Genomic DNA, 115343 nt, shown 5'->3' with positions numbered 1-115343 from the left:
TGTCTTGGAGAGTTATAATCAGCAATAAATTTTTTCGACAAGAATATCAATTTTTCAGAAAATTCATAAATAAAGATTTTAAAATATCCCGTTGAATTCCTTTCAAGAATTAATGAATAATAGTGATTGGTGCTGGGGTTGTAAAGGATTTCTTTAGAAAAATAGGAGTGAAAATCAAAATTCATGACACTATTTCCCTCTATGCCGACATTTCTAAAAGTATAATACGGAAGGTAGTTGTTGTCTAAATCTGTGATTTGTGTGGTAATATCATATTCATACCCTATAATGTAAGGACTGTTTACTATATATTCTCCTCCTTTGTTTGACCCCATGAAAGTAGTATATCCTGATCTGAATTCAATTTCATTGAAATTTGCATACAATGGATGAGCAGACCAAATTATTTTGTAACTATCACTATTTATTAATGCAATTTTCACAGTAAACCATGACTTGTCATAATCAATAGATTTATTGGTGCCATTTAATCCTACATAGGGGCTTTCAAAAACTATAGCATAAGTAACTTTCGAATAGGAGTCAAAATCTGGTTGGTTAAAACTGCCCTCATACAGTACCGTTTTTGTATCGTTATAGAAACCACTTTCAAGCACTGCTCTTGACAACGGAATTTTGATTTCTTTGTTTTTGAATTTGATACTTAGAAAAGCTTTTTTGTATTCAGGGTTGTTTATGGCTCCCCATTTAACATAGATACTTCCATCTTTGATTATTGCTTCGGTAATACCCGGAGGAGTAGAGGGGTTTCTATGAACAATAAATTTGTACTCTTGAGTTGAACTTAAAATTTCTTTTTGAATTTGGTCTGCAATACTTCCTGTTCCTGAAGTAAATTTATTTTCAATTTTAATTATATGTATTCCATCTTCAAGTGTGGAAGGGTTTATGAAGAATATCCCTTGATTTCCATCCATGGTCATTTGATAACTCTTGTTATCTATATATAATTTAGATTCTATTAAAATTTGATTCGGTAATCCTTTGAAAGTATAATTTAATTGACTTGAGACATTAATAGTATCTAAATTTTTAAAATTAGATAGGTCAATATTATTTTGTATTGTTTCAGGTTTTGAGATTTCAATAAAATTGTCTGACGAAAAATCGTAGGTACAACTTGAAATACTTAAACAAATGAAAATTAAAAGAATAATTATTTTTTTCATAATGAATTATAAATTATTTTTTTTTGCATGATCTAGTTCTTTTTTTATTCAGAAAGTTTTTTCAAATGTAAATATTTTTAACATTTCTAAATCTTTTATCTGAGTTTTTTCTGATTTTTATATTTTAACAACATTTGGGCGACATTATGTTTTCAGGGTACAACCTTAATGTATTGTTTGATGTAACCTAGAAACCATGTTAGAATTTGTAACGTAAGTGTTTTATCAAAAAAAAAATGGAGGGTTTGAACAATTTTTGAAAAAGGAAATCACGTTGAGTGAAACCCAATCATTCTTTATAAACAGATGAGCTATTGCTTTTGTGTTTTGAATTTAAAAAGGGGAGGACCTGTAGCTCCTGAAGTATGCTGCGGCCTTTTCTTAGGACAAGATTTATACTAATTTAACCCAGAATCCGCATTAGACTTCGTAGCGAGACTGAATTATTCAATAAAAGCAAGAGCTCACGGACTATTTTTGAAGAAGGAAACAACGTTCAGTGAATACCTATAAAAAATATAAACCAATGAGCTAATACTTTTGTATTTTGAATTTAAAAATAGGAGTAAGTTCTTGGTTTTGAAGAAGAATTTAGTCGTAGTAGATTTCTAATGCGGAATCTGGGTTTAAGATAGTTTTTAAGTTTACATTTCTATTGCTATGGCTAAGATTATAGATAACTTTTTGGCAGGAAAAATGTTTTAGGGTTTTTGACACTAAAAAAGCCTAAGAAACATTTTGTTTTTAAGGCTTTATTAGTTTTTATAAAACAGTATTAAAGAATTCGAGTGTAGGTTTCAAAAGAATAGTCATACTGATGTTTTTCATCTTTGCTGTGTTTTTCGGTATTTACTAATTCCCATTTCGTACGATCTATTTTCGGAAAAAAGGTATCGGCTTCAAACTCATGGTGTACTCGAGTTACATCCAGTTTATCGGCAAAAGGCATGGCTAAAGCATAGATTTCGCCACCTCCGATTACGTAAATGGGAGCCTCTTTGGGGCATATTTCTAAGGCCTTTTCCATAGAATTTACTACAATACAACCTTCTGGATGATAAGCTTCATTTCTAGTGATAATGACATGGGTTCTGTTAGGTAATGGTTTTGGAAAACTTTCAAATGTTTTTCGTCCCATAATAATATGATGCCCAGAGGTAACGGCTTTAAACCGTTTGAAATCGTTTGGTAAATGCCAAATGAGATCGTTATTTTTTCCTAAGGCGTCATTTTCTGCAATAGCAGCAATAAGTATAATCATTTGTTTAGTTATTTTGAATCGTTTTCCATTTCTCGTTCTAATTGACTAATTTTTTTCTGTTGTAAGGCGACTAAACGGTCAATTTGATCTCGCTCCCAATTTTTATTCATAAAACGATCGGTGATAAAAACTTTGATAAAATGAAGGATAAAGAAAAAAGCCCATAGGGTAATGGCCCAAAGCGACCAGTTATTAGTAATACCCAAATCAAAAAAGCGATATCCAATGATTAAAAAAAGACTACTCAACGCAAAAAGCACAAAATGATAATATAATCTTTTTTTCTGCTTGATTCGTTTTCTAGCATATTCGTATTGTTCATGTTGCTCTAAATCCATAATGATTATTTTTTTATTTAAAGATAAAATATTTTTTAAATTATTGAAATCCTACTGGTTTAAAACGCAATATAGTAAAATATAAAATTCTGAATTACAAAATTTTAATGTTCAAAAATAATAGGGTACAAAATTTCTATGCCACTATTTTCAAGAATTCATAAAAATCATTATGAGCCAATTGTTGTACGGTATATTTTGTATAACTTGTTGTAAAATTATAAAAATCAATCTATTATGGCTATTAAAAAACAATTTGTGAAGACCAAACCATTATGTAAAGTAACCTTTTCAATTTTGGCAAAAGAAGCGCAATCTGCAGCTGTTATTGGCGATTTCAACAATTGGAATACGCAAGAAGGCACTTTGATGAAATTAAAAAATGGCACTTTCAAGGGCGTATTTGACTTGCCGAAAGACACTACATTTGAATTTAAATATTTAATTGACGGAACTTACATCAATGATACTGATGCTGACGGATTAATTTGGAATAATTATGCTGGTACAGAAAATTCTGTTTTAGAACTTTACAACTAAATAGTACTAAGATAAAAACTAAACCGCTACACTTCCCTTAATAAGAGGATATGGCTCATAGTTTTCTAAGGTAAAATCTTCATATGTAAAGGAAAAAATATCGTTTACTTTTGGATTCAAAACCATTTTGGGCAATGGTTTCGGCTCACGAGAAAGCTGCAACTCAAGTTGTTCAAAGTGGTTGTTGTAAATATGGGCATCACCAAAAGTGTGGATGAATTCACCAGGAGTCAAGTCACAAACCTGAGCAATCATCATGGTTAACAAGGCATAAGAAGCTATGTTAAATGGAACTCCTAAAAAAATATCAGCGCTACGTTGGTACAATTGGCAGGAAAGTTTACCATCGGCTACATAAAATTGGAAAAAAGCGTGACAGGGAGGCAATGCAGCTTTGTTATTGGCTACATTTTCTTCAAAAGATTTTGTGGTATCTGGTAATACTGAAGGATTCCATGCAGAAACTAATAATCTTCGGCTATTGGGATTGGCTTTTAATTCTTTAATTAAATCGGAGATTTGATCAATTTCTTCACTGTTCCAATTGCGCCACTGATGGCCATAAACAGGTCCCAAATCGCCCTTGCTGTCTGCCCAAGCATCCCATATTTTCACTCCGTTTTCTTGTAAATAGGCAATATTGGTTTCTCCTTTTAAAAACCACAATAACTCATGTATGATTGATTTTAAATGGAGTTTTTTGGTGGTTACCATGGGGAATCCTTCGGCTAAATCAAAACGCATTTGATACCCAAAAACACTTTTAGTGCCTGTTCCTGTTCGATCTCCTTTTTGTGTGCCGTTTTCTAAAACGTGCTTCACTAAGTCATGGTATTGTTTCATGGTAGTGCTTCCTTAGTATTACTGATTTTTATATATTTTTCCGTCTTTCATTACAAAAGTAACGTCCTCTAGTGTCTTAATATTTTGGAGTGGATTTTCATTGACTGCAATGATATCTGCCCAAAAAGTTGCTTTCAATTGTCCAGCTTCTTTATCAATTCCGAGCAATTGTGCATTAGTAAGGGTGGCGGCTTGAATGGCTTCTATTTCAGGCATTCCTGCTTCTACCATATAGCCAAATTCTTTACCATTTATTCCGTGGGGAAATACACCAGCATCGGTTCCAAAGGCAATTTTCACTCCTTTTTTATAGGCTTTGGCAAAGGTGGCTTTAATTTGTGGGCCTACTTCACGAGCTTTGGGCACTACGATTTCAGGATAGAAGTTAGGAATCTCAGCATTTTTTTCTACTTCTTTTGCAGCTGTTAGCGTTGGTACTAAGTAGGCATCATATTTTTTCATGAGCTCCATGGTCTCTTCGCTCATAAATGTCCCATGTTCAATGGTTTTGATTCCTCCAAGGATAGCTCTTTGCATTCCTTCATCTCCATGAGCGTGTGCGGCGGTGAGCATATTATAATCTTTGGCTGTTGTCGTAATTGCTTTTATTTCTTCAATAGAAAATTGTGGATTTTTTCCGCTTTTGGCTACACTTAATACGCCTCCAGTTGCAGTAATTTTAATAACATCTGCGCCTTCTTTATAGCGTTCTCTTACTGCTTTTACAGCATCTTCTGGAGAATTAATCACGCCTTCATGTGGTCCTGGATCGCCTACAAGTTTTCTATTGCTGCCGTTTGTTGGGTCGGCGTGACCTCCTGTTGTGGCAATAGCTTTTCCTGCTGTGTAAATTCTCGGCCCTTTGATTACCCCTTTGTTGATGGCATTTCGTAAAGAAACATTAACGCCTGTTCCTCCTAAATCTCGGACAGTTGTAAAACCAGCCAATAATGTAATTTCAGCACAATTCACGGCTTGAAAGGCGACATCGGCTTCGTTGTCTATATATTTTGAAACGTAACTTTTGGAATTAAGTTCTCCTTCAATATGAACATGAAGGTCAATCAATCCCGGTAAAACGAATTTGTTTTTTAAATCCACCTCAATATCGATTGGATTGACTTTGGAAACAAAACCCTCCTGTATTTTTATGATTTTGTTTTTGGCAACTACAATGGTTTTATTTGGTAGTAATTTGCCTGATTTTGTATCTAGAATAGAGCCGCAATGCAAATAATACTCCTGCGCAACCATTACTTGGCCCAAAACGAGTAGAAAACCCAAAAAGAGTTGCTTTGTTTTCATAAGAATATGATTAAGTGACTTAAAATAACCCTATTGTTTTATCTTTTGGATATTTCGTCACGAATGGTAGCTGCTTTTTCATAATCCTCATTCAGTACTGCTTGATCTAGCAGCACATTCAGTTCTTGCAAGCTATAGCTTGCATATGCGGATCCTGAGGATTTCGCTTCTTCGCTCAGTCCAAAAGTTTGTGGGTTAGATAAAATACTATCAATTTCATCCGCTTCTGGGTCAGCTGATGGATTTGGATTGGATTTGAGGTAGATTCCGGCTTTGTCTAAAATGTTTTTGTAAGTAAAAATTGGAGCGCTAAATCGGAGTGCCAATGCGATGGCATCGGAGGTTCTGGCATCAATAATTTCTTCTATTTTATCCCTTTCGCAGATGATACTGGAGTAGAAGACTCCGTCCACTAATTTATGAATAATTACTTGCTTTACTACGATATCGAAGCGTTCGGCAAAGTTTTTAAACAAATCATGGGTCAAAGGACGGGGCGGTTTGATTTCTTTTTCTAAAGCAATGGCAATGGATTGCGCTTCGAAAGCACCAATTACAATTGGCAATTTGCGTTCGCCGTCTAGTTCGTTCAAAATCAAAGCATACGCTCCGTTTTGAGTTTGGCTATAAGATATTCCTTTGATCGTTAATTTTACTAAACTCATGTTTTTTTTATAAAAAACAACTACTAATTTTGCTAGTCATTTGGTGTTTTAAAGGTGCAATTTTAATCAAAAAAAGGCATAAAAAAAAGCTACCTAAAGCAAAGATACGATTCTCATGTTTTTAGGTAGCCTTATTGTGATTTAAATTTGCACTAAGTTATTATTCGTTAGTGTTTCTTCATTGTAAAATGTTAAGCGATAGTTTATAAGACTAACGACTAAAAGCTGAACACTAATAATTATGATTGTTGTGCTTTGAACGCTTTGAATTTTTCGATTAATTGAGGTACAATTTCAAAAGCATCACCAACAATTCCATAATCAGCAACTTTAAAGAAAGGGGCTTCTGGATCGCTATTGATCACTACTTTTACTTTTGAAGAGTTAATACCCGCAATATGTTGAATCGCTCCAGAAATACCTACTGCAATGTATAAATTAGTAGCAACTGGTTTTCCTGTTTGTCCTACGTGTTCTCCGTGAGGTCTCCATCCTAAATCGGATACAGGTTTTGAACAAGCTGTTGCAGCGCCTAAAACACCTGCTAATTCTTCGATCATTCCCCAGTTTTCTGGACCTTTCATTCCGCGTCCGGCTGACACTACAATATCAGCATCGGCAATAGAAACTTTTCCTGAACTTTTTTCAACTGAAGTCACTTTTACACCAAAGTCGTTAGCATCGATGGTTGGATTAAAATCTTCTTCAGCTAATGAACTTGCATTTTCAAAAATACCATAAGAATTTTTGGCAATTCCTAACACTTTAACTTCTGTCGTAATTTCAGTTGTATTGAACGCTTTGTTTGAAAAAGCCGTTCTTTTTACTTGAAATGGCGCAGTGCTTAATGGTAAACCTACAACATTTGAGGCAAAACCAGCTTCTAAACCAACCGCTACCAATGATGACAAATAAATACTATCTGTTGTAGAAGATAAAACAACCACTTTGGCATTCTCTTTTTGAGCAGCTTGCTTAATTACATCGGCGTAAGCTTTTGCTGAAAAAGCATCCAATTGACTATTGGTAACTTTTAAAACTTTGTCTACTCCATATTTTGATAGTTCCGAAACATCTCCCGCGTTTACAGTAACAGCAGTTACCGTTGTGCCTAAACTTTCAGCTACTTTTTTCGCATAAGAAGCTAATTCTAATGCTACTTTTTTAAATTTTCCTTCTGCAGATTCTGCGTATATTAGTATTGACATGATTTTTTTGTTTAAAAGTTAAAAGTTTAAGATTTAAAGTTTTGCAACTGAAAACAGAGACTTAAAACTGAATTATTTTAGATTTTTAAACTGAACACTAAAAACTGATTACTGAATACTAAATTACTTTAGCTTCGTTATGTAACAAACTGATTAGTTCATCCAAATTATCCGCTGCTACCAATTTAACTGCAGATTTTGGAGCTGGTTTGTCAAATTTTACTGCTTTAGTAGCTACATTAGCATCTACAGGCTCTAAAATAGTTAACGCTTTTGTTCTTGCAGTCATAATTCCTCTCATGTTTGGAATACGCAAATCTTTCTCCTCAACTAATCCTTTTTGACCACCAATGATTAAGGGTAAAGTGGTAGCTACAGTTTCTTTTCCACCATCGATTTCTCTTGAAGCAGTTACTGATGTTCCATCAACAGCAACACTTACACAAGAGTTCAAAAAGTTGTACCCAAGGATTCCTGCAATCATTCCAGGAACCATTCCTCCGTTGTAATCTAAAGATTCTTTTCCAGCAATTACTAAATCGTATCCGCCATTTTTGATTACTTCTGCCAATTGTTTGGCTACGAAGAAACCATCTGTTGGAGTAGCATTTACACGAATGGCTTCGTTGGCTCCAATAGCTAATGCTTTTCTTAAAGTAGGTTCTGTGTCTGGCCCACCAACATTTACAACAGTTACGGTTGCGCCTTGTTGTTCTTGAAACCAGATGGCTCTTGTTAATCCAAATTCGTCATTTGGATTGATAACGTATTGAACGCCATTGGTGTCGAATTCTGAGTCACCGTTAACGAAATTGATTTTTGAAGTAGTATCAGGAACGTGACTGATGCAAACTAATATTTTCATAAGACTTGTTTTTTTTGATAAAGCTTGACAAATTTAAAATAATAATTGGAATATTTACTATGCATGCATACTATTTTTTAAAAAACTATTACGATTTCGCTGCAGGGTCTGTATTCGCTGGTTAAACTAAGCCAAAAACAATCACAGGGGATTCATTATTGATTGTATTTACATTATTTCTAACAATTTTATTTTCATTTGTTTTAAATAGCTGCTTATTACATTCAAAAATAACATCTTTTGAACGCACTGCCCTAGCCCAGAAAGGAGCGGCATCCTCTAGTGGCTTGGTTCGCCACGAGAGATAGAGCGGGTAGCTGGACACGAGCAAAGCGAACAGACGAAGTAATTAGCTCCTGATAATTTTAAACCTATTTTATGCTTTAAAGTAGTTTAAAATATTTATTTTTGCTGTTCGAAAAAACACACATAGATATTATAATATGAGAACGATACAATTTAGAGAGGCGATTTGCGAAGCGATGAGTGAAGAAATGCGTCGCGATGAGTCCATATACTTAATGGGTGAAGAGGTTGCTGAATACAACGGTGCCTATAAAGCATCGAAAGGAATGTTGGCAGAATTTGGTGAAAAACGAGTAATCGATACTCCTATTGCAGAGCTTGGTTTTACAGGTATTGCGGTAGGTTCAGCCATGAATGGATGTCGTCCGATTGTAGAATACATGACCTTCAACTTTTGTATGGTGGGTATTGATCAAATTATTAATAATGCTGCCAAGATGCGTCAAATGTCGGGTGGGCAATTCCATATTCCAATTGTTTTTAGAGGGCCGACAGCTTCTGCTGGACAATTAGGAGCGACTCACTCTCAAGCTATCGAGAATTGGTTTGCGAATACTCCAGGTCTAAAAGTTGTAGTACCTTCAAATGTATATGATGCTAAAGGATTGTTGAAATCAGCCATTCGCGATAATGATCCTGTCATTTTTATGGAATCAGAGCAAATGTATGGCGACAAAGGCGAAGTGCCAGATGGAGAATACACAATCCCGCTTGGAGTTGCTGATATCCCAAGAGAAGGGACTGATGTTACCATCGTTTCTTTTGGAAAAATTATCAAAGAAGCGTTCAAAGCGGCAGATGAATTAGCAAAAGAAGGAATTTCTTGTGAAATTATTGATTTGAGAACGGTACGTCCAATGGATACAGAAGCGATTTTGAAATCGGTTAAGAAAACGAATCGTTTGGTAATTTTAGAAGAAGCTTGGCCTTTTGCTAGTGTGTCTTCAGAGATTACTTATTTGGTTCAAGAGCAAGCTTTTGATTTCTTAGATGCACCAATTCAGAGAATCACAACTGCCGATACACCAGCACCTTATTCTCCTGTTCTATTAAAAGAATGGTTGCCTAATGCTGATGATGTAGTAAAAGCAGTCAAAAAAGTGTTATACAAAAAATAGGAAGCGTTTATCAGTAGTTTTTTAACAGTCAAAACCGTTTGTTGTAGCTACTACTTGCATTCTAATCCTTATATTTGAGGCTTCAACGAAATAGGTTCGTTGAAGCCTTTTTTATTATGAAAAAAATTTTATTTTACATTTTTTTTATTGCAATCGTTGGTGCTAATATTTCAGTGGCTCAAACCAAAGTAAGCGGTATTGTGGTTGATAAATCGAATCAACCTATTCCGTTTGCCAATGTCGTTTTTAAAAATTCGAGTACTGGAATTGTGACAAACGAAGATGGACGATTTTATATTGAATCTCCAAATGATTATACTGTTCTTGTGATTACCTCAGCAGGATTCTCTGATAAAGAAATTACGCTAGAAAAGGCGGTAAATTACAATTTCAAAATCGTATTGAAAGAAATGCAAGAGCTGAATGAAGTAGTCATTTTTACTGGGAAGACTTCTAAAAAAAACAATCCCGCACTCGATATTTTGCGCAAAATTTGGGAACGAAAGCGACAAAACGGACTCTATCAATTCCAACAATACCAAATGGAAAAGTATGAAAAAATAGAATTTGATATGAATTCTATTGATAGTGCCATGATGAAAAATAAGGTTTTCAAAGGCATGGAGTTTATTTTCAATCAAGTGGATACTTCTAAAATTACGGGAAAAACCTATCTTCCTATTTTTATCAATGAAGCGTTGTATGATGTTTACGGAGATAACACCCTCAAAAAAATCAAAGAAATCAATAAGGCGAATAAAACCTCTGGTTTCAACGGAAATCAACAAATACTCGGTTTTATAAAAGACTTGTATTCCACTTATGATGTGTATGACAATCACTTGACTTTTTTTGATAAAAGTTTTACAAGCCCTTTGTCAAAAACCGGAATTGATGTGTACAATTACATTCTAAAAGACAGTGCTTACATCGATAACAAATGGTGTTTCAATATTGTCTTCTATCCTAGACGTAAAAACGAATTGACTTTTAAAGGCGATTTTTGGGTAAATGACACTACTTTTGCTATCAAAAAAATAAATATGGCAGTAACTAAAAGTGCCAATATTAACTGGGTGAAAGACATTTATCTAGAACAAGAATTTGAAGTCATGAACGACTCAGTATTTTTGTTGACCAAAGATTATTTGATGTCGGATTTTGCTTTAAATAAAAAAGAAAAGTCTAAAGGTGTTTATGGAAAACGTACTTCCTATTATCGCAATCATGAATTCAATAAGCCTAAACCTGAAAAGTTTTATAAAGAGGAGGTGAATTTTATTGATAACGCGGTTTACAATCGCTCTGAGGACTATTGGAATGAAAATCGATTTGAAAAGCTTTCCAAAGACGAAAAAGGTATTTATAAAATGCTAGACACCTTACAAAATGTAAAACGTTTTAAGCAGTTGTACAGTTTGGTTTCCATTTTAGGGAGTGGTTATGTAGAATTTAATAATTTCGATTTTGGTGACGTGTATTCCACTTTTGGGTTTAATGACGTTGAGGGAATTCGTTTGCGATTGGGTGGAAGAACGTATTTTGGTCCAAACGATACCTGGCGTTTGCAAGGATTCACAGCTTATGGTTTTGAGGATAATAAATTCAAATACGGAATTTCAGGCAAGTGGATGGTGGATAAAAAAAACAGAATCATTCTCTCAGCAGGAAATCGACGAGATGTGGAGCAAATTGGGGCAAGTCTTACCACAACAAATGATGTTTTAGGGAGAAGTTTTGCATCATCAGCGCTTTTCACAACTGGGAACAACGGAAAATTAACAAATATTAATTTGACGAACTTTTCTTTTGAAATCGAACCCATCAAAAACTGGACGTTCTCAACGGGACTCTCTCATCGAACATTAGTTTCAGCATCTCCTGTTTTTAGTTTAGATTATTACACTACTTTGCCTTCAGCAAGTAATCCTTTGGGAGTAACCAAAAGCGATTTGAAGCAATCTGAAATTAATTTTCAAATCGAATTTACCCCAAAACGTCAAACTATAGGCTTTGGTGTAGAACGCGATGTTGTAGACAATCCATATAGTCGTATTTTTATCAATTATAGCCATGGATTCAAAGGTGTTTTAAACAGTGACTTCAAATACGACAAAATTCAGTTGTATTATAAACAACCCTTCGTTATTGGTCCTCTCGGAAGAACGAATTTGATTCTAGAGGCAGGAAAAACTTTTGGAACAATTCCGTTAGGGCTTATGAGTGTGATACCTGGAAACCAAACGTATTTTAGCATCGAAAACACTTTTAATAATTTGAATTTCTACGAATTTATAAGCGATCAATATGTCACCTTACAATGGAATCACAATTTCCAAGGGCGTTTATTTGCGAGAATACCATTCATGCGAAAACTCAATTGGCGAGAGGTTGTTGGTGTAAAAGGGGTTTATGGCACCATCTCTGATGCGAATCGAGCCATTAACGCTTCCGGAATTGCTTACCTTGCTCCTGAGAAGTTCTATTGGGAATACAGTGCTGGAATTGGCAATATTTTAAAAGTGTTTAGAATTGATTTTGGTTGGCGAGGTAATTATCGCGATCTACCAGAGGCGCAAAATTTCACAGTCAAAGGGACATTCGGTTTTAATTTTTAGAAAATAATTCAGTGGTTCGCTATTTCTCTAGACTTGTCCCAAGGCTTTGAAATTCCAATTGAGGCTACTGCTTTCTTTGACTAAATACTATCTGCTATGCAAGAACCATTCGCTCGATTACTTTCGCAAGAACCTGTTTTTAAGACCATAGTCGAAAATTACGGTCTGCCCATCATTCCACAACGTCCTGAAGGATTCGAAACCTTGGTGCTCTTGATTCTAGAACAACAGGTCTCTATTGATTCAGCTAAGGCTACTTTTTTGAAGCTCAAATCAGCTGTAGGTGCGATACATCCAGAAAAACTCTTGCAATTAACCGATGAACAAATTCGAACTTTTGGGGTGAGCCGTCAAAAAACAACCTACATTAAAGCTTTAGCCTCTGCGATCCATTCCAAAGAATTGGTTCTGGAAGAATTGTCCTCACTTTCTGCCGAAGTGGTTCGCGAAAGATTAATCCAAATAAAAGGCATTGGTAACTGGACTATCGATATTTATTTGATGTTTTCACTTGAAGCTCCTGATTTGTTTCCGCTTGGAGATATCGCAGTAGTAAACACTATGAAGGAATTATTTGGCCTTGAGGAAAAACATGAGATGGAACTTTTGGCGCAATCCTGGTCTCCTTATCGTTCTTTTGCCACTTATTTGTTATGGCATCATTATTTAGGAAAACGCAATCGAAAAGTAAGTTATAATCCTTAAGCAGCGAAAACGATATAGATGCATTATCCTTATTTTTTTCTTGTAAAAACGTTGGGTTTGTCTACTTTTGCAAAAAAATTATAAAAAGCTAAGACTTAAAAGAAAATGACTGCAGACAAAATAAAAACTTTCGATGTTTTGATCGAAATTCCAAGAGGAAGTAGAAACAAATATGAATATGATTTTGAAATCAAAAGAATGCGCTTCGACAGAATGTTATTCTCCTCTATGATGTATCCCGCGGATTATGGATTTATTCCGGAAACGTTAGCTTTAGATGGGGATCCATTGGATGTATTGGTTTTAGTAAACGAACCTACTTTTCCTGGCTGCGTGATGGAAGTGAAACCAATTGGTGTTTTCCACATGGCAGACGATAAAGGGCCGGATGAGAAAGTAATTTGTGTGCCTGTTTCAGATCCTATTTGGAACTCATTAGAAAATTTATCAGACATCAATCCACATTTGTTAAAAGAGATTGAACATTTCTTCCAAGTGTATAAAGATTTAGAAAATAAAAAAGTAGACGTTGAAGGTTGGGGGGATGTAAATGAAGCGTATGCCATCATCAAAGAATGCACGGATCGTTTTGATGCAATTGAGAATAAACCTGAGGGATTATTTAGTATAAAATAATTTTACCCGCTATTTTTTATAAAAAAAGCAACATGCAGCAAGGCATGTTGCTTTTTTTTGCTTAAATTCGTCTGTAACGAGTTTAAATAATTAATCAATTAACCATTTTATTTATGAATACATTTATGATTTATGTGCCAATTGTCATGGCAATTATTGGACTTTTGTTCATGACTGCAAAACGAGCCTGGGTGCTCAAACAAGATGCTGGTGACGGCAAAATGAAGGAGATTTCAGATTACATTTATGAAGGGGCTTTAGCTTTTCTGAAAGCAGAATATAAATTATTAGCAGTATTTGTGCTTATTGCAAGTGCTGTATTGGCAGGGATTACTTTTTTGCCTGGTGTAAAAACTCATTTATTAATTGTAATTGCATTTGTTTTTGGAGCCTTTTTCTCAGCCTTGGCGGGAAATATGGGAATGAAAATCGCAACCAAAACCAATGTTCGTACAACTCAAGCCGCTCGTACTAGTTTACCTCAAGCTTTGAAAGTGTCTTTCGGTGGTGGAACCGTAATGGGATTAGGGGTGGCCGGTTTAGCTGTTTTAGGGTTGACCGGTTTTTTTATTGTCTTTTTTAGAATCTTTATGAACGGAGAATGGACTTCTACTGAAGACATGACAATTGTTCTAGAAACTTTAGCTGGATTTTCTTTAGGTGCTGAATCTATTGCTTTGTTTGCCCGTGTTGGTGGTGGAATTTATACCAAAGCTGCCGATGTAGGTGCCGATTTAGTAGGGAAAGTAGAAGCTGGAATTCCAGAAGATGATCCTCGTAATCCAGCAACTATTGCGGATAACGTAGGAGATAACGTAGGAGATGTTGCCGGAATGGGAGCCGATTTATTCGGTTCTTACGTAGCGACAGTTTTGGCGGCAATGGTTCTTGGAAACTACGTAATTAAAGATATGGGTGGAAAAATTGAGGATGCCTTTGGCGGAATTGGTCCCATTTTACTACCGATGGCAATTGCTGGTTTCGGAATTTTGTTCTCTATCATCGGAACGATGTTGGTAAAAATCAGTAGTGATGATGCTAAAGAAGCACAAGTGCAAAAAGCTTTAAATATTGGAAACTGGGTATCTATTGTTTTAACTGCTATTGCTTGTTTCTTCTTGATCGATATGATGTTGCCAGAAACAATGCAAATGTCATTCTTTGGTGAAGGAATTCAAGACATTTCTTCAATGAGAGTTTTCTATGCCTCTTTAATTGGATTATTTGTTGGCGGAGCCATTTCATCAGTAACAGAATATTACACAGGTTTAGGTACAAAACCAGTAATGGCTATCGTGCAAAAATCATCTACAGGGGCTGGAACTAACGTAATCGCTGGTTTAGCAACGGGTATGATTTCTACTTTTCCAACGGTTTTATTGTTTGCAGCCGCTATTTGGTCTACTTATGCTTTGGCTGGATTTTATGGAGTGGCTTTGGCCGCTTCTGCGATGATGGCAACTACCGCTATGCAATTAGCTATTGATGCATTTGGTCCTATCTCAGACAATGCTGGTGGAATTGCGGAAATGAGTGAATTACCAAAAGAAGTGCGTACCAGAACCGATATTTTGGATTCTGTTGGAAATACTACTGCAGCCACTGGAAAAGGATTTGCGATTGCTTCTGCGGCTTTGACTTCATTAGCCTTATTCGCTGCTTATGTAACTTTTACAGGAATTGATGGCATCAATATTTTTAAAGCTCCTGTTTTGGCCATGTTGTTTGTCGGAGGAATGATTCCAGTAGTTTTCTCTGCTTTAGCGATGAATTCTGTGGGTAAAGCAGCGATGGATATGGTGTATGAAGTACGTCGCCAATTCAAAGAAATTCCTGGAATTATGGAAGGAACAGGAAGACCAGAATACGGTAAATGTGTGGAAATTTCAACGAAAGCCGCCTTACGTGAAATGATGTTGCCTGGCATATTAACCATTGGGTTTCCTATCGCCATTGTGTTATTAGGGAAATTAGTTTACGGAGATAACAACCAATTGATTGCTGAAATGTTAGGGGGTTATATGGCTGGTGTAACAGTTTCTGGTGTACTTTGGGCGGTTTTTCAAAACAACGCAGGAGGTGCTTGGGACAACGCCAAAAAGTCTTTTGAAGCGGGTGTAATGATTAATGGAGAAATGACGTATAAAGGTTCTGATGCACACAAAGCGGCTGTTACAGGAGATACAGTTGGAGATCCGTTTAAAGACACTTCAGGGCCTTCTATGAATATCTTAATTAAATTGACTTGTTTAATTGGATTAGTGATTGCTCCTATCCTAGGCAGTGGACATAGCGATATGGTTACAAAACCTGCTTGTTGTGCTGGTAAAGAGGAGGTAGTAATGATGTGCACCTCGGGCAAATGCGATCCAGCAAAAATGGCAACAATGACTAAAGATGAATGTGCCGCAATGTGCAAAGAAAATGGATGTTCTGAGGAATGTACTGCCAAATGTTTGTCAATGTATGATGCTGATGGAAAATTTGTGGGCGAAAAAACACAAACCATCAAAGTGACTACCATGAAAGATGTTCGTGTGGAAATGACCAATGATAACGGAAAAACCAAAGCAACGGTGACCACAACAACAGATGGAAAAACTACCACTCAAACTTTTGAAGGAACTGAAGAAGAAGTGAAAGCAAAAGTGCAGGCTTTGAAATAATATTTGTTATTGAAAATGAAAAATGCCTCTAAAAGTTTTAGAGGCATTTTTTTATATGACTATCCGTGACTAGTACCATTTCACAGAATAAATTAGTTGTTGAATGTTTTTCACAAATATAATCCTTTCTATCTTTGCGTCTTCGCGACTTTGCGAGCCCAATTCCACCCAAAGGCGCAGAGACGCAAAGTATATTGTCATTATTTAGACTGTTGGTATGAGTTACGGACAGTCCTATTTTTTGATGTAATGCATATAGTGAAAATTAGCTTTTTTTAATTAAAAATTTTAGCTAATTGAAAATCTAAGTTTGGAAATAATCTACTCTGAATCGTATCTTCCTCAATTAGTGGATGCATTCCTATGAATTGATTTTCTTTCAGAATATAAATAAAAATAGTTTTATCAGCTGGGTTCACAATCCAGTATTCTAGCACTCCCGCTTCTTCATACAAATCAAATTTATATTTCATTTCTTTGTTGGAATTTCCAGGCGATAAAATTTCAATTACCAAATCTGGAGCTCCAATGGCACCTCTTTCATCAATTTTTGAATCGTCACATATCACGCACAAATCGGGTTGTACTACAGTAAAAATCTCTTTGTCTAATTTTGATTTTTTATTACTATCAATGAGTCTTACATCAAAAGGTGCTGCAAAAAGATTACAAGAACGTGGATGGGAAAAATTATAAAGTACACCTGCTAACTCCCTAGATATTCTTTGATGAGTAGTATTTGGGGTTGATCCTACACTAAATATTTTTCCGTTCAAAAGCTCTACCCTATCATCAAATTGCCAAGTTAAATAATCGGCATAAGAGTAGGTCTTATTAAGGTCTAATTCGTTACTATCCGTTATCATAATTCTTTGCTTTGGGTAAATTACAAAAAAAGAGTTGCTTAGTTTTATTAATAGTTAGTGAAGCCTCACAATGGGTGAAGCTTAACAAACTACTACATTTTCTTTCTCATCCTCGCCACCGGAATATCGAGTTGTTCACGGTATTTGGCTATGGTTCTTCTGGCAATCGGATAGCCTTTTTCTTTTAAAATCTCGGCCAATTGATCATCGGGAAGCGGTTTGTGTTTGTCTTCCTCTTCGATAGTGTTTTTTAGAATTTTCTTAATTTCCAATGTAGAAACTTCTTCGCCCTGATCGTTCATCATGGCTTCTGAGAAAAATTCTTTAATCAATTTGGTGCCGTAGGGTGTTTCTACATATTTGCTATTGGCTACCCTAGAAACGGTCGAAATGTCAAGACCAACCAAGTCAGCGATGTCTTTCAAAATCATTGGTTTTAACTTGGTTTCGTCGCCATCTAGGAAAAATTCTTCTTGGTAATGCATAATCGCATTCATAGTCACAAAAAGGGTTTCTTGGCGTTGCCGAATCGCATCAATAAACCATTTCGCCGAATCTAATTTTTGTTTGATGAATTGAACTGCCTCTTTTTGTTGAGTCGATTTGTCTCTAGAATCTTTATACGTTTGCATCATTTCTTGGTAGTCCTTAGAAACGTGCAATGATGGAGCATTTCGCCCATTCAAGGTTAATTCCAATTCACCATCCACAATTCTGATGGCAAAATCAGGAACAATATTTTCGGTAACTCTGTTATTTCCCGCCAGAGAACTGCCAGGTTTAGGGTTGAGTTTCTCGATTTCGTGTATCGCTTTTTTGAGTTGTTCACTAGAAACATTGTATTTCTGTATCAATTTTTCGTAATGCTTTTTGGTAAACGCATCAAACTGATTTTCGATAATGTCTATTGCGATAGCTATGTTTTCTGTTGGGGTCTTGTGTTTGAGTTGTAAAAGCAAACACTCTTGTAAATCTCTAGCACCAACTCCTGTGGGTTCCAATTCGTGAATAACGTGAAGTAATCGATCTACATTTTTTTCATCGGTATAAATCCCTTGTGTAAAAGCTAAATCATCTACAATATCTGGAATACTTCTTCGAATGTATCCCATATCATCAATGCTTCCGACCAAGAATTCAGCAATTTGACGATCTTCGTCCTCTAAAATAAAGGTGTTGAGTTGATTAATTAAGTCTTGATGAAAACTGATCGGAGCCGCAAAAGGCATGTCACGTTCCTCATCGTCGTCACTGTAATTATTGACTTGTGTTTTGTAATCCGGGATGTCGTCACTGCCTAAATAATCATCAATATTGATATCATCCGCTTCTATTCTATCGGCTTCTGCATCATCATAATCGTCGTAGTCTTCGGTCTCAAACTCGTCTTTTTCGTAGTCATCCTCTTTCCCTGCTTCTAGAGCTGGATTTTCGTTCATTTCTTCTAACAACCGTTGTTCAAAGGCTTGCGTTGGCAATTGAATTAACTTCATCAACTGAATTTGTTGAGGAGATAATTTCTGAGATAATTTTAAATTTAAAAATTGCTTTAGCATTTTTTTTAATAGTTTAAAGGTTTAAGGTTTAAAGGTTTAAAGTTGTTGTGTTGTAGGCAACAACTTTAAACCATTTTAAACAACAGTAAACTTTTTTAAAATTCCGCATTCATTGGTGTTCTTGGGAAAGGAATTACGTCACGAATATTGGTCATTCCAGTTACAAACAATACCAATCTTTCGAAACCAAGACCAAAACCTGAGTGTACTGCAGAACCAAAACGTCTAGTATCTAAATACCACCACAATTCTTCTTCGTCTATACCTAAGGTTTTCATTTTTTCTACCAAAACATCGTAGCGTTCTTCTCTTTGTGAACCTCCTACGATTTCTCCAATGCCAGGGAAAAGAATATCCATGGCACGAACTGTTTCTTTTCCAGGTTCTGTATTATCATTCAAACGCATGTAAAATGCTTTGATGTTGGCAGGATAATCAAACAAAATCACTGGACATTTAAAGTGTTTTTCCACCAAGTAACGTTCGTGTTCTGATTGTAAATCAGCGCCCCATTCGTTAATGATATATTGGAATTTTTTCTTTTTATTCGGAGTTGAATTTCTCAAAATATCAATGGCTTCCGTATAGGAAACGCGTTTGAAATTGTTTTCCAATACAAAGTTCAATTTCTCCAACAAAGCCATTTCGCTTCTTTCAGCTTGTGGTTTCGATTTTTCTTCTTCTAGCAAACGTCCTTCTAGGAATTTCAAATCCTCTGGACATTTATCCATTACATATTTAATCACAAATTGAATGAAATCCTCAGCCAAATCCATATTGTCATCCAAATCATTGAAAGCCACCTCTGGCTCAATCATCCAAAATTCTGCTAAGTGACGAGAAGTATTCGAATTTTCAGCTCTAAACGTAGGACCAAAAGTATAAATCTGACCCAACGCCATCGCAAACGTTTCACCTTCCAGTTGTCCAGAAACCGTTAAGTTGGTCTCTTTACCAAAGAAATCTTTTTTGTAATCTACTTTTCCTTCCTCCGTTCTTGGTGTATTGTCAAAAGGCAAAGCGGTCACTTTAAACATTTCACCTGCACCCTCTGCATCCGAACCAGTAATAATTGGCGTGTTCACATACACAAAACCTTTCTCCTGAAAATACGTGTGCACAGCGTGAGCCAAAACCGAACGCACGCGCATAATCGCACCAAAAGCATTCGTTCTTACTCTCAAGTGCGCATTCTCACGCAAGAATTCCAAAGAGTGTTTTTTAGGCTGCATTGGGAATTTCTCCGCATCCGAGTCACCCAAAATTTCCAATTGTCTTACCTGAATTTCATATTTCTGACCAGCACCTTGACTTTCTACTAACGCGCCAATAACCGAAACGGCAGCGCCAGTCGTAATGCGTTTTAATGTCTCATCTGGTGTATTTTCAAAATCAACCACACACTGAATATTATTGATAGTCGACCCGTCATTCAGCGCAATAAACTGATTATTTCTAAACGTTCTCACCCATCCTTTTGCATTAACCTCCTGAAGTATCGTAGTACTGTTTAATAAGTCTTTAACTTTTGTGTGTTTCATCTTAATTTTAGATTTTTAGATTTAAATACGCGCTCAAAACAAAAATCGGTGCTTTAAGCGTTATGCAAATATAATTGTTTTGTGTTTATTTTTTAGGAGCTATAGGACATTCGCTTTTAAAATTTCCGCCACAAATTACACCAATAAACACTAATTATTAACCGTTTTGTATTCCACGAATTCTTAAGATTGATATAATTAGTGCAATTCAATGTTTAAAATTTATAAAATTAGTGCCGTTTTGTGCTATTAGTGGCTAACTTTTTTACAAATGCCTAGGAGCTATTTCCCGCTTTTCGTTACAATCTTGTTCCATAAATACTATTTTTCTACCCCAAAAAAGGAGCTTCCGCTGGTCGCTCTTTTTCGTCAAGAAAAATTAGTCTTTATTTTCACAAGGATTTCCACTACAATCGGGGCTAGGGCAGTCGGGGAAACCAGTCGTTTCTAGGATTACAACCCTTGCAACAATTGATGACTTAGCTCATTCCCGCTTATCGTAATGATGTATAAATTTCCAAAAACTGTATCATCGATTGGCGCATATACCTTTTGATTGATGATTTTATTTGCCAAATCAGGCGTTGTATTGCTATGACCTACAATCAAAATAGCTTGACCTTTGTAATCTTTTTTGAGTTGTTCAAGGTCGATAGTTTTGGGGTCATATTTTATGATTTGCAAATTTTTACTTGTAGCTGTCGGAGTAGCGGTTTGTACCGTTCTCAAAAAATCAGTACTGTACACTGCCTTTAGCGGAACTTGCGCTAGAATCGTTTTCCAATGTTCAGCGCGTTCCAAACCTGCTTTAGACAAATCAGGATTTTTAGAATTGTCTACTTTTTCGGCGTGACGAATCAAGTAAATTGTCGTCGTTTGGCCAAAAGCACCAAGCGTTAAGACCATAAAAACCAATGCGTATACTATCTTTCTCATAAACAGCTATTTATTTTTTATCGTTAGTGAGCGAATCAATCTCTTCATCAGTACGCTCGATGATGTCAATCTTAGGTTCAATAAATTCTTGTTCATTGGCCAAGGTTTTATTCAAAGTCAATACCAAAGCGGGGAGCAACATCAAATTCGACAACATACCAAATAACAGCGTCAACGAGATCAATCCACCTAAAGCAATTGTACCTCCAAAACTAGAGAGCATAAATACCGAGAATCCAAAAAACAACACAATCGATGTATAAAACATACTCAATCCAGATTCGTTAAACGTAGCATACACTGATTTTTTGATTTTCCAGTTGTTCTTCTTCAATTCTTCGCGGTATTGCGATAGGAATCGCAGCGTATCATCTACCGATAATCCAAAGGCAATTCCAAAAACCAAAATAGTTGAGGGTTTTAGCGGTATATCCAAAAAGCCCATTAAACCTGCTGTTAAAAACAAAGGTAATAGGTTCGGGATAATAGCCACAATCACCATTTTGAGCGAACGAAACATGAAACCAATCAAAAGAGCGGTTAGAAAAAAAGCAAAAATCAGCGACGATAGCAAGTTGTCGAGTAAGTAACCCGTACCTTTTTGAAACACCAAAGCCTTCCCAGTTATGATGACATTGTAGCGTTCTTTCGGAAACAATTTGTCGGCTTTCTTTCTAATTTCGGCCTCGATTTTGGCAATTTGATCACCGTTTTCATCGCGCATAAACGTGGTGATTCGGGCATATCTTCCGCTGCTATCCACGTAGCTTTTCATTAAATTTTCTTTGCTATTGGCTGTAGCATTTTTGGCATACGAAAGGATAAAAGCTTGTTCTTGTGACGTTGGCAATTCATAATAATCAGGATTACCATTATAGTAAGCTTGTTTGGAATATTTGACCAAATTCACAATCGAAATAGGTTTCGATAATTCGGGAATTTCCTCAATCGCAGTTTCTAGTTCTTCCATACGTTTTAGAGTAGATAGTTTCATCACTCCTTTTTTACGTTTGGTGTCAATCATTATTTCGAGTGGCATCACACCATCAAATTCTTTTTCGAAGAAAACTATATCTTGAAAGAATGCTTCTTTTTTAGGCATATCTTCAATCAAACTTCCCGAAATGCGCATCTCATAAATACCAATAATGCTAAACACTAGCAAAGCGACAGAAGCGACATAAATTGAGAAACGATTGGTTTTGATGGTTCTAAGAATCCAATCCATAAATTTTTTCACGGAACCTCTGTCCAAATGTTTGAGGTGTCTGTCCTTGGGTGGATTCAAGTAACTGTGAAAAATAGGAATCAATATTAAACTCAAGAAAAACAAAGCCATAATATTGATGGAAGTTACCACGCCAAATTCTAACAGTAAATTATTGTTCGAAGCTACAAAAGTGGCAAAACCAATGGCTGTGGTCAAGTTGGTCATCAAAGTAGCCATTCCAATTTTGGTAGTAACTCTCTGAAGCGCTTTGGCTTTGTTGCGGTGTACTTTAAACTCCTGATGGTACTTATTGGTCAAGAAAATACAATTCGGGATGCCGATAACGATGATTAAGGAAGGAACTAGAGCCGTCAAAATAGTAATTTCGTAATTGAATAGTCCCAGAAAACCAAACGACCACATTACTCCAATCACAACAATTACGATAGAAATTAAAGTCGCTTTGAAACTTCTAAAAAAGAAGAAAAACAATAAAGAAGTAATCAATAACGAAGCGCCAATAAAAATACTAATCTCGTCCGTAATCGTTTTGGCATTCAACGTTCGAATGTAAGGCATCCCTGAAACGCGAAGGTCAATTTTGGTTTCTTTTTCAAAAGTGGTTATCGCTGGGATTAATTTTTCTAAAACAAAGGTTTTACGAGCCTTAGTATTCACGATTTTTTTGTCCATATAAATCGCTGAGCGAACACTTCCAGACCGTTTGTTGAATAATAATCCTTCATAAAAGGGAAGGTCATTGAACAACTCTTTTTTGATGGTTTGCAGGTATTTTGGATTGAGAGTTTTCGATTCGTCTACAAAAGGAACCAATTCGAATGTTTCTAAAGCTTCGTTTTTTTGTAGTTTTTTCAAATCATTGAGCGAAACCACCAAGTCTACCTCCTGATTTTTTTTGATGGTATTCATCAATTTACTCCAAGCGGCATAGGCTTTTGGCGTGAAAAAAGTGGAGTCTTTTACTCCTATAATTATCAAATTGCCTTCTTCTCCAAATTTGTCCAAAAAGGCATTGTATTCTACATTCGCAATGTTGTCATCAGGCAACATATTCGCTTCGGTAAACGTGAAATGAATGTTTTTCCATTGCATAGCTAAGAAAACTGTGATAGCTGCAATGATTGTAATCATTAAAATTCTATTTCTAAGGACGATACGGGCGATTAATTCCCAAAATCCTAAACTAAACCATTTAATCATTTTGTGTATTTAAAAGTGCGCAAAGGTAACGAAAGCAGGATAAATAAGGAGGATTCCTGAGTGTCATGTGAAATTTTTTTCAAGTATTTGTCAAAACTATTATTTTTTGGTTACTATTTTTGGAAGTGATGTCGTTCTTTCCTTTGATTTTCTCATCTTTGCTAGAAGAAGTCGTTCATTACTTATTAAAATATTGAGATGAAGAAGTATAGAAATTCCATTTTTTATGTCATCGTTACAGGAGGATTCACGGTACTGATGTATTGGATCATTCAAAACGGAAAATTACTAGAAAAGGCAGCTGTTACCAAAGATGCAGTCAGCTCGAAAGATGCTTGGTTGGATTTTATAGCCGCTATGCAGCACAGTTTTCAGGAGCCTTTGGCGATATTATTAGCACAAATTATCACGATTATTGTGGTAGCCCGAATTTTTGGTTGGATATTTAAAAAAATCGGACAGCCCTCTGTAATTGGTGAAATAATTGCTGGAATTGCTTTAGGTCCTTCCTTGTTAGGAACCTATTTTCCAGAGTTTTCTCAAGTGCTTTTTCCTGAAGCTTCTTTGGGGAATTTGAAATTTTTAAGCCAAATAGGTTTGATCCTTTTTATGTTTGTGATAGGGATGGAATTGGATTTAAAAGTGCTGAAAAACAAGGCCAATGAGGCAGTGGTCATTAGTCATGCCAGTATCGTAATTCCATTTACACTCGGAATTGGTTTGGCCTATTATGTCTACGATCAGTTTGCTCCAGAAGGCGTAAAATTTCTGTCTTTTAGTTTGTTTATGGGAATTGCAATGAGTATCACTGCTTTTCCTGTTTTGGCGCGAATTGTTCAAGAACGGGGCATTCATAAAACCAAGTTGGGCGCGATAGTAATCACTTGCGCCGCGGCCGATGACATCACGGCTTGGTGTTTGTTAGCCGCTGTTATTGCGATTGTTAAGGCAGGCTCTTTTGTAAGTTCGTTATATGTTATCTCGCTATCGATAGGCTTTGTACTTATCATGTTGTTAATTGTAAAACCTTTTTTGAAGCGAATTGGAGATTTGTATGGCACCAAAGAAGCCATTAGCAAACCTGTGGTGGCTATCTTTTTTGTAACCCTCATCATCGCGTCTTATGCCACAGAAGTGATTGGAATACATGCCTTATTTGGGGCGTTTATGACAGGAGTTATCATGCCAGAAGTTCCTAAATTTCGAATCCATTTCATCGAAAAAGTAGAAGATGTATCGGTGATCTTGCTTTTGCCTTTATTCTTTGTATTCACGGGGTTAAAAACAGAAATTGGACTAATCAACGATCCCTATTTGTGGCGAGTAACGGGTTTTATTATTATGGTAGCTGTAGTAGGAAAGTTTTTTGGTAGCGCTTTAGCAGCCAAATTCGTGGGCCAAAATTGGCGTGATAGCCTTACTATCGGGGCCTTAATGAATACTCGAGGATTGATGGAACTTATCGTGCTCAACATTGGGCTTGAATTAGGAGTTTTGACCCCAGCAGTTTTTACTATGATGGTTATCATGGCTTTGGTCACTACTTTTATGACCGGACCAGCCTTAAATTTGATCAATTTTATTTTCAAAACTAAAGACGATGTTGAGAGTGAGGAAATAGAACAGCCCAAGGTATACCGCGTCTTAATTTCATTTGGAAACAATGAAAAGGGGAAATCATTGCTTCGCTTGGCCAATGCCTTAGTCCGCAAACAAAAAGATGCTTCGGTTACCGCTATGCATTTGTCATTGAGTAACGAGATGCATTCGTTTGCCATTGAAGATAAAGAAACAGCCGCTTTTCTACCGATTCAAGAAGAATCTAAGCTTTTAAAACAAGAGATTAACACTCTTTTTAAAGCCACTTTAGATATCGAATCCGAAATCACAGACACAGCCAATCAAGGGGAATACGACTTATTATTAGTAGGACTCGGGAAATCTATTTTTGAAGGAACTTTGCTCGGAAAAGTCATTGGTTTTACCACAAGAATCATAAATCCAGAGCGATTAATGGATAAATTCACTGGAAAAGAAGGCTTGTTTGCCAACTCTCCTTTTGACGAAAGAACTCGGCAAATTTTGCTTAAAGCTAAAATGCCTGTAGGGATTTTGATTGACAAAGACTTGCAGCAAGTAAATACTGTTTTTCTCCCTATTTTTAATGCTGAAGATGCTTTTTTGATAGATTATGCTCAGAAGCTTATTCATAATAACAAAACTAAAGTAGTCGTTTTAGACGTCAACGGTCACATCAAATCCAATTTTGTGATAGGAAGCGCCATAAGTTCATTAGAACAAAAATTTCCAAATTACATCACTTTGCACAGTGAAAAAATCATTAAAAAAGAATTTTTAGCCGAACAAGATGTCATGATGATCAGTCTCGAAAGTTGGAAAGCTCTAGTTGACTCCAGAAGTATTTGGTTAAGTGGCGTCCCTTCTGTACTGATTTTAAAACCATAATCGTATTTTAATCTCCTGACAAAAAAAGCGTTTCAATTTGTTTTGAAACGCTTTTTTTTATGGAAATTCCAATTACATTACAAACCCGCACCGCATGTTACGTTACATTTAACCCAGATTCCGCATTAGAAATCTACTACGACTAAATTACTTCACTATTTTTAATATTTTTCTAGCGGAGTTCAGTGAATAAATTTCTTCTTCAAAACCAAGAACGTACTCCTATTTTTAAATTCAAAATACAAAAGTATTAGCTCATTGGTTTATATTTTTTATAGGTATTCACTGAACGTTGTTTCCTTCTTCAAAAATAGTCCGTGAGCTCTTGCTTTTATTGAATAATTCAGTCTCGCTACGAAGTCTAATGCGGATTCTGGGTTTAATTATAGATTAAGATGGTCAGGTCTTTTTTTTTGACTGTTCCGGATCCTTTTTTTGTTTCATCATGAAGTAAAAAATATTTCCTATACATCTTTTATGCAAAAGATGTATAGAACTTGATTCTTTTCTGTATATCTTTTTTATAAAAGATGTACAGCAATTATAAAATAGATCATGATTAACCCATAAATTGAAATTGATTAAATAAAAAAAAGTGCCTTTGCAGAAGATAGGATTTGCCTTTTATGAAAAAAACATAGCTAAACCAAAAGGACTTTTGAATGCGTTGAGTTAATAGTAATTCTTTTAACACGGAAACTAAGTTAGAATCCCAAATTCAAAACAAAGCTAATTTTAACTGCAATATTGTCTTCAAATTTGGCCAATTGGTTGGGACCGTATCGGTAAAAACCACACAAGCCTAGGCCATTAAAGATTTGGTTCAACTCAATTCCCGATTCAAAATAGCCATCGCGTAGGGTTTTGTAGTTAATGCCAACGTGCTGTTCTGGTTTTTCCATATCACCCCATCCCATTCGGCTCACCAATACCAAGTTGGGCTTCACTTTTTTCAACAAAAGAATGCGATTAAAACTGTGCTTGAACTGAAAATAAGCAAACTTGCTAGAGAAAAACTCATTAAAAAACATCGTTTCAAAACTGTTTTTACCCGCAAAAGTCACACGCTGAATAATCGTTTCTTTATTCAAATTATTCGGCGAGGTATTGTACAAATGCGTCAACGGCAAGTTGCCTATAGTATAGCCTGCTTCAAAGAGCAAACTGGTTTTTTGACCGTTCAAGTAATTCTTTTGATATTCGGTTCTAAAATCGATTTTACTAAACTCAAAATCGTTGTTGCCTACATTGGGTAACGATTTGGTCAACTGAAACGTAAATTTGGGATACCTTTTCTCGGTTTCAATTCTTCCCGTTGGCGTTTGCATATAATCACTAAACGGATTCCAACGCAAGGAAACCATAGCCGTGGTCAAATTGTATTTCGTAAAAAGTTTGCCATCTAGATTGTAGGCATAATTAAACTTTGGCTCCACAAAAGTGTTTGAGAGTTCCCATATACTTTCCGTTTTTGGAATAAACTTGGTTTCTACGCCCGTTTTCCACGTTTGATAATGGTAAAAAGTACTAATATTGATAGGTCTTGGATCATAAATTTTGAACGCTCTTCGGTCAACAGTCCAAGTGGTACTCGCTATTTCTCGCACATCATCCGTAAATGAAACGCCCCACCAAGTATTCGAGAACTTATTGATGCGGGTGCCGATGCCTAAACTGTATTTAAAAGTCCCGTCTTTTGTGCCGTAAGCGCCGTAGCCATCAATTTTCCATTTTTTAGAAAAACGATCATTGGTAATGCCACCCACGCCCACTCGAAAACCTTCGTAGTTGTTGTAACTCACAAATTTCCTTAAATCAAAATCAATCACACTAATGGGCACATATCCATTGATGATTTTTCTACCAAAGAGCAGTTTACTTTCAATGCCATTTTTTATCGAAATGCTATCTACAGCAGCATAGGTTTTTTGACTGCGCAAATCCAATTTTTCTTTTCTATACATTTCCCAAAAATCATCCGATTGATTGATAGCGTCTTCTTGAATGTCAATGGCTATCATTGGCTGTTTGATTTGGACAGCTTTGTTGTATGCTATATCAAAATTGTAGCTTTTGGAAATCAGATAACTAATATCGGTAGCTTCTTTTTTTCGCGGTTTGAATCCTTCTTCAATATCGCCATCAAACTGTATGGTTCCGCCAAGAATCTTAATGTCATCATCGCTTTTTCCTTTCACAATTTGGAACGTCTTGGCCGAGGGGAACCAAATTTTTTCGGTAGGCAAATACGCAAATTCGTGAGTCCCGCTGATGTCCAACACGCCTTTTATGCGCATAATAGCTTTAGCAATCGCATAAGAATTTGTGTCTATATACAAAACGCCCTCTAGTCCTGCAGCATTTTTCTTTTTCTTGTTTTTGAAATAAATCATATAGGTAGTCCTGCCGTCAATGGCTACTGAATCCAGTAGTTTGTAGTTGTAATACTCTGGCGCGTCATCGGCTATAGGACTATTATATTTGGTTTCAAACAACTCATATTTGGGTTCATAAATCGAAAAAGATTGCAAATTGAACGCAATAATTTCATAAATCGGTTGTTTGAATCCAGCCATTTTGGTTCCTAAAATGACTTCTTTTAAGTGGGTATTTTGGTACTGAAAAAGCGATACTTTCTCCGTTTGAAACAAATGCTGCTTGCTTATGATTTCTTTAAACTTGTAGTTGGAAGAATCTACTTTTACCAATTCTCTACCATACGTTTTGTCTACAAAAACCGAATCAATTTTCCCATTAATTGAGTCGGGATTGGCGGTAACTAGGAGTTTGTTATAGGATTTAAACGAAAAGCTATTGTTTTTTTGCTGTGGATTATTGACTGTTTTAGCTGCTATGGCTTTTCGAATAATTTGCAAAGCCTCATTTTCTTTGGGAATCAACACTTCATTTAAATCATTGGACTTTTCTTGTAAGGCCACTACATAAAACGTTTTGTTGGGCGTGATGATTTGTTGGAAGGGTGTATAACCCAAATAAGAAACCGTAAAATCCGAAATAGGATTGGGGCTCAAGAGTTGGAATTTGCCATCTACATCCGAGATGGTTTGTACACCTGTGTTGCTCGTAATGCTCGCAAAAGGCAAGGGTTGATTGGTCTTTGCGTCCTTCACCAAACCATTCCATTGGAATTGCGCGTGCCCTGAGAACGTAAAAAGTAGCAACAACCAACTCAATTGCTTCATAAGCGTGTATATTGAACCCAAGCGATTTTTTGTATTAGATGGACAAAAATAGCACAAAAAAACCGTCTCCAAGATATTTTTGGAGACGGTTTCGTTTATGTTAGTTGTAGAAAGTTACACTTTCATGATTTCGGCTTCCTTAACCGCTAGTAATTCATCGATTTTTTTGATGAAGGTGTTGGTTAAGTTTTGTACTTGCTCTTCGGCACTTTTGCAAATGTCTTCCGAGGTACCGTCTTTTTCTAATTTTTTAATATCGGTATTGGCGTCTTTACGAGCGTTACGAATTCCAATTTTGGCGTCTTCGGCTTCGGCTTTGGCTTGTTTAGCCAATTCTCTACGACGGTCTTCTGTCAAAGGCGGAACGCTAATGATGATTACGTCTCCATTGTTCATCGGGTTGAAGCCTAAATTAGCGATCATGATTGCTTTTTCTATTGGGTGCAACATGCTTTTTTCAAAGGGTTGCAAAGTAATAGTTCTCGCATCGGGTACACTAATTTTCGACACTTGAGAAAGCGGTGAGGCAGACCCGTAATAATCTACAAAAACACTTCCTAGCATTGCAGGAGACGCTTTGCCTGCGCGGATATTCAAAAATGATTTCTCTAAATGCGCAATAGAACCCTCCATGGATTCTTCTGTACTATCTAATATAAATTCAATTTCTTCAGTCATAATCTTATGTTGTTGTTTGTTGTTGGTGGTTCGCAGTCAACTATGAATTACAAACCTTTAACCATAAACTTATATATTAACTACGGTTCCTATGTTTTCGCCTTCGCAGATTTTTAATAAATTACCATCTTTGTTCATGTCGAAAACTACAATTGGCAATTTATTTTCTTGACTTAATGTAAAAGCGGTAGTGTCCATTACATTTAGTCCTTTGCTTAGCACATCGTCAAATGAAATATAATCAAATTTGATGGCTCCTGCATTTTTTTCTGGATCGGAATCATAAACTCCGTCTACGCGTGTTCCTTTCAAAATCACATCAGCGTTTACTTCAATTCCACGCAAAACGGCTGCGGTATCTGTCGTAAAATAGGGATTTCCTGTTCCTGCTCCAAAAATCACGATACGTCCTTTTTCTAAATGACGATCGGCTCTTCTTTTAATATACGGTTCCGCGATAGATTCCATTTTTAAAGCAGTCATCAAACGGGTTTTCATTCCGTTATCTTCTAATGCTCCTTGCAACGCCATTCCATTGATTACAGTGGCTAGCATTCCCATATAATCACCTTGAACGCGGTCCATTCCTGAACTAGCACCTGCTACTCCTCTAAAAATATTTCCTCCACCAATCACGATAGCAATTTCTACGCCTTTCGCATGCACTTTTTTGATTTCACTAGCGTATTCTGCTAATCTTTTAGGATCAATTCCGTAGTGCAAATCACCCATTAAAGCTTCGCCACTTAATTTGAGAAGGATTCTTTTGTATTTCATTATTTGTTGAATTGTTTGGTGCAAATATAGCGATATTCTAATTTTTCTGAAATAATGTGTCTTAAATATCTACATTAAGTTTTTCATAGCTTTTTTGAGCGGCTTCGTAGCCAATTTTAAAAATGGCATCCATTTTGGTTTTATTGGTTTCGAAAGTACTATAAGCCGATAATTCTTCCGGTTCGATTAGCCAATTACAGTCTTCGAATTTACTTAAACTTGAATTTGCTGTTAGCAATTCATAAGCTCTGGTAGTGACAGATTTTATCGTTGTAAGATCTTTAGCAATTACTTTTTGTAACGGACTCACATACACACCAATGATAAAATCGCTTTCATTTTTCAATAATTCGGTTGGGAAATGATTTAAAATCCCACCGTCACTATACAAGTTGCCTCCAATTTCATAAGGTGACATCACGCCTGGAAAAGCACTCGAAGCTAAAATAGCGTCAATGACTTTAGTTTCGGGGCCAAAAACGGTAAGTTTTCCCTGTATCATATCGGTGGCGGTTAGAGCGATGGGGATTTTTAATTCGCCTAGCAAAGTGTCGTTGAAAAGAGCTGAAAAATAGGATTTAAAGGCATTGGGATCTATTAATCCCGCTTTTGAAAAAGTGAAATGTTTCCAATGAAAAAAGTAAATGGATTTAAAGAAGGTTAAGATCTCCAAAGGGGTTTTCCCGCTGCTATACAAAGCCGCAACGATAGCTCCTGCACTTGTTCCTGCTATTTGTGTAGGGACGATTTTTTTTTCATTCAAAAAATGCAAAACACCGGCGTGAGCAATTCCTTTGGAGCCACCTCCGGATAATATTAGACCTATTTTTTTTGAATTGTTTGTCATGAAAAAGGGGATGTTTTTTGTAGGTGATTTTTATCACACGTTTATTGAGAAGATAGGGTTAATTTTGCATAAAAATAGAAAGAAAATGAAAACATCAATAGCCCAAGCATTATTTCATAGCTATACTTATATTAATTATAGAAAAAGAGTGACTGATTTACTAAAAGAAGGGAAGTCTTCTGGAAATGAACAATCAGAGGATTTAACTCATTATAGCTCTTTAAATGAAACGAGAATGAATCGTTTGGATAAAACAATAAAAATTGATCCAGCCATTGCTGAACAATTACAGGGATTGCAAAACGAATACATTTGGTTGGTTTTGGCTGAAGGCTGGTGTGGCGATGCTGCTCAGTTACTACCTATCATGAACAAAATGGCGTTGGAAACCGATAAAATTGATTTGAGAGTTGTTTTTAGAGATGATAACGAAGATTTGATGCAGCATTTTTTAACCAATAATGCAAGAGCAATACCTAAGTTGATTGTTATTGAAAAATCTACTTCTGAATTGGTTGGGACTTGGGGACCTCGACCAAAAGAGGCCGCCGAATTGATCATAAATTACAAAAAGGAGCATGGAGTTGTAGATGAAAAAGCGAAATCCGATTTGCAATTATGGTATTTACACGACAAAGGAGTCACTACTCAACATGAAATTATGAGTCTAATGGTCAAGGACATTGCTAGTGTGGTGATTTAATTGTAATTGCCTTTATTTTAGAATATTAAAGTAAAATTGTGCTGAATTTATATACATTTTTCAAATAATTATTGTAAATTAGCCAAAGCTATCCAGGTCTATTCAATTGATTTACTTTTTTATTGGTGTTTAAAAATAGTGTCTCACAATTTAAAAAACATCCTTATGAAAAAGCTGTTTGAAAAGTTTTATGATTTCGTTTCTTCAATCCTTTTTGGTGGAAAAACGACAATTCATTATTAATCCACGGTGTAGCCCCATCCGTTAAAAAAAAGCAAGTATGATGTAAAAGTACTTTCGTTTTCTAAAACACATCACAAGTTCTGAGAAAGAAATTGTCATGTGTTTTTTTTTATGTACTTAATCGTTCCTCAAAAATAGCAGGAGTAATAGCGTTTAAAACATCGTAATCACCAATTTTGGTACGGCGTAATGCGGTTAAATGTGCGCCAGAGGCTAAGGCTTTTCCGAAATCAAAAGCTAAAGAGCGAATGTAAGTCCCTTTGCTGCATACGACTCTAAAATCAACTTCAGGAAGGGCAATTCTAGTGATTTCAAATTCGTGAATCGTAGTTTTTCTGCTAGCAATTTCAACACTTTCTCCCGCACGAGCATGTTCATACAAGCGAACACCTTCTTTTTTGATTGCTGAAAAAATAGGGGGCTTTTGATCAATTTCGCCTAAAAATTGCGGCACCGTTTCGTGTATTAATATCTCAGTGATGTGTGCGGTAGGAAAGTGTTGGTCTACTTCCGTTTCTAAATCGTAGGATGGAGTAGTGGCTCCAATATGAAAAGTACCCGTATATTCTTTGGCTTGCCCTTGTAATTCGGAGATGCGTTTGGTAAATTTTCCAGTGCAAATTAGCAACAATCCTGACGCAAGAGGGTCTAGAGTACCGGCGTGGCCAATCTTGAATTTTTTGGGCAAACCTACTTTGTTAATCAATAAATATTTTAACTTATTTACCGCCTGAAAAGAAGTAAAATGTAAAGGTTTGTCGATTAAAAGAATTTGTCCTTCTAAATAGTCTTCGGTAGTCATTAGATGATAGTCAGAGGATGAATGAAAAAATGAATAACAAGTAGGATAATCCCGGCTAATATTCGGTAATAACCAAAAACTTTGAAACCGTTTTTAGTCAAAAAACCAATAAAGCTTTTGATGGCTAATAAAGCTACTATAAAAGCGACAACATTGCCAATAATCAAATAATTGATTTGATCGTCACTCAGCACTAATCCTGCTTTATAATAATCGTAACATTTTTTTGCAGTAGCTCCAAGCATGGTAGGAACTGCCAAGAAAAATGAAAATTCAGCAGCAGAAGTGCGGGAAAGTTTTTGCGACATTCCGCCCACAATGCTTGCCCCACTTCTGGAGACTCCCGGAATCATGGCCAGACATTGAAACAGCCCAATTTTAAAAGCTTGTTGATAGGTGATTTCTTTTTCTTCTTCAGTGCTGGTGTGGTTAAACCATTGGTCTACTTTTAGTAAAATCAAACCACCAATTAGAAGTGATAGGGCTACAGTTACTGGATTTTCTAATAAACCATCAATAAAATCACTTAGTAACAATCCTAAAACTACGGCAGGGATAAACGCAACCAATAATTTGAAATAAAAATCTAAAGTTTGAAAAAATCTATTAAAATATAAAATCACTACTGATAAAATAGCTCCTAATTGAATCACTATGGTGAATAATTTCGTAAAATCTTGATCTGCAATTCCAAAAAACGACGAAGCAATAATCATGTGTCCCGTTGATGAAACAGGTAAAAATTCGGTTATACCTTCAATTATGGCAAGGATAATCGCTTGTAATGTATTCATGGGTTTTGTTTTTTAAAACGGTGTTTTGTTCAAAAAAAAAATAAATCCTTAGATTTATTTTTTAAAATTATCGTCAGTTCCTTGTTTTATTGTTTAGGTGTAACTTTTTTTAGAATTGCATAAATGGTAATTCCAAAACCTATGAGTACCGTAGTCGGTGCCAAACGAATTCTTCTGAAATCGAAAATGGCATCACTAAAAACTGCGGGATCATCACTTCCTCCGCCTGACATTAAAATAAAGCCAATTGTAATGACAGCAATTCCAATCAATAAAATACGATAATTGGTTTTTTCGAAAAGAAATTCTTTTTTTGTTTCGTTGTTTTTCATTGTATGTCAACTAATGCTATTATCAAATATTTTTAAGGGTAGTGGTTTTTGAATACTAATACAAATCGTCTGTTCTTAAGTTTAAGAAACGCTGGGTGGCAAAATAGGTGCTCAACCATGTAATCAAAATTCCTAAGCCAAAAACGCCTAGTAATATCAGTCCAATCGATAAGGGATCTTCTAAAATGCCTAAGTTAGGAAAGTTTGTTTCAATATACATTAGTACTGAAAATAAGGCAATAATGGCAAGTCCAGCGCCAATCATTCCTAATTTGATGCTTCTATACACAAAAGGCTTTCGGATAAATGATTTGGTTGCGCCCACCATCTGCATCGTTTTGATAATAAATCGATTAGAATGAATAGATAAACGCAACGAACTGTTAATTAATAAAACGGCAATGATAGTCAAGAAACCACTGATGATTAAAATCCACATGCTAACTTTTTTGATGTTATCGTTGACTAGATTAACCAATTGCTTGTCGTAAACAATGTCGGCTATCTTTGAGTTTTTACGCAAATGACTTTCTATTCTACTAATGCTATCACGCTCTACATACTCAGCATTTAAGTTGATGTCATAAGAGTTTTGAAGGGGGTTTTCCCCTAAGAATGTTAAGAAATCTTCCCCAATAATATCCGTATGCTCTTTAGCGGCTTTTTCTTTGGAAACAAAAACAAATTGTTTCGGAAATTTAGCGGCTTTTAATTCTTTTTCAAAAGCTTGAAAAGTACTGTCGTTAGCTTCCTTTTTGAAGAAAACGGTCATGGCAATATTTTCTCTAAAATCATCGGCTAATTTTTTAGAATTGACGATGAAAAGCCCCAAAATACCCAACAGGAAAAGGACCAAGAAAACACTCAATACCACCGAAAAATAAGAGGAAATTAACCTGCGTTTTTGAAATTTGTCGAAGTTAGAACTCATAGCATACTTTAATTATGGCGTAAAAATAACAAACAAATTCTTTATTTGAAGTTAATAACGCCCAAACTTTCAACTTTAGTACAATAAATGTAAATTTGCGTTTTAAAATTTTATTATTAAAACTTAGAAACTCAGCTACTTTTTAGCTTTGCAACTCGAAAAATGAAATACAATCCGAACGAAATCGAAGCCAAATGGCAACAATATTGGGCTGACAACAAGACTTTTGCAGCGCAAAACAACTCTGATAAACCAAAATATTATGTTTTGGATATGTTTCCTTATCCTTCTGGAGCGGGATTACACGTTGGGCATCCTCTGGGGTACATCGCATCAGATGTGTATTCGCGTTTCAAAAGACACCAAGGGTTTAATGTTTTGCATCCCATGGGCTATGATAGTTTTGGATTACCAGCTGAACAATATGCCATTCAAACAGGACAACGTCCAGAAGATACGACACGTGTAAATATAGACGGAGGAGTTGATAAAGAAGGAAATGCAATTGCAGGTTACCGAAAACAGTTAGACAAAATTGGATTTTCATTTGATTGGGACAGAGAAGTGAGAACATCCAATCCTGATTATTACAAACATACGCAATGGATTTTTATCCAATTGTTCAATTCTTGGTACAATAACGAAACCGACAAAGCCGAAGATATTTCGACTTTGATAGCTATATTCGAAAAAGAAGGAAATGCTACCGTAAATGCTGTTTGTGATGATAACATTGCTCTTTTTTCAGCTAAGGAATGGAACGCATTTTCTTCTGATGAGCAACAAAAAATAGTATTACAATACCGATTAACCTATTTGGCAGAAACCGAAGTAAACTGGTGTCCCGGATTGGGAACAGTTTTGGCGAATGACGAAATTGTAAATGGCGTTTCGGAGCGTGGTGGTTATCCTGTGATTCGCAAGAAAATGACACAATGGAGTATGCGAATTTCAGCGTATGCAGAACGTTTGTTGCAAGGATTAAACGATATTGACTGGAGCGAAAGTATCAAAGAAAGTCAACGCAACTGGATTGGAAAATCGGTGGGAGCGATGGTAACTTTCAATGTGCAAAATCACGAAGCAAGTATTGACGTATTTACAACCAGACCTGATACTATTTTTGGAGTAACGTTTATGACCTTGGCTCCAGAACACGAATTGGTGGCTGAAATCACAACTGCTGAACAAAAAGAAGCCGTAGAAGCTTATATTGAAAAAACAGCGAAACGTTCCGAAAGAGAGCGTATGGCCGATGTAAAAACGATCTCGGGAGTGTTCACGGGGGCTTATGCAGAACATCCGTTTACCAAAGAACCCATTCCAGTTTGGATTGGCGATTATGTGTTGGCGGGTTACGGAACTGGAGCCGTAATGGCGGTACCTTGTGGAGACGAAAGAGATTATGCTTTTGCAAATTTCTTCAAAGGTCAAAACGGAATGCCAACTATCAAAAATATTTTTGACCAAGACATTTCAGAAGCGGCTTATGGCGCCAAAGAAGGGTTTCAATTAATCGATTCTGATTTCTTGAACGGCTTAGGTTACAAAGAAGCGACTCAGAAAGTTATTGCCGAACTTGAAGCAATAGGTCAAGGTAAAGGGAAAATCAATTACCGTTTGCGTGATGCGGTGTTCTCGCGCCAACGCTATTGGGGAGAGCCTTTTCCTGTATATTATGTGAACGGATTGCCACAAATGATTGATGCCCAACATTTGCCAATCGTTTTGCCTGAAGTGGAGAAGTATTTACCAACCGAAGACGGATTGCCTCCTTTGGGGAACGCAGCAGTTTGGGCTTGGGATAGTGTTCAGTGTTCAGTGGTTAGTACTCAGTTGATAGATAACCAAACCATTTTTCCTTTAGAATTGAATACGATGCCAGGATGGGCAGGAAGTTCTTGGTATTGGATGCGTTATATGGATGCGCAAAACGAAACCGAGTTTGCTTCTGCCGAAGCTTTGAAATACTGGGAAAGCGTAGATTTATACATTGGCGGAAGCGAACACGCAACGGGTCACTTGTTGTACTCTCGTTTTTGGAACAAATTTTTAAAAGACAAGGGGTTTGCTCCAACCGAAGAACCATTCAAGAAGCTGATTAATCAAGGGATGATTTTGGGAACGAGTGCGTTTGTGTATCGATTAGAAGGGCAAAATGTTTTTGTTTCGAAAAATCAAATCAATGGACAAAATGTACAACCTATTCATACTGATGTTTCATTTGTTAATGCTTCAGATGAATTGGATATTGAGAAGTTTAAACAGTTTAGAGAAGATTATAAAGACGCTGAATTCATATTAGATGAAAACGGCAAATACATAGTAGGTCGTGAAGTTGAAAAAATGTCAAAATCGAAATACAATGTGGTAACTCCCGATGATATTTGTGCAGAATACGGAGCGGATACGTTGCGTTTGTATGAAATGTTTTTAGGGCCATTGGAGCAAGCCAAGCCTTGGAATACTGCAGGGATTTCGGGAGTTTTTGGTTTCTTGAAAAAACTATGGCGTTTGTATTTTGATGAGAATGGTTTGATTGTAAACAACGACGAACCTACCAAAGACAACTTGAAATCATTACATAAAACCATCAAAAAAGTGGCAGAAGACATTGAAGGATTCTCTTTCAATACTTCGGTTTCACAATTTATGATTTGTGTCAACGAATTGTCATCACAAAACTGTCATTCTCGTGCTATTTTAGAGCCGTTGGCGGTTGTGATTTCGCCTTATGCGCCTCATATCGCTGAGGAGTTATGGTCGTTGTTAGGTCACCAAGGGTCTATTGCAACAGTTCCGTTTCCAGTTTTTGACCCACAACATTTGGTCGAAAGCGAGAAGGAATATCCAGTTTCTTTCAATGGAAAAATGCGTTTCACCATCAAATTGCCTTTGGATTTAACGAAAGAACAAATCGAGGAAATCGTAATGCAAGACGAAAGAACCCAAAAACAATTAGACGGCAGAACGCCAAATAAAGTGATTATTGTGCCAGGAAAAATCATTAACTTGGTAGGGTAAATTATTAAATTCTAACTTTAAAAAATCCAAATTCCAATTTCACGATTGGGATTTGGATTTTTTTTATAGAATATTTAACTCGTGTCAAAATGGCATTTTTCAAATTTGGTTCGTAAATTGTTGTCAACAACTGAGACAAAAAATATAAACTAAAAAACAAAAATATGGGAAGTGGTTATTTAATATTGGCTGGAGCCATTATGCTTTTCAGCTGGTTAGTAAGTTCAAGATTGAAGAGTAAATTTGCACACTATTCTAAATTGCAATTGCAAAACGGTATGTCGGGTGCGGAGATTGCTCAAAAAATGCTTGCAGATAATGGAATTTATGATGTTCGTGTCATTTCGACTCCAGGACAATTAACGGACCATTATAATCCAGTAGATAAAACTGTGAATTTGAGTGAGGCGGTATACAATCAACGTAATGCGGCAGCGGCAGCTGTGGCGGCGCATGAATGTGGTCATGCCGTACAACACGCTGTAGGGTACGAATGGTTACAAATGCGCTCCAAATTGGTGCCGATTGTAAGTGTGGCTTCTGGATTTGTGCAATGGATTTTGTTAGCAGGAATTCTAATGATTAAAACCTTTCCGAGCTTGTTGTTGATTGGTATTGTGATTTTTGCAGCAACAACTTTATTTTCTATTGTTACTTTACCCGTAGAATATGATGCTAGCAATCGCGCTTTGGCTTGGTTGAAAAATAAAAACATGCTCAATCTTGCCGAGTATGATGGAGCCGAAGATTCCTTAAAATGGGCAGCTAGGACTTATGTAGTAGCGGCTTTGGGATCTATTGCGACTTTGTTGTACTACGTTTCCATTTATATGGGAGGCAGAAGAGAGTAGAAGAGAAAAATTCAATAAATATAAAATCCAAATTCCAATCTCGAAGTCTGAGGTTGGAATTTTTTATTTTACTTGAAATTTGAAATTTGGAATTTTAAAGTTGATATTTTTTAGAGTTGTATCTGTCGTTCTATTTGCTGCTCTAGCGAAATAAATGTTTCGGTTCTGGAAACGCCTTCTATCGTCTGGATTTTTGAATTCAAAAGTTGCATTAAATGTTCGTTATCACGACAAATGATTTTAATCAAAATAGACCAATTGCCGGTAGTGTAATGACATTCGAGTACTTCTGGAATTTTTTTTAAATCCCGTACAGCTTCTAGATTTCGGGCGGCTTTATCGAGATAGACACCAACAAAGGCCATGGTGTTATATCCCAAAACTTTATGGTTTACAGTGAATTTTGATCCAGAAATTACCCCAGATTGCTCGAGTTTGCGCAGTCGTTGATGAATGGCCGCTCCCGAAATTCCAATTTTATTAGCAATTTGCAAAATGGGTTTTCTGGCATCTTCCATGAGGTAACGCAAAATTTCTTTGTCGATTCCGTCAATTTCAACTATAAGGGAATTGATTTTCATATTATAATTTTTAACTAAAATAATGATTTTAGTTTTGATTTGAAGTTAAAATCAAATTTGAGGATATAAAAAAATCCAAATTCCGTTTACTAATTGGAATTTGGATTTTATATTTTGAAAGTTGAATGTATTATTTTCCTTTGTTAACCTCTGCGATGTATTTTTCTAAGGCCATAGTCATTGAAGGTGTTCCTGGAGTTGGTGCCATAATGTCTACGCGCAGCCCACAATCTAAAGCTTCTTTTTGAGTAGTGCTTCCGAAAACGGCAATTCTTGTATTGTTTTGCTCAAAATCAGGGAAGTTTTTGTATAATGATTTGATTCCAGTTGGACTGAAAAAAGCCAAAACATCGTAATAAACATCGGCCAAATCAGATAAGTCACTCATTACAGTTTTGTAAAAAGTAGCCGGAGTCCAATCTACTTTCAGTGCGTTCAATGTTACAGGAATATCTGCATTTAATTGATCAGAAGCTGGAAGCAAGAATTTCTCGTCTTTGTACTTTTTGATTAACGGAGATAAATCGGCGAAATCTTTTGGTCCAACGTAAATTTTACGTTTTCTATATACCACATATTTTTGAAGGTAGAATGCAATAGCTTCTGATTGACAAAAATATTTTAAATCTTCGGGAACTTTGTAACGCATTTCTTCAGCTACTCTGAAAAAATGATCTACCGCATTACGGCTGGTTAAAATAATGGCATTGTAATTGTGTAAATCGATTTTTTGTAATCGAATTTCTTTTGCGCTGACACCTTCTACATGAATAAAAGGCCTGAAATCAATTTTTACTTTATGCTTTTGTTGCAACTCAAAGTAAGGAGAGTTCTCTACTTTAGGTTCTGGTTGTGACACCAAAATTGTTTTCACTTTCATAGTTGATGTTGTCTAAGTATTCCCTTTTGTAAACCAATAATACATAAAATAATAGGGTGCTATTTCAAGTGCGCAAAGATATAAAATAAAATAAAACAATTTACTCATAATTAAATTTTGGTAGTTTTTTATTGTGAGCAGGTAAGTGAAGGTGTTAATTATCAATAAGATAGTAAAAATGGGTAAAAAAATGTTTTTTGAAAAGGCATCAAAATAATACAGAATCAAATCGATAGGGAGAAGAATGAGTCCGATATAGGTGCGATAGGTTACTTTTTTGAGATTAAATTGCTCCATGAAGTCTTCTATTTTGAAGGCGGTAGCGATGATCTTCTCAATCAAGAATTTGGACAAAATGAAATACGTAATAAAAGTGAACAATTGGATAAACAACATCCAATCTGATTTGGAAGCGCGACCATCATAACTCAAAAAAAGTTGCAAAAAAAAGGCAAATGACAGGATTTGAACGACAAAAAGTGTCAAGGTGAATCCACTCATCAAATGACTGCTATCGCGATATAATTTGATGTATTTATCAGAGTAGATTAATTTGGTAAAATCGCTAAACCGATTTTCAAAGACTGATTTGGTCAAAGCAATTAATACTAGCGACACTACAAATAGCGCGGTCGCCCAGTCTTTATTTTCAATTATTCTCAGTTGCAGTACAGGTTCCATCATAGTTCACAAAATTACTAATTTTTTGTTGCAATCTTTTTATTCTCGATTTAATATGAATCAAATGTTTTAAAAAGGTTACTTTTGCCGTGAAATTGCTACAAATATGAATGATAGTATAGTTATAATCCCCACCTATAACGAGATTGAGAATGTTGAAAAAATCATTAGAGCAACGCTTACGCAACACAAGGCCTTTCACGTTCTAATTATTGATGATAATTCCCCGGATCACACGGCAGAAAAGGTGATTTTGTTACAAGAAGAATATCCAGGAAGATTATTTTTAGAAAGACGTAAGGAAAAATCTGGATTAGGAACGGCGTATGTTCACGGATTTCAATGGGCCCTTGCGCACCAATATGAATTTATTTTTGAAATGGATGCTGATTTTTCGCACAATCCTAATGATTTAGAAAAGTTATACGATGCGTGCCATTTTGGTGGAGCTGATTTGGCTATTGGGTCACGCTATGTAACGGGTGTTAATGTGGTAAATTGGCCTTTGAGTCGCGTCTTGATGTCTTATTTTGCCTCGGTTTATGTGCGTTGGATTACCAGAATGAAAATTCATGATGCTACGGCCGGTTTTGTTTGTTACAAAAAAGAAGTCTTGCAAAGTATTAATTTGGATAAAATTAAATTTGTAGGCTATGCTTTTCAAATTGAAATGAAATACCGAACGTACTGCAATAAATTTGAAATTTCTGAGGTTCCTATTATTTTTACCGATAGAACTAAGGGGGTCTCAAAAATGAGTAATTCTATTATTATTGAAGCGGTTTTTGGAGTAATATCGCTTCGTTTACGTCAATTAATTGGAAGACTTTAAAACAGATACAGATGAACAAAATTCTAATACAAAATGCTAAAATAGTTAATGAAGGTTCGATTTTTGAAGGAAATGTTTATATCGAAGAGGATACAATCGTTAAAGTTGGTTCATTCGAGATGCATCCCGATGAGGATTGTACTATAATTGATGCTAGGGGACAGTATCTTATCCCCGGCGCAATTGATGATCAAGTGCATTTCAGAGAACCTGGACTGACGCATAAGGGTGATATCGAGTCGGAATCTAGAGCAGCAGTAGCTGGTGGAATAACTTCATTCATCGAACAGCCTAATACCATTCCGAATGCGGTGACTCAGGAGATTTTAGAGGAAAAATATCAAATTGCAGCTGCGTCTTCCTTTGCGAATTATTCCTTCATGATGGGAGCTACTAATGATAATTTAGACGAAGTTTTGAAAACCAATCCTAAAAATGTAGCGGGAATTAAAATATTTCTAGGCTCCTCAACAGGGAATATGTTGGTAGATAATGAAGTCGTTTTGGAAAAAATATTTTCAAGTACTCCTTTATTAATCGCCGTACATTGTGAAGATGAAGCTACTATTAAAAATAATTTAGCGATTTTCAAAGCGCAATATGGGGAGGATATTCCTGTGACAGCACATCATTTGATACGAAGTGAGGAAGCTTGTTATATATCGTCGTCAAGAGCTATTGCTTTGGCCAAAAAAACAGGCGCTAGATTGCATGTTTTTCATCTTTCAACAGCCAAAGAAATGGAGCTGTTTACTAATGCAATTCCATTAGAAGAGAAAAAAATCACGGCTGAAGTATGCGTGCATCACTTATGGTTTAGCGACGAAGATTATGTTACCAAAGGCAATTTTATCAAATGGAATCCTGCGGTTAAAACAGCCAAGGATCGCGAGGCACTTTGGGAAGCATTGAACGATGACCGAATAGATGTTATTGCTACAGATCACGCTCCGCATACCTTAGACGAAAAAAATAAAAAATATGCTGAAGCGCCATCGGGTGGACCATTGGTTCAACATGCAGTTGTGGCACTTTTTGAAGCCTTTCATCAAGGTAAAATAAGTTTGGAAAAGATAGTTCAAAAAATGTGTCATAATCCAGCCGTATTGTTTCAAATAGAAAAAAGAGGTTTTGTTAAACCAGGCTATTTTGCAGATTTAGTTTTGGTAGATGCAGCAGCTCCTTGGACAGTTACCAAAGAAAATGTTTTAGCTAAATGTGGATGGTCTCCTTTTGAAGGCTATACGTTTAAATCTAAAATCTCGCATACTTTTGTAAATGGAGAACTGGTTTATAGTAATGATAAAGTAAGTACTATAAAAGCCGGTAAACGCTTATTGTTTGAAAGATAAAAGATGAAAAAAGTACTGTTTTTTTTGCTTGGCCTATCTGTTCTTGTAGGCTGTAAAGAGGCCCCGATGGTTAAGCCTCCCAAAAAACCTATTGAACGTGCGGTCATGATTGCTATTTATTATGATTTGGCGCTGTTAGAGGCTTCAAAATATCAGATGTATTCCAAATCAGATTATGAGAAAGTTGGGGCAAAGGAATTTGTCTTTAAAAAATATAAAATTGATAGCTTACAGTTTGTTGAAAACAATAAATTTTATGCGGCTTCCATTGAAGATTATAAAAATATGTTTGCTGAAGTTGAAAAACGTTTGCAAGACAAAAGCAATACATTAGATACACTCATCAAACGACAACAAGCTGCAAAGCATAAAAGGATTATCAAAAGAAAACATTCAAATGCTTTGAAGGTTGTGAAATAAGCTTAAAAAGTAGTGGCTATTTTTTGAATATAGTCTGCAATATTGATAAAACTTGGGTTTAAAACGGATTTTATTTTAGCATTAGAATAGAAGGTTTTGCTATGTGAAGCGTTAGCAGTAGCGCTATTGAAAGTAGCTTTTTTGATATGCAAAATCGCTAAAAGAGCATCTAATCTCCAAGCAATAGTAGTAAGTAAAGGACTGGCATATCGTGTCGGTCTTTTTACTTTTAAAGCATCCGCAATTTGGAAAAGAATGTCTTTAAAAATCATGTTTTCTGCAATTAGAGTAAAGCGCTCGTTGTGACAGTCACTCTTCATTAAACGACACATGATCGTTACAACGTCTAACACGGATATGAATCCTGTAGTGCCTAAGGTGTGAAACTGCAGTCCTTTTTTAACGGCCGTAAACAAGGTGCCACTTCCTTGATTCGCAAAACCAGGCCCTAAAATCACTCCCGGATTTACAATAATCACCTCTAAACCTTCCTGCTGACCGCGCCAAACTTCCATTTCTGCACCATATTTTGAAATGGCGTAATCACTATGCGAGTTTTCAGGATTCCATTCTGTGGTTTCTGTGATTTCAGTTTCGTGAGCAGCTAAATCTCCTAGGGCAGCAATTGAGCTTACAAAACAAAGTTTTATGATTTTTTTTGCCAAGCAGAAATTGACAATATTAGCGGTGCCTTCTATGTTGGTTTTTCGGATAATTTCCTCCTCATTGGGATCAAATGAAATTAAAGCGGCACAATGATACACTTGTTGGATGTCTTGAAAAGCAATTTCTAGGGTTGGAATGTCCAAAATATCAGCTTGTATCCACTCAATATGTGAATACAAAAGAGGTTTTTCATAATAAGAAAACAAGGCTTTGGTTTGAGAACGTTTCGCCTCGGATCGATAAATGGCACGAACTTTTTCGCCATTTTCTATTAAATGAAGTAGTAAATGTGCTCCTACTAAGCCGGTTCCTCCTGTGACTAATATCATAAAGACAAAGATACTCTTTTGTGGCAAAGGTGCAAAGTCTTTCATTTCTTTAGAATTTTCAAATTGCCATTGCCAATGAATTTGTTACCTTTGTGAAAATTGAAAAAAATGAAAAATTTTATTGAAGAAGTGACTTGGAGAGGGATGCTCCACGATGTTATGCCAGGCACCGAAGAACATTTGTTGGAGCAAATGCGTGTGGCATATGTGGGTATTGACCCAACTGCCGATTCATTGCATATTGGTCATTTGGTGGGCGTAATGTTGTTAAAACATTTTCAGTTAGCTGGGCATAAACCATTAGCGTTAGTAGGTGGAGCCACAGGAATGATTGGAGATCCTTCTGGAAAATCAAATGAAAGAAATTTATTAGATGAAGCGACTTTGCGTCACAATCAAGAAGCGATCAAAGGACAATTGGCTCGTTTCTTAGATTTTACCTCAAATAATGATAATGCTGCCGAATTGGTAAATAATTACGATTGGATGAAAGAATTTTCGTTTCTAGATTTCATTCGCGATATCGGAAAGCACATTACGGTGAATTATATGATGGCGAAAGATTCCGTAAAGAAGCGTTTGACTTCCGAAGCGGCCGAGGGAATGTCTTTTACAGAATTTACATACCAATTGGTGCAAGGTTATGATTTCTTGCATTTATACAAAGCCAAAGGATGTACCCTACAAATGGGAGGTAGCGATCAATGGGGTAATATTACCACAGGAACGGAATTGGTTCGCCGAATTGATGGAGGGAAAGCCTATGCTTTAACTTGCCCGTTGATTACCAAAGCCGATGGTACTAAGTTTGGAAAATCCGAAGGAGGGAATATTTGGTTGGATGCCGCTAGAACTTCTCCCTATAAATTCTATCAATATTGGTTGAATACTTCAGATGTTGATGCAGCTAAATATATCAAAATATTTACGTTCTTGACGAAAGAAGCTATTGAGGAATTGACGATTCAACATCAAGAAGCGCCGCATTTGCGTTTGTTACAAAAGAAATTAGCCGAAGAAATCACGATTATGGTGCATTCTAAGGAAGATTTAGAAAATGCGATAAAAGCTTCTGGAATTTTGTTTGGAAATGCAACAGCCGATGATTTGAAACAATTAGATGAAGCTACATTCTTAGAGGTTTTTGATGGTGTGCCTCAGGCAGAAATTGCCAAAAATGAAGTGCAAGCCGGTTTGGATATCATTACGGTTTTAAATGAAAAAACAGGTTTCTTTAAATCGAATGGAGAAGCAAGAAGAGCCTTGACGGCCAATTCCATTTCTGTAAATAGAGATAAAATAAAAGAAGATTTTGTGTTGACGGCCAGCGATTTAATCAATGATCGATTTGTCTTGTTGCAAAGTGGTAAGAAGAATTATTTTGTGATTAGAGTAGTTTAATTTTATAACTTTATTAAAAATAACATAGCCATGGAAACTCAATTTTTGACTGACGAAAAGGGAAATAAAACTGCCGTTTTGTTGTCTATAAAAAAGTACAATAAATTGATTGAAAGATTGGAAGAGTTAGAGGATGTACGTCTTTATGACGAAGCAAAAAGAGAGGATGATGGCTTTCGTATTTCTATCGATGATGCTTTTAAAATTATTGAAGAAAAGCGAAAATTAGCTAAGTAATGCAGGGCATTCGCTTTTAAAAATATCCACCACGAATTCACTAATGAATCACGAATTAAAATGTGTTTTAATGACACGAATTATTAATGTTGCTGGAATTCGTGACATTCAATTTCAGATTCGATGACAATTAGTGTCAATTGGTGTAATTTGTGGCTAACTTTTTTTAAATGCGAATGCCCTGTAAGCAATGGCTTATAAAATTGAATTTAGAAATAAAGTTTTGAAAGCTTTAGTAAAAATAAATGAGCCATATTATACTGCGATCAAAAAACAAATCTACGATTTAGCGGATAACCCTCGTCCGCAAGGTTATAAGAAATTGAAAGGAAGAAAAGGATGCAGAATTCGCATTGGAAATTACCGAGTGATTTATGAAATTTTTGATAACATTCTTCTAATTGATGTTATTGATTTAGGTCACAGAAAAGAAATTTACGAGTAATTTGACGGGGTTAGTATTGTAGATTTACACCACCATCAAATTACACCCACGAATATCCGAATGATCAAAACGTCCCAATACCTCGAAAGAGTTGTTGGGATTTTTTTTGCCCAAATCTTGAGTCGCAATAAAGGAGCAGGAATTACGATTGGCTAAGTCAATTACGTTGATTCCTCCAGTCTTTCCGTTGGTTATATAACTTAAAGCATCTTCGGTGTCGCGAATTAGGATTTGCATCCAAGAGGGGCACTCAAATACGCCTTCTCCAAGGGAATACGCCTGTGAGAGTAATTCGGTCATACCGTATTCTGAATGAATACTAGAAACACCAAAACCAGCGCATAATTGTTCGTGCAATTCTTCACGGATCATTTCTTTGCGCTTGCCTTTCATACCGCCCGTTTCCATGATGATGGTGTTCTGGAGTTGGAATTTTCTTTTCTCAATCAAATCCAGCAAAGCATAGGTGACGCCAATCAAAATTACATTTTGTCCTGCGTTATCCAATGCGATTAATTTTTCGATCAGTTCATCATGATTGTTGAGGTAAAAACCGCTTTCGGGTTGATTGGATAACTGAATTAAATCTTCGACCATGTAAATCAAGGAAGAACCTTCGCGCTCTAAATAAGAAGGTAAAAGGGCCAAAACGACATAATCCTCTATGTTGCCATAAAACTGAGAGAAACCTCGACGATAACTTTCTTCGTAAAGAGTTACATCGGTAACCAAATGTTTGCTGGTAATCATACCTGTAGTTCCGCTGCTCGTAAAGATAGCTTGAGGAGTTTCATTATTGCTCACAACCGTATGACTTTTGAAAAACTGAATGGGTAAAAATGGAATTTGTTGTAGTGTTTTTACCTTTTGAACATTGGTTTTTAATAAATCACAGAATTCTTGGTACACCAAGTTGTTTTCGTATTGATAACGAAAGGTTTTTAAAGCGATTTTTTCAAATTGCTTTTGGTTGGAAATTGAAAAAAGATCAGAATTTGAGACCAATGCCGTATTTTTTTTGCAAAGGTATGCTTTTTTGCTCTTTTTTTTGGTTTATATTGAAGATGGAACAGGGCATTCACTTTAAAAAAAAATTAGCCACCAATTACACCAATTGACACTAATTGTCATCGCAACTAAAATTGAATGTCACGAATTCCAGCAAAAGTCATAATCAGTGTCATTAAAACACATTTTAATTCTATCTAACACTTATTTAATCATTGAAAATCAGTGAATCAGCGGTAAAAAAAAGTTAGCCAAGCTGCGGTCAAAGTTTTTCCACTTTCTTGAAATTCGTGGTGGATATTTTTAAAAGCGAATGCTCTGAAGATGGAATAAAAAAAGCCCCAACTGAATTGGAGCTTTAGTGTACTTTATTTTAGGATTACCTAATGATTAATTTTCGTGTGGCTGTGGCTTGATTTTCATTGATTTTTATGATATAAACACCTGGTGAAAGCGATGAGACATTGAGTTCTCTGGAGCTTAATTGGATTTGCAACACTTTTTTTCCTAAAACATCAAAAATGGTGATTTCTTTTTCTAAATCTTCTTTGGTTGAAATGTATACTTTACCATTACTTACAGGATTTGGGTACAAACTCAACCCTTCAATGGAAGTATTGTCTTGTAGTTTTGGTTGTTGTTTAGCTTCTTGAGCTGAAACGCTCACGGAAAAAAACAGGCCCAATAAAAGAATAATATAAAAGTAGTTTTTTACCATCAGCTTTGATTTTACAGTAAAGATAAAAATTTAATAGATATAAAATAAAAAAAAATGCCTTTCAAAGTTGAAAGACATTTTTTGACATACAAAGAAAGTAACCTGAAATTATTTGATTAAATTCACTCCATTTACTGTTGACCAAGCTCCAGTAGTTAATGATGCTCCAGTAGCCGTAGCGCTTGGTACAAAATTAGCAGCAGGGAAGCTTACTACAATGGCAGCTGTGGCTCCTACAGGAGTAGTTTGTGAAGTGTTTGACATTTTAACATTAGTTAAAATTATTCTACCTCCATTAACTTGGTTCGTGTTAGTAGTTGCATCTTGAATTTTTACAGCAGCTCCTTTATAGATGGTAGCTCCTTCAGTATAATCACCGTATCCGTCGATGATGATGTTGCTGTATTCTCCGTTTCCTTCTTTTTTGAATTGGAAAGCATCAACTTGAACATCTCCAGCTACCTCAGGTGTACATCCAGCTTCTCTTTTTAAAGTGATGTTTGTGATTTTAGGCCAAAATGCATTGTTGTTATTTGAACACTCAATTTCCATTCCGAAGTTTCCTTTAACAGTTTGATAAGCATACCAGTTAGAATTGTTTTTACCTTGCCATCCATCTTGCCAGTCAAAAGCATCATCAAAGTTACCGTAAGAAATAGCATTGGTCATACTAACAGTTCCTCCAAAAAATTCATATCCGTCATCAGCACCTTTGTAAGCTACAAGGTGATCAAGAACTGTTTTTGCTCCAACAGAGTAAAAAGTAAATGCATTGTTTTCTTTGGTACCGTCAGCTAATTTTGCTCCAGCATATTCTACTCTTACATATTTTAATGAACCACCATCGTGATCTGCGTTTGTTCCGCCGTAAGGTAATGCATTTCCGTCTTCAGAAGTTGATGATGTTACGCCTCCAATTGCTTTGATTGGAGCATCACCATACATGATGATACCGGCCCAAGATCCAGGAACTTGAGATTTTTCAGTGAAAACTACTGGTTGACTAGCAGTTCCGTTTATGATTAATTTTCCTCCGTTAAGTACTACTAAGGCATTATCACCAGTGGTTTTGTCAGCTGTAATCGTTGAACCAGCATCGAAAGTTACAGTAACTCCACTTTCGATTTTTACAATTCCTTTTAATGTATAAGTCCCTAGAGGGAATGTTTTGTTTGCAGTAATTTTTCCTGTAATTTCTCCAGTAACAGGTGTAACAGTGGTGTTGTCATCACTACTAGTACAAGCGGTAAAAGTTGAAGCGATAATTGCTAAACTTAAAAGTAATTTTTTCATTGGTTTGTTTGTTAAATTTTATATTACAAATGTATACGGACTGTTCTATTTTGAAGTTATGCTAGTATTAAAATAGAGTTACTAATTGTATACTTAATGGTAAAATTATTGTAAAGTACCTAGGGTTTTAAAGGGTTTAGGGTTTGTATTTTTGAATTTTATACTAACATTAAGTAGCGCTGTTGGGCTAAAAAAAACTTAGCATATTTTGCGTTTTTTGGGTTCTAAATACTATATTTAAAGTGGGTGGGTACAAAAAAAACCGGTAGGAACCGGTTTTAGTTTTTGGTATTATTTTTTTTCTTAAAAAGTGTAGCTTAAGTTTAAAGAAAAGCCCACACCTCTTTTGTAGCTTGAAATAAGATTTGAAGGTTCTGCTATAGGAGAAGTTCCGTCTGTTCCTTGTTCAAATTTGATCAAAGGATTGAATAAATTGTTGGCTACAAATTTCACATCAAAATGATCGTTTAATTTACTTCCCCAAACAAAATCCAATTGCTGAACGGGTAATTCGTAAATGTGATCTAAACCTCCAGTACCAACAGCATAAATTCTTTTACCAAAAACGGAGTATACAAGAGATAAAGTATTTTCCCATTTTTCATTAAATGAAAATTGATATTTCAAGTCAGAGTTAATTAACCATTTTGAAGCCCCTTGAAGGTCTCTTGTTTTATGAGTTTCGATAGAGTTGATTACGCTTCCGTCAGGATTCACAGTAACGGGACTCACCGTTACTTTTGTGGTCATTAATGAGGTGTTAAAACCAAAAGAAAAATCTTTTAAGGTTTCGTTTACTCTAGCCCCGTCCATTAAGAATTCTAATTCGACACCGTAGATATTTGCTTTTTCAGAATTAAGGTAAGTGGTAATGGTTGAGTTAGCCGCATTAGCAATAAAAGTTCTTTCTATTGGATTTTGTAAATTTTTACCAAAAATACCTACAGCTACCATTTCTTTGGCTGTTGGGAATAATTCAAATTTAGCATCATAGTTTAAATTGTCACTGTTTACCAAAAATGGATTTCCTCTTGTTGATGTTCCGTCTGGATTAACATATTCTATAGGGTAAGCTTCCATTATTACAGGTCTTGTATATGTTTTGCTTCCTGTAAAACGCAAATTAGCATTTTCGGTTACCCCGTATTTTACGTTTAAAGACGGTAAAATGTATAGTTTGTTTTTAGTAACTATTTCAAATGGATCTTGGAATGAACCTTGTAATCTGTATTTGGTTTCTCTTAGTGTATATTCTCCTCTAAGACCTCCATTAACTTCCCATTTTTCCCCGAATTTAAGTAAAACATTTGCATATCCTGCATTAGATAAGTCTCTTAATTTTGCTTTGTAAGTTGCATTAGAACTTTCTCTGAAGGCAAAGGCGTTTTGTTCCAAGTAGTTGTTTAAAGTAGCGTCTAAACTATTTAGCGTTACGTTAAAGCTGTTTGGTGCAAAGTTGTTTACCGGAGCTATAAATCGATAAGAGGATTGCATTAAAGAAGCACTACCATTATAGCCAATGCTCAATTTGTTTTGTTTTTCTTCTTTACCAAATTTCAAATTATATTCCATTAAGCCGGATAAATAGATGTCACTATTGATGTCTAAATATTGTTTGATGAAGTTGTTACCTGCAATGGAAGTTAAAAGACTTTCTCCTGTAAGTGTTCCGGAAAAGAATTTTCTGTCCGGTTGTTGGTAGGATGTTTTGGCAAAAGAGCCGCCTGCTTTAATTGTTTGATTTTTGTCTTTTGTTAAAGCATATTCTCCTAATAACTGTGAGTTAAAATAATTGGATTGATCTAACTGATTTGTTCTTATCAGCGTTTTATTGTTGTTAGTTGTTAAATCGGCGAAACCAAATTGATCTTTGATAAGGTTTTCAGTGGTTCTGATGTAAAAATTATTCCAAGTCAAATTAAGTCTATCTGAAGCATAATTTAAACCTAATAAAGAAGAAGTAGCTGTTTTGTAGCGGTATTCAGTATTGATAAAATCGTTTCTGTAAACAAAACCTGATTGATTGTTTATGAAATTTCTTTCGATACCGTTTCTGTAAGTATAGCTGTTGTCGCTATTTATAGATAATAGGTATGAAAATTTTGAACCATCATTCCAGTTGAATTTTTCTGAGTGAAGTAATCCGATGCTCATGTTTAATGGGCTTTTTGATTCAGTTACATCAAACCCACTTTTGAATGACTCTAAAGATTGTTGTGGTGTAAAAGTATAACTTGCGGGCACTCCTCCTAAAAAGTTGGGTAGCGCTCTGTCTTTTCCTGTTAAGCCAAAAAAGCCTTTTGATCCGTCTGCATCTTTAGAAATAAGGAAATTACGTAAATTGTTGTTGGTAGTGTAGCCAGTACCAATGCTTATTTTTGTGATACTTTTGTTTCCTTTAGAGGTCCCAATATTAAAAGTTCCACCTGCGAAATCCCCATATAAATTCGGATTGAACGTTTTGTATACGTCTATTACACTAACGATATCCGTTGGGAATAAATCAAGAGGGATGATTTTTTTGAATGGATTGTTTGTAGGTGCAGCTAAATCGTTAATCAATAGGTTGTTGTAACGGTCTTCTAATCCTCTAACGAAAAGTCCTCTTGAACCTACTTTAGAAATCCCAGTAATTTTGGTTAATCCTTCTTCAACATCACTCACTCCTTTACGAGCCATTTCTTGTGCACCGATACTTTGCTTGATCACTACTGCATTTTTTTGCTCTAGTAGCAAAGCGGTTTCTTTTTCTCGGTTAGGAGCTGTCGCTTTTATTACTACGTCTTGTAATTTGTAGCTCCCAGATCCAATTGCTTTATTGATGGTTAAGGTTTCATTTGCTTTAACATTTACGGCAACTTCTAGGTTTTCATAACCTACGAAACTGAATTGTAAAATGTAACTACCTGGAGATACACTAATAGAGTATTTTCCATCTATATCGGTGTTTACGCCAATTTTGGTTCCTTTCAAAATTACATTAGCAAATGGTAAGGGTTGATTATTGGCATCTTTATCAGACAAAATACCAGTAATAGTTCCTTTGCTTTGTGAAAATCCAAGTGTACTTAAAAATAAGAATAGGATCAAAAATTTTAATTTCATTGTGTTGTCTTTGTTTGTTGGGGCAAAAATAGTACCCTAGTGGTAAAGTCGATGTTATTGGTATATTAACATTGTGTTTTATTACTATTACATAAATGTTAACAAGTTAAATTAAAGTTAAGTCCTTAAAAACCGTTTTCAAAAATGATTTCTTTATGGCTACATTTACCATCGTTTTATGTTTTTGTAGTTATAAAAGCCTAAATTTGATTTGTTTTTAATAGATTTTGTATCATTTTTTATGAAAAAAAGAAGCACTAAGATTTTATTAGTTGATGATGAGCCGGATATTTTAGAAATTGTAGGTTACAATCTTTCCCAGGAAGGCTATCAAATTGTAACAGCTAGTAATGGTAAGGAAGCGGTGGCCAAAGCTAAAAAGGAAATCCCAGATTTAATTATCATGGATGTGATGATGCCTGAAATGGACGGAATGGAAGCTTGTGAAAATATTCGTAAAATTCCAGAATTAAGCCATGTTATCATTACTTTTTTAACGGCTAGAAGTGAAGATTATTCTCAAGTCGCTGGTTTTGATGCAGGTGCAGATGACTACATCACCAAGCCCATCAAACCCAAATTGCTGGTAAGTAAAGTAAAAGCTTTGTTGCGAAGATTGAAAGAAAAAGAGCAAAACAGCGAAACATTGAATGTAGGGGGTATCGAAATTAATCGTGAAGAATACAAGATAATCAAGGATAATATCGAAATTGCGCTACCAAGAAAAGAATTTGAATTGTTCTATTTGTTAGCTTCCAAGCCAGGAAAAGTTTTCAAAAGGGATGAAATTTTAGATAAAGTCTGGGGCAACGAAGTAGTAGTAGGAGGAAGAACTATTGATGTTCATATCCGTAAATTAAGAGAAAAAATCGGAGATGATTTCTTTAAAACGATAAAAGGAGTGGGATATAAATTTGAAGTGTAATACATAAATTTCGCTTACATTTCTTAACATCTGATAAAATCACAAATAATAACTGGATAATTGGTTGTTTTTTGTGATTTTTGTATTTCTAGTAGTGAACTAGACTACTCATAATTAAACATAAAACTATTGATTTAGAATAAAAAAATATGGTAAAAATCAATTTTAAAAAGACTTATAAATTTGCAATAAAGTCAGCATTGTATATTAGTATTTTTGTTGCGATGGCTTCTATTACATTGCTTCAAGCTTTTTTTAAGCCGGGGTCAACACTCATTTTTTCATACGCATTACTGGCATTTGTAGGCACTTATGCTTTTTCTTTTTTGGTCATTCAATACCGAGTAGAACGCTTCATTTATAGAAGAGTAAAGAAAATATACGACGATGTGGCTTTGTTAGAATCAAGCTCTTTTATGAATCAACCCATCACAACCGATATGGAGACCTTGACGCGGGAAGTAAAAAAGTTTGCCACAGACAAGAAGTTAGAAATTGAAATGTTGCAAGTGCGTGAAGTCTATCGCCGAGAATTTTTAGGGAATGTTTCTCATGAACTGAAGACGCCCCTATTTACGGTACAAGGGTATTTGTCAACCCTCTTGGATGGAGCGATTGATGATAAATCTGTTCGAAAAAAATATATCAAAAGAGCTGAAAAAGGAGTGGAGCGCTTGATTTATATTGTGGAAGATTTGGACATGATTACCAAATTAGAATCGGGAGATTTGAATTTAGAGTTTTCAAATTTTGATATCGTTGAAGTCATCCAAAATGTGTTTGATTTGCTTGAAATGAAGGCAGATAAAAAGAAAATTTCGCTTTCTTTTGAGAATTATCACATTCAACCTGTTTATGTTTATGGAGATAAAGACAGAATCCAACAAATCGTAGAAAATTTAATTGTAAATTCGATAAAATATGGAAAAGAAGGGGGTACAACCGAAGTAGCCATAGTCAACTTGACCAGTAAAAAAATCTTAATTCGAATAACAGATAATGGCGAAGGGATTGAAAATCAAAACATCCCTAGATTATTTGAACGTTTTTATCGCGTCAATAAAAGCGGGTCAAGATCTGAAGGCGGCTCTGGTCTTGGACTTTCTATCGTTAAACATATTGTTGAGGCTCATAAAGAAAAAATTTATGTTGAAAGTGAATATGGTATTGGTTCTGAATTTTCATTTACCTTAGAAAAAGCGAAGCCGAAACCGATACTTGAAACCGATAAAGAACTTGAAGTATAGAAGATTTTGTTACATAATCGGCAGTATTTTTCAGAAGTCGTAGTAGTAAAATGACCTTTTGAATGGGAATTATGGATCGTCCTCTGGTACTTAGCATTACACTTGTGAACGAATTTTTCAAATGAATTCTGGACCGTATTTCGAGGAGTTTTTTTTGTTTTAGTTATTGGGTTTATAGTGAGGATTTTAGGAGGTTTTATTTTAATAGAAGGTGAATTTTTGTCAATTCGATGTTTGTAGAATGCAAGTAATGTAACAAGTGTTGTTGGATTTTGCTTTATTTTTGTGAAAAATTTAAATTTATTGCTACCAATGTATAAGACGCATTTTAGAAGAATTGCTTTGTTACTTATTGTGATATTGTTTTCATGCTCATTTTCTATTCCTAAACGGATCACCATAAAAGGATCTGATACAATGGTGATTTTGTCACAAAAGTGGGCCGAAGTCTTCATGAAGAAAAACCCTGGGATTTACATTCAAGTAACAGGAGGTGGATCCGGAGTAGGTATTGCTGCTTTAATCAATGGGTCTACAGTGATCGCCAATTCAAGTAGGCCAATAAGTCAAGAAGAAATCGAGAAAATAAAATCAAAATACAACAATAATAGCATTCAAATTGCCTGTGCAAAAGATGGATTGTCCGTTTATTTGAATAATGCGAATCCAGTCAATGAATTAACGATTGCTCAATTAGCGGCTATTTTTTCTGGGGAAATCACCAATTGGAAACAAGTAGGAGGTATAGATGCCAAAATTCAATTGTACGGAAGAGAAAGTAGTTCGGGTACCTTCGAGTTTTTTAAAGATCATGTGGTAAAAACAGATTTCGCACGTAGTTGTCAAACTTTACCTGGTACCGCCGCGATTGTGAATGCCGTAAAAAAAGACAAGTTTGGAATAGGTTATGGTGGAGCAGCTTATGCAGATGGCGTAAAAGATTGTAAAGTAAAAAAAGACGCTAAGAGTAGGGGTATTTTGCCTTCTGAGGCCACCATTAAAAATAAAACCTATCCCATCTCAAGATATCTTTTTATGTATTTAAAAGAAAAACCGACCGGTGACACCAAAAAATTTATAGATTGGATTTTGAGTGCCGAAGGGCAAAATATTATTTTAGAAGTTGGCTATTACCCTTTGAAATAAACACAACGCTAAACTTCCTTCAATTATTGTAGGAAGTTTTTTTTAACGCAACAGCAACTATATGGATCCTTCCTATCTCCCCGCGTTTACCAAAGAGCAGCTAAAAAAACAATTCCGATGGTCTGAGTTTTTAGCCGAAAAGATAATTTCTAGTGTAGCTTTTCTATCCATTGCTATTATTTTCTTGATTTTTATTTTTGTTTTCAAGGAATCCTTGCCGCTTTTTAGTTCAACTAAAAAAGTTGAGAAAACCGAAGTAAAAGCCACTACATTACAACCCGAAACCTATGGCGGAGCCACTGAAGATTTAGCGCCCGAAACCTACGGAGCACCTTTAGAAGATTTGTCTCCAACAGAAGCAGCGTCGACCGATTTACAGCCAGAAACTTATGGCGAACCTATAGAAGAACTGGCCGTTGAAAATCAGGGAGAAACTAAATTAGCCAAACCCAATCAAGAAGGGGCTGATAAAACGTGGAGTACGTTTGCTTCAGCAGAATGGGTGCCCGTATCCTACAATCCACGTTTTGGTTTGATTTCTTTATTGGTCGGAACATTAAAAGTGACCCTTATTGCTATGCTGATAGCAGGTCCTTTGGCCATTTTGGCGGCAATTTATACTTCTTGTTTTGCCACCAAGCGAAGAAAAGAAATCATTAAACCTATTATAGAAATGTTAGCCGCTTTTCCGTCTGTGGTGATTGGTTTTTTTGCGTTGATGGTGTTGGCAACTTTTTTTCAAGATGTTTTTGGGTATGACTCTCGTTTGAATGCATTTGTCGGGGGTGTAGCGATGGCATTGGCCGCTATACCAATTATCTATACTATTTCTGAAGACGCGCTTTCGGCAGTTCCAAAAACGTTTACCGAAGCCAGTTTGGCCTTAGGCGCTAGTAAATCGCAAACGGCCTTTTTGGTGACTTTACCAGCAGCAACTCCAGGAATTTTCGCAGCCTTATTATTGGGTGTTGGTCGTGTGTTTGGTGAAACTATGATTGCTTTGATGGCGACGGGTAATGCCGCTTTGCTATCGGCGAATCCGTTTGAAAGTGTGCGTACTTTTGCCGCTACCATTGGTTCTGAAATGGCTGAAACGGTATTTGGTGAAACCCATTATAGCGTTTTGTTTTTTATTGGATCGCTGCTTTTTATTTTCTCTTTTGGGTTGAATGCGATTGCAGAGTTTTATGTAAAAGGAAAATTGATCAAAAAATTTCAAGGAAAATAAAGTATGGAGACTTCTACAAACGAAATACAGCATCCTTTTTTGAGCACTGGTAACCAAAAAGGAGATTTAAAAGGAAAAGCTGTTGTTGGGATTACCCAATTGGCTGTTCTTTTAATCATCGCTATTTTATTTATTATTTTAGGTATCATAGTGTATGAGGGAAGATCTAAATTTTCTTGGGAGTTTATTTCTTCTTTTCCTACCAATGGAATGACCGAAGGTGGAATTTTTCCCGCCTTGATTGGAACTTTTATTTTAGTAATTGTAATGTCGATTGCAGCGGTGCCATTTGGAACCATTACCGCTTTGTATTTGACAGAGTACGCGAGTGAGCATTCAAAATTTGCTGCTGCGGTTCGTTTTTCCATTCGTACTTTGGCGGTGGTGCCTTCAATTATTTTTGGGTTGTTTGGATTGGGCTTTTTTATTCAATTTGTAGGTACGGGTGCTGATACCGTTTTTAACGGAGGGCAATTGCGTTGGGGACAACCTAATATTTTATGGGCGAGTTTGACAATGTCTTTATTAACCCTTCCGGTAATCATTGTGTCGGTGGAAGAAGCGTTAAAAACCATCCCAAGAGAATTGCGTGAAGCGAGTTTGGCTTTGGGCGCTACGAAATGGGAAACCATCAAAAATGTAGTGTTGCCAGGTTCTGTCTCTGGAATTATGACCGGTACTATTTTGGCTGTGAGTCGTGGTGCTGGAGAGGTAGCGCCGATTTTGTTTACAGGTGCGGCATACTACTTAGCATCACTACCGGGTTCTTTGAGTGATCAGTTTATGAATTTAGGGTATCATATTTATATTATGTCTACGCAATCTTCGGATGTGGAGAAAACGATGCCTATACAATTTGCTACGACTTTGGTCTTGTTGATTTTGACGTTGTCACTGAATTTAGTAGCGGTATTGATAAGATCTAGAATTAGAAGAAGGGCGAAAGAGTAATGTTTTTTGCGTGAGGGATAGGAACCAATGTCATTAAGTTAAGCGTTTTTTTTGTCATTCTGAGGAACGAAGAATCACATAATGTGAACAGCTTGTGTGATTCCTCCTTCGTCGGAATGACAAAATCGAGAGTCTTTTTTCTTAACTTAATGGCATTGGGATAGGAGCAAAGTACCGAAGTACTGCGTATAGCCCGACCGCAGTTGCGAAAGGCGCAAACTAACGGGTTGCTGAAGGAAGCCTTTTGCAAATGGGGTCACGCCCAACTTATATTTTAAATGCCTTATTTTAAAAATTTGAAGTAAAGATTATTATGAAAGATATAAAAATACAGGTAGAAGACTTGTCGTTGTATTATGGGGAGAAGAAAGCGTTGAATGGGATTTCTTTGCAAATTCCTTCGAACAAAGTTACCGCTTTGATCGGTCCTTCGGGTTGTGGAAAATCGACTTTTTTGAGATGTATTAATAGGATGAATGACTTGATTCCAGGCGTTAAAATTACTGGAGAAATGCTGGTGGAAGGTGTTGATATTTATGATAAGGATGTAGATGTGGTTAATATTAGAAAGAAAATTGGAATGGTTTTTCAAAAATCAAATCCTTTTCCGAAGTCTGTTTATGAAAATGTCGCATATGGTCCTAAAATTAATGGCATTAAAAACAAGGCGCAGTTGGACGAAATCGTTGAGATTTCCTTGCGAAAGGCGGCAATTTGGGAGGAATTAAAAGATCGTTTAACCGAGTCGGCTTTGGGACTTTCTGGTGGTCAACAACAGCGATTGTGTATTGCTAGAACTTTGGCGGTGAGCCCAGATATTATTTTGATGGATGAACCAGCTAGTGCGCTTGATCCTATTTCTACTTCAAAAATTGAAGAATTGGTTCACGAATTGAAAGAGCAGTACACCATAATTATTGTGACCCACAATATGCAACAAGCGGCAAGAACGAGTGATCATACCGCATTTTTCTATATGGGTGAATTGATAGAAATGGGTAAAACTAGAGATATTTTCACTAAACCTGAGAAGAAACAAACCGAAGATTATATTACAGGAAGATTTGGGTAATTGTTTAACTGTTTAATCGGCAATTTGTTTAACCGATAATCGATTAACGTTTTAAACTAAAAAAATAGAGGATGACACATTTTGAAATAGAATTAACAAAATTAAGAGACATCATCACCAAGATTGGTGTTTTGGCTGAAACGCAAGTTGGGGAAGCTGTAAAAGCTATTTTATCTGAACCGATTGAGGGCAAAGAAGTCAAAAAAACGGAACATAAAATTGATAAATTGGATGTAAAAATCGAGGAGATTTGTCAAAATATTTTTGCGTTGCATCAACCAGTAGCCTCAGATTTGAGGTTTATAATGTCGGCTATGCAAATTAGTAATGAGATAGAACGTATAGGTGATTTGTCAATAAGTATTATCAAGAAAACCAAGAGTATCAAAGACAAACACGATTTGATTGCTAAGTTTGCGATTGAAGATTTGACGCGAGAAATCGTTCAAGTTGTTGTTAAAACCAATGCTTGTTTTGTTACTAAAGATGAAAGTATTATTGGGGAAATTTTTGTTTTGAACAAAGCTATCAAATACAAAATAGATGACACTGTTCATCAAATCATCAGCGAAATGAAATCCAATTCGAAAGTAGTAGTTTCTGGAACGAATTTGGTGATGGTGTTGAAACATTTAGAACGTATTTCTGAGCATTGCACCAATGTAGCCGAATCTGTTTATTTTATGGTTCACGCTAAGATTATCAAACACGAGAAATTTGATCTTTCAGGAGAAGAGTAGTTTCTTAAATTGTAAAGGCATATAAGAAAAAGAAATTTGCTAAGGCAAAATGGATGCTTCTTCTATGCCTTATTCTTTTTTAATGGGTTGAAAAACCTCAAAAAGTTCCTCCCAATCTATCGTGGTATTCATTTCTGAAAGGCCTTTGTAATCGGCAATTTTTGACAGCATTTCAATGGTGAAATCTTCTTGATTGGCAAACGGAACGATGCGTTCTTGGTCTAGTTTGACTGCCAAATACTCTTGTTCGTATTGGCCGGGAGTGGGAATAAAAAAGGCTTTTTTGCCTAGTTTTACCAAATCCATAATGGTAGTATAGCCAGAGCGACAAAGGATGCGTTCACTTTCGTTGAAGGTTTGTTCCAATTGGCGGGTATTCATAAAATTGTAAAATGTTACGTCGCCTACAATTTCTTTAACTTGTGTTTTCTCGATGATTCCTTTGATGAAAACCACTTTGCCTTTGAAGCGTTTTACCTCTTCGGTTAATTTTTCTTCTAGAATGCCTCTTTGAGGTTCTGGCCCCGAAAGAATAATCATCAAATCGTATAGTTTTGGACTCTCTTTTTTATGTAAGCGGCTTAGTGGACCAATGTAACGCACGGGAAAAGGTTTTCCGTTTAAGTGGCCCAAATCGCCTGTTAGGTTAGGTGTTCCAGCCACATCGGGGACCCAACACTGTTTGTATTTTTTAATGATGATTTGATGTAATTTGCTAGTAAACCAAGTAGTGTTTCCTGTCATTACATTCAATTGATGGGTAATAAAAACAGAAGGTACTTTGGCGCTAAACACACCTAAGCGATTATCCGAAATGATGCCATCTATTTCGTATTTGGTGACCCATTTTTGCACTAATTTTTTCTCTTCTCTGATGGCTTCAATCATTCGTGGTAAACTTTGAATGAGTTTCCATTTGAAGTTTTTGCCGTTTTTTGCATATTCTATTTGATAAGAAGGTAAGACCAACATTTGGATGTATGGAAACTCTTTTTTCAACAATTCGAGTGCTATACCATCCGAGGCGATGATGGGCGTAAAATTGTTTTCTTGTAAAGCTTTAATGATTGGAATACAACGGGTGGCGTGGCCTAAGCCCCAGTTTAATGGCGCAATGAGTATCGTTTTTGAACTTGAATCCAATGTCATTTACTATCGAATTAGGAATGTATATCCCGCGCAAGGTAGCAATAGTTCTATTTTGTTAAGTTTATAAACTATTATGAAAAGTTTAATTTAACAACTGTTTATATGAAAAAAGGCTTTCTGTAAAAAGAAAGCCTTTGAAATACTGTGATTTACGAGAAAAACTAGTTTTCGATATAGGTTTTATTCCCGTTTTTGTTGATGTAATATCTTCCGCCTCTAGGACCTGTATATACTTTTTTCCCGTTGTATTCACCGGTTACTTTGTCTGGAGTTTTTGGTGCTTTTTCGGTGGTTTCTTTTACTTTAACTTCGGCTGATTTTTTGGTGGCAGTAGTTTCTTTTTTTGCTTTGGTAGTTTTTTCGGTTTTGGCTGCTGCGGTGGCTTTTTTAGCTTCTTTTTCAACGGTTTCTTTTTCGGCGGCGGCTTTTTTGGCAGCTATAGTTGCTTTTCTTTTTTCGTTAGCGGCTTGTTGTTTGGCAGCTTTAGCTTCAGCTTCTTTGGCTTCGGCTTCTTTTTTGGCGGCTATGGTTGCTTTTCGTTTTTCGTTGGCTGCTTTTTGTTTGGCTTCTTTTTCGGCAGCAGAAAGTTCGGTTTTAGCTTGGGTAGTTTTCTTTTTGGTAGCTGTTTCTTGAGCGAAAATGGTGTTGGACGCGATAAACAAGAAACATAAAATCAGTATTCTTTTCATAGTTTTGGTTTTTTTAAATTAATGGAATACTAAAACTACTAATTATTTTTCGGAATTAGATATAAAGTTCTAAAAATCTTAGTGTTACTGTTGGCAAGAATGCCTCAATTTTGCTTTTAGTCCTGATAGGAACGGCATCCTCTTGCCTTGTCCTTAAAACAAGACAAGAGATATAGTGGATAGCAGGAATCCCTGATGGCTGAAAAAGCCTTTTGTTGGCTCTCCTGATTATTTAATTTTTAACATATAAGTCAAGTAAGTTTAATCGTTTTAAGGTTTAAGAGTTTAATCGTTTAAAAGTCCATTATTCTTTGCGAACATTGCGCAATTTGGGTTCTTATATGCCCTTCAATTCCTTATATGGTTCAAAAAAGTCAATAAAAAACTTGAATGACTTATATGTTATAACAATTTATAGCTGTTATTTGTAGTGTTTTATTTTTAACATATAAGTCAAATAAGTTTGAAAATTTTGAGGATATCACTTTGTGAAGTAGTGGATATAAGTTCATAAAAGTTGAGGCTATTGTTTTCAAGTTTCTCTGACTTTGCTTAATTGGACTGCTATTTTTGCTTGTTTTTTTCCAAATAAAACTTGAATGACTTATATGTTATAACAATTTATAGCTGTCCTAAAAATAAGCTCTTAACTGTACATTTCCGGTGTGGATGGCTGCGCTGGTTTCGCTTTTTCGGCCTTGGTAGTTGAAATTAATGTCGAGAAATTGGGTGATGTTTTTTTGCAATAACACACGCCAAGTCAGGTTTTGACCGGTTTGTAAGCCTTCGAGCATTTGGAAACCTACGGCAGATTGTGCATTACCATCGAATTGATTTTGATAAAAAGAGAGTTCGCCGTTGAGGGTAAATTTGGCATTGCGCGCATAACTGAAGGCGGTTCCCAATCGGTTTTGTTGCAGGGTTTCGGCTTGAGCAAGTTGGTTTTCTTTGTGTTGGAATTCATAAAACAATTCCCAACTGGCGTTTTTAGAAAACAAATAGCTGATTTTTGGAGCGATTTGATAGCCTTTGATGTCGAAGTTTTTCTCAGCATAATTTTCGGAAACCACGGCGGTCTCCAATGTTTTGGTAAAGAAGTTCAACAACCAACTTTTTTGAAACAAATGTTGGTATTGCAGTTGGTGCGAGGCATTGCTGTTTTCCTGTGAGCCATTGGACAATAAACTCTTGGACTTGTTTTGCAAATAGGTGTAAGTGACCGAGTGTTTTTGTTTGCCTCGATTGAAAAATAAGCTGTTTCTGAATACAGAGTTGAGTCCCAAAACATCGTCCTTCGGGCTTCCAAACGGATTCAAATCGAAGTTCCCGCCTTCGTTTTTAATTTTTCGGTCCATAATAAACGAGGTTTGGTTGTAGAAATAGGAGGCTATTTTTTTGAACCCTTTTTCGTTTTGCCATTGGTTTGGGTTAATAATTAGGGATTGCGAAAACTTATTTTGATGGGTTTTGATAAAGATTTGGTTAGGCAAAAACACGCGAATGTATTTGGCCAAATCAGGATAAGGTGCGATTTCGAATTCTTGTAATTCTTGGATACCGTTGCCGTTGTAATCGTTCCAAGCGTACACTCCTTGCCCCGCATTGACTTCTAAAAAGGTAAATTCTTGTTGGGCAATCGAACCCGAATTGGTTTCATAGGCCGTGGTGCTTTGTACCAATTGTTTCCAAAAACGGTCGTTGTAGACCACTCTCGAATTGAGTGAAGGCTCTTTTTGTGCCGAGTTATTGGTGTATTCCAAGACACGATAATTGGCAAAAACAGACAAATCGCTTTTGACAGTTTGAAAAACTTTCGATTTTAAGCTAAAGGTTTGCGAATGGTTGACGCGTTGTAACACGCCATTTTGAATACTATCGTTGACTCTTTGCAAATATCCCAAAGCCACGAAAACTTTGGTGCTATCGCCGCGACCTGCAAATCCTCCTATCTCTGAAAAACGCTGGCTGATGGGCGTGAAGGTTTGGGTACTTTTGATTTTCTCTTGGTTGTCTTCTAAACGGAAAGTAGCACCCACCCAATTTTTCTTTTTGTGAAAACGGACTTGGGTTTGTTGGCGAACAAAATTTGAAGTGCTCAACAAATTATCACTTTTGAGTACGCTGGTTTGGTTTTGAAAACGCCAATTCGGAAGCTGGAAGTGCGCCATTATGCGGTGTTTTTGCCCAGAAAAAGAATCGGTAAAATCTAATTTTTCCAGTTGATAAGACGCATTGCCTTTTAGCGCTCCTTTGTAGTTTGGGTTCCATTCGCTTTGGATTCCTGCAGTCCAGAAGCTTTGATTACCAGTGGTTGTGGTGCCCAAATTCCAATCTCGATTGAATTCGATGTTGAACAATCGTTCTACGGTTTTGAAGCTTTCGGCTATGTATTGGTAATTGCCTATGAAATCCAAATTCCATTTTCCGGTAAACAAACGTTGCTTGGTGTTGAGTTTTGCAGCTAATCCTTTGTTTTGATTGTCATCAAGACTCGAGAACAAGTTTTGGTCGTTGTTGCTCACGCCAATTTCAAAATCAGTACTGCTTTTTTCATTCGGCTGATATTGCCCTAAAAATGTAGCGATTTGTATTTTTTTGGGAGCAATGAGCGGAATCGTTGGCTCATATTCTCCTTGTAAAATCCCGTTGATGGGCGCTATGTATTCGTAAATTCGGCCAATTGCTCCGGAGTTTTTTAGAATATAATTTCCTTGATTTGGTCCTGTTTTACTGAAGCGAACATTGTACAAAACAGCTTGGTCGTTGGTTGAAAATTCAAAGTATTCAATACCATTGACACTTTTTTTCTCATACAAGATTTTATTTTCAGAATACGAATCTTCATAGGCCGATGGCGCATTCATTTTGCTTGGGTCGTTGCCCGCATTTTGTAAAATGGCAACTTGTTCTTTGGACAAACTTTGTTGCACGGGTTGGTTTTTCAAGTCGCTTTCTGAATACAAATAACTACCAAAACTCCAGTTTTTGTTTTGGTGCAGTCCACCTCCATAGCTTACAATTCGGGTGTAGTTTTGGTCTGTAAATTGGTATTCGACTACAATTCGCATTTCGGAAGTGATGGTGAATAAAGGCGTAAAGACCAACTCACCCGCGTTGTAATCCATCACATAATCGTTGTTCTCTCCACGTTTTAGCAAATTGCCATTGACATACACACGCTCTGAACCCGAAACGATCAATACGTAGGCTTCTTCATTATTGCCTTTGAGTTTATAAGGACCTTGATTGCCCTCTTGACCAATAAATGCACTTCTGGCATATTGTCCTCTGACCAAACCAACAGCAGCCTCGATTTTGGTATGTTTTTCGGTGTTGCTCCAATCGAATTGGGTGCTCAAACCTTGTACTTTTTTGTTGAAATTCATAAACTGAGACGTTCGATTTTCTAAAAATAAATCGCCTCCGCGGACTCTCCAATCCTTGCTGTACAATTCCATAAAAATATTATCAAACTGATCCAGTCTTTGCGAATAGCCTCCGTCTTGTAGCGGAATATTACTGTCTTGAATCGAGGCGCTAATACTGACTTTGTCGGAGAGTTTACCGCTGATTTGCAGATCCAAATTCGAGTTGAGCACCGCGTTTTGATTGTTACCCACCGTAACTCCTCGCGTGATGCTTCCAGAGGTATTGAGCCCATCAAAAGGTGTTGTTTTTTTAGGATTCGTTTCTGCCATTTGATATAAAGTACCCTTCAGCGCTTCGTTGTTAACCACTAGACTATCCGAGTAGACTTGGTAGGTTTTGGTTAAAAAATCGGGGTACTTTAGGTACTGAGCCGTTAGTTCTTCGGCGGTAAGTGTCGAAATAGATTGTAACAGCAAATAGCCTTTTTCAAAATTCACGCTGTAGTTTGTGGTGGGAAGTGTCTCTTTATTGTCGGTTGTAATTTTAAAAAAACTCGGATTGATACTGGTTTTTTCTAGCCAAATGGTATCTGTCGTGATTCGGACTTGTTTAGTGCGATAGGACGACTGATTTTCCTGCGCGTATACGCCAGAAAGCCAAAAGAAGACTCCAAGAAACACAATTTTATTCCACATAGTTACGATAACGTCCAATGTTCAAAAGTAGTATTTAATAGTGAATAGTGGTAGGGAATAATAATTTGATGGATTGTGGTTTAAGTAGTGATAATTTTAATTGTATTTTTATAGATAGTGAATTCTAGAATTCTTTATAGGATTGCTAGCACTATTCAATTTGTACAATGCGTTACATTGAGAAAAATAGAAAATAAATAATTGATTTATAATTAGATATAATAATTAAAAAAAGTAAGGAAATGAAAAGAGTAACAGGAATTGGTGGTGTTTTCTTCAAATGTAAAGACCCACAAAAAGTAACAGAATGGTATCGAAAGCATCTTGGTTTAGCTACCAATCCTTATGGAGCCACATTTGAATGGCTAGAAAGTGAAGAAAGTACCAAAAAGGGTATAACTCAGTGGTCACCGTTTCCAGAAGAGACCAACTATTTTGAACCTTCTACTAAAGATTTTATGATCAATTATCGAGTAGAAAACTTGGAACGATTGGTTGAAGAATTAAGAAAAGAAGGAGTGACAATTTTGGATGTAATTGAAACTTATGATTATGGTAAATTTGTTCACATTTTAGATTCGGAAGGGAATAAAGTAGAATTGTGGGAACCAATTGGCTAGTTACTATATTTATCTACTTCAAAATTATGGCACATCCTAAAAATTATGAACGCGTTTTTGCAATGACTTTTGCGAGTGTTTATCCGCATTATTTAACCAAGGTCCTCAAAAAAAATCGCTCCCAAGAAGAGCTTGATGCAATTATTTGTTGGCTAACAGGGTATACACCACAAGCCTTGCAACGCCAAATGGAAACGAAAGTAGATTTTGAAACTTTTTTTGCCCAAGCGCCTCAATTGCATCCCAATGCTAGCCAAATTACAGGAGTGATTTGTGGTTATCGGGTTGAAGACATCGAACATCCGTTGATGCAGAAAATCCGCTATTTAGATAAATTGGTCGACGAACTAGCTAAAGGAAAAGCTATGGAGAAGATTTTGAGGAGTTAGCAAGCGAGCTGTTTTGTAATTAATGCGATTTATTTTCAATAAAAAAAAGACCATTTTAAAACTGCTTTAAAATGGTCTTTCTTGTTTTTATAAAGTCTCTTTGGTGATGATTTGCATCGTTTCACGACTGACTTGTTTGAGTAGGACTAGCTTATTTTCTTCTACCAGTTTAGCGGCTTGATCGTTAAAATGACGAATGGTATACAAAGTCACATCTTCGTTAAATTCAACTTTGAATTTTTTAGATAAAATACTATTCAATTCTGTGAAATTTTCAAATTTGTCCTCTACACAAACGGAGAAACTAATGGCCGAGTTTTGAATCAAGTTCACTTTGATTTTGTACTTATGGAACAAGGCAAAGATTTCACTAATGTTTTCCTCCATAATAAAAGAAAAGTCAATAGACGAGAGCGAAATCATCAATTGGTTGCGTTTTACAATAAAACAAGGCAATTGAGGTTCTAAATCAGCTCCTTTAGAGACAGAAGTCCCTTTCAATAAAGGATTTATAAAGGATTTTACATATAATGGGATTTCCTTTTTTTGTAAAGGTTGTAAGGTTTTCGGGTGAATTACCGTGGCGCCGTAAAAAGCTAGTTCAATCGCTTCACGATACGAAATCTGATTTAGTAAACTCGCATTTTCAAAATACCTTGGGTCGGCATTCATCACTCCTGGAACGTCTTTCCAAATCGTTACACTCTCCGCATTCAAGCAATACGCAAAAATAGCCGCAGTATAATCCGATCCTTCTCTTCCTAAAGTGGTTGTGAAATGATTTTCATCCGATCCTAAAAATCCTTGGGTGATATTCAAGGTTTTGGTCTTGACGGTTTTGGTAATATTCACTTTGGTTTGCTCCCAATCTACTTCGGCATCACGATAGTTAGCATTGGTTTTAATCAAATTGCGAACATCTACCCATTGTGTCTCGATTTCCATATAGTTCATGAAATAACTCAAAATAGTAGTCGAAATCAATTCTCCAAAACTCACCACCTGATCATACACAAAGTTGTAATTAGGAGACTTGTTGTGCGCTAAGAAGTATTCTAATTCGGCAAACAACAAGTTTACTGCGCTAAAAACAGGATTATTTTCGTTTTCAAACAAATCCAAAATGATTTGGTTGTGGTACTTTTTTACTTCTTGAACCGACGAATTTAATTCTGGCGATTTGTCAAAGTAATTTTTGATCACGACTTCTAATGCGTTCGTCGTTTTTCCCATGGCCGAAACCACCAATAAAACATCATCATATCCCACAGTTTTTAATACGTGGTGTACATTTTTTATCCCTTCCGCATCTTTTACAGAAGCTCCTCCAAATTTAAAAACTCTCATGCTATCATCTTAAATTGTAAATCAGTCTTTTGCCCTATTCAATAGTACAGTAAGACGTATGTTTTGGTTATTTATTTTTTTCTAAAAAGGCATCAATCCCGTTTTGATCCATTTGTACTACGCTCCAATCGTACAAAACTTTGGCGCCTGAATTCTCATAGAAAGCAATAGCAGGGGTGTTCCAGTCCAAAACATTCCATTCGATTCTTCTCACGCCATCGGTTTTACCTTGCTCCATTATGGCCGCGTAAAGTGCAGAGCCAAGACCAGTCCCACGCATGCTTTCTTTCACCACCAAATCTTCTAGATGAATCGTTTTCCCTTTCCAAGTAGAATAGCGATAATAATATAAAGCGATGCCTACAATCTCTTGCTCCTTTTCAGCAACAAAAACAGAAAACAAAGGATTTTCACCAAAACCATCTCTGATCAAATCCGCCTCAGTAATCACAACTGCTTCCGGCTCTTTTTCAAATACAGCGAGTTCTTTTATTAATGCTAAAACACCTTGCATGTCAGTAGCTTCTCCTTTTCGTATTGTCATCATTTTTGATATTTAGTTTCTAAATTGTCTAAAAACACCGCTAAAAATACATTTTTTTTGTCAATTTAATCGCAAAGATACAATAGTGTTGAACTAAGTAAATAATATTGAATTCATTTTCACAAAAAAACCGATATTTGTTACCTCAAACTAACTACAACGATTTCGTAATGGAAGAACGCAACAAAACCTTAGGTGAATTTATCATCGAAAAACAAAACCAATTTCAATACTCCTCAGGAGAGCTATCCCGAATCATCAACTCCATCCGCCTTGCAGCCAAAGTAGTGAACTACAAAGTAAACAAAGCCGGACTAGTAGATATTGTAGGGGCTGCAGGAGAACAAAACATTCAAGGCGAAGACCAACAAAAATTAGACGTCTATGCCAATGACATTTTTATTCAAACCCTAATCAATCGCGAAATTGTATGCGGTATCGCCTCCGAAGAAAACGACGATTTCATCACCGTAGAAGGTTCGGACAGCAGTCACAACAACAAATATGTCGTATTAATGGATCCTCTTGATGGCTCTTCTAATATTGATGTAAACGTGTCAGTAGGCACAATTTTTTCCGTGTACCGTCGCGTAACCCCCATCGGAACACCAGTAACCATCGAGGATTTCTTGCAGCCAGGCATCAATCAAGTCGCCGCAGGATATGTCATTTATGGCACCTCCACTATGCTCGTCTATACCACCGGACATGGCGTAAACGGATTTACCCTGAACCCCGCCATCGGAACCTTTTATTTGTCGCATCCTAACATGAAATACGCTCCTGATGGAAATATTTATTCCATCAACGAAGGGAATTATGTACACTTTCCACAAGGGGTAAAAGATTATATTAAATATTGCCAGCTCGAAGAAGGCGATCGCCCGTACACCTCACGTTATATCGGAAGTTTGGTTTCTGATTTTCACCGTAATATGATTAAAGGCGGAATTTATTTGTATCCTACCAGTTCCAAAGCGCCCAACGGAAAATTGCGATTGCTCTACGAATGCAATCCCATGGCTTTCCTCGCTGAGCAAGCTGGTGCCAAAGCATCGGATGGTTTTGGTCGCATCATGGAAATCCAGCCTACAGAGTTGCACCAACGAGTACCTTTCTTTTGCGGTAGCTACAATATGGTAGTAAAAGCCGAAGAATTTATGGCAAAAGCAAAAAATAATTAGAAGCGAAACATCAGGCATTTTCAGTAAACATGGGTTCCTGATCGCAGCGGTATCCTTTACTGCCGAACCCCGGCAGTAAAGGATACCGCTGCGATCAGGGCTATAAGAAAAACAATTCGCTTCTTTGTAAGCATAAAAAAACCGGTAGTTGTAAAAAGCCACCGGTTTTCTGTTTTAAAATATTTTTCACTAATGACTAATCACTAATCACTATTTATTCATATTCTTCATTTCAAAGATAAAAGTATCTAACTCTACTTTTTTATCAAGTAGAGTTAGTGCCTTATTTACAATATAACCCACATTTCCAGGAGTAAAGCCTAGCGCCAAACCAAAACGCACTAACAGTCGCTCTTGTTTATCGCCCAGTTGATGATCCACATGAACCATCCGACCCAAATCATACAATCTTTCTAGCCGCTCCACATACAAATAAGGTGGGTTAATATCATAGTTCAAGGGGTTTTTTAAAATTTCGTGGTACTCCTCGGCAGAGAAGTCCAAGCGAGAAGCCAGTTTGTCCAAAAAAGCTTGTTCTTCCGCAGAAGTATGGCCATCCGCTACCGCTACACGAACAATAGCTGAAAAATGACCTTTGTTGCGTTGTTTGAATTCGTTATCAAATAAATCTGAAATTGACATAATCGTTGTTTTTATGGTTGTATTAAAGATACGAATTTTTTTAAAAAAGTAGGAATAACGGGTTGAAATAATCTACTATGGGCTAGTAAAATTAGTAGTATCAAATACTTTATTCAACCTAAATCCCGAGAGAGATGAAAATTAATGCCTTTCAATTTTAAACTTTAAAAAAAAATTAGTGCATTCGTGGCCAATTTTCAAACAGCTCCTTTTCAAAAATTATTGTAAGTTTACGCACCCTTAATCAAATTTATACAATTACCTATGTCAGAATTTTGGATTTATTTTCAAATCGGTTTACGTCACGTTTTAGATATTCATGCCTATGATCATGTATTATTTTTAATCGCTTTAGCAGTACCCTATTCGTTCAATGATTGGAAACGCATCTTGTGGTTAGTTACCTTATTTACCTTAGGGCATACCATGGCATTATTTCTGTCAGTTTACGGTATTATCGCCATAAAAGTCAACGTTGTCGAGTTGTTGATCCCCATTACGATTTTGATTACTGCATTGTTTAATTTATTTACCGCTGGGAAGTCCAGCAAAAAAGAGAGTATTAATCTGGTGTTTTTCATCACTTTGTTCTTTGGAATCATTCACGGTTTAGGATTTTCTAATTATTTCAAGACGATTTTAGGCGGAACGGCCAATTCCAAATTATTACCGTTATGCGAATTCGCTATAGGAATCGAAGCAGCGCAGATTGCGGTAGTTTTTGTAGTTTTGGTACTGTCTTATATTGTACAAACAGTTTTTAGATTTTCAAAAAGAGATTGGACTTTGGTCATGTCTTCTTTTATAATCGGTGTAGTGCTTCCCATGATTGTTGAAAGTGAATTTTGGTTACGATAAAAATGAACGAAATAAAATTAAATAAATACGACAAAGCCTACTTACGAATCGCAAGAGAATGGAGTTTGTTGTCATACTGCAAACGCAAACAAGTGGGAGCCATCATTGTAAAAGACCGAATGATTATTTCGGATGGTTACAACGGCACGCCTTCAGGATTTGAAAATTGTTGCGAAGACGACGAAGGATTAACGCGTTGGGATGTACTACATGCCGAAGCGAATGCCATTCTCAAAGTAGCACGCTCAACACAGTCTTGCGAAGGAGCCACCTTGTACATCACGCTTTCTCCTTGTAAAGAATGCAGTAAGTTGATTCACCAATCTGGAATTAAAAGAGTGGTATACCAAAACGGATATCGTGATGATTCTGGAATACAATTTTTAATAAAAGCAGGCGTTGAGGTCATTCATGTGCCTAATCTCGAAGATTAAATGAAAATACACAACCACTATCTCCCGATTCTTTTGAGTGCGACTTTAGCACTTGGCGTAGGTATTGGCGGTTGGCTCAATGTTCCAAGAAATCCAGGAGGGATAGCCTCTAATGCTTCCAAATCAAAGTTGAATGCTTTGATTGATTTCATCAATAATGACTATGTAGACAAGGTCAATACGGATTCTATTGTGAATTTGACAGTAGACACTATTTTGGACAAGTTAGACCCGCATTCTGTTTATATTCCGCCGAGTGAACAAGCGCAAGTTGCTGAGAGTATGAAAGGTGATTTTGTAGGAATTGGGATCAATTTTTACATGTACAAAGACACCGTTGCGGTCATAAAACCTGTTGCTAATGGCCCTTCGGCAAAAGCAGGAATACAAGCAGGTGACCGATTACTATACGCCGGAAAAACCAAATTATTCGGACGACATTTGCCTAGTGATAGCCTTTTTGCAAAACTAAAAGGAACCGTAGGGTCTGATGTTGAAGTGACGGTGTTTAGAAAAATTACGCAGCAGAAATTGAAATTCAAAATAAAGAGAGCTATAATTCCGCTAAAAAGTGTTGACGTGGCTTTGATGTTGAATCCTACGGTGGGTTATATCAAAATCAACCGCTTTGCCGAAACTACCTTTGCCGAATTTAACTCTGGATTATCACAATTAAAAAAGCAAGGTGCGCAGACCCTAGTGTTAGATTTGCGTGACAATGGCGGAGGATATATGGAAGAAGCCATTGCAATAGCCGATCATTTTTTGAAAGAGAACGACTTGATTGTTTTTACCAAAAGTAAAAGTGGAACGATAGAAAAAACCTTCGCTACAGAAAAAGGGAATTTTGAATCGGGTAGATTATTCGTTTTAATCAACGAGAATAGTGCTTCTGCAAGCGAAATTCTGGCAGGTGCGATACAAGATAACGATCGCGGCACCATAGTTGGACGTCGTTCTTTTGGTAAAGGACTGGTGCAACGCGAAATGGATTTTAAAGACGGTTCTGCCGTGCGTTTGACAGTGGCGAGATATTATACTCCTTCGGGGCGTTCTATTCAAAAACCTTATGCTAAAGGGAATGCTGATTATTTTAAAGAATCAGAACATCGTTTTTTGAATGGCGAATTGTATCACAAAGACAGTATTAAGGTAGTAGATACTTTGAAATTCAAAACCAAAAAAGGCAAATTAGTCTATGGAGGTGGCGGAATCGTTCCAGATGTTTTTGTACCAATTAGTGCTGAAAAAGGAGAAGAAAGTACTTCTTTATTAGTGCAATCAGGTATGGTGGGGCATTTTGTTTTTGAAGTTTTAGATCAGAATCGCAAAGCGTTCCAAGGGCTGATTTTTAAGGAGTTTCAAGTACAATTCAATACTGAAAGGTATTTTAATTTATTCCAAAACTATCTCAAAGAGAACGGGTTGTTGCTACCTTTGGAAAAAAGTAAAGTAGCAGTGAATCAATATATCAAGGCCGAATTTGCCAGACAATTATTTGGGGAAGACTTTTTTTATCAAATTGTCTTGAAACAAGATGAGATGGTTAAAAAAGTGTTGACTAAAAAATAGCTTTACCGAATACTGTCGTGCGCATGCGTTTGTACACCGTTATTCCACAATGTAAGAATATCTGTTGCTACGGAGGCGCCACTTCCAGCTGCAATGGCTAGTTGACTTCTCCAACCTGCGAGTGTACCTATTACATAAATACCTTCTGTTACTTTGTGGTCTGTATTTCGCAATTGTATGCGTTGTTTCTCAGGCAAGGCTTTTTTATGAGGTTCCACAAAGTGCAGCAAGCCTTCAATCGCAAAGGTGTTAGCGGAACCAATGCCTACAACAAGGTTTCGGGCAGCATAGGTGTTTTTATTAGTGAAGACTTTAAAATCAGGATAATATCCTTCTATTTTTACTACTTTTTCATCAGGAATTTGTAGAATATGGGGATAAGTAGTGGCTAAATGCGAGTTGCTTTGTTTTAACAATTCACTTCCCAACGTACCTGCTGGAATCCCATAGGCATTATTAAACAAGGCTTCTTGTAGTGAAGAGGCTTTTTGATGGGTAAAAATTCCAATTTTTTTACTAGAAACAAAAGGTTTGTTTTGTCCAGAACCTAAAACCAAAGCGCAAGACATTCCTGAAACGCCACCGCCAATAATTAAAACATCAAACATTAATAATGGCCCTTTGTTTTTTCTTCTATTTTTTTAGAAATTCTGAAGATTAGAAGAATCAAAACCGCACAAAAAGAAGCGCCAACCCCAATAAGAGCGACAGCACTTTTCCCTTCTAAGGGTTGTGAAAAATCTAACATCGTAATGTTAAATATGATTAATGCAACAGCTAAAAAAATTAAAATAGAAGTAAAAATTTTCATGGTATTTTTATTTAATGTAACAACACTTTGATTATGAGTGACTAAAAAAGGGTGTTAAGGTATTATCTTTGTAAATTTATAGATTTTTTTTTTAGACAAACAAGGCTTTAACATTAGCGGCAAATAATTTAACAGCAATGGCCAAAAGTACTACTCCAAAAGTTTTTCGAACCACTCCAAGGCCATTTTTACCCAGCATTTTTTCAATCTTACCAGAGGATTTTAAAACGACATACACTAAAACAATATTTAATATAATTCCAGTTACAATATTTATGGTATGGAATTGGGAACGCAAAGACAGTAGTGTAGTCATCGTTCCTGCCCCTGCAATAAGTGGGAAAGCGATTGGAACTATTGAAGCAGAATTCGCCTCTTCGTCACGATACAAATGAATCCCTAATATCATTTCTAGTGCTAAAAAGAATAGTACAAAAGATCCTGCTACAGCAAAAGAATGAACATCAATTCCAATTAAGCTCAAAAATTCTTCTCCTATAAATAAAAAGACGATCATGATTAAACCCGCTACTAATGAAGCTTTTTCTGATTCAATATGACCGTGTTTGGCTCTTAAATTAATGATAATAGGAATAGAACCTACAATGTCAATAACAGCAAATAACACCATGCCTACGGTAGCTACTTCTCTCAAATTGAATTCTAACATATCCTTTTTTTGTGTTCAAAGGTAAAAATTTGTAGCTATTTTTGATGATTTATCGCAATAAAACGTTTTTCAGCATTAAATTTCTAGGTGTAGCCTAGTTTTGTACTATGATTCAATAGGATAGCGGTCCAATGTGTGGGCTTTTTTTGTGTCTGAAGGAAGGACAATTGTTAAAGAACAATTAAATAGAAATCGTGTGCTTGGGTTTGATTAACTTTGCCCAAAATTAAAAGCACTAGTCCATCATGTTTCAATTAGGAAAAACCATCGTATCCGAAGATATACTCGAAAAAGAATTTGTCTGCAATTTATCGGCTTGCAAAGGTGCTTGTTGTGTTGATGGTGATGCTGGAGCTCCTTTGAGTATTGAAGAAACTAAAATTCTGGAAACAATCTATCCTAAAGTAAAACCTTTTTTGCGTAAGCAGGGCATCGAAGCTATTGAGGCGCAAGGTACTTGGCTCAAAGGGACAGATGGTGATTTAGAAACACCGCTAATTGAAAATAAAGATTGTGCGTATGTTATTTTTGATGGATCAACAGCGCTTTGTGGCATCGAACAAGCTTACAATCAAGGAATAATTGATTGGAAAAAACCTGTTTCCTGCCATCTGTATCCCATCCGAGTGAAAGATTTTACTGATTTTGCAGCGGTCAATTATGATAAATGGGACATATGCGATGACGCTTGCTCTTTGGGCAAAGAACTCGAGGTTCCGGTGTACAAGTTTGTGAAAGAGGCGCTGATTAGACGCTTTGGTGAAAACTGGTACATGGAGCTTGAAAAAGTTGCCAACGATTTGAAAAAATAAGTTCAAAAAAATACTTTTTCCTCTTATAAGTGACTTTCTAAAATCTTATATTTTACGGCACTTCAGTGATTTTTGTAAATTTCAAATACCTAAAAATCAATCACTTATAAAATCAAAATTTTAAATTTTGAAACGATCCCTTTTGTTAAAAACTCAAAGGGATTGTGAATAAGTTTGGCTTTTAAAACACGTAATATTTCACAACCTTTGTAATCCCCAGATGGATTCAATTTCTCTAAAAAAAACAAAAAAAGAAACAATAAAATGTCACATTTAGAACCAATTTTACAAGAAAATAAAAATCGTTTCGTGATTTTTCCAATCAAGCATCATGATATTTGGGAATGGTATAAGAAAATGGAAGCCAGTTTTTGGACTGCAGAAGAAATAGATTTATCGCAAGACTTAAACGACTGGAATAATAAGCTAAGTGAAGATGAGAAATATTTTATCAAACACATTTTAGCTTTTTTTGCAGCTTCTGACGGTATTGTAAATGAAAATTTAGCTGAAAATTTTGTAAATGAAGTGCAATATGCTGAAGCTAAGTTTTTCTACGGTTTCCAAATCATGATGGAAAATATTCATAGCGAAACCTATTCTTTATTAATCGATACCTATGTAAAAGATGAAATAGAGAAAAACGAGTTGTTTACTGCAATCGAAGTTTTTCCAGCCATCAAGAAAAAAGCAGATTGGGCTTTAAAATGGATCGAATCCGATTCATTTGCTGAACGATTGATTGCTTTTGCTGCTGTAGAAGGAATCTTCTTTTCTGGAAGTTTTTGTTCTATTTTTTGGTTAAAAAAGCGTGGCTTAATGCCAGGATTGACATTTTCTAACGAGTTGATTTCTCGTGATGAAGGCGTTCATTGTGATTTTGCCGTGCACTTGCATAATCATCATTTGATTAATAAAGTGCCTAAAGAGCGTATTAGAGCAATTCTTGTAGATGCCTTAACTATTGAAAGAGAGTTTATCACTGAATCCCTTCCAGTAAGTTTGATTGGAATGAATGCAGGTTTAATGACACAATATTTAGAATTCGTAACCGATCGTTTATTGGTTGAGTTAGGTTGCGAAAGAGAATACAATACCACCAATCCTTTTGATTTCATGGACATGATTTCATTGCAAGGAAAAACCAATTTCTTTGAGAAAAAAGTAGCAGAATATCAAAAAGCAGGCGTGATGAACACGGATAGTGACGCGCAAAAGATTTCATTCGACGCTGATTTTTAATTTTTTTTTTCACCGCAAAGACGCAAAGTCACAAAGATTATTAGGGTTACTTTTTTTAGCTTTCTAAATACTTTACGCCTTTGCGCTTTGGTTTATTTTAGATTTTTTTTTCACCGCAAAGTCACAAAGATTAAATGGTTGCTTTTTTTAGTTTTCTAAAAATTTTGCGCCATAGCGTCTTCGCGGTAAAATAGTAAAAACCGGGGATTAGCTTCCCAATTCCATGATTACAAATACCCTAAAATAGCAAAGGGATTTGCTGTTTTTTAAAACCAAAACTTATGTACGTAGTAAAAAGAGATGGCCACAAAGAGCCGGTAATGTTCGACAAAATCACAGATAGAATTAAAAAACTATGCTATGGTTTGAATGATTTAGTAGATGCTGTAAAAGTAGCCATGCGCGTAATCGAGGGCTTGTATGACGGTGTATCCACTTCAGAATTGGATAATTTAGCGGCAGAGACAGCTGCTTCTATGACCATTGCGCATCCGGATTATGCCCAATTAGCCGCTCGTATCGCGATATCTAATTTGCATAAAAACACCAACAAGTCGTTCTCCGAAACCATGAACGAAATGTACCATTATGTAAACCCAAGAAATGGTCAAAAAGCACCTTTGCTTTCAGATGAAGTACATCAAGTAATCATGGATAATGCGGCATTTCTGAATTCACACATTATCTATAATCGTGATTTTAACTATGATTATTTTGGTTTTAAAACCTTAGAACGTTCGTATTTGTTAAAAATAAATGGCAAAATTGTAGAACGCCCACAGCACATGTTGATGCGTGTTTCTGTTGGTATTCATTTGAACGATTTGGAATCGGTTATTGAAACCTACGACTTAATGTCTAAAAAATTCTTTACGCACGCTACGCCAACCTTGTTTAATGCGGGTACTCCAAAACCTCAAATGTCTTCTTGTTTCCTTTTGGCGATGCAAGACGATAGTATTGACGGAATTTACGATACGTTGAAACAAACCGCTAAAATTTCTCAATCTGCTGGAGGAATTGGACTTTCTATTCATAACGTGAGAGCTACAGGTTCATACATTCGTGGTACCAATGGAACGTCAAACGGAATTGTGCCTATGTTGCGTGTTTTTAACGACACGGCTCGTTATGTAGATCAAGGAGGAGGAAAGCGCAAAGGAAGTTTTGCCATTTATATTGAAACGTGGCATGCTGATATTTTTGAGTTCCTAGATTTAAAGAAAAACACAGGAAAAGAAGAAATGCGTGCCAGAGATTTATTCTTCGCGATGTGGACTTCGGATTTATTCATGAAACGTGTACAAGAAGACGCACACTGGACGTTGATGTGTCCTAACGAATGTCCAGGTTTATATGACGTATATGGCGATGAATTTGAAGCAATGTATTTGGACTACGAGAACAGAGGTAAAGGTAGAAAAACCATCAAAGCTAGAGAATTATGGGAGAAAATTCTAGAATCTCAAATCGAAACGGGCACGCCTTATATGTTATACAAAGACGCCGCTAACCGTAAATCGAATCAAAAAAATTTAGGAACGATTCGCTCTTCAAACTTGTGTACCGAAATTATGGAGTACACTTCTAAAGATGAAATCGCGGTATGTAACCTAGCTTCTATTTCTTTACCCATGTTCATTGAAAACGGAAAGTTTGACCATGAATTAATGTTCAATGTAACTAAAAGAGTAACTCGTAATTTGAATAAAGTAATTGATAGAAATTACTACCCAGTAAAAGAAGCTGAAAACTCTAACATGCGTCACCGTCCGGTAGGATTGGGTGTACAAGGTTTAGCCGATGCTTTTATCTTGCTTAGAATGCCTTTTACCAGCGATGAAGCAAAGAAATTGAATCAAGAAATTTTCGAAACCCTTTATTTTGCGGCCGTTACTGCCTCAATGGAAATGGCCAAAGAAGAAGGTCCTTATTCTACTTTCGAAGGTTCACCAATTTCTCAAGGGGAGTTTCAACACAATCTTTGGGGACTAAATGACGAAGAGTTGTCTGGAAGATGGGACTGGGCTGCTTTGAGAAAAGAAGTTATGCAACATGGTGTTAGAAATTCACTATTGGTTGCACCAATGCCAACAGCATCTACTTCTCAAATCTTAGGGAACAACGAAGCATTTGAACCTTACACTTCTAATATTTACACTAGACGTGTACTTTCTGGTGAGTTTATCGTAGTAAACAAACATTTATTGCATGACTTAGTAGAGCGTGGTCTATGGAATGAAACGTTGAAGCAAGAAATCATGAGACATAACGGATCGGTTCAAAATATTGATTCCATTCCGCAAGATTTAAAAGACTTGTACAAAACTGTTTGGGAAATGTCTATGAAAGACATTATTGATATGTCTCGTCAAAGAGGTTATTTTATTGACCAATCTCAATCACTGAACTTGTTTATGCAAGATGCTAATTACTCAAAGTTAACTTCTATGCATTTCTATGCTTGGCAATCAGGATTAAAAACAGGAATGTACTATTTGAGAACCAAAGCAGCAGTAGATGCTATTAAGTTCACGTTGAATAATGACAAAAAAGAAGAGGCAATTCCAGAAAGTAAACCTAAAGCAAGACCTTTGGAAGCGGTTGAAGTAGAAACGGTGGAGATGACTCCTGAAGAATACAGAGCCATGATCGAATTGGCCAAAAACGCAGGGCCAGACGACTGTGAAATGTGTGGGTCTTAAAAATTTTAAGAAAGAAAAAATGGAAATATTGTTTAGCAAAAAAAATATCGATGTAAAAAAAGAAATTGAAAAAAAAATTGAAAACGATATTGAAAAATTAACAATTATTACTGAAGAAAATATCATCTTGTACTATGATGATATTTTCAAAAAATTTGAATTAGAACCTTTGAATTTTGATATAGATAAGACTGTAATTGAATTTAATAAAAATAAGCCTGTTTCAGAATGTTTTTTAAAAACAAATGGAGTGGATTATGATGGTGATTTATTTTTCGGAACTATCTATTTATGTACAGATTTAGTGAGTGGTACTAAGAGTTTATTATTAAATAAACCCATTGATTTCAAAGTTAATCCCAATGTAAAAGGATATTTTGATAATAAAAATAAAATACATATTGAATTTCCGACATCAATCTACAATGTAGATTTAAAATTTAAAGAAGATATTGATAAATTCAATTTACAGAAAGGTGTTCTGAAAAATTACTTAGTTAATGGAATGAATGAAATTAATAAAGAAATCCCATATAAAAACACTGAAATTAAAGAGAAAATCCTTGAATTATTAAATGCAAAAAAAGAAAAATTAAGTGCAATTGAAGAAAGAAATAAACTTCTAAATTAATAAATCAGAAAAGCCATCAAAATAGATGGCTTTTTTAATCTAAAATTACATTATGAAATTAAATATTTTTCAAAAAATCACATTCCTAGTTTATATTTCAATAATCTTATTGGTTTTTGTTTTTTTTGTACCATATCACAATAATATTGTCCATTATAGTATTTTATTTTCTGGTGAAATAGTATTAACTAGATTTTTAATTTATTTAAGCATTCCAACAGTACTTGTTTTTTTTGTAAATAAGTACTTAGAAACAATGAATACATTGGAATTAACATATTATAAAAGTAAAGGTAAAAAAGAACTATGTTTTTTCTTCTTTTTTGCTTCAATTAACTTAGGAACAATATTTTTTTTATGTGTTACAAACGGTAAATATTTTTTAGATTTTAATTCGATAGAATCAAATTTTTATAATTTTGCTAATAATACTTACCCTTACAGTGAGTACAATAGTGATACATATAATTTAATTTTGTTAAAAAAGTATATAGATTATTGTATCAAAAACAATATTGTTTCTGTGTTTTTAATTTCTTTTTTTTTAATATATGTTATAAGACCTTTAATTTTAATTTTTAAAGAAATGTTGAATGAAGTAAGATAAATTTGTGCTAAAGCAAATTGAAATAGGTTTTTCCCTTTTAATGAAATTAGTATAAATTAACTGTTTCCAATAAGTAATTGACCATTCAAATAATTATTATAAATGAAAATCAAGGATTTTTCAAAATATAGTAATGCTGAAAAAATTGTTTTCGCAGAGCAATTATGGGATAGTATTGCTAAAAACGAATTAGAAATCTCTGATGAAATACAAAAAGAGTTGGATATTCGACTTCAAAATTTAGAAGAAGATAAATCTGAATTGTATTCATGGGAGTCCGTAAAATCGCATTTGAAAACGATTAGATAATGCGTGAGATTCAATTTACAAAAGAAGTATTATTTGATATTGAGACCGCTGTTTTTCACACCTCTCGCTCTCCAAAAAACTGGTCAAAAAGACTTGGTTTATAAGTTAAACCTTTTAACATTCCAATCCCCTTGAGTTTATTATATTTTACGGATCGAAGTAATGTCCTCCTTGAAGATGTTGTCTTTAATGAAGCCGTTTCACAACAAATTAATCAATTTTTGAAGGAGTATCAATTTCGAAAAGTACTCGAGCAATATGATTTACCTGTAGCCAATAAAATGCTGCTTTACGGCAAAACAGGTTGTGGTAAGACCATGACTGCCAAAGCCATTGCTAAAAAATTGGATAAAAAATTGATCATTGTTAATTTGTCAAGAATTGTTTCGTCTAAATTAGGAGAAACCTCCAAAAATATCGAAGGATTATTCAAAGAAGTGCAGTACGAAAGTGCGGTGTTGTTTTTTGATGAGTTCGATTCTTTAGGACAAATAAGGGATTATGACAACAAAGACAATACAGAGATGAAACGCGTGGTCAATTCCATTATTCAGTTAATTGATAGTTTTCCGAGTCATTCTGTTTTAATTGCTGCTACCAATCAAATTCAAATGATAGATGAAGCCTTAGTGCGACGCTTTGAATTGCAACTCGAGTTTACCGCACCCAACTCAGCCGTTTTAGATATCTATTATGACACCTTACTGCAAAAGTATCCCCCACAATTTCAAAAAATGGAGCGTTTGTATGACCTTACTTTTGCCGAGGCAAAAAATCATTTGCTCCAATCAGTGAAAAACAATGTGATTCAAGACGCTATTGTGAATCATACTCAGGATTTATCCGAATAGAAATATAAAACCAATCGTATTTGTATATTTGACAACTAATTATGCACAAAGTAAAATGAACTGGGAACAATTATTATCATTAAAACGTCAAGGCGACACAGGAAAGCGTTTGCGCATCGAACAAGATGAAACTCGTTTAGGGTTTGAAGTAGATTATGACCGAATCATTTTTTCGTCTGCTTTTAGAAGTTTGCAAGACAAAACTCAGGTAATTCCATTATCCAAAACCGATTTTGTGCATACCCGTTTGACCCATAGTCTAGAGGTTTCAGTGGTAGGACGTTCTTTAGGAAGATTGGTTGGAAAAAAAATAATCGAAAAATATCCATACTTACAAGATATTCATGGTTATCAAATGAATGATTTTGGAGCCATTGTTGCTGCGGCTTCTTTGGCTCACGACATTGGAAATCCCCCATTTGGACATTCTGGCGAAAAAGCAATTGGAGAGTATTTTTCAATTGGAAAAGGACAACACTATAAAAATCAATTGAGTCCCAAACAGTGGCAAGATTTAGTAGATTTTGAAGGTAATGCCAATGGTTTTTCGATGTTGAATAGTTCTCGTCCTGGAGTTGAGGGAGGGATCCGATTATCGTTTGCCACTTTAGGTGCTTTTATGAAATATCCAAAAGAAAGTTTGCCAAAAAAGCCTACCAAAAACATTGCTGACAAAAAATATGGTTTCTTTCAAACCGATAAAGATTTTTTTCAAGAAGTAGCTCAAGAAATGGGAATGATTCCCAATAAAAGCAATCCAGACGTTGGCTTCGAAAGACATCCTCTAGCTTATTTGGTCGAAGCTGCTGATGATATTTGTTATACCATTATTGATTTTGAAGACGGCATTAATTTGGGATTAATCTCAGAAGATTTTGCATTAGAATATTTAATCAAATTGGTAAAAGACAGTATTGATGCTTCTAAATATAAGACATTAGAAACGAAAGAAGACAGAATTAGCTACTTGCGTGCCTTGGCCATAGGAAGTTTGATACATGATGCCGTTAAAGTTTTTATTGAAAACGAAAACAGTATTTTGGAAGGCAATTTCCCTTTTGCTTTGATGGATAAAAGCAAATACAAAGCACAAATGGATGATATCATCAAAATCAGTGTCAAGAATATCTATCAGAGTAGAGAAGTTATAGAAAAGGAATTAGTGGGGTATCAAATTATACAAACCCTTTTGGATAAATTTATTGTAGCTTTCAATAATCAATTTGAAGGAAAAACTTCTAATTATGACCAATTGATTTTAAAAATGCTTCCAGAAAAGCACCAGCTAGAGAAGGAAAATCTCTACGAACGTTTGTTGCACATCTGTCATTATATTTCGATGTTGACAGATGGTAATGCGCTAAAAATATATGAAACTTTACAAGGAAGAAAGCAAAATTAGTAATTAAAATTCATAAGCTAATCCAACTCCTAAAACTTGTTTTAATTGCATTTTAGGCCCCTCAGTGATTTGAACGCCGTCAATTTCTTTTTTGTTTTTGATGTCATCGTCATAGATGATTTGAGTGCCTATATTAGCCTTTACGTATTTGTTTACCACTAATTCTAATTGAATATTCCAATCAATATCCACATTCCCAAAATGATTTAAATAATCGGAATACAATACCAAACGATTGTCTAGAATGATGTTTTTGAATATTTCTTTTTTAATTTGGTATTGCAACAAGAGTCCTAATTCTGTTTTGGTTTTTTTTCCTCTCCTGAGCATCACATCGTTTTCATCATAGATAGCTCCTTCTACACCAAAAGCGCCTTGATCAGCTAGTCTTTGATCCAAAACAAAGGTTTTTTTCATCGTAAAAGGTGAAATATAGTAGGAGTATTTTTTTTTCTTGTCTATATTTTCAGCACCTAATCCCATAAAAACATAGGCGGGAGCAAAAAAACGAGAGATAGCTACTTCTTTGTTTGGATAAGAATACCCGTCGGTAAATTGTGTGTTGAAGTTGTATTTTGCAGAATAATACCAATTCGTCAAAGTATCTCTGCGGTAACCAAAAGTGGAATTGATTTGTATCACATCATCTGTTTTACGTAATTCAATTCCGTCTTGTTTGTTGAGACCATAGCGAACAATTAATTCATTCTGCCATTTGAATTTTTCTCGCGTATATATTCTTGTGAAATTTCCTTTTATCAAGCCTGAAATGGAGCTTGTACCTCCTGCATTCCAATTTAAAAATGATATTTGGGTAATGTCAAATCCTAATCTATTTGTTTTTCTCCAATTTGAAATCCCTAGTGTATTAACAGACGTTTTTTTAATAATTGGTGCTTTTAATGGGGGAAGTGTTTTTGGAATTACAAAAGGTCTGAATGTCGGCTTTGATGTAGGGGTTAGTAATAACAAAGAATCTTTGGTATCTTCTGAAGTAGGAATTTCTTGGCTATAAATATGTAAAGAAAAGCTTAATAAAAAAAACAATAAGATAGGATGTTGTATAAATTTCATTATGAACTATTTAGTAATTGCAAATTAACTCAATTTGTAGGATGAAAAAAAATCTTTCAAACTTTTAACGTCAATTTTGCATTCTTGTTGTAATTCGTTCACAGATCCATGTTCTATGAAAAAATCAGGGATTCCTATTGTTTTAATTGGTTTTGAATAGCTGTTTTTTGCGGCAAATTCTAAAATAGCACTTCCAAATCCTCCTACCAAAACCCCTTCTTCAAGAGTGATGATGGTTTCAAATTGATTGAAAATAGCGTGAAGTAAGTTTTCATCCAAAGGTTTTATGAAGCCAAAATGATACTGTGCAAAAGCTGCTTTATTTTCCAAAGTCGCTATGGCTTTCGCTGCATTGTTGCCAATAGTTCCGGTTGAAAGAATCGCAATTGAAGTCCCTTTTTTTAGACATAGGGCTTTTCCGAACGGAATCTTTTGGTAAGGTGTTTGCCAATCGATAAATTCACCTCGTCCTCTAGGATAACGTATCGCTATAGGTTGGTCAATTCCTAATTGTACGGTGTATAAAATATTTTGTAATTCAATTTCGTTCAACGGAGCAAAAATGGTTAAATTTGGAATGCATCTTAAATACGCTAAGTCAAATACACCATGATGCGTAGCGCCGTCTTCGCCAACCAATCCTGCTCTATCTAAACAAAAGATAACAGGCAAGTTTTGTAAAGCCACATCATGTATGATCTGATCATAGGCTCTTTGCAAGAAAGTAGAATAGATGTTACAATACACAATCATGCCCTGCGTAGCCATTCCTGCGGCCAAGGTGACAGCATGTTGCTCAGCAATACCCACATCAAAAGCGCGTTCCGGTAATTCATCCATCATAAATTTAAGAGAACTTCCCGATGGCATGGCGGGTGTGATTCCGATGATTTTTTCATTCTTTCGCGCTAAATCCAAAAGGGTTAAACCAAAAACATCTTGGTATTTTGGAGGTAGGTTTTCATTAGATTTTACATGAATTTCACCTGTCGAAGCATCGAATTTCCCGGGAGCATGATAAATAACTTGGTTTTCTTCGGCTTGTTGTAATCCTTTGCCCTTGGTGGTAATTACATGCAAAAATTTGGGTCCTTTTATTTTTTGTAGGCGTTTCAATTCTTTAATAACAGCAAAAATATCATTGCCATCTATAGGACCTGAATAATCGAAATTTAGAGACCGAATCATATTATTCTGTCTTGGATTCTTTCCTTCTTTTACTGAGGTGAGATACTTTTTGAGTGCACCCACACTAGGATCAATCCCGATAGCGTTATCGTTTAAAACAACCAATAAATTTGCCTTTGTAACTCCCGCATGATTCAAGCCCTCAAATGCCATTCCGCTGGCAATTGAAGCATCACCAATCACGGCAATATGCTGTTTTTCGAAATCGCCTTTCAAATAAGAAGCAATCGCCATGCCTAAAGCTGCCGAAATAGAAGTAGAAGAGTGGCCTACGCCAAAGGTATCATACACACTTTCACTTCTTTTAGGAAAACCAGATATGCCTCCAAGTTGCCTGTTTGTATGAAAAACAGCCCTTCTTTCGGTTAGGATTTTATGTCCGTAAGCCTGATGACCTACATCCCAAACGAGTAAATCTTCGGGAGTATTAAAGACATAATGCAACGCAATAGTTAATTCGATTACACCTAAACTTGCGCCCAAATGTCCTTCTTTTACCGCCACAATAGCAATAATGAAATCACGTAACTCTTGCGCCAAAAAAGGGAGTTGTGCTTCATTGAGTAAGCGTAAATCAAAGGGAGAGTTGATATGTTCGAGTAATTTGGTTTTCATTTTTTATTAAAAAGCGAATTTACGGTTTTAAATTTAATTTTGGTTTTCAATAGTATGTACAAGTTCAATTTTCAACTGTTTACTTATTAAAAGTGGGGGTTACTAGATTTGAAGTGATTATTTTTGTGAATTACCTCAAAAAGTGAGTTTTTTAGCAGGGTATTCTCATTAACCCAGATTCCGCATTAGAAATCTACTACAACTAAATTACGTCACCATTTTAAATTTTTTAGGGGAGTTCAGTGAATGAATTTCATTTGTTTTTAATATTGTTGTTTTGGCCAAATGTAATCTTCGATGTCTGCTTCAAAACCAAGAACTTTTTTCACGAGTTTCTATTTTTTTTAGAGGAGTTCAAGATACGCTACGCTTGGTTTTCCCATTTTTAAATTCAAAATACAATACTGACACGAATTAATACTGTTGCTAGAAAATTCTATCTAACATTTTTTTAATCTTTGAAAATCAGCGAATCAGCGGTAAAAAAAAAAGTTAGCCTAGCTGCGCTCAAAGTTTTTCCACTTTCTTGAAATTCGTGACAATCAATTTCAGTTGCGATGACAATTAGTATCAATGGGTCTAATTGTGGGTTAACTTTTTTTAAAAGCGAATGTCCTAGTTTTTTAGGCGGTTACTGTTTTCGATACTTTTCTTTTAGTATATTGTAGTCTTCATATTATTAACTTTAGTAATGGCACAAAACACCAAAGGTTTATCTGTTAAAGAAAATGATTTATTGATTGATTTGTCGCATCTTATTGAGCAAAGTAAGCAACAAGTAGCGGCACAAGCGAATAGTGCTGTTACTATTTTGTTTTGGCAGATTGGTAACCGTATTAATCAAGATGTTCTACAAAATAAACGAGCTGATTATGCAAAACAAATTGTGTCGACAGTGTCGACACAATTGAAAGAACGATACGGAAAGAATTTTGAATTAAGAAACTTGCGACGTATGATGCAGTTTGCCGAACAATTTACAGATTTTCAATTTGTCGCGCCACTAACACGACAATTGTCTTGGTCACATTTTGTAGAATTATTGCCATTAAAAACAATGGAGGCCAAATTATTTTACGCACAAAATGCAGGAGATAATTTGTATGGAATTAGAGAATTAAGACGGCAAATTGCTTTAAAAGCTTATGAAAGAACGAGTATTGCCGATGCTCAAATTATCGAATCTAAACAAATTCCGTTCAACACTTTCAAAGATCCTTATATTTTAGATTTGTTGGGTTTGCAAAATACCTTTTTAGAAAAAGATTTAGAGCAGGCTATACTTTACGGTTTAGAAACTTTTATACTCGAATTAGGTAAGGGGTTTACTTTTGTAGAACGCCAAAAAAGAATGATTATAGATGAGGAAGATTTTAATTTAGATTTACTTTTTTTTCATCGAAAGTTAAAACGATTGGTTGCTATAGAATTAAAAATGGAAAAATTTCAAGCCAAATACAAAGGGCAAATGGAGTTATATCTCAAATGGCTAGACAAATACGAAAAACAAGAAGGAGAAGCCTCGCCTATAGGGTTGATTCTTTGTGCCGAAAGTAGTAGAGAGCAAATAGAGCTGCTCGAAATGCACAAAGACGGAATTATGGTTGCCGAATATTGGACAGATTTACCTCCAAAAAAAGAATTTGAAGAGAAAATACATTTATTAGTTGTTGAAGCCAAAGAGAGATTGAAGAGAAATAGGCTGCTGTAAAACTATTTTTTCAGATTCTCTCAAGAGGTTATACTCATTTCACTTTTTAAAATAAAAATAAAGTAGGCTCTTAGTTAAATACTATTTTTGTAGTTATGATAAACCCATTCACCGACGAATATTTCATGAAAAAAGCTTTGCAAGAAGCTGAAATGGCTTTTGAAAAAGGTGAAATTCCTGTTGGAGCCGTTATTGTAGTGGCCGACAAAGTCATTGCCCGAACGCATAACTTGACTGAGTTACTCAACGATGTTACAGCTCATGCCGAAATGCAAGCGATAACAGCAGCAGCCAATTTTCTAGGGGGTAAATATCTGAAAGATTGCACCTTATACGTGACGCTCGAGCCTTGCCAAATGTGTGCCGGAGCCTTGTATTGGAGTCAAATTTCTAAAATTGTTTTTGGCGCCAGTGATACACATCGCGGGTATGAAAAAATGGGAACACAAGTACACCCCAAAACTACTGTAGTCCGAGGTGTTTTAGCAGAAGAAGCCGCAACTTTGATGAAGCGTTTTTTTGCACAGAAGAGGAAGTGATGGTTATATGGACAAATTTAACGACAATCAATTTTTGTCAAATATAAAATATCGAAACTTGCAATTTTTACAAGTTTCGATATTTTTTCATACATTTGATTTATGGAAAATTACACCAATCGCAAAGAATATATCGGTAAATTACTATCCTATAAAGATAAAGATCTTATAAAAGTCGTTAGCGGTTTACGCCGGTCGGGTAAATCTACACTTTTGCAATTGTATCGGGAACAATTACTTAAAGCAGGTATTGGTAAACGACAAATCCAATTTTACAATTTTGAATTACCCGAAAATTTTGTAGGTAAGAATTGGGATGATATCTATTTTGACATAAAAAAGAAGTTACAAGCAGACAAACCCAACTATGTATTTTTGGACGAAGTGCAAAACATTCCAATATTTGAAAAATTGGTGGACGGACTTTTTGCTACCCAAAATGTGGATGTTTACATTACAGGGTCAAACGCTTTTTTGTTGAGTAGTGAATTGGCTACATTGTTGAGCGGTCGATACATCGAAATTTCTATTTTACCCTTCTCATTCAATGAATATTTAACTGCAAGAAGTGTTGATACGAGCAACAAATATTTGAATTACGAGCTTTTATTTTTCGACTATATAAACGAAACTTCTTTGCCCAAAGGCGTTGCCTTACGGGAAGAGGGTTACGATAAAATTCACGAATATTTGGAAGCTATTTATACTACCATTATTGAAAAAGACATCACACAACGCCACCAAATAAATGACAAACGGGCTTTTGAAAACATCGTAAAATTTGTAGCTTCCAATGTGGGAAATGCACTTTCGCCAAATAATATCTCAACAATTTTAAAACAAGATGGACAAAGTGTACATCACGCCACCGTCGAAAAATATTTGGAATATCTCACGGCAAGTTTTGTGTTTTACAAAGTAAATCGTTTTGACTTGAAAGGGAGAAAACAATTAGCTACACAGGAAAAATATTACTTGGTAGACATGGGCTTACTCAATATGTTTACAGGTAAAGAACGCACCACCGACAGGGGACATATTTTAGAAAATGTTGTTTATTTGGAATTGCTTCGTAGAGGTAATAAAATTTGGACAGGTACTAGCCGAAACAGCGAAGTAGACTTTGTTTGTAAAACCAAAACTGGCGATATTGCCTATTATCAAGTGGCTTGGCAAATGACCAATCAAAAGACTATAGAACGTGAATTTGGCGCCTTAGAAAAAATTAATGACAACTATCCAAAATTTCTACTCACAACCGACGGATTTACCCAAAATAGAAGTGGAATAAAACATTTAAACGTGTTTAATTGGTTGTTAGAAACAAACGAAAAACAATAACCACTGACTACAACAGCTAGGGTTCGTTGCGTCTGCAAGCCAAACAATGAAACCCGTGTTGAACAAAACCGCTCAACTTCCAGTACTATGGGTTTATCGTAAATAGATTTTATAATTTTCAAGAGGATTTAGATCCTCTTTTTTTTTGGAGTGGATAGTAGTTTGGTTTTGAAGTGTTTTCCATTACTATTTTTCTTGCCTGCCCTTATCTGTAAAATTGACTTTCATGGGGAATGGATTTTGGCTACTGTCAAGAAACCAAGTAGGTGGCCCACGCTGGTCAAAAACCGCTACCGGGTGTAAATTGCCTGTTTTGAAGCAGTTGGTCAATTGATATGTCCCTAAATGTAAGTGCAGTAGGGTGATTTACTACTATGAAAAGCCGAGTGAAGGGAGACTTTCATGCACAATTTAGTGAGAACGCAGGAGTGAAATTCCCTTGCGTGACTCGATTGGCGGTAATTATTCGACGAATCGATTTTAAAATATTTTTTTGTTTAAATTTGCAGTATGGGGATTATTGACAATAATATAGATAACTTAATAAAGCTGTGTGTACTATACAACGTGGAAAAAATGTATCTATTCGGTTCATCCCTCAATTCCAGCTTTAACGAAAAAAGCGATGTTGATCTATTAGTAAAGTTTAAGCAAATTGATCATTCAAAATATTTTGATAATTACATAAACTTCAAAGAAAAACTAGAGGCTTTATTTGGTAGAGAAGTTGACTTACTTGAAGAGCAGACTTTAAAAAATCCAATCTTAATTAAATCAATCAACAAATCAAAAGAACTAATTTATGGATGAAAGGATTCTTAAATGGTTGTTTGATATAAAAATGTCTATTGATGAAATAAACGAATTCTTTCATAATGAAGAGAAAGATTTTTTCAAATATCGAAATAATTTAATGCGCAAAAGGGCTATTGAAAGAAATCTTGAAATTATAGGTGAAGCCATCAACCGAATTATTACACGAGATGATACTTTTGTAAAGCAAATATCAAACGCAAAAGCAATTATTAGTCTTAGAAATCATGTGATTCATGCTTATGATAATGTTTCTGACGAGAATATTTGGTCAGTCTTAATCAATCACTTACCGAAATTGGAAATAGAAATTGATAACTTAATCCAAAAAGAAGAAAAATAACTACTGCCAAACAGCTAGGGTTCGTTGCAACGGCAAGCCGAACAATGAAACCCGTGTTGAACGAAACCACTCAACTTCCAGTACTATTGGCTTGTCGTAAATAGATTTTATAATTTTCAAGAGGATTTAGTTCCTCTTTTTTTTTGGAGTGGATAGTAGTTTGGTTTTGAAGTGTTTTCCATTACTATTCTACATCCGTTTCCTTACCTATGCAATCAGATTTCATTGGTAATGGATTGTTGGTGTCGTGCCTTTTTATCATTTGGAATTTTAAAAGGATAAAAAGAACATTGACGAATAAGAATCAATTATAATTTGTGAATGCTATCTCACTCTTTTTTAATCTTTGAAAATCAGCGGTAAAAAAAGTTAGCCAAGCTGCCGTCAAAGTTTTTCCACTTACTTGAAATTTGTAGCCAAAAAAAAGACACAAAAAAACCGCTACTCTTTCGAATAGCGGTTTTTATTTGTTTTAGTCTTCAATAACATTTCCTTTTTCATCGTAGAAATGGTATTCTAAATACGTGTAAGCGTCACGTGGTATGATTTTTACCCATTTCTTATGTTCAAAAAACCATTTTGAACGCAAGGATGGAAAACCTTTACTGAGGTAGGCAGCCACAAACGGGTGTACATTAAGCACCACTTTCTTGTGGGTTTTTAGATGTCTTTCAAGATCGAGAGTGATTTTGTCAATGATTAAGATTGGCGCTTCTATTTCGCCATGCTCATTGTTAGGATCTTCTTCTCTAGTCTTGATATTGACTTCTGGTCTTACTCTTTGTCTGGTAATTTGAACTAATCCAAATTTACTAGGAGGTAAGATCTTGTGTTTGGCTTTGTCATCGCTCATTTCTTCTCTTAGGAAGTCGAATAAGACTTTGCGATTTTCGGGATTGGCCATATCGATAAAATCAATTACAATGATGCCTCCCATATCTCTCAAACGCAATTGTCTTGCGATTTCGGCTGCGGCGATCATGTTTACTTCCATTGCGGTGTCTTCTTGATTGGTAGCTTTGTTCGAACGGTTGCCGCTATTAACGTCTATAACGTGAAGGGCTTCAGTGTGTTCAATGATCAAATAAGCTCCTTTACTCATGGAAACTGTTTTTCCGAAGGAAGTTTTGATTTGTCTCTCTATGTTGTATTTCTCGAAAATAGGTGTGTCTTTCGATTGATAAAACTTGACAATAGATTGTTTGGAAGGTGCAATTTCTTGCAAATATTCCTTTGTTTGTTGGTACAACTCTTCATCATCTATTTGAATACCGCTAAAGGTATCATTAAACACGTCGCGAAGGATAGAGGAGGCTCTGTTGAGCTCACCCAATACTTTTGACGGATGATGAGCAGTTGGTAATTTCTTACACATTGCAGTCCATCTGCTGAGCAGGTTCTGCAAATCTTTTTCTAATTCGGCTGTATTTTTGCCTTCGGCTACTGTGCGAACAATAACGCCAAAGCCTTTTGGTTTGATGGATTGTACTAGTTTTTTGAGTCGGTCTTTTTCTTTTTTGTTTTCTATTTTTTGAGAAATAGAAACACGATCAGAAAAGGGGACAAGAACAATAAAACGTCCAGCCAAGGATAGTTCAGCACTAATTCTTGGGCCTTTGGTTGAGATAGGTTCTTTGACTACTTGTACTAATACGGATTGATTGGCATTCAAAACGTCAGTAATGGTGCCATCTTTATCAATCTCTTTTTCAAACTGAAAGTTTTTTAGGGAGAAATCTTTTATTTTACCTGCGCTTACAAGTTTTATGAATTTCAGTTGGGAAGCAAGATTAGGACCTAAGTCGTGGTAATGTAAAAAGGCGTCTTTTTCGTAGCCAACATTTACAAAAGCAGCGTTGAGTCCAGCCACTGGTTTTCTTATTTTGGCAATAAAAATATCGCCTACTTGAAAATTGCTGGTTTCTTGTTCTTTGTGTAATTCAATTAGTTTTCCATCTTTTAATAAGGCAAAATCTACGGCATCGGAACTCGAACGAATAATTAATTCTTTATTCACGCTGTACATTTTTATCCGAACTTTTTGGCTCTTGGCTATTGGTATTTAGTATTCGTTGTTTTGCAAATTTTACTTTGCTGGCAACTAATGACTAATGACTAATGGCTAATAGCTAATTGTAAGGATGGATTAAACAATATTTAACAGGTTTGACCCGGGAGGGAAAGTTGAAATTCCAATCCTGAAATTCCAAATTCCAATAGTGACTTCTTGCTTTTTGGATTTTGGATTTTATTTTTTGGAATTTTTGAAATTTCCCAAATTTCAATGAACTTTTAAAAAGAAAAAAGTAGTTTAAAACTACTTTTTCTTTTTATGACGGTTAGCTCTCGCTCTTTTTTTACGTTTGTGCGTTGCTACCTTATGTCTCTTTCTTTTTTTACCACTTGGCATATCTTGAAGATTTTATGATTAATTAATATTTTATTTTGCTTCGTTATTTGTCTTAACTCCTTCAACAAACACTTTTGCAGGTTTAAATGCAGGAATGTTGTGTGCTGGAATTTTAATTGTAGTATTTTTGGAAATATTTCTACCTGTTTTTTCTGCTCTAGTTTTTACAATAAAACTTCCAAAACCTCTTAGATACACATTGTCTCCAGTTTCTAATGAAATTTTCACTTCATTCATAAAAGTCTCCACTGTCGCCTGAACATCTCCTTTTTCAAGACCTAGTTTTTCTGAAATCTTCGCTACGATATCTGCTTTCGTCATTTTCTTTCCTATTTAATATGTTGTATTATTTTTTTTGAGGTTGCAAATATATGAATTTAAAAAACAATAAATCAACCTAATTCGTTAAAATTTAATTACATAAACTTTTACTTTTGCTTACAAATAATTTACAATGAAATTTCATAAAGTTCTAATTCAGTGGTATTTAATAAATAAAAGAGATTTACCATGGCGAAAAACAGCGAATCCTTACCCTATTTGGCTCTCAGAAATTATATTACAACAAACCCGTGTAGCGCAAGGCACGCCTTATTTTTATTCTTTTTTAGAGTCTTTTCCTACTGTTTATGATTTGGCTCAGGCTGAGGAACAACAAGTGCTTAAACTTTGGCAAGGATTAGGGTATTATTCCAGAGCTAGAAATTTACACCGAACTGCTCAATATGTTGTAAGCGAATGCCAAGGTGTCTTTCCTGACTCGTTTTCTGGACTTTTACAATTAAAGGGAGTGGGCGAATATACCGCAGCTGCTATTGCTTCTTTTGCTTATAATGAACCTGTGCCTGTGGTTGATGGTAATGTATATCGTGTGCTTTCCCGTTTTTTCGGAATCGAAACGGATATAAGTTCAGGAAAAGCCAAAAAAGAATTTACCGCTCTCGCTGCCGAATTACTGCCGAAAGACCAACCTGCACTTTTTAATCAAGCTATTATGGAATTTGGTGCAATGCAATGTGTGCCCAAAAATCCGGATTGCGAAAATTGTATTTTTAACAGCAATTGTGTGGCTTTACAAAAAGGATTGGTAGGCGAGTTGCCTGTGAAATCCAAAAAACTAAAAGTGACTCATCGCTACTTTAATTATATAGTTGTGAACGATAGCAACGGAAATACCAAATTGCAACAACGCACCGACAAAGGGATTTGGTTTAATTTATATGAATTTCCTTTGATAGAAACGCTGCAAGAAGAAGCATTTGAAACTATTGCGCCATTAATTCAGAACGATACTTCTTTTGGAAGTTCAGTGGTAAGTATTCATGAAGTTAATTCTATTGGTATAGTGCATAAATTATCGCATCAACATTTGCATATCAAGTTTTGGAAAGTAAAGCTAGAGGTTGCTTTGGAGGAAGGAATAACTATAAAACAATTAAAAACCTTTCCGTTTCCTATCGTGATTCATAATTTTATTGAAGATGAAATCCTTCAAAATAGTTCTAAAAAATAATGTATCTTTGGTTGAAATACCACCAAAATCATGAACGGAACATTAAACAAAGTGATGTTAATTGGGCATCTTGGAGACGATATTAAGATGCATTATTTTGAAGGCGGCAATTGTATTGGCCGCTTTCAATTGGCTACCAATGAAGTATATATTAATAAAACCACCAACGAGAAAATTACCTCTACGGAGTGGCATAATTTGGTGGTGCGTAACAAAGCTGCCGAAATCTGCGAAAAATACCTCTCCAAAGGCGATAAAATATACGTAGAAGGTCGCATTAAATCACGTCAGTGGCAAGCCGAAGATGGTACTATGAAATCTACCACCGAAATTCAAGTTACCGAATTTACCTTTTTATCTACCAAAAAAGAACAAGAACAGAAACTAAATACTCCTCAAGAATCACCAAAAAATACTAACTTTGACCCCTCAAATGGCAGTTTGCCCATCAACGATTTGCCTTTCTAAAGGCAGTTGAAATTCCAAAAAGAATGAGAAAAATAGGTTCAGTTTTTATAGGTTTTGTAGTAGTAGTATTGAGTGTAACAGGGTGCAAAAAAGAGGTGTTACCCAAACCTTCCGGTTATTTGAGATTGGATTATCCGGAAGCATCCTACATCAGTTTTCAAAATCAATGCCCTTTTAGTTTCGAAAGGAACGATGCCGCAGTGATATCAGGACAGTCCAATTGCGGCTTTACTATCACTTATCCAAAAATGAAAGCTACCATCTATCTCACCTACAAACCCGTACAAAATAACATCAAAGAATTGCTTCGTGATGCCCAAAAATTAACCTACGAACATGTCATTAAAGCCGATGATATTTTGGAACAACCCTTTATTAATCCCGACCAAAAAGTCTACGGCATGTTTTATCAAGTAGAAGGCAACGCCGCTACAAACTCACAATTTTACGCCACCGATAGCACCCGCCATTTCGTAACCGGATCCATTTATTTTTACGCTAAACCTAATTTTGATTCGGTCATGCCCGCTGCGAGTTTTGTACGCGACGACATGAAACGCTTGCTCGAAACCTTAAAGTGGAAGTAGTTTTAGGAGCATAACCATTGCTTTCTCCTTCACAACTCCTGCTGAACGTTCTATCTATCTCGCCGTTCTGAGGCTACTGGATTGTAGCAAAGAAACAAAGATGCGTATGTAAATAGGTGAAGAGAAACACTTAAAAATTACATTGGGAATTACTCCAAAATAAAAGAGACGCACTTGTCTCTTGAATTGTAATCAAAATTTGTATCGACAACCTCAAGTGCGAGAGGTGCGAAAGGCTGTGCAACTGGAGTTTAACTTATGTTACTTTGTTTTGATATTTGAAGATTTCCATTCATTGTTAGGCTTGCAGCCGCAACGAAATTCTGGCTGTTGACAGATGTAGCTTTATAGTTCTATTTGGATTTTTACTTTTCCTCCAAGTCCTTTTTCAACTATTTCATGTAAAGTTTTAAGAGTTAAATTACTTCCGTTATTTTCAATTCTAGAAATAAATTCTCTTTTTTTTGCAACTAAATCGCCTAATTCAGTTTGTGTCAAATGCTTTTCTTCACGAGCTTTTTTCAAAAGTAAACCAATTTTAAAACCTTGAAATTCTCTTTCAAGTTCATCGCGTCTTCCCGTTCCTTTTTCGCCGTAAACTTCCTTTTTAATTTCTTTCCAACTTTTAGTTTCCATAATTATTTAGATTTTTCGTTGTAATATTTTGTCCTCGGGGCTATATCTGCTAATGCCAGTCCGTGAAAAAACGTCCGTTTGGTTCGTAACAAATATAACAAAGCACTGTTATTAAAACAGGATTTATCGTATGTTTAATATGCAACACAGCCAAGTAATCTCCTGTCAGTAACTGAAAATGAATTGTCTAGAAGACAAAATCACTATAGATAATCCCGATTTTTATCGGGATGAATTGCTTGGTTTATCCTGAGCAAGGTCAAAGGGTTCGGTAGTGTGAGAGGCGCACTCCGTTAGTTTCTAGCGGAGCCGTCTACTCGACTAGCAGATGGCGCTTTCCCTAAAGATTTTATTCTTCATCTTTTTCGTAGCCTTCATAATAATAGGACTGTTCAATTCCTTTGAAGATAATTTCCCTATCGTTAATATCGTTAGTTAGATTTTCTTGTAATAAAGTCCGTAATTCTAAATCATTAATAGGACTTCTCTCCATTGATTGTAAATAAAGAGTTTTATCAACGAATTGCCAATTTACAACTTTCTTAAGTCTATTTTTTAAAATCATATCCAACCAAATTCTCATAGATCGTCCGTTACCTTCCATAAATGGATGAGCAATATTCATCTCGACATATTTAGCAACAATTTCATGAAAATTATTTTCTGGCATTTGCTCGATCTTTACTAAAATTTCATTGAGATATAAAGCGTTTGCAAATCTAAAAACGCCTTTCGAAATATTGAGTTTTCTTATTTCTCCAGCGAAATCATATAAACCATGAAATAGATAGTGGTGTATTTCTTTGAGGCCTTTTGTGGTGCCGATTTCTATCTTGTCAATATCGTTCGATTCAAACAATCGATATGCGTTTTCTAAACTATTTTTGTCAATATTTTTCATATAGATTTAGCTCCAGTTTAAGTCTATTACAAAAATACTTCAAATGGATGAAATATTATATTAATGATTAAATTTTCTTATTTTAGTGGGGTTCATGACGCGCGTTTTGCGCTTTCTGCTAACGTCAGTCTGTGAAAAAACGTCCGTTTGGTTACTAACAAATATAACAAAACAGTATTGTTAAAACAGGATTTCTCGTATGTTTAATATGTAGCATATCCAAGGAATTTCCCGACAGCAATTACAAATAAGTAGTTTTGAAGGTGAAATCACTCTTGATAATCCAGTTCGTTTTATCAAAGTTTTCGTAGTGAACCTATTTTGAATACGACCATTACTTTGAAACGACTAAAACTACGAGGGTATTAATCCTTAGCCGATGCATACATCGAACTTAACCCATCATTTTGCGAACCGCCGAATGCATGACCCGCTTGGCCTGTCCTGAGCAAGGTCGAAGGGTTCGGTGGTGTGAGAGCTGCACTCCGTTAGTTTCTAGCGGAGCTGTCTACTCGATTAGCCGTTGTTTTTTTATTTATCATTGTTTTGAAAGTTCATTTATTACTTTTTTCCCATTTTCATTTTCGGGATTTAGTTCAATTGACTTTTTATACATTTTAATTGCATCTTCTTTTTTATTCATTTTCAACAGAACTTCTCCATAACTGTCATAAGCATTTCCACTTGAAGGATTTAATAATACATTTAATTTGAATATTTCTAAAGCTTTTTCATTTTCGTTTTTGTTTAAATATTCATACCCTAAATTATTTAGGTAGTCTTCCGAGTGTATGTAAGCACTATTTTCTTTTTTTACATTGTTTGATGAACTAATTGCATAATTTAGAGTACGTTCATAAACTTCTATTTTTTGCTTTTCATTTAATGTTTCAGCATAACTTTTAGATATTGTTGTAATTACTAAACTTGGATTATCAAACCAAATTCCGTGACCGCATTCAAATGCAGTAATTCCAATGCTTTTTGGATGACTTTCAACAAACTTTTTATGACATTCTTTCCAATATTCTATTTTTTCAGTTTCTTTAAATGGTGAAATTCCATTTATAAAATCTACTACTGGAATATATTGTGGAATTGATAATTTACTAATCATTTGTGTGGTTTCGCGAATATTTGAAGCCATATAAAATAAACCAAGATTAGATTTCTTCCATTCTGGAATAAGTTTTTCTTGTTTTTTTAAATCACTTTCCACAAACTTTTCCATAAAATTATGGTTCACATCAATTAATACAATTGATTTTACAAGGTTTGGATTTCTTACCGAATATAAAGTTGAAAAGTAACCGCCAAAAGAATGAGAAACTAACATAATTTCTTTGTTATAACCCAATTTTTTTAATCCAGTTTCTAAATCCAAAATGCTGTTTAATATTCCGTGTTTTGAAACTTCTGTTTCTAAAGTATTTATCGTGCTTTTTCCAAAACCTTCTCTGTCATAAGTAATTAAAGTTGCTCCTGTAATTTCTGCAATAGGTTTTAAAATAGAATTCCAAACTGTACCATCACTTCCGCCACCAGCCTCAAAAAGAATTGGAATTCCTTTGCCTTTTATAATATTGAAATGTAATTTATGATTTCCAACATCAACCAAAGTATCAATTGTTTGAGATTGCGTTTTTTGAAAACTAATAACTATGAAGAATGTAATCATTTTTAAGTATAATTTCATTTTATAATTGTATGTTTTTTATTGATTTTCTGTCGCTCCAAAATAACGGCTAACGTTCCCGCGCTACACGCAGGCTGGGATTAAAGATGCGTAATCTTTCGGTTAAAAACAAATCTATCAAATACAAACTATTTTCAAATTTAGCCAATTGCCCAGCTTGCTTGTAGCGTGTGTTGGCAGATGCCTTTATTTTATTTGCTTTTTTAACTTTTCTATTTCTTCGGTCGCAATTATTGTCTTTCCGCTTGCATCAATTAATATGTAATATGGATTAGTGTATTCTTTTAGCTCAATTTTTTTTGCAAAATCTCCTAATATATCAATATATTTTGTTCCGTTTGGATATAAGTTGTCATAATCAATTATATAGCAATCTTTAACATTTAGTTTTGACATAACTTTTTCAAGATTGTCTTGCATTTTACTATCACTTTTATCAGAGCTAACATTTATAATATCGATATTATTTTCTTTACTTATTTTTAATAGTTCAGGAAAATCTTTTATGCAAGGAGAACAATAAGAAAACCAAAAATGAATAATAGTTTTTTTGTTAATTTTATTTTTTAGGTTTAAATATTTTTCAGGTGTTATTTTTACAATATTTGGTTTACTAATATCATTTTTGCAGTTTGTAAATAAAGCAATTGCAAATAATACGCATATTCCTGTTAATAAAAATCTTTTTTTCATACGTCAATTTTTTAAGGTTGCTGCCAACTTGTTTATAAGCGAAACAAACTTTCATATATACACCCAAAATTGGATCGATAGGCGAAGTTTGATTTCTCGTTCTCGTTTTTCAAATATATCTTTTTTTTAAAAATTATTACATAAAATCTTCCTTTTTTATAATTGAACATGAAAACTATCAGTGTTTTTTTTGGCTTTACTAAAAGTCTAGCATAAGGGCATTGTAACTTCATCCTCATCACTTTTACAACTGATACGGTTCGTTATAAAAACGCATCAGGACGAACCGTTGAATTGACCGCGGTCAAATGATCAATCGACCGCGGTCGATTTGTCCGTTCATCGGTATCGTTTTGGATGTTCATCGGGTTCAAGTTTTGAGTCGGTCGTGATTGTTTTGAAAAAGGAAAGGCAACACTTCAAACACGAGCTCTAATGGTTTGTAGTACAGGTGAAAACAAGGGAGTAATCCTGTTGGGAATTCCTTTTTGTGTGATGCTTCGTTCTTTTGAATGAAAAAAAACGATTGACTTGATAACGATGAATTAGTAAGGGCATAAAAAAAAGCATTCGTTGATGGCGAATGCTTTTTTGTTTAAGATTTTTTCTGATTAGGACTTAGTATTTACAACTTTATACGTTTTGCCATCAGCTACTCCTTCAATGACTTTGGTTAAAGATTCGGGATTTTGAACCGTTTTATCGAATGAAATAGTGGCTAATTTTTTGTCAAAATCAACGGTGGCTTTTTCCACGCCTTCGGATTCGGCTAATTTTTTTTCAATGGTTTTAGCACACCCCATAGCGCAAGTCATTCCTTCAATAGACATACTGGCGGTTTGAAGATTTTCGGCAGTAATTGGTTTTTTTGCTACAGGAGCTTCGGCAGCAGTGGCTTGTGGTTTTACTGCTTCGGTTTCTTTTTTGCAACTTATCATAACGATGCTTGCAATGGCGATAGCTATAATTGTTTTAGTTCTATTCATTGGTATTGATTTAGATGAGCTTAAAATGTATTTTGGGTCAAAATTAATCAAAAAAACAGCTTGAAATTCCCAAAATAATTACAATTTTGAACCAAAATACAATAGATGGAATCAAAACAATTCAAATGGGGCTATTTGCTGCTTTTATCTCTTATATGGGGCAGTTCGTTTATATTGATCAAAAAGGGGTTAGTAGGTTTAACCGCTTTTCAGTTGGGGTCCTTGCGGATTATTTTTGCTGCGCTTTTTTTGTTAGTGATTGGCTTTAGAAGTTTGAAAAAAATCCCACACCATCAATGGAAGTTTATTGCTTTAACTTCGTTGTTTGGGACTTTTATTCCGGCCTATTTGTTTGCTATTGCGCAAACGCAAATTGATAGTTCGATAAGTTCTATTTTGAATTCCTTAACGCCTTTGAACACTTTGTTAATCGGGGCGCTTTTCTTTCGTTTGGATTTTAGACGCAATCAAATTTTTGGTGTATTGATTGGTTTAGTGGGTAGTGCTTTGTTGATTTGGAATGGCGCGGTGCATCATCCGAATCAAAATTATAATTATGCTTTTTTAGTACTCATTGCCTCGATTTGTTATGCGACCAATGTCAACCTGATTAAAAAATATTTATCTGATTTGCCTCCGTTGAGTATTACGACGGGTAATTTTTTGGTCTTGCTTTTTCCAGCGTTGACCGTGTTGTATACTACAGATTTTTTCTCTATGACTCATGGGGCGGCTGTTCAAGAATCGGTACTGTATATTTTAATTTTGGGAGTGTTAGGAACGGGGATTGCGAATATTATTTTCTTTAAACTCATTCAGATTTCATCGCCTGTTTTTGCTACTTCGGTTACGTATTTGATTCCGGTGGTGGCTTTCTTTTGGGGAATGTTGGATCATGAAATGTTGACGGCTGTGCAGCTTTTTGGCGCTTTTATTGTTTTGGTTGGAGTGTATTTGTCGGCAAGGAAATAGGTGTTTTCATGTCAATTCGACAAAGTAGAAATCACATAACGTGAGTCACTATTGAGATTCCTCATTCTTCGGAATGACAAAACGACGTCTTGAAATGCTTAAGTTAAAAAGATTGAGCGTCAAGGCCAAAATTGCATCAACAAAAAAGACTGCCGATGAAAGCAGTCTTTTTTGTTGTAATTTAAGTTGTAATTATTGAAAATCGGCATCGGTTACCCCTTCGTTGATTTTTATTTCGGAGGTAGTAAGTTTGAGTTCTATTCCGATGTTCATTATTGTGGTATGTGGAAATTTTATTCCTTTAACTTCTTTGTAATCATTAAAAAAGGTGGTTTGAGTTCCTCTTTCAGAAGTTTTGCTTTCTGCGATTTTGAAGAAGTTTTTTGTGTCATAATAAAGCGTTGATTGGCCATCTTTAATTGCGTAGGCATCGGTGTCGTTGATGGATTCGATCCCTGCTAATTTGATACCGGTTTTATCAAGTAAAGGTAATTCGTCAAAAGGATTCATGTCGGCTTTCTTTTCTTTAAACTCTGCTGCTGAAAGGTCTTTACGTTGACCCTGTTGCATGGCGTATCCTGATTTGTCTCCTAATACTCTTTTCATCATGGTCATTCCGCCAGCCTTCATTTCTACACTCAATTTTTTGTCTGATGTAATTTTGGAAGTCATTTCAACAGGTGTGCCTTGAACGGATCCAGATGCAACAGTTACTATTGATTTTACCTTTTTTAAAGCTTCTTGACCACCAATAGCTTTAATGTAGTTTTCCAAAACGCTTTTGGCAGTAACTCCCGCAGGAATTTCTTTCTTGGCTACGGGTTTTTCAATGGCATTCCCATATTTGTCAAAAAAGTACAACGGTAATTGTAGTTTCTCTAAACCAGTGGTGATTTCGCTTGCTTTTCCAACCACCACAATGCGAGTGTTGTCTAGAAGAAAATACTTATTGGCTACGCGAAGAATGTCGTCTGCAGTGACTGCATTGATGGTTTGTATGTATTTTTCGTAAAAATCGGCAGGCAATTGTTCTGTTTCGATGTTTAAGGCGTAACGTGCTACGGCTTGTGGTTTTTGAACTTGCATTACAAAACGTCCAATGTATCCAGCTTTTACGTTCTTCAACACTTCTTCAGAAACTTTCTCGGTTCTGATTTTTTTGATTTCTTTGATGAATTCTACCACAGCACTATCAGTAACCGCATTACGAACGGCAGAAGTAGCGACAAACTTGGTGACATATTTTCCGCTTCCAATACTCGAATTAGCGCCGTAAGTCCACGCGTGTTGCTCTCTCAAATTCATATTCAAATACGAATTGAAATCGCCGCCCAAAATTTGATTGGCAATCACTGCAGGGAAAAAATCGGGGTCACTCATTTTTAAATGTAAAGTGTTTACCAAGGAAATAACGGATTGTACCGCATTAGGCACATCAATTAAGTTGATTTGTAGTTGTGCTACATTTGGGGTAGCGGTGTAGTTTTCTTTGGTGATGGTTTTTTTCTCCCATTTTCCAAAAAGTTTTTCAACTGCAGCCTTTGTTTCTTTGAATTTGATGTCTCCAATTACTACTAAATATGCGTTTTCAGGTACAAATCGGGTGGCGTAGTTGTTCTGAACATCCGCAAGGGTTACGTTTTTTAAAGTTTCTTCTGATAAGTACTCGCCTGAAGGATGGTTTTTTCCAAAAGCCAAAACATCAACTACACGACCAGAAATGGCTTCTGCGCTTTTTTCATTAGCTTTTAATCCTTCGATGATTTTTGCTTTTTCTTTGTCGAATTCTTCCTGAGTAAATTTTGGAGTCAACGCGCCTTCTGCCAGAAGTTCTAAAACACGACCGGCGTATTTAGATAGCGTACTTGCCGAGGCACCTTGGGAAGAGAAATTAAGGTTTGCTCCTAAAAAATCAATTTCTTCATTGAAATTGTCTTTGGTAGTTTTTTGACTTCCATTGCCCAATAAACTACTTGTAAGATCGTCTACTCCTTTTTTGTTGCCTTCTGCGAAAGGAGGGTTATCGAGGGTAAGGGTAAAAGCTACACGAGGCAATTTATGATTTTCAACGACCATCACTTTTAGTCCGTTTTTCAGAACGAAGCTTTGTGGTTTTTTGATTTGTACTATCGGAGCGGCTCCGGGTGTGGGTTGCGTTCTATTTTGCGCTTGCATAATTCCTGTGACAAAAAATAGGGTTAAGAGAATGGGTATGTTTTTCATAGTGATGGTTCTTTTATTTGGTTTTTTCAGCAGCGGGTACATAATCTAAAACTAAACGTTGATTAGGGTTCAAATACTTTTTGGCAACGTCTCTGATTTCTTCTCTAGTAATAGAGTGTATCATTTCGATTTCTGTGTTGATCAGGTTGATATCGCCATAAAGTAGGTAGTAACTGGCTAGGTTTTCTGCAATACCTTCAATAGAAGCATTAGAGTTCACAAAATTGTTATCGAACTTGTTTTGTAGTTTTTGATAATCTTTCTCAGAAATTAATTCCGTTTGTAGTTTTGCAATTTCATCATCAATCTCTTTTAAAATATCGGTAGCGGTATTACTCCCCATGGGTAAGCCATATAAAATATACATACCGTAATCTTCTTGACTATTGCTAAAAGCGCCTACTTGAAGGGCTATTTTTTTCTCATCAACGATTTTCTTGTACAATTTTGAACTTTTACCATCGCTTAAATAAGAAGAAATAAGGTCTAAAACTCGAGCATCGCGGGTTTTCATTGAAGGCGTTCTGTAGGCCGCCACAATAGCTGGAATTTGAATGTTGTTGTCTTCAAATTTGGCTTTTATGGTTTCGGTAATTGGTTCTTCTACAAAAACGTCTCTTTTAATCGGTGCTCCCTTTGGAATGGATCCAAAATAGTGTTCGATCCATTTTTTCGCATCATCTTTTTTGAAATCTCCCGCAACCACCAAAACGGCATTGTTAGGAATGTAGAATTTCTTGTTGAATGCTTGAAATTCTTCTAGTGTTGCAGCGTCAAGATGCTCCATTGAGCCAATAGTAGCCCAGCGATACGGATGTTTCTTGAAGATGTTTTCTTTGACTACCGCTTGAAATCTTCCATAAGGTTGATTGTCCATACGGGTTCTTTTTTCTTCTTTTACCACTTCGTTTTGAGTGTCTACCCCAATTTTGTTGATTACTGGATGTAATAATCTTTCGGATTCCATCCAAAGGGCTAATTCTAAATTATTAGAAGGAAATACTTCGTAATAATAGGTTCGATCATCAGAGGTATTGGCATTGTTTACCCCACCATTGGAGGTGACAATTTTAAACCATTCTCCTCGTTTGATATTTTGCGTTCCTTCGAAAAGCAAATGCTCAAAAAAGTGAGCAAAACCTGTGCGGTCGGGACTTTCATCTTTAGAGCCTACATGATACATTACGGAAGTAATTACAACGGGAGCAGACGGGTCGTGGTGTAAAATCACATGCATTCCGTTGTTTAAATCATACTCTTCATAAGCTACTTTTTGGGCGGAGGCTACACCTCCAAGCATCAATACACTACTCAAAGCCATTATTGTTTTTTTCATAGGGTTACTTATAGTTTTATTTTAGGTTAGTTATTTTTCAATCCCAATCGTTACACCAAATGTACTTTTTTTTATGAATTATTGTAAAAAATATCTTGTTTTTAGAATAATTTAACAACTGTTGTATTTGTGTAAAGTCCTTAAAAATCAGTTGATAAGAAGGAGTTGAATATTTTTTAGACTTTAAATTGCAGGAATGATTTTTAGTTGTATATTTGCAACCTTAAAAATCAATAAATCAATTTGGTATGTATGCAATCGTAGAGATAGCAGGGCAACAATTCAAAGTAAGCAAAGACTTAAAGGTTTATGTTCACCGTTTGGCTAATGAAGAAGGTTCAAAAGTTTCTTTTGACAAAGTTCTTTTATTAGACGATAATGGAAATGTAACTTTAGGCGCCCCAGCTATAGAAGGTGCTTCAGTAGAAGCTAAAGTGTTACAACACTTAAAAGGAGATAAAGTTATCGTTTTCAAAAAGAAAAGAAGAAAAGGATACAAAAAAAGAAATGGTCACAGACAATATCTTACTCAAATTGTAATTGAAGGTATTACTGCAGGAGGAACCGCTAAAAAAGCAGCTCCAAAAAAAGCAGCTGTTGAAGCTACCACTGAAGAAGCGCCAGCTCCTAAAGTAAAAAAAGCTCCAAAGGCTAAAAAAGAAGATACAAAAGAATAATAACAATATTTAAACTCATACGTCATGGCTCACAAGAAAGGTGTCGGTAGTTCGAAGAATGGTAGAGAATCAGAATCAAAACGTTTAGGCGTTAAGATTTTTGGTGGTCAAGCTGCTATTGCTGGAAACATCATCGTAAGACAAAGAGGTTCTAAACACAATCCAGGTGAAAATGTTTACATTAGTAAAGATCACACCCTACACGCTAGAGTAGCTGGAGTTGTGAAGTTCCAAAAGAAAAAAGACAACAAATCATACGTTTCTGTACTTCCATTTGAAGCATAAGAAATTATGAATTTTATGTTTAAAGCCTGTCATTGACAGGCTTTTTTTATGAAGGATTGAATAGTAATCCAATACTAAAAAAGAAATTCAAATTGTTGTTTTTGACCCAAGAAGTGTCAAATATAATAGGGCCAAGAAATGTATTGTAGGAAATCGTAGCTCCGGCAGAAACAAGTAAGCTAGTGCTTTCTTGGGCTTGCCATTTGCCTTTTGGAGAAAGAAAATGATTCTTGAATTCTCTAAAGTCCTGAAAACCCACTGAGGCCACATCGATATGGGGGATTAAATAAATTTTGGACGCTATATTAGTTTGAAGACTACAATTTAATTTAACATATTGACTGCTGTTGAGTTCATTTTCTTTCAGTCCTGCGAAAGTTACACTGTTTTTTAAAGGATTTTGGGTGTAACCTCCGATAAAGTATTTTGCAGGGTATCCAAATTCTGAGATAGAAATTTGGTTGTTTTTTAAGGCATCTTCAAAGAGTAATCCTGAACTAGCTTCGAGGATTAATACTTTATTTTTTAGAGGGATTCTATTTTCATAAGTAAAACTAAATTTGGTAAACGGGTTAGTACTGCCGCTATAGTTTGCGCTTTTATTGAGGAAATTTAAATCAATCGACTGATGAATGGATCTTGATAGTTCAACATATAACTTGTTCCCGTTTGAGGCAAAAAATACTTTATTAAGATTGTTGGTAGAATAGTGTAGATTCATTTCTATTTGGTTCAAATAGTAACTATTCAATGTGAAAACAGTATTGAATCCAGGATACGTTTTAGGGCGCAAGTGAGTGAAGTGATAGTTAAGTCCTGCACCAAAATAACTTTTCAAAGCATTGATGTTTCTATTGATTTGATTGTCAAAATGGAAGGCATTATATTGTAAGTTATCGGCTTTTTTGTTTCCAATATAAACATCTTGTGTTAAAAAATGCCCATATCCTTCTGAACGCCACCACCAATTTTTCTCTTTCCCAAAGATGTTTTGAAATTGGACTCTTATCCTAGGTTGTTGTGCTATATCGGCGGTGAGTAAAATGCGTGAGGATTCTCCTAAAATATTTCTGCCTGTATAATTTACAATAGCACCAAAACCTCTAAAAGTGTCAAAATGAATCGAGGCTTTGATTTGGCTTTTATAGTATTCTGAGGCGTTTAATGTTAAATAATTTTTTCCTCCATTAGAAAAAGTTAAGAAATTTATTTGATTGAATAAATTGGTGCCCATTACCTTTTGTACACCATTAGTAATTGCGTCGATTGTATAGTCATTCCCGGATTTGATTCCTGAACGTTTTTCAACTAATGATAGATTAGCTGCACTAAAATTGTGATAAACAATGGAATCTAATACAAACTTTCTATTTGTGTCAGGTAGTTGTGGTTTTTTTTGGGGATATTGTTTTAGTTTTTCTGCCAATGCTAGTAAGGCTGGAATGTTTTGTTTGATGGCTATTTTTCCCTCTTTGTAAATTTCTTTGCTGGCATTAAAATCGCCTGTTGAAAAGGTTAGATTTGGATAATGACTGAACAAGATATCACAAAGTTTTTTGTTTTTTTCATTGTTTAAATTGCTGGTGAGCATAGCTGATTGAAATATTAATGTAGAGAGATTGTCAAGTTTTTCTATCGTGATTTTGTCATCACCCACATCGCTTCCGATTATAATGTCGGCACCCATACTTTTGGCAATATCAGTGGGGAAATTGTTAAGAATGCCACCATCAACTAAAACCGTATTTTTATAAGGAATAGGTCTGAAAACACCTGGAATTGACATACTAGCACGCATAGCAATACCTATAGCTCCTTCATTTAAAATGACAGTTTGACCATTCAGTATATCGGTTGTAACCGCTCGAAAAGGAATGGGTAACTGATCAAAATTTGAAATATTATAGGCAGGATAGGTAATCAATGAGAGGAATTCTCGGAGATTTTGATCATTTAATAAGGATGTTTTGATGATAGGTTTGTAGTTTTTAACGTCGATATCAATTAAATACCGACTAAATTCACTCATTTCTTCAACACTTACATTGTTTAAGGAAACCTTACCTTTTAGAAGTTCGTCCCAATTGGCCCGGTTTGCGATAGCTGCAATACTATCTCCTGAATATCCTATGGAATATAAGCCTCCAACAATACTACCCATACTGGTGCCTATGACCAAATCAGGTACAATGTTCAAAGAATCCAGTACTTGAAGTATCGGAATATGGGCAATTCCTTTGGCGCCTCCTCCACTAAGTACTAAAGCAATTTTAGGCTTTCTGGGCTGTGCCCAAAGGGTAGGACTCATCAATGCAGAATATAGGAATAAATAACACCATAATGTGCAAATCACTTGTAATGGATTTTTAAAAAAGAAGTGAGTACTAGTTGTCATGTTGCGTGTGGTTAATGATGGAATACGTAAACTGAGTTAGAATGATAAATATAAGGGGTTTGTTTTTAAATGCCTCGTTTTTAGATCGTAATGTTTGTTGTGGATTTGTTAAAAAAAGAGTATTTGTTTCAAAATGTTTTAATTTTATTAAAGTTTACGCTTTTTTGGTAGCTTCCAATAAAATGAGTGTATTTTTAAGTTTTAGTAAATAATAATTGAAAACTTGCAAAATGAAGAAAGTCCTGCATCAAAAATTAAACGAATTACAAGCGACTGCAATATGCGGTAATGATATCAGTTCTTCCTGTTTGTATGTGTCTGCCTTGACGATTATGTATGCGGGGCAATTTGCTTGGATTTCATTATTGGTTGTAGCGTTAGTATTATTTTTATTTAGAAAAATTTATGGAGAAGTTGTGGGTGCGATTCCTTTAAATGGTGGGGCTTACAATGTATTGTTGAATACTTCGACAAAGCGATTGGCTTCTTTGGCAGCCACATTAACGGTACTTTCTTATATGGCCACAGCAGTGATTTCCTCTATAGAAGCCATGCATTATTTACAAGGAATTATTGAAGGTATTAATGTTACTATGGCTACTTTGGTTGTTTTGATTGCTTTTACAGGACTAGCAATAATGGGAATAGGGGAATCGGCTTTTGTAGCGGTAATTATATTTATTATTCATCTTTTTACTTTGAGTCTTTTGGTGCTTGTTTCTCTTTGGTATTTAATGGGGAATGGGTTAGAAACTTTTCATATTAATTGGTCGATGCCATTACGGGCCGGTGGTTTTGTTAATGCCTTATTTTTTGGTTTTTCAGCTGCCATGTTAGGAATTTCAGGCTTTGAAAGTTCTTCTAATTTTGTGGAAGAGCAAGAGCAAGGGGTGTTTAGAAAAACATTGCGTAATATGTGGGGTATAGTAAGTTTCTTTAATCCTGTTTTAGCCTTGCTTTTAATTTGTATTATTCCTTTGACCGAAGTGGGTGCGCATAAAGAATCTTTGTTGGCTTATTTAGGGCATACAACCGGTGGGAATTGGTTGGCAATTTTGATTTCGGTCGATGCGGTTTTAGTATTATGTGGTGCTGTTTTAACTTCTTTTGTAGGGGTTTCGGGCTTGTTAAATCGAATGACTTTGGATAGAGTTTTGCCTAATTATTTTTTAAAACAAAATAAAAACGGCGCGAATTATCGCATCATTATCAGTTTTTTAATTCTGTGTGTTTCTGTTTTGTTTGTTACTAAAGGACATTTAGAATCTTTGGCAGGAGTCTATACTTTTTCTTTTTTAGCGGTGATGGCTTTGTTTGGCATTGGAAATTTGATGTTGAAAATAAAACGAAGAAAGCTTCCAAGGCCTGAAAAAGCTAGGGGTTTTGCCGTTGTTGTAGCCGTAGGTTTTATAATTGTAGCTTTTTTTGGAAATATCAAATTGAACACCAATTCTTTTTTTACTTTCGTTAGTTACTTAGTGCCTGCTTTTCTTCTGGTAAGTATTATGTTGAATCGCTCCATGTTGATCAAAGTGAGTATTGATGCTTTAGAGTATTTTTATAAACCTTTGCGACGGGTGGTGGTTTTGAGTAATCGATATTTGAATAAAATGCATACTAGTGTAAACTCGCAAACCTTTGTTTTTTTTACTAAAGGAGATGATGTGGCTATTTTAAACAAAGTAATGCAATATGTGCAAAACAATGAATCTACCAAAAAATTAAAAATCGTGAATGTTAAAAATAGTTCAGAGTCCAATGATTTGTTGATTAAAGATGTAGAAGTCTTAGATAGAGCTTATCCTGAAATTGATATTGAATTTGTTGAACTTGAAGGGGTTTTTGGACCTGAGATTATCGATGATTTATCGAAACAATGGGGAATCCCAAAAAATTTCATGTTTATTGGATCACCAGGTGACCGTTTCTCTTATAGAGTGGCAGATTTAGGAGGGGTAAGGTTGATTATGTAGGGTTTACGATACTCTCTTTTCCAAAAAAAAAACCATATATATTGGCAAGGGTTGTTAAAGTATGCAAATCGTTTTCCTATATTTTATTTGTCGTTATAATGTCCTAAAGCTGAAATGATGATTACTACGACTTCGTGGTCGATAATTTCGTAAACTAATCGGTCTTTTTTGTTAATTTGTCTAGACCATACGTTTTCGGTTTTGTATTTTAGTTTTTCAGGCTTACAGTTCCAGTTGTTGGATGTATTTCTAATTCCAAAAATATCTTTTCAATTCTTAAAACAGCTGTTTTTTTACCTGACTTTTTTATTGGTCTCAAATAGAGTTTAAAACTATGCACTTTCAGTGCATCTTGCTTTAGCTTCTAAAAATTTTTACACCGCAGATTCGCAGATTTTAAAAGATTAATAATTAAAATAATTTGTGAATCTGCAGTGAAATTATGTTACAACCTTGATGACTTTCAGTCAATAGTTTTTTATTTTGATACAGGTATTCATTTAGCTAGAATTGAACAAGGAAAGCAGAACATTACTGTTGCTACTTTGTTTAAAATATACGATTATTTTGGTATGAAACTGAGTGATTTCTTTCTTTTGATGGAAGATTCTAAACGATAATATTATAAGGAGAATATATTAAAAAACCCTCACAGTACTGCAAGGGTTCTATTCTAAATCCAAATTGGCAATCATCATTTTGAGTTCATTGGGTTTTAGGGTTTCTTTTTCACTTTTGTCGTAAATTGTAAGTAAATAAACAGTTTCACTTTCAACATACACATAAGTTATAACTCTCGCACCTCCACTTTTTCCTTTTCCTTTGCTTTCAATGGCTATTCTAATTTTATAACAATTATTGCCTATAAAAGTTCCTGCTTGTGGATTTTTGGCTATTTCTTCAATGAGTTCTTTAAACTCAAACTTTAGTGATGGGAATTTTTTAACCAATCGTTTTAGTTCTTTTTCAAACAGATGGGTTGGTAAAATACTATAACTCATCAAGCAAATCCTGAGCGGTTTTTAGCTTAATTTTTCCTTGTTTGTGCAATTTCACTTCTTTAGCAGCTTCCTTTAAATCTTCAAAAAGGGTAACTTTTTCAGGGGTGATTGGATTTACTTTTTTTACAAACGCAAGATTACGCAATACTTCAAGACCAAAAGCTGCTTTACTATCGGGAATTTCTACTAAAACTTGCATACTGTTATTTTATAAGGAGTTACAAATATAAGCAAATTAACATTTTGAAACAACAAACCCTCACAGTACAACTGAATTTAGTTCAGTTTCCTGCAAGGGTTTTATCTTAATACTTAGTACTTAATTCTTACTACTAATATCTGTAATATTCTGGCTTAAATGGGCCTTCAACAGTTACTCCAATGTATTCTGCTTGATCAGGACGTAAAGTCTCTAATTCCACACCTAATTTGGCTAAGTGCAACATTGCTACTTTTTCATCTAAATGTTTTGGTAACATATACACTTCATTGTTGTAGGCGGCACTGTTTTTCCATAATTCGATTTGAGCCAATGTTTGGTTCGTAAATGAGTTACTCATTACAAAACTTGGATGGCCTGTAGCGCAACCAAGGTTTACCAAACGACCTTCTGCTAAGATGATGATATCATTTCCAGCGATAGTGTATTTGTCAACTTGCGGTTTGATTTCGATTTTTGAAGCACCGTGGTTTTTGTTCAACCAAGCCATATCAATTTCGTTGTCAAAGTGTCCGATGTTACAAACGATAGTTTTGTCTTTCATTTTTTCAAAATGAGCACCCAAAACGATGTCTTTATTTCCAGTTGTGGTAATAATGATATCAGCTGTAGCGATAACAGTATCTAATTTTTTCACTTCAAAACCGTCCATCGCCGCTTGTAAAGCACAAATTGGATCAATTTCAGTAACCGTTACAATAGATCCAGCACCTCTAAAAGAAGCAGCCGTTCCTTTTCCTACGTCTCCGTATCCACAAACGATTACTCTTTTTCCAGCTAACATAATATCAGTCGCACGACGAACTGCATCAACAGCAGATTCTTTACAACCGTATTTGTTGTCAAATTTAGATTTAGTAACAGAGTCGTTTACGTTGATCGCTGGCATTGGTAATGTTCCCGCTTTTACTCTTTCGTATAATCTGTGAACACCAGTAGTAGTTTCTTCAGACAATCCTTTGATTCCAGCAACTAATTCTGGGTAACGATCAATAACCATATTAGTCAAATCTCCACCGTCATCCAAAATCATGTTTAAAGGTTGTCTGTCTTCACCAAAGAACAACGTTTGCTCGATACACCAATCAAAATCTTCTTCGTTTAGACCTTTCCAAGCGTACACTTGAATCCCTGCAGCAGCAATAGCAGCAGCAGCCTGATCTTGGGTAGAGAAAATGTTACAAGAACTCCAAGTTACTTCAGCACCAAGTGCAATAAGAGTTTCAATCAAAACTGCGGTTTGAATCGTCATGTGTAAACATCCTGCAATACGAGCTCCTTTTAAAGGTTGTTCGTCTTTGTATTCTGCACGAAGCGCCATCAAACCAGGCATTTCAGCTTCTGCTAATTCGATTTCTTTTCTTCCCCAAGCTGCTAAGGAAATGTCTTTCACTTTGTAAGCCACAAAAGGCATAGTTGCTGTACTCATTTATTTTTTAAATTGATTGTTCAAATTTTTTGCAAATTTACGTAATAACTTTAGAATTAATTCAATTTCGATAAGATTTGTGAATTGTTTAATTGCTTAAAGATTAGAATTTTATAAAGTGCCTTGGTTTTAAGGTTTAATACTCAGAAGATTTGATGCCTTCCTGATATTCATGAATGAGATTGTTCGCTTGTTACTTGAAGTTTTTATGATTTATTGGATTCTTTGTCATGATCAATTGCAATTCAACCAATGACTCAAATCAATGCTATGAAATTTATAGTAGATTTTATTAAAAAGTTTTGATTATTAAAATATAGTATTACTTTTGCATAGTAATCTATAAAACCGATAGGGTAATAGATTTTAAATTAAAAAAGTATGAGTACATTACTAGTAGAAGAATTAATCAAGAAAACCGAAAACTTTTCGATCGAGGAAACCTTCGCTTTTTTGGCTACTGAATTTCCTGAAAAAGTAGTTTTCTCAACTTCTTTTGGGCAAGAGGACCAGGTAATCACGGCTTTAATCGCAACCAATGAATTGCTGATAAAAATATTTACCCTCGATACAGGAAGGTTGTTTCAAGAAACTTATGATGTTTTTCATAAGACGCTAAAGAAATACAAAGTGAGTATTCAGACTTTCTATCCAGAAACGAGTCAAGTAGAAAACTTGTTGAACACTAAAGGCCCCAATAGCTTTTACGAATCGGTAGAAAACAGAAAAGAATGCTGTTTTATTCGAAAAGTGGTGCCATTGAAAAAAGGATTGGCTGGGAATCAAATTTGGATTACTGGTTTAAGAGCAGAACAATCTGAAAATAGAAGCGACCTAGCCCTTTTTGAGTACGATGCCCATTTTGATATCATCAAATTCAATCCTTTGTTGAAGTGGAGTTTACAAGAGGTTCAAGAATATATTGATACCAACAATGTGCCACAAAACAGCTTGCACAAAACAGGATTTGTGAGCATAGGTTGTGCACCTTGTACGAGAGCTATTGCTGAGGGAGAGGACATTAGAGCCGGAAGATGGTCTTGGGAATCCAGTCACAAAGAATGTGGGTTGCACCAAAAATAGAAGCAGATTTTAGAAAATAGAATAACAGAGAATAGAAAAAAAAACAATAATAGTGGTAAGATTTTAGTCGAGGTTGCAACAACCTTACACTTTACACTTTAAACTCTTAAACTAAAAATAATGAGTTCAGTATTAAAAACAAATGCTTTAGAAAGCGAAGCTATTTACATATTCAGAGAAGTGATTTCTCAATTTGACCGA

General features: G+C 35.5%; 105 protein-coding genes (2 of these 105 cut by a window edge). 51 read left to right on the top strand and 54 right to left on the bottom strand.

Going from position 1 to position 115343, the window contains the following annotated elements:
• The 3 genes from ACSVH7_RS00765 to ACSVH7_RS00755 form a co-directional block, all read right to left on the bottom strand.
• A protein-coding gene (locus tag ACSVH7_RS00765) for a hypothetical protein (RefSeq protein ID WP_438064792.1) crosses the window boundary here: on the bottom strand, positions 1-1190 show its 5' portion. It extends 682 nt beyond the left edge of the window; the window shows 1190 of its 1872 coding nt (coding positions 1-1190); it begins with the start codon at positions 1188-1190; the stop codon falls past the left edge of the window.
• Positions 1191-1965: 775 nt separating this feature from the next.
• Positions 1966-2451, bottom strand: a complete 486-nt coding sequence (locus ACSVH7_RS00760; RefSeq protein WP_438064791.1) for a dihydrofolate reductase — start codon at positions 2449-2451, stop codon at positions 1966-1968.
• An 8-nt stretch (positions 2452-2459) separates the two neighbouring features.
• Positions 2460-2789 carry a 2TM domain-containing protein gene (locus ACSVH7_RS00755; protein ID WP_438064790.1) on the bottom strand — a complete coding sequence of 110 codons (330 nt, stop codon included), beginning with the start codon at positions 2787-2789 and terminating at the stop codon, positions 2460-2462.
• 237 nt (positions 2790-3026) lie between these two features.
• On the opposite strand from ACSVH7_RS00755, the gene ACSVH7_RS00750 reads away from it, so the two are divergent.
• Positions 3027-3329 carry an isoamylase early set domain-containing protein gene (locus ACSVH7_RS00750; protein WP_438064789.1) on the top strand — a complete coding sequence of 101 codons (303 nt, stop codon included), beginning with the start codon at positions 3027-3029 and terminating at the stop codon, positions 3327-3329.
• Between the two features lie 18 nt (positions 3330-3347).
• On the opposite strand, the gene ACSVH7_RS00745 is transcribed toward ACSVH7_RS00750, so the two are convergent.
• The 5 genes from ACSVH7_RS00745 to ACSVH7_RS00725 all read right to left on the bottom strand — a co-directional run bounded on the left by ACSVH7_RS00745 (position 3348) and on the right by ACSVH7_RS00725 (position 8215).
• Entirely contained in the window at positions 3348-4172 is an 825-nt protein-coding gene (locus tag ACSVH7_RS00745; protein ID WP_438064788.1) for a thymidylate synthase, read from the bottom strand.
• Between the two features lie 18 nt (positions 4173-4190).
• Positions 4191-5477, bottom strand: coding sequence for an amidohydrolase family protein (locus ACSVH7_RS00740; RefSeq protein WP_438064787.1), 1287 nt, complete (start codon positions 5475-5477; stop codon positions 4191-4193).
• A 38-nt stretch (positions 5478-5515) separates the two neighbouring features.
• Entirely contained in the window at positions 5516-6142 is a 627-nt protein-coding gene (locus ACSVH7_RS00735) for a bifunctional nuclease domain-containing protein (RefSeq protein ID WP_438064786.1), read from the bottom strand.
• A 239-nt stretch (positions 6143-6381) separates the two neighbouring features.
• Positions 6382-7350, bottom strand: coding sequence for an electron transfer flavoprotein subunit alpha/FixB family protein (locus tag ACSVH7_RS00730; protein ID WP_438064785.1), 969 nt, complete (start codon positions 7348-7350; stop codon positions 6382-6384).
• Positions 7351-7468: 118 nt separating this feature from the next.
• Positions 7469-8215 (bottom strand): electron transfer flavoprotein subunit beta/FixA family protein, encoded by a 747-nt coding sequence (locus ACSVH7_RS00725; protein ID WP_438064784.1) that lies wholly within the window; start codon positions 8213-8215, stop codon positions 7469-7471.
• 404 nt (positions 8216-8619) lie between these two features.
• Here ACSVH7_RS00725 and ACSVH7_RS00720 point away from each other — a divergent pair, with 404 nt between their 5' ends.
• From ACSVH7_RS00720 to ACSVH7_RS00700, 5 genes are all read left to right on the top strand, one after another.
• Positions 8620-9639, top strand: a complete 1020-nt coding sequence (locus tag ACSVH7_RS00720) for a pyruvate dehydrogenase complex E1 component subunit beta (RefSeq protein ID WP_438065426.1) — start codon at positions 8620-8622, stop codon at positions 9637-9639.
• A 116-nt stretch (positions 9640-9755) separates the two neighbouring features.
• Positions 9756-12257, top strand: coding sequence for a DUF5686 family protein (locus tag ACSVH7_RS00715; RefSeq protein ID WP_438064783.1), 2502 nt, complete (start codon positions 9756-9758; stop codon positions 12255-12257).
• 96 nt (positions 12258-12353) lie between these two features.
• Positions 12354-12962 (top strand): DNA-3-methyladenine glycosylase family protein, encoded by a 609-nt coding sequence (locus tag ACSVH7_RS00710; protein WP_438064782.1) that lies wholly within the window; start codon positions 12354-12356, stop codon positions 12960-12962.
• 105 nt (positions 12963-13067) lie between these two features.
• On the top strand, positions 13068-13598 hold the full coding sequence (locus tag ACSVH7_RS00705; RefSeq protein ID WP_438064781.1) for an inorganic diphosphatase: 531 nt from the start codon (positions 13068-13070) through the stop codon (positions 13596-13598).
• A 113-nt stretch (positions 13599-13711) separates the two neighbouring features.
• Positions 13712-16264, top strand: coding sequence for a sodium-translocating pyrophosphatase (locus ACSVH7_RS00700; protein WP_438064780.1), 2553 nt, complete (start codon positions 13712-13714; stop codon positions 16262-16264).
• 275 nt (positions 16265-16539) lie between these two features.
• On the opposite strand, the gene ACSVH7_RS00695 is transcribed toward ACSVH7_RS00700, so the two are convergent.
• From ACSVH7_RS00695 to ACSVH7_RS00675, 5 genes are all read right to left on the bottom strand, one after another.
• Positions 16540-17130 (bottom strand): Uma2 family endonuclease, encoded by a 591-nt coding sequence (locus ACSVH7_RS00695; protein ID WP_438064779.1) that lies wholly within the window; start codon positions 17128-17130, stop codon positions 16540-16542.
• A gap of 92 nt (positions 17131-17222) precedes the next feature.
• Positions 17223-18686 (bottom strand): RNA polymerase factor sigma-54, encoded by a 1464-nt coding sequence (gene rpoN, locus ACSVH7_RS00690; protein ID WP_438064778.1) that lies wholly within the window; start codon positions 18684-18686, stop codon positions 17223-17225.
• A gap of 95 nt (positions 18687-18781) precedes the next feature.
• A complete protein-coding gene (asnS, locus tag ACSVH7_RS00685) occupies positions 18782-20227 on the bottom strand; it encodes an asparagine--tRNA ligase (protein ID WP_438064777.1) in 1446 nt (481 codons plus the stop codon).
• A gap of 453 nt (positions 20228-20680) precedes the next feature.
• A complete protein-coding gene (locus ACSVH7_RS00680) occupies positions 20681-21163 on the bottom strand; it encodes a SixA phosphatase family protein (protein WP_438064776.1) in 483 nt (160 codons plus the stop codon).
• A 10-nt stretch (positions 21164-21173) separates the two neighbouring features.
• Positions 21174-23594: an efflux RND transporter permease subunit gene (locus ACSVH7_RS00675; RefSeq protein WP_438064775.1), complete on the bottom strand. Its 2421-nt coding sequence runs from the start codon at positions 23592-23594 to the stop codon at positions 21174-21176.
• 198 nt (positions 23595-23792) lie between these two features.
• Here ACSVH7_RS00675 and ACSVH7_RS00670 point away from each other — a divergent pair, with 198 nt between their 5' ends.
• On the top strand, positions 23793-26060 hold the full coding sequence (locus ACSVH7_RS00670) for a cation:proton antiporter domain-containing protein (RefSeq protein WP_438064774.1): 2268 nt from the start codon (positions 23793-23795) through the stop codon (positions 26058-26060).
• A 704-nt stretch (positions 26061-26764) separates the two neighbouring features.
• On the opposite strand, the gene ACSVH7_RS00665 is transcribed toward ACSVH7_RS00670, so the two are convergent.
• The 4 genes from ACSVH7_RS00665 to ACSVH7_RS00650 form a co-directional block, all read right to left on the bottom strand.
• Positions 26765-29263 carry a DUF5686 family protein gene (locus ACSVH7_RS00665; RefSeq protein ID WP_438064773.1) on the bottom strand — a complete coding sequence of 833 codons (2499 nt, stop codon included), beginning with the start codon at positions 29261-29263 and terminating at the stop codon, positions 26765-26767.
• 114 nt (positions 29264-29377) lie between these two features.
• Entirely contained in the window at positions 29378-29941 is a 564-nt protein-coding gene (gene frr, locus ACSVH7_RS00660) for a ribosome recycling factor (RefSeq protein WP_438064772.1), read from the bottom strand.
• A 69-nt stretch (positions 29942-30010) separates the two neighbouring features.
• Positions 30011-30718 carry a UMP kinase gene (gene pyrH / locus ACSVH7_RS00655; protein WP_438064771.1) on the bottom strand — a complete coding sequence of 236 codons (708 nt, stop codon included), beginning with the start codon at positions 30716-30718 and terminating at the stop codon, positions 30011-30013.
• Between the two features lie 61 nt (positions 30719-30779).
• Entirely contained in the window at positions 30780-31565 is a 786-nt protein-coding gene (locus tag ACSVH7_RS00650; RefSeq protein WP_438064770.1) for a patatin-like phospholipase family protein, read from the bottom strand.
• A gap of 85 nt (positions 31566-31650) precedes the next feature.
• On the opposite strand from ACSVH7_RS00650, the gene ACSVH7_RS00645 reads away from it, so the two are divergent.
• Positions 31651-32268 (top strand): thioredoxin family protein, encoded by a 618-nt coding sequence (locus tag ACSVH7_RS00645; RefSeq protein ID WP_438064769.1) that lies wholly within the window; start codon positions 31651-31653, stop codon positions 32266-32268.
• Between the two features lie 352 nt (positions 32269-32620).
• Here ACSVH7_RS00645 and truB read toward each other — a convergent pair whose 3' ends face one another.
• From truB to ACSVH7_RS00625, 4 genes are all read right to left on the bottom strand, one after another.
• Positions 32621-33313 carry a tRNA pseudouridine(55) synthase TruB gene (gene truB / locus ACSVH7_RS00640; RefSeq protein WP_438064768.1) on the bottom strand — a complete coding sequence of 231 codons (693 nt, stop codon included), beginning with the start codon at positions 33311-33313 and terminating at the stop codon, positions 32621-32623.
• The gene (locus ACSVH7_RS00635) at positions 33313-34107 is read right to left on the bottom strand and encodes an undecaprenyl-diphosphate phosphatase (RefSeq protein ID WP_438064767.1); all 795 of its coding nucleotides are present in this window, start codon (positions 34105-34107) and stop codon (positions 33313-33315) included. The genes truB and ACSVH7_RS00635 overlap by 1 nt, the downstream gene beginning before the upstream one ends.
• 86 nt (positions 34108-34193) lie before the next feature.
• On the bottom strand, positions 34194-34439 hold the full coding sequence (locus ACSVH7_RS00630; RefSeq protein ID WP_438064766.1) for a DUF3098 domain-containing protein: 246 nt from the start codon (positions 34437-34439) through the stop codon (positions 34194-34196).
• Positions 34440-34494: 55 nt separating this feature from the next.
• Entirely contained in the window at positions 34495-35370 is an 876-nt protein-coding gene (locus ACSVH7_RS00625) for a cell division protein FtsX (RefSeq protein ID WP_438064765.1), read from the bottom strand.
• Positions 35371-35532: 162 nt separating this feature from the next.
• Between ACSVH7_RS00625 and leuS the strand changes: the two genes are divergently transcribed.
• Both leuS and ACSVH7_RS00615 read left to right on the top strand, forming a co-directional pair.
• Positions 35533-38394 carry a leucine--tRNA ligase gene (gene leuS, locus ACSVH7_RS00620; RefSeq protein WP_438064764.1) on the top strand — a complete coding sequence of 954 codons (2862 nt, stop codon included), beginning with the start codon at positions 35533-35535 and terminating at the stop codon, positions 38392-38394.
• 164 nt (positions 38395-38558) lie between these two features.
• Positions 38559-39245, top strand: coding sequence for a zinc metallopeptidase (locus tag ACSVH7_RS00615; protein ID WP_438064763.1), 687 nt, complete (start codon positions 38559-38561; stop codon positions 39243-39245).
• A gap of 110 nt (positions 39246-39355) precedes the next feature.
• Here ACSVH7_RS00615 and ACSVH7_RS00610 read toward each other — a convergent pair whose 3' ends face one another.
• From ACSVH7_RS00610 to ACSVH7_RS00600, 3 genes are all read right to left on the bottom strand, one after another.
• Positions 39356-39826 (bottom strand): Lrp/AsnC family transcriptional regulator, encoded by a 471-nt coding sequence (locus ACSVH7_RS00610; RefSeq protein WP_078213239.1) that lies wholly within the window; start codon positions 39824-39826, stop codon positions 39356-39358.
• Positions 39827-39956: 130 nt separating this feature from the next.
• On the bottom strand, positions 39957-40706 hold the full coding sequence (locus ACSVH7_RS00605) for a uroporphyrinogen-III synthase (protein ID WP_438064762.1): 750 nt from the start codon (positions 40704-40706) through the stop codon (positions 39957-39959).
• A gap of 12 nt (positions 40707-40718) precedes the next feature.
• The gene (locus ACSVH7_RS00600) at positions 40719-41390 is read right to left on the bottom strand and encodes a DUF4271 domain-containing protein (protein ID WP_438064761.1); all 672 of its coding nucleotides are present in this window, start codon (positions 41388-41390) and stop codon (positions 40719-40721) included.
• A gap of 103 nt (positions 41391-41493) precedes the next feature.
• Here ACSVH7_RS00600 and ACSVH7_RS00595 point away from each other — a divergent pair, with 103 nt between their 5' ends.
• The 3 genes from ACSVH7_RS00595 to ACSVH7_RS00585 are packed head-to-tail and all read left to right on the top strand — an operon-like array spanning position 41494 to position 43991.
• On the top strand, positions 41494-42219 hold the full coding sequence (locus ACSVH7_RS00595) for a polyprenol monophosphomannose synthase (RefSeq protein ID WP_438064760.1): 726 nt from the start codon (positions 41494-41496) through the stop codon (positions 42217-42219).
• Positions 42220-42230: 11 nt separating this feature from the next.
• Complete coding sequence (locus ACSVH7_RS00590) at positions 42231-43571, top strand: dihydroorotase (protein WP_438064759.1); 1341 nt, start codon at positions 42231-42233, stop codon at positions 43569-43571.
• A gap of 3 nt (positions 43572-43574) precedes the next feature.
• Positions 43575-43991, top strand: coding sequence for a DUF4296 domain-containing protein (locus ACSVH7_RS00585; RefSeq protein WP_438064758.1), 417 nt, complete (start codon positions 43575-43577; stop codon positions 43989-43991).
• Positions 43992-43993: 2 nt separating this feature from the next.
• Here ACSVH7_RS00585 and ACSVH7_RS00580 read toward each other — a convergent pair whose 3' ends face one another.
• Positions 43994-45031, bottom strand: coding sequence for an NAD-dependent epimerase/dehydratase family protein (locus ACSVH7_RS00580; RefSeq protein ID WP_438064757.1), 1038 nt, complete (start codon positions 45029-45031; stop codon positions 43994-43996).
• 63 nt (positions 45032-45094) lie between these two features.
• Between ACSVH7_RS00580 and tyrS the strand changes: the two genes are divergently transcribed.
• The 3 genes from tyrS (at position 45095) to ACSVH7_RS00565 (ending at position 47069) form a co-directional block, all read left to right on the top strand.
• The gene (gene tyrS / locus ACSVH7_RS00575) at positions 45095-46387 is read left to right on the top strand and encodes a tyrosine--tRNA ligase (protein ID WP_438064756.1); all 1293 of its coding nucleotides are present in this window, start codon (positions 45095-45097) and stop codon (positions 46385-46387) included.
• A gap of 30 nt (positions 46388-46417) precedes the next feature.
• Complete coding sequence (locus tag ACSVH7_RS00570) at positions 46418-46624, top strand: hypothetical protein (protein WP_438064755.1); 207 nt, start codon at positions 46418-46420, stop codon at positions 46622-46624.
• A gap of 190 nt (positions 46625-46814) precedes the next feature.
• Complete coding sequence (locus ACSVH7_RS00565; RefSeq protein WP_438064754.1) at positions 46815-47069, top strand: type II toxin-antitoxin system RelE family toxin; 255 nt, start codon at positions 46815-46817, stop codon at positions 47067-47069.
• 24 nt (positions 47070-47093) lie between these two features.
• On the opposite strand, the gene ACSVH7_RS00560 is transcribed toward ACSVH7_RS00565, so the two are convergent.
• From ACSVH7_RS00560 to ACSVH7_RS00545, 4 genes are all read right to left on the bottom strand, one after another.
• The gene (locus ACSVH7_RS00560) at positions 47094-48074 is read right to left on the bottom strand and encodes an acyl transferase (RefSeq protein ID WP_438064753.1); all 981 of its coding nucleotides are present in this window, start codon (positions 48072-48074) and stop codon (positions 47094-47096) included.
• Between the two features lie 382 nt (positions 48075-48456).
• A complete protein-coding gene (locus ACSVH7_RS00555) occupies positions 48457-48795 on the bottom strand; it encodes a T9SS type A sorting domain-containing protein (protein ID WP_438064752.1) in 339 nt (112 codons plus the stop codon).
• A 108-nt stretch (positions 48796-48903) separates the two neighbouring features.
• The gene (locus ACSVH7_RS00550) at positions 48904-50088 is read right to left on the bottom strand and encodes a hypothetical protein (protein WP_438064751.1); all 1185 of its coding nucleotides are present in this window, start codon (positions 50086-50088) and stop codon (positions 48904-48906) included.
• A 303-nt stretch (positions 50089-50391) separates the two neighbouring features.
• Positions 50392-53193 carry a TonB-dependent receptor domain-containing protein gene (locus tag ACSVH7_RS00545; protein WP_438064750.1) on the bottom strand — a complete coding sequence of 934 codons (2802 nt, stop codon included), beginning with the start codon at positions 53191-53193 and terminating at the stop codon, positions 50392-50394.
• A 241-nt stretch (positions 53194-53434) separates the two neighbouring features.
• Here ACSVH7_RS00545 and ACSVH7_RS00540 point away from each other — a divergent pair, with 241 nt between their 5' ends.
• The 7 genes from ACSVH7_RS00540 (at position 53435) to phoU (ending at position 60502) form a co-directional block, all read left to right on the top strand.
• Complete coding sequence (locus ACSVH7_RS00540) at positions 53435-54118, top strand: response regulator transcription factor (RefSeq protein WP_438064749.1); 684 nt, start codon at positions 53435-53437, stop codon at positions 54116-54118.
• Between the two features lie 149 nt (positions 54119-54267).
• Complete coding sequence (locus ACSVH7_RS00535; protein WP_438064748.1) at positions 54268-55365, top strand: sensor histidine kinase; 1098 nt, start codon at positions 54268-54270, stop codon at positions 55363-55365.
• Positions 55366-55677: 312 nt separating this feature from the next.
• On the top strand, positions 55678-56511 hold the full coding sequence (locus ACSVH7_RS00530; protein WP_438064747.1) for a phosphate ABC transporter substrate-binding protein: 834 nt from the start codon (positions 55678-55680) through the stop codon (positions 56509-56511).
• A 61-nt stretch (positions 56512-56572) separates the two neighbouring features.
• On the top strand, positions 56573-57739 hold the full coding sequence (gene pstC / locus ACSVH7_RS00525; protein WP_438064746.1) for a phosphate ABC transporter permease subunit PstC: 1167 nt from the start codon (positions 56573-56575) through the stop codon (positions 57737-57739).
• Positions 57740-57742: 3 nt separating this feature from the next.
• Positions 57743-58690 carry a phosphate ABC transporter permease PstA gene (gene pstA, locus ACSVH7_RS00520; protein ID WP_438064745.1) on the top strand — a complete coding sequence of 316 codons (948 nt, stop codon included), beginning with the start codon at positions 57743-57745 and terminating at the stop codon, positions 58688-58690.
• Positions 58691-59003: 313 nt separating this feature from the next.
• A complete protein-coding gene (gene pstB, locus ACSVH7_RS00515) occupies positions 59004-59762 on the top strand; it encodes a phosphate ABC transporter ATP-binding protein PstB (protein ID WP_438064744.1) in 759 nt (252 codons plus the stop codon).
• A gap of 71 nt (positions 59763-59833) precedes the next feature.
• Complete coding sequence (gene phoU / locus ACSVH7_RS00510; RefSeq protein ID WP_438064743.1) at positions 59834-60502, top strand: phosphate signaling complex protein PhoU; 669 nt, start codon at positions 59834-59836, stop codon at positions 60500-60502.
• A gap of 69 nt (positions 60503-60571) precedes the next feature.
• On the opposite strand, the gene ACSVH7_RS00505 is transcribed toward phoU, so the two are convergent.
• From ACSVH7_RS00505 to ACSVH7_RS00495, 3 genes are all read right to left on the bottom strand, one after another.
• Entirely contained in the window at positions 60572-61651 is a 1080-nt protein-coding gene (locus tag ACSVH7_RS00505) for a glycosyltransferase (protein ID WP_438064742.1), read from the bottom strand.
• 161 nt (positions 61652-61812) lie between these two features.
• Positions 61813-62340, bottom strand: a complete 528-nt coding sequence (locus ACSVH7_RS00500; RefSeq protein ID WP_438064741.1) for a hypothetical protein — start codon at positions 62338-62340, stop codon at positions 61813-61815.
• Positions 62341-62972: 632 nt separating this feature from the next.
• Entirely contained in the window at positions 62973-66404 is a 3432-nt protein-coding gene (locus tag ACSVH7_RS00495) for a hypothetical protein (protein WP_438064740.1), read from the bottom strand.
• 242 nt (positions 66405-66646) lie between these two features.
• Here ACSVH7_RS00495 and ACSVH7_RS00490 point away from each other — a divergent pair, with 242 nt between their 5' ends.
• Both ACSVH7_RS00490 and ACSVH7_RS00485 read left to right on the top strand, forming a co-directional pair.
• On the top strand, positions 66647-67024 hold the full coding sequence (locus ACSVH7_RS00490) for a VOC family protein (protein WP_438064739.1): 378 nt from the start codon (positions 66647-66649) through the stop codon (positions 67022-67024).
• A gap of 26 nt (positions 67025-67050) precedes the next feature.
• Entirely contained in the window at positions 67051-67413 is a 363-nt protein-coding gene (locus ACSVH7_RS00485; RefSeq protein WP_438064738.1) for a DUF2200 domain-containing protein, read from the top strand.
• 87 nt (positions 67414-67500) lie between these two features.
• Here the strand turns inward: ACSVH7_RS00485 and ACSVH7_RS00480 are convergent, their stop codons facing one another.
• Both ACSVH7_RS00480 and ACSVH7_RS00475 read right to left on the bottom strand, forming a co-directional pair.
• Positions 67501-68760, bottom strand: coding sequence for an aspartate kinase (locus ACSVH7_RS00480; RefSeq protein WP_438064737.1), 1260 nt, complete (start codon positions 68758-68760; stop codon positions 67501-67503).
• Between the two features lie 67 nt (positions 68761-68827).
• Entirely contained in the window at positions 68828-69304 is a 477-nt protein-coding gene (locus tag ACSVH7_RS00475) for an N-acetyltransferase family protein (protein WP_438065425.1), read from the bottom strand.
• A gap of 170 nt (positions 69305-69474) precedes the next feature.
• Here ACSVH7_RS00475 and fbp point away from each other — a divergent pair, with 170 nt between their 5' ends.
• Positions 69475-70488, top strand: coding sequence for a class 1 fructose-bisphosphatase (gene fbp / locus ACSVH7_RS00470; protein WP_438065424.1), 1014 nt, complete (start codon positions 69475-69477; stop codon positions 70486-70488).
• Positions 70489-70698: 210 nt separating this feature from the next.
• Here fbp and ACSVH7_RS00465 read toward each other — a convergent pair whose 3' ends face one another.
• Positions 70699-71130 carry a TerB family tellurite resistance protein gene (locus tag ACSVH7_RS00465; protein ID WP_438064736.1) on the bottom strand — a complete coding sequence of 144 codons (432 nt, stop codon included), beginning with the start codon at positions 71128-71130 and terminating at the stop codon, positions 70699-70701.
• Between the two features lie 264 nt (positions 71131-71394).
• Here ACSVH7_RS00465 and ACSVH7_RS00460 point away from each other — a divergent pair, with 264 nt between their 5' ends.
• From ACSVH7_RS00460 to ACSVH7_RS00450, 3 genes are read left to right on the top strand one after another with little or no spacing between them, the layout of a single operon-like run.
• Positions 71395-71988, top strand: a complete 594-nt coding sequence (locus ACSVH7_RS00460) for a HupE/UreJ family protein (RefSeq protein ID WP_438064735.1) — start codon at positions 71395-71397, stop codon at positions 71986-71988.
• A gap of 2 nt (positions 71989-71990) precedes the next feature.
• A complete protein-coding gene (locus ACSVH7_RS00455) occupies positions 71991-72422 on the top strand; it encodes a deoxycytidylate deaminase (RefSeq protein ID WP_438064734.1) in 432 nt (143 codons plus the stop codon).
• Positions 72423-73994, top strand: a complete 1572-nt coding sequence (locus tag ACSVH7_RS00450) for a S41 family peptidase (RefSeq protein WP_438064733.1) — start codon at positions 72423-72425, stop codon at positions 73992-73994.
• Positions 73995-73996: 2 nt separating this feature from the next.
• Here the strand turns inward: ACSVH7_RS00450 and ACSVH7_RS00445 are convergent, their stop codons facing one another.
• The 3 genes from ACSVH7_RS00445 to ACSVH7_RS00435 form a co-directional block, all read right to left on the bottom strand.
• Positions 73997-74602 carry an FAD-dependent oxidoreductase gene (locus ACSVH7_RS00445; protein ID WP_438064732.1) on the bottom strand — a complete coding sequence of 202 codons (606 nt, stop codon included), beginning with the start codon at positions 74600-74602 and terminating at the stop codon, positions 73997-73999.
• Positions 74602-74805 carry a hypothetical protein gene (locus ACSVH7_RS00440; RefSeq protein ID WP_438064731.1) on the bottom strand — a complete coding sequence of 68 codons (204 nt, stop codon included), beginning with the start codon at positions 74803-74805 and terminating at the stop codon, positions 74602-74604. The genes ACSVH7_RS00445 and ACSVH7_RS00440 overlap by 1 nt, the downstream gene beginning before the upstream one ends.
• Before the next feature lie 91 nt (positions 74806-74896).
• A complete protein-coding gene (locus ACSVH7_RS00435; RefSeq protein WP_438064730.1) occupies positions 74897-75475 on the bottom strand; it encodes a MarC family protein in 579 nt (192 codons plus the stop codon).
• Positions 75476-75720: 245 nt separating this feature from the next.
• Here ACSVH7_RS00435 and ACSVH7_RS00430 point away from each other — a divergent pair, with 245 nt between their 5' ends.
• The 8 genes from ACSVH7_RS00430 (at position 75721) to ACSVH7_RS00395 (ending at position 84034) form a co-directional block, all read left to right on the top strand.
• The gene (locus tag ACSVH7_RS00430) at positions 75721-76287 is read left to right on the top strand and encodes a DUF3109 family protein (RefSeq protein WP_438064729.1); all 567 of its coding nucleotides are present in this window, start codon (positions 75721-75723) and stop codon (positions 76285-76287) included.
• A 264-nt stretch (positions 76288-76551) separates the two neighbouring features.
• A complete protein-coding gene (locus tag ACSVH7_RS00425) occupies positions 76552-77529 on the top strand; it encodes a ribonucleotide-diphosphate reductase subunit beta (protein WP_438064728.1) in 978 nt (325 codons plus the stop codon).
• 281 nt (positions 77530-77810) lie between these two features.
• Positions 77811-80234 carry a ribonucleoside-diphosphate reductase subunit alpha gene (locus tag ACSVH7_RS00420; protein ID WP_438064727.1) on the top strand — a complete coding sequence of 808 codons (2424 nt, stop codon included), beginning with the start codon at positions 77811-77813 and terminating at the stop codon, positions 80232-80234.
• A gap of 19 nt (positions 80235-80253) precedes the next feature.
• Positions 80254-80865, top strand: a complete 612-nt coding sequence (locus ACSVH7_RS00415) for a hypothetical protein (protein WP_438064726.1) — start codon at positions 80254-80256, stop codon at positions 80863-80865.
• A 52-nt stretch (positions 80866-80917) separates the two neighbouring features.
• Positions 80918-81472 carry a hypothetical protein gene (locus tag ACSVH7_RS00410; RefSeq protein WP_438064725.1) on the top strand — a complete coding sequence of 185 codons (555 nt, stop codon included), beginning with the start codon at positions 80918-80920 and terminating at the stop codon, positions 81470-81472.
• A gap of 102 nt (positions 81473-81574) precedes the next feature.
• The gene (locus ACSVH7_RS00405) at positions 81575-81781 is read left to right on the top strand and encodes an addiction module protein (protein WP_438064724.1); all 207 of its coding nucleotides are present in this window, start codon (positions 81575-81577) and stop codon (positions 81779-81781) included.
• A gap of 131 nt (positions 81782-81912) precedes the next feature.
• Positions 81913-82632, top strand: coding sequence for an AAA family ATPase (locus ACSVH7_RS00400; protein ID WP_438064723.1), 720 nt, complete (start codon positions 81913-81915; stop codon positions 82630-82632).
• Between the two features lie 55 nt (positions 82633-82687).
• Positions 82688-84034, top strand: a complete 1347-nt coding sequence (locus ACSVH7_RS00395; RefSeq protein ID WP_438064722.1) for a deoxyguanosinetriphosphate triphosphohydrolase — start codon at positions 82688-82690, stop codon at positions 84032-84034.
• 3 nt (positions 84035-84037) lie between these two features.
• Here the strand turns inward: ACSVH7_RS00395 and ACSVH7_RS00390 are convergent, their stop codons facing one another.
• Both ACSVH7_RS00390 and ACSVH7_RS00385 read right to left on the bottom strand, forming a co-directional pair.
• A complete protein-coding gene (locus ACSVH7_RS00390) occupies positions 84038-85108 on the bottom strand; it encodes a DUF3078 domain-containing protein (protein ID WP_438064721.1) in 1071 nt (356 codons plus the stop codon).
• A gap of 24 nt (positions 85109-85132) precedes the next feature.
• Positions 85133-86911, bottom strand: coding sequence for a 1-deoxy-D-xylulose-5-phosphate synthase (locus tag ACSVH7_RS00385; protein ID WP_438064720.1), 1779 nt, complete (start codon positions 86909-86911; stop codon positions 85133-85135).
• Positions 86912-87602: 691 nt separating this feature from the next.
• On the opposite strand from ACSVH7_RS00385, the gene ACSVH7_RS00380 reads away from it, so the two are divergent.
• The 5 genes from ACSVH7_RS00380 (at position 87603) to ACSVH7_RS00360 (ending at position 91658) form a co-directional block, all read left to right on the top strand.
• Positions 87603-88622 (top strand): PDDEXK nuclease domain-containing protein, encoded by a 1020-nt coding sequence (locus ACSVH7_RS00380; protein ID WP_438064719.1) that lies wholly within the window; start codon positions 87603-87605, stop codon positions 88620-88622.
• A 95-nt stretch (positions 88623-88717) separates the two neighbouring features.
• Positions 88718-89161: a nucleoside deaminase gene (locus ACSVH7_RS00375; protein WP_438064718.1), complete on the top strand. Its 444-nt coding sequence runs from the start codon at positions 88718-88720 to the stop codon at positions 89159-89161.
• Between the two features lie 102 nt (positions 89162-89263).
• Positions 89264-90502, top strand: a complete 1239-nt coding sequence (locus ACSVH7_RS00370) for an ATP-binding protein (RefSeq protein WP_438064717.1) — start codon at positions 89264-89266, stop codon at positions 90500-90502.
• A 510-nt stretch (positions 90503-91012) separates the two neighbouring features.
• Complete coding sequence (locus tag ACSVH7_RS00365; RefSeq protein ID WP_438064716.1) at positions 91013-91312, top strand: nucleotidyltransferase family protein; 300 nt, start codon at positions 91013-91015, stop codon at positions 91310-91312.
• Positions 91305-91658 carry a HepT-like ribonuclease domain-containing protein gene (locus ACSVH7_RS00360; RefSeq protein ID WP_438064715.1) on the top strand — a complete coding sequence of 118 codons (354 nt, stop codon included), beginning with the start codon at positions 91305-91307 and terminating at the stop codon, positions 91656-91658. Before ACSVH7_RS00365 ends, ACSVH7_RS00360 begins: the two co-directional genes overlap by 8 nt.
• 472 nt (positions 91659-92130) lie before the next feature.
• On the opposite strand, the gene ACSVH7_RS00355 is transcribed toward ACSVH7_RS00360, so the two are convergent.
• Positions 92131-93675, bottom strand: coding sequence for an Rne/Rng family ribonuclease (locus ACSVH7_RS00355; RefSeq protein ID WP_438064714.1), 1545 nt, complete (start codon positions 93673-93675; stop codon positions 92131-92133).
• A 423-nt stretch (positions 93676-94098) separates the two neighbouring features.
• Complete coding sequence (locus ACSVH7_RS00350) at positions 94099-94389, bottom strand: HU family DNA-binding protein (RefSeq protein WP_438064713.1); 291 nt, start codon at positions 94387-94389, stop codon at positions 94099-94101.
• Between the two features lie 133 nt (positions 94390-94522).
• Here ACSVH7_RS00350 and mutY point away from each other — a divergent pair, with 133 nt between their 5' ends.
• From mutY to gldD, 3 genes are read left to right on the top strand one after another with little or no spacing between them, the layout of a single operon-like run.
• Entirely contained in the window at positions 94523-95581 is a 1059-nt protein-coding gene (gene mutY, locus ACSVH7_RS00345) for an A/G-specific adenine glycosylase (protein ID WP_438064712.1), read from the top strand.
• A 30-nt stretch (positions 95582-95611) separates the two neighbouring features.
• The gene (locus ACSVH7_RS00340; protein ID WP_438064711.1) at positions 95612-96049 is read left to right on the top strand and encodes a single-stranded DNA-binding protein; all 438 of its coding nucleotides are present in this window, start codon (positions 95612-95614) and stop codon (positions 96047-96049) included.
• A gap of 23 nt (positions 96050-96072) precedes the next feature.
• Complete coding sequence (gene gldD / locus ACSVH7_RS00335) at positions 96073-96636, top strand: gliding motility lipoprotein GldD (RefSeq protein ID WP_438064710.1); 564 nt, start codon at positions 96073-96075, stop codon at positions 96634-96636.
• A gap of 345 nt (positions 96637-96981) precedes the next feature.
• Here gldD and ACSVH7_RS00330 read toward each other — a convergent pair whose 3' ends face one another.
• The 5 genes from ACSVH7_RS00330 to ACSVH7_RS00310 form a co-directional block, all read right to left on the bottom strand.
• Positions 96982-97272, bottom strand: coding sequence for a helix-turn-helix domain-containing protein (locus ACSVH7_RS00330; RefSeq protein WP_438064709.1), 291 nt, complete (start codon positions 97270-97272; stop codon positions 96982-96984).
• A 349-nt stretch (positions 97273-97621) separates the two neighbouring features.
• Positions 97622-98173 carry a protein adenylyltransferase Fic gene (fic, locus tag ACSVH7_RS00325; RefSeq protein WP_438064708.1) on the bottom strand — a complete coding sequence of 184 codons (552 nt, stop codon included), beginning with the start codon at positions 98171-98173 and terminating at the stop codon, positions 97622-97624.
• A gap of 538 nt (positions 98174-98711) precedes the next feature.
• Positions 98712-99869 carry an alpha/beta fold hydrolase gene (locus tag ACSVH7_RS00320; RefSeq protein ID WP_438064707.1) on the bottom strand — a complete coding sequence of 386 codons (1158 nt, stop codon included), beginning with the start codon at positions 99867-99869 and terminating at the stop codon, positions 98712-98714.
• Positions 99870-100055: 186 nt separating this feature from the next.
• Positions 100056-100562 (bottom strand): TlpA family protein disulfide reductase, encoded by a 507-nt coding sequence (locus tag ACSVH7_RS00315; protein ID WP_438064706.1) that lies wholly within the window; start codon positions 100560-100562, stop codon positions 100056-100058.
• Positions 100563-101173: 611 nt separating this feature from the next.
• Positions 101174-101548, bottom strand: a complete 375-nt coding sequence (locus ACSVH7_RS00310) for a heavy-metal-associated domain-containing protein (RefSeq protein WP_438064705.1) — start codon at positions 101546-101548, stop codon at positions 101174-101176.
• A gap of 105 nt (positions 101549-101653) precedes the next feature.
• On the opposite strand from ACSVH7_RS00310, the gene ACSVH7_RS00305 reads away from it, so the two are divergent.
• On the top strand, positions 101654-102520 hold the full coding sequence (locus ACSVH7_RS00305) for a DMT family transporter (RefSeq protein ID WP_438064704.1): 867 nt from the start codon (positions 101654-101656) through the stop codon (positions 102518-102520).
• A gap of 192 nt (positions 102521-102712) precedes the next feature.
• On the opposite strand, the gene ACSVH7_RS00300 is transcribed toward ACSVH7_RS00305, so the two are convergent.
• Positions 102713-104743, bottom strand: coding sequence for a M16 family metallopeptidase (locus ACSVH7_RS00300; RefSeq protein WP_438064703.1), 2031 nt, complete (start codon positions 104741-104743; stop codon positions 102713-102715).
• A 13-nt stretch (positions 104744-104756) separates the two neighbouring features.
• Positions 104757-106079, bottom strand: a complete 1323-nt coding sequence (locus ACSVH7_RS00295; protein WP_438064702.1) for a M16 family metallopeptidase — start codon at positions 106077-106079, stop codon at positions 104757-104759.
• A 248-nt stretch (positions 106080-106327) separates the two neighbouring features.
• Here ACSVH7_RS00295 and rplU point away from each other — a divergent pair, with 248 nt between their 5' ends.
• The gene (gene rplU, locus ACSVH7_RS00290; RefSeq protein ID WP_024981940.1) at positions 106328-106756 is read left to right on the top strand and encodes a 50S ribosomal protein L21; all 429 of its coding nucleotides are present in this window, start codon (positions 106328-106330) and stop codon (positions 106754-106756) included.
• A 24-nt stretch (positions 106757-106780) separates the two neighbouring features.
• A complete protein-coding gene (rpmA, locus tag ACSVH7_RS00285; RefSeq protein WP_438064701.1) occupies positions 106781-107041 on the top strand; it encodes a 50S ribosomal protein L27 in 261 nt (86 codons plus the stop codon).
• A gap of 46 nt (positions 107042-107087) precedes the next feature.
• Here rpmA and ACSVH7_RS00280 read toward each other — a convergent pair whose 3' ends face one another.
• Positions 107088-109436 (bottom strand): patatin-like phospholipase family protein, encoded by a 2349-nt coding sequence (locus ACSVH7_RS00280; protein ID WP_438064700.1) that lies wholly within the window; start codon positions 109434-109436, stop codon positions 107088-107090.
• Positions 109437-109666: 230 nt separating this feature from the next.
• On the opposite strand from ACSVH7_RS00280, the gene ACSVH7_RS00275 reads away from it, so the two are divergent.
• Positions 109667-111409: an APC family permease gene (locus ACSVH7_RS00275; protein ID WP_438064699.1), complete on the top strand. Its 1743-nt coding sequence runs from the start codon at positions 109667-109669 to the stop codon at positions 111407-111409.
• An 83-nt stretch (positions 111410-111492) separates the two neighbouring features.
• Here the strand turns inward: ACSVH7_RS00275 and ACSVH7_RS00270 are convergent, their stop codons facing one another.
• From ACSVH7_RS00270 to ahcY, 4 genes are all read right to left on the bottom strand, one after another.
• Positions 111493-111585: a hypothetical protein gene (locus tag ACSVH7_RS00270; RefSeq protein WP_438065423.1), complete on the bottom strand. Its 93-nt coding sequence runs from the start codon at positions 111583-111585 to the stop codon at positions 111493-111495.
• Positions 111586-112077: 492 nt separating this feature from the next.
• A complete protein-coding gene (locus ACSVH7_RS00265) occupies positions 112078-112410 on the bottom strand; it encodes a type II toxin-antitoxin system RelE/ParE family toxin (protein ID WP_438064698.1) in 333 nt (110 codons plus the stop codon).
• The gene (locus tag ACSVH7_RS00260; protein ID WP_438064697.1) at positions 112400-112609 is read right to left on the bottom strand and encodes a hypothetical protein; all 210 of its coding nucleotides are present in this window, start codon (positions 112607-112609) and stop codon (positions 112400-112402) included. Before ACSVH7_RS00260 ends, ACSVH7_RS00265 begins: the two co-directional genes overlap by 11 nt.
• 133 nt (positions 112610-112742) lie before the next feature.
• Positions 112743-114059, bottom strand: coding sequence for an adenosylhomocysteinase (ahcY, locus tag ACSVH7_RS00255; protein WP_438064696.1), 1317 nt, complete (start codon positions 114057-114059; stop codon positions 112743-112745).
• A gap of 381 nt (positions 114060-114440) precedes the next feature.
• Between ahcY and ACSVH7_RS00250 the strand changes: the two genes are divergently transcribed.
• Together ACSVH7_RS00250 and cysD are read left to right on the top strand one after the other, a co-directional pair.
• On the top strand, positions 114441-115142 hold the full coding sequence (locus ACSVH7_RS00250) for a phosphoadenylyl-sulfate reductase (protein WP_438064695.1): 702 nt from the start codon (positions 114441-114443) through the stop codon (positions 115140-115142).
• Positions 115143-115262: 120 nt separating this feature from the next.
• Positions 115263-115343, top strand: partial view of a sulfate adenylyltransferase subunit CysD gene (gene cysD, locus ACSVH7_RS00245; RefSeq protein WP_315143264.1) — the beginning only. It continues 819 nt past the right edge of the window; the window shows 81 of its 900 coding nt (coding positions 1-81); it begins with the start codon at positions 115263-115265; its stop codon lies off the right edge, out of view.

The organism is Flavobacterium sp. TSSA_36 (assembly GCF_051547165.1).
Classification (GTDB): Bacteria; Bacteroidota; Bacteroidia; order Flavobacteriales; family Flavobacteriaceae; genus Flavobacterium.
The sequence above is the reverse complement of the archived record's forward strand: the minus strand, read 5'-3'. Positions and strand labels throughout refer to the sequence as shown.

What these genes read in the sequence shown, in the direction of transcription:
- ACSVH7_RS00760 (WP_438064791.1), bottom strand. Translation starts at nt 2,451, where the DNA reads ATGATTATACTTATTGCTGCTATTGCAGAAAATGACGCCTTAGGAAAA.
- ACSVH7_RS00755 (WP_438064790.1), bottom strand. Translation starts at nt 2,789, where the DNA reads ATGGATTTAGAGCAACATGAACAATACGAATATGCTAGAAAACGAATC.
- ACSVH7_RS00750 (WP_438064789.1), top strand. Translation starts at nt 3,027, where the DNA reads ATGGCTATTAAAAAACAATTTGTGAAGACCAAACCATTATGTAAAGTA.
- ACSVH7_RS00745 (WP_438064788.1), bottom strand. Translation starts at nt 4,172, where the DNA reads ATGAAACAATACCATGACTTAGTGAAGCACGTTTTAGAAAACGGCACA.
- ACSVH7_RS00740 (WP_438064787.1), bottom strand. Translation starts at nt 5,477, where the DNA reads ATGAAAACAAAGCAACTCTTTTTGGGTTTTCTACTCGTTTTGGGCCAA.
- ACSVH7_RS00735 (WP_438064786.1), bottom strand. Translation starts at nt 6,142, where the DNA reads ATGAGTTTAGTAAAATTAACGATCAAAGGAATATCTTATAGCCAAACT.
- ACSVH7_RS00730 (WP_438064785.1), bottom strand. Translation starts at nt 7,350, where the DNA reads ATGTCAATACTAATATACGCAGAATCTGCAGAAGGAAAATTTAAAAAA.
- ACSVH7_RS00725 (WP_438064784.1), bottom strand. Translation starts at nt 8,215, where the DNA reads ATGAAAATATTAGTTTGCATCAGTCACGTTCCTGATACTACTTCAAAA.
- ACSVH7_RS00715 (WP_438064783.1), top strand. Translation starts at nt 9,756, where the DNA reads ATGAAAAAAATTTTATTTTACATTTTTTTTATTGCAATCGTTGGTGCT.
- ACSVH7_RS00710 (WP_438064782.1), top strand. Translation starts at nt 12,354, where the DNA reads ATGCAAGAACCATTCGCTCGATTACTTTCGCAAGAACCTGTTTTTAAG.
- ACSVH7_RS00705 (WP_438064781.1), top strand. Translation starts at nt 13,068, where the DNA reads ATGACTGCAGACAAAATAAAAACTTTCGATGTTTTGATCGAAATTCCA.
- ACSVH7_RS00700 (WP_438064780.1), top strand. Translation starts at nt 13,712, where the DNA reads ATGAATACATTTATGATTTATGTGCCAATTGTCATGGCAATTATTGGA.
- ACSVH7_RS00695 (WP_438064779.1), bottom strand. Translation starts at nt 17,130, where the DNA reads ATGATAACGGATAGTAACGAATTAGACCTTAATAAGACCTACTCTTAT.
- rpoN (WP_438064778.1), bottom strand. Translation starts at nt 18,686, where the DNA reads ATGCTAAAGCAATTTTTAAATTTAAAATTATCTCAGAAATTATCTCCT.
- asnS (WP_438064777.1), bottom strand. Translation starts at nt 20,227, where the DNA reads ATGAAACACACAAAAGTTAAAGACTTATTAAACAGTACTACGATACTT.
- ACSVH7_RS00680 (WP_438064776.1), bottom strand. Translation starts at nt 21,163, where the DNA reads ATGAGAAAGATAGTATACGCATTGGTTTTTATGGTCTTAACGCTTGGT.
- ACSVH7_RS00675 (WP_438064775.1), bottom strand. Translation starts at nt 23,594, where the DNA reads ATGATTAAATGGTTTAGTTTAGGATTTTGGGAATTAATCGCCCGTATC.
- ACSVH7_RS00670 (WP_438064774.1), top strand. Translation starts at nt 23,793, where the DNA reads ATGAAGAAGTATAGAAATTCCATTTTTTATGTCATCGTTACAGGAGGA.
- ACSVH7_RS00665 (WP_438064773.1), bottom strand. Translation starts at nt 29,263, where the DNA reads ATGAAGCAATTGAGTTGGTTGTTGCTACTTTTTACGTTCTCAGGGCAC.
- frr (WP_438064772.1), bottom strand. Translation starts at nt 29,941, where the DNA reads ATGACTGAAGAAATTGAATTTATATTAGATAGTACAGAAGAATCCATG.
- pyrH (WP_438064771.1), bottom strand. Translation starts at nt 30,718, where the DNA reads ATGAAATACAAAAGAATCCTTCTCAAATTAAGTGGCGAAGCTTTAATG.
- ACSVH7_RS00650 (WP_438064770.1), bottom strand. Translation starts at nt 31,565, where the DNA reads ATGACAAACAATTCAAAAAAAATAGGTCTAATATTATCCGGAGGTGGC.
- ACSVH7_RS00645 (WP_438064769.1), top strand. Translation starts at nt 31,651, where the DNA reads ATGAAAACATCAATAGCCCAAGCATTATTTCATAGCTATACTTATATT.
- truB (WP_438064768.1), bottom strand. Translation starts at nt 33,313, where the DNA reads ATGACTACCGAAGACTATTTAGAAGGACAAATTCTTTTAATCGACAAA.
- ACSVH7_RS00635 (WP_438064767.1), bottom strand. Translation starts at nt 34,107, where the DNA reads ATGAATACATTACAAGCGATTATCCTTGCCATAATTGAAGGTATAACC.
- ACSVH7_RS00630 (WP_438064766.1), bottom strand. Translation starts at nt 34,439, where the DNA reads ATGAAAAACAACGAAACAAAAAAAGAATTTCTTTTCGAAAAAACCAAT.
- ACSVH7_RS00625 (WP_438064765.1), bottom strand. Translation starts at nt 35,370, where the DNA reads ATGAGTTCTAACTTCGACAAATTTCAAAAACGCAGGTTAATTTCCTCT.
- leuS (WP_438064764.1), top strand. Translation starts at nt 35,533, where the DNA reads ATGAAATACAATCCGAACGAAATCGAAGCCAAATGGCAACAATATTGG.
- ACSVH7_RS00615 (WP_438064763.1), top strand. Translation starts at nt 38,559, where the DNA reads ATGGGAAGTGGTTATTTAATATTGGCTGGAGCCATTATGCTTTTCAGC.
- ACSVH7_RS00610 (WP_078213239.1), bottom strand. Translation starts at nt 39,826, where the DNA reads ATGAAAATCAATTCCCTTATAGTTGAAATTGACGGAATCGACAAAGAA.
- ACSVH7_RS00605 (WP_438064762.1), bottom strand. Translation starts at nt 40,706, where the DNA reads ATGAAAGTGAAAACAATTTTGGTGTCACAACCAGAACCTAAAGTAGAG.
- ACSVH7_RS00600 (WP_438064761.1), bottom strand. Translation starts at nt 41,390, where the DNA reads ATGATGGAACCTGTACTGCAACTGAGAATAATTGAAAATAAAGACTGG.
- ACSVH7_RS00595 (WP_438064760.1), top strand. Translation starts at nt 41,494, where the DNA reads ATGAATGATAGTATAGTTATAATCCCCACCTATAACGAGATTGAGAAT.
- ACSVH7_RS00590 (WP_438064759.1), top strand. Translation starts at nt 42,231, where the DNA reads ATGAACAAAATTCTAATACAAAATGCTAAAATAGTTAATGAAGGTTCG.
- ACSVH7_RS00585 (WP_438064758.1), top strand. Translation starts at nt 43,575, where the DNA reads ATGAAAAAAGTACTGTTTTTTTTGCTTGGCCTATCTGTTCTTGTAGGC.
- ACSVH7_RS00580 (WP_438064757.1), bottom strand. Translation starts at nt 45,031, where the DNA reads ATGAAAGACTTTGCACCTTTGCCACAAAAGAGTATCTTTGTCTTTATG.
- tyrS (WP_438064756.1), top strand. Translation starts at nt 45,095, where the DNA reads ATGAAAAATTTTATTGAAGAAGTGACTTGGAGAGGGATGCTCCACGAT.
- ACSVH7_RS00570 (WP_438064755.1), top strand. Translation starts at nt 46,418, where the DNA reads ATGGAAACTCAATTTTTGACTGACGAAAAGGGAAATAAAACTGCCGTT.
- ACSVH7_RS00565 (WP_438064754.1), top strand. Translation starts at nt 46,815, where the DNA reads ATGGCTTATAAAATTGAATTTAGAAATAAAGTTTTGAAAGCTTTAGTA.
- ACSVH7_RS00555 (WP_438064752.1), bottom strand. Translation starts at nt 48,795, where the DNA reads ATGGTAAAAAACTACTTTTATATTATTCTTTTATTGGGCCTGTTTTTT.
- ACSVH7_RS00550 (WP_438064751.1), bottom strand. Translation starts at nt 50,088, where the DNA reads ATGAAAAAATTACTTTTAAGTTTAGCAATTATCGCTTCAACTTTTACC.
- ACSVH7_RS00545 (WP_438064750.1), bottom strand. Translation starts at nt 53,193, where the DNA reads ATGAAATTAAAATTTTTGATCCTATTCTTATTTTTAAGTACACTTGGA.
- ACSVH7_RS00540 (WP_438064749.1), top strand. Translation starts at nt 53,435, where the DNA reads ATGAAAAAAAGAAGCACTAAGATTTTATTAGTTGATGATGAGCCGGAT.
- ACSVH7_RS00535 (WP_438064748.1), top strand. Translation starts at nt 54,268, where the DNA reads ATGGTAAAAATCAATTTTAAAAAGACTTATAAATTTGCAATAAAGTCA.
- ACSVH7_RS00530 (WP_438064747.1), top strand. Translation starts at nt 55,678, where the DNA reads ATGTATAAGACGCATTTTAGAAGAATTGCTTTGTTACTTATTGTGATA.
- pstC (WP_438064746.1), top strand. Translation starts at nt 56,573, where the DNA reads ATGGATCCTTCCTATCTCCCCGCGTTTACCAAAGAGCAGCTAAAAAAA.
- pstA (WP_438064745.1), top strand. Translation starts at nt 57,743, where the DNA reads ATGGAGACTTCTACAAACGAAATACAGCATCCTTTTTTGAGCACTGGT.
- pstB (WP_438064744.1), top strand. Translation starts at nt 59,004, where the DNA reads ATGAAAGATATAAAAATACAGGTAGAAGACTTGTCGTTGTATTATGGG.
- phoU (WP_438064743.1), top strand. Translation starts at nt 59,834, where the DNA reads ATGACACATTTTGAAATAGAATTAACAAAATTAAGAGACATCATCACC.
- ACSVH7_RS00505 (WP_438064742.1), bottom strand. Translation starts at nt 61,651, where the DNA reads ATGACATTGGATTCAAGTTCAAAAACGATACTCATTGCGCCATTAAAC.
- ACSVH7_RS00500 (WP_438064741.1), bottom strand. Translation starts at nt 62,340, where the DNA reads ATGAAAAGAATACTGATTTTATGTTTCTTGTTTATCGCGTCCAACACC.
- ACSVH7_RS00495 (WP_438064740.1), bottom strand. Translation starts at nt 66,404, where the DNA reads ATGTGGAATAAAATTGTGTTTCTTGGAGTCTTCTTTTGGCTTTCTGGC.
- ACSVH7_RS00490 (WP_438064739.1), top strand. Translation starts at nt 66,647, where the DNA reads ATGAAAAGAGTAACAGGAATTGGTGGTGTTTTCTTCAAATGTAAAGAC.
- ACSVH7_RS00485 (WP_438064738.1), top strand. Translation starts at nt 67,051, where the DNA reads ATGGCACATCCTAAAAATTATGAACGCGTTTTTGCAATGACTTTTGCG.
- ACSVH7_RS00480 (WP_438064737.1), bottom strand. Translation starts at nt 68,760, where the DNA reads ATGAGAGTTTTTAAATTTGGAGGAGCTTCTGTAAAAGATGCGGAAGGG.
- ACSVH7_RS00475 (WP_438065425.1), bottom strand. Translation starts at nt 69,304, where the DNA reads ATGACAATACGAAAAGGAGAAGCTACTGACATGCAAGGTGTTTTAGCA.
- fbp (WP_438065424.1), top strand. Translation starts at nt 69,475, where the DNA reads ATGGAAGAACGCAACAAAACCTTAGGTGAATTTATCATCGAAAAACAA.
- ACSVH7_RS00465 (WP_438064736.1), bottom strand. Translation starts at nt 71,130, where the DNA reads ATGTCAATTTCAGATTTATTTGATAACGAATTCAAACAACGCAACAAA.
- ACSVH7_RS00460 (WP_438064735.1), top strand. Translation starts at nt 71,395, where the DNA reads ATGTCAGAATTTTGGATTTATTTTCAAATCGGTTTACGTCACGTTTTA.
- ACSVH7_RS00455 (WP_438064734.1), top strand. Translation starts at nt 71,991, where the DNA reads ATGAACGAAATAAAATTAAATAAATACGACAAAGCCTACTTACGAATC.
- ACSVH7_RS00450 (WP_438064733.1), top strand. Translation starts at nt 72,423, where the DNA reads ATGAAAATACACAACCACTATCTCCCGATTCTTTTGAGTGCGACTTTA.
- ACSVH7_RS00445 (WP_438064732.1), bottom strand. Translation starts at nt 74,602, where the DNA reads ATGTTTGATGTTTTAATTATTGGCGGTGGCGTTTCAGGAATGTCTTGC.
- ACSVH7_RS00440 (WP_438064731.1), bottom strand. Translation starts at nt 74,805, where the DNA reads ATGAAAATTTTTACTTCTATTTTAATTTTTTTAGCTGTTGCATTAATC.
- ACSVH7_RS00435 (WP_438064730.1), bottom strand. Translation starts at nt 75,475, where the DNA reads ATGTTAGAATTCAATTTGAGAGAAGTAGCTACCGTAGGCATGGTGTTA.
- ACSVH7_RS00430 (WP_438064729.1), top strand. Translation starts at nt 75,721, where the DNA reads ATGTTTCAATTAGGAAAAACCATCGTATCCGAAGATATACTCGAAAAA.
- ACSVH7_RS00425 (WP_438064728.1), top strand. Translation starts at nt 76,552, where the DNA reads ATGTCACATTTAGAACCAATTTTACAAGAAAATAAAAATCGTTTCGTG.
- ACSVH7_RS00420 (WP_438064727.1), top strand. Translation starts at nt 77,811, where the DNA reads ATGTACGTAGTAAAAAGAGATGGCCACAAAGAGCCGGTAATGTTCGAC.
- ACSVH7_RS00415 (WP_438064726.1), top strand. Translation starts at nt 80,254, where the DNA reads ATGGAAATATTGTTTAGCAAAAAAAATATCGATGTAAAAAAAGAAATT.
- ACSVH7_RS00410 (WP_438064725.1), top strand. Translation starts at nt 80,918, where the DNA reads ATGAAATTAAATATTTTTCAAAAAATCACATTCCTAGTTTATATTTCA.
- ACSVH7_RS00405 (WP_438064724.1), top strand. Translation starts at nt 81,575, where the DNA reads ATGAAAATCAAGGATTTTTCAAAATATAGTAATGCTGAAAAAATTGTT.
- ACSVH7_RS00395 (WP_438064722.1), top strand. Translation starts at nt 82,688, where the DNA reads ATGAACTGGGAACAATTATTATCATTAAAACGTCAAGGCGACACAGGA.
- ACSVH7_RS00390 (WP_438064721.1), bottom strand. Translation starts at nt 85,108, where the DNA reads ATGAAATTTATACAACATCCTATCTTATTGTTTTTTTTATTAAGCTTT.
- ACSVH7_RS00385 (WP_438064720.1), bottom strand. Translation starts at nt 86,911, where the DNA reads ATGAAAACCAAATTACTCGAACATATCAACTCTCCCTTTGATTTACGC.
- ACSVH7_RS00380 (WP_438064719.1), top strand. Translation starts at nt 87,603, where the DNA reads ATGGCACAAAACACCAAAGGTTTATCTGTTAAAGAAAATGATTTATTG.
- ACSVH7_RS00375 (WP_438064718.1), top strand. Translation starts at nt 88,718, where the DNA reads ATGATAAACCCATTCACCGACGAATATTTCATGAAAAAAGCTTTGCAA.
- ACSVH7_RS00370 (WP_438064717.1), top strand. Translation starts at nt 89,264, where the DNA reads ATGGAAAATTACACCAATCGCAAAGAATATATCGGTAAATTACTATCC.
- ACSVH7_RS00365 (WP_438064716.1), top strand. Translation starts at nt 91,013, where the DNA reads ATGGGGATTATTGACAATAATATAGATAACTTAATAAAGCTGTGTGTA.
- ACSVH7_RS00360 (WP_438064715.1), top strand. Translation starts at nt 91,305, where the DNA reads ATGGATGAAAGGATTCTTAAATGGTTGTTTGATATAAAAATGTCTATT.
- ACSVH7_RS00350 (WP_438064713.1), bottom strand. Translation starts at nt 94,389, where the DNA reads ATGACGAAAGCAGATATCGTAGCGAAGATTTCAGAAAAACTAGGTCTT.
- mutY (WP_438064712.1), top strand. Translation starts at nt 94,523, where the DNA reads ATGAAATTTCATAAAGTTCTAATTCAGTGGTATTTAATAAATAAAAGA.
- ACSVH7_RS00340 (WP_438064711.1), top strand. Translation starts at nt 95,612, where the DNA reads ATGAACGGAACATTAAACAAAGTGATGTTAATTGGGCATCTTGGAGAC.
- gldD (WP_438064710.1), top strand. Translation starts at nt 96,073, where the DNA reads ATGAGAAAAATAGGTTCAGTTTTTATAGGTTTTGTAGTAGTAGTATTG.
- ACSVH7_RS00330 (WP_438064709.1), bottom strand. Translation starts at nt 97,272, where the DNA reads ATGGAAACTAAAAGTTGGAAAGAAATTAAAAAGGAAGTTTACGGCGAA.
- fic (WP_438064708.1), bottom strand. Translation starts at nt 98,173, where the DNA reads ATGAAAAATATTGACAAAAATAGTTTAGAAAACGCATATCGATTGTTT.
- ACSVH7_RS00320 (WP_438064707.1), bottom strand. Translation starts at nt 99,869, where the DNA reads ATGAAATTATACTTAAAAATGATTACATTCTTCATAGTTATTAGTTTT.
- ACSVH7_RS00315 (WP_438064706.1), bottom strand. Translation starts at nt 100,562, where the DNA reads ATGAAAAAAAGATTTTTATTAACAGGAATATGCGTATTATTTGCAATT.
- ACSVH7_RS00310 (WP_438064705.1), bottom strand. Translation starts at nt 101,548, where the DNA reads ATGAATAGAACTAAAACAATTATAGCTATCGCCATTGCAAGCATCGTT.
- ACSVH7_RS00305 (WP_438064704.1), top strand. Translation starts at nt 101,654, where the DNA reads ATGGAATCAAAACAATTCAAATGGGGCTATTTGCTGCTTTTATCTCTT.
- ACSVH7_RS00300 (WP_438064703.1), bottom strand. Translation starts at nt 104,743, where the DNA reads ATGAAAAACATACCCATTCTCTTAACCCTATTTTTTGTCACAGGAATT.
- ACSVH7_RS00295 (WP_438064702.1), bottom strand. Translation starts at nt 106,079, where the DNA reads ATGAAAAAAACAATAATGGCTTTGAGTAGTGTATTGATGCTTGGAGGT.
- rplU (WP_024981940.1), top strand. Translation starts at nt 106,328, where the DNA reads ATGTATGCAATCGTAGAGATAGCAGGGCAACAATTCAAAGTAAGCAAA.
- rpmA (WP_438064701.1), top strand. Translation starts at nt 106,781, where the DNA reads ATGGCTCACAAGAAAGGTGTCGGTAGTTCGAAGAATGGTAGAGAATCA.
- ACSVH7_RS00280 (WP_438064700.1), bottom strand. Translation starts at nt 109,436, where the DNA reads ATGACAACTAGTACTCACTTCTTTTTTAAAAATCCATTACAAGTGATT.
- ACSVH7_RS00275 (WP_438064699.1), top strand. Translation starts at nt 109,667, where the DNA reads ATGAAGAAAGTCCTGCATCAAAAATTAAACGAATTACAAGCGACTGCA.
- ACSVH7_RS00265 (WP_438064698.1), bottom strand. Translation starts at nt 112,410, where the DNA reads ATGAGTTATAGTATTTTACCAACCCATCTGTTTGAAAAAGAACTAAAA.
- ACSVH7_RS00260 (WP_438064697.1), bottom strand. Translation starts at nt 112,609, where the DNA reads ATGCAAGTTTTAGTAGAAATTCCCGATAGTAAAGCAGCTTTTGGTCTT.
- ahcY (WP_438064696.1), bottom strand. Translation starts at nt 114,059, where the DNA reads ATGAGTACAGCAACTATGCCTTTTGTGGCTTACAAAGTGAAAGACATT.
- ACSVH7_RS00250 (WP_438064695.1), top strand. Translation starts at nt 114,441, where the DNA reads ATGAGTACATTACTAGTAGAAGAATTAATCAAGAAAACCGAAAACTTT.